Here is a 115,343-nt window from a genome sequence, read left to right as displayed (position 1 = left end):
CGGAAGTCGGGCGCGACATATCGACGTGGGTGACAAGTTAATGGCAAACCGACGGGCGGGCATTTTTTCCCGATTCTGTGCCATAAACTTCAGCGTATTTTCAATCACCCACATATCGATGCTGGATGACAAGCCAAACTCATGCGCGACCGGCAAGAAGCAATCAGGCGGGATGGTTTCACCGTCATCTCCCTCAAGGCGCAGCAGGATTTCATGATAAACGTCGCCGCGTACGCCAAAAATCGGCTGCGCCATCAGGAAAAAACGATTGTGCTCCAACGCCAGCTGTAGACGATTCATCATCGCAACCTTATCTTTCAGGTCACGTTGCAAGTGCATGACGCCTCGGCGCTGCAAGTTCTCTGGTGAATTCGTCGCCAGAGAAAGCTCGGCAATGGTGCTTAACTCTCCCAGTAACAGATAGATATGGTTAACAGGAGAACGGACATAGCAAAAACTGATCCCCACCTGCGGCTGTAATGGCATGCCATCCCAAATAAAACGGAACTGCTTGATATGCCTGTCCAGGGCTTCAATGCGCTCCTGATACGACTCAGTGTTAAAACGCAAAACTAAGTCATTACCCGATAACTGATAGACATGCTCATCCTGTGCCAACAGTGGCGTTATCCACTGTGAGAGTTTTTGCTTGTACTGGATACGCAGCATAATGCCGTAATTTTTTACCAGTAGCTCCATGCCCGGAACACGCAAAAAGCAGAGCACTGACCATGGCGTTTTTTTCAAATCCCGGTTCAATGCGCGCAAATTTGGCAGATGCACCATCGGATCAAAGAATGCCAGACGATGGTTGCGCCGGGTAACAAAGCGTTGGCGCGTTGCCAGTACGGCAATGAAGTTCACGATGAAGGAGAAAACAAGATAGCTCGATGAGGTAATGGCAAGCTGGGTATCGTAGCCAGAATACCAGGGCATATAGCGCTGGTAATAATGAATTGCGGTAATAAGTACGACAGACCATATCAGCGAAATAAATCTGTAACCGTAACGCATTGCTCCCCAGAGCATGACTGGTAGCAACAACGACAGAGTATAATTTGTGCTGAATATTGAGCTTTGTTCATTTAACGGCATACACAGCAATGCCATAAGTACAGCCAATATAATCAGCCAGACCGCAACCTCAGTTTTGGTAACTTTGGTATCAAACTGCTGCTTTAATTGAGAAAAATAGCCTCTGACATGCAAAGGGTTGCGGATCGTGCGAATAATAAAGTAGCACAAAGGAACCCCAATCAGATTCCCGACCAGCATAGCCTGATAGTTGATCAACGTGCCAGTATTAAAGGGCATAACCCCCACCATGCCGGATTTACTCTCATAAACACCCACAAACGCGGCAAACTGGAAGAGGATCAGAAACAGCGTCGCCGGGCAGAAGACCTGCCAAAACATGCGCTGAAACATCAGGTGGGAGTCACCGTGAGACACGTTGTTCCGCCGGGGTGCAAATACTTTATACCCTCCCCAACTCAGCACTATCGTTACAATAAAGTGCGAAATTATTGAGAGCGTTTCAAATAACCCAACCTGCGGATATTTGTAGCAGATAATGGAAATGATAATTCCCGGCAATGCCGCCCAGCCAAAAAATAGCATCAGGCTAATCATCAACGCCAAAGGCATGTAGAAAAGAATTACGGTCCCAGTACTAATATGGGCATAGGTATTGGCAGTGCTCAATATAGGCAACAGCAAAGATGGTATGATGAGAGGTAACGCCCACCATCTATCTCTCATACAAATATAATTTTTATTGAGTTTCATAGATGCTCAGTAGAATCCCGCACATCCTGCAGGGGGTATTCAGACAGGCATCCCACCTGACTCTAAAATGATGAAGTTAAATACATTACTATGTCTCATCAATTTTAGTTATCAGTAAAGGGTGACGTTTGATATATATCAAAAAAAAGCCCCTCATTAATCAATTATTACTATTTTCATCGTTTCTTATCGTTAATTCATTATTAATGCAAATAATAATATTAATTTTCATAACATATGAGGATAAAACAACTGAAGCAATTTTACATAACGAAAAATTGACCATTGCCTCACAGTATGCCTTAATGTGAGTATCGCCCTCAGTTGGGTACACTACAAGGAACCTTTTGTGAGCCAGGTTACCAGCCTACGCAAACGACACCGATTTAATAGTCGCATGATCCGGATCGTACTGCTTATCAGCTTTCTCTTCTTCTTCGGACGCTTCGTCTACTCCGCTATAGGTGCGTGGCACCACCACCAGAACAAAAAAGACTCTCAGCAGATCACCCAGCCGCAACAGGCATCTCCTGCTCAAACCGACGCGCGCTGATCGCTCGCACCTGTAATATCTCAGCATTAAGATTCCTTACCGGATGGCTAATCGCCTGACATTTAACCATCCGGTAAGGGATTTGAGTGATGAAACAATACGCTGCATTACCCACCACACGCACGGAGTTATCCGATAACAGACCGTGTTTTTCGCACAAATTCACAATCTTTTAATCTCACTTCACTGCACCATTCGCGCTCATTTTTACGTTCCGATTTACTGGGTATAAAAAGACACACTGTGTTCAAATAGACGCCAATTAATATCACCAGAAAATATCACAGGTGAAAGCATTAATATTATGTATGAAATTAAATGCTTATTTGAATCATTACCATTTTAAATTCTACAGGGTAATACCATGAGTGGTTTTTCATTATTTCCGAAAATAAGCAGCGGTCTTGAATGGATCGCTGGACACAGCGATGCGGTTATTCAATTCGGCTGGAATATCGTTGCCGCCGTAATTTTACTGTTTGTCGGTAAATTTGTCTCTCGCCTGATCTCCAGTGGTCTGGAAAAATTACTTTTAAAACGTAAAGTTGACCGAACCATTATCCAGTTCTTCACCGCGCTGGTACGTTACATTACCCTCGCCTTTGCCGTTGTTGCCGCATTGGGTCGCGTCGGTATCGAAACATCCTCCATTATTGCCGTCATTGGTGCCGCCGGGTTGGCCATTGGACTCGCGCTACAAGGATCGCTTTCCAACTTTGCCGCTGGCGTACTATTGGTCTCCCTGCGTCCATTCCGCGCCGGAGAAGTGGTACAAATTGGGGCAGTCACCGGAACGGTGGAAAAGGTGCATATTTTCTCCACCACCCTGCTCACCGCCGACAGCAAAGAAGTGGTCATTCCAAACGGTAAGATCATCGCTGACAATATCATTAACTATTCCCGCCACCCTTTCCGCCGTATCGATCTGGTGATTGGCGTCGGCTATCAGAGCCGGATAGCTGACGTTAAGCGCGTGATTAACCATATTATCGATCAGGATACCCGCATCGATAAGCAACGTGGGGTAACCGTTCGTCTGGGCGAACTGGGCGCTTCAGCATTGAATTTTTACGTCCGCGTATGGGTGCCCAACATCGAATACTGGAATACCTATTACGATTTGCTGGAAAACATTAAAGAAGCCCTGGACGCCAACCATATCTCCCTGCCGTATCCGCAGATGGATATTCGCGTTGAGAACGTAGCCCCCCAATCTCAACCCCAGCTACAGTTGGTTGATTAATTCACAGCGCTTCGGTATGAGCGCAATAAAAAACCCTCTATAAAAGAGGGTTCTTTTACATATTACCGGTTCAGAAACCGCTAACAGAAAGGGCTATTATTCCCACTCAATGGTAGCCGGTGGCTTACCGCTGATATCATAAACGACGCGGGAAATGCCGTTCACTTCGTTAATGATGCGGTTAGAGACGCGGCCTAAGAAATCATACGGCAGGTGCGCCCAGTGCGCGGTCATAAAGTCGATGGTTTCTACTGCACGCAGGGAAACAACCCAGTCGTACTTACGGCCATCGCCCATGACGCCAACGGAACGTACCGGCAGGAACACGGTGAACGCCTGGCTGACTTTGTTGTACAGGTCAGCTTTGTGCAGTTCTTCAATGAAGATAGCATCCGCGCGACGCAGCAGGTCGCAGTACTCTTTCTTCACTTCGCCAAGCACACGTACCCCCAGCCCCGGTCCCGGGAACGGGTGACGGTACAGCATGTCGTACGGCAGGCCCAGCTCCAGACCAATCTTACGCACTTCGTCTTTGAACAGCTCACGCAGCGGCTCAACCAGACCCATCTTCATCTCTTTCGGCAAACCGCCCACGTTGTGGTGAGATTTGATAACGTGCGCTTTACCGGTGGCAGATGCCGCGGATTCGATCACGTCCGGATAGATAGTTCCCTGTGCCAGCCACTTAACGTCTTCCAGCTTCAGCGCTTCTTCGTCGAACACTTCAACGAATACGCGGCCGATGATCTTACGTTTCGCTTCAGGATCGTTCTCGCCTTTCAGCGCGTCGAGGAAACGCTGTTCGCCTTCAACGTGAACGATGTTCAGGCCGAAATGGTCACCAAACATATCCATTACCTGCTGGGCTTCGTTCAGGCGCAGCAGACCGTTGTCGACGAACACGCAGGTCAGGTTTTTTCCGATTGCACGGTGCAGCAGCATCGCAGTCACAGAGGAGTCAACGCCACCGGACAGACCGAGGATAACTTTGTCATTGCCAACCTGCTCACGAATGCGGGCAACGGCGTCATCGATAATTTTTGCCGGCGTCCACAGCGCTTCACACTGGCAGATATCGCGCACAAAACGCTCCAGCATGCGCATGCCCTGACGGGTGTGGGTAACTTCCGGGTGGAACTGCACGCCGTAGAAGCGTTTTTCTTCGTGCGCCATGATAGCAAACGGGCAGCTGTCGGTGCTGGCAACAGTCACGAAACCTTCCGGAATGGCAGTCACTTTGTCGCCGTGGCTCATCCACACATCCAGCAACGGTTTGCCGTCTGCGGTCAGGGAGTCTTCAATACCGCGGACAAGCGCGCTGTCGGTCTGCACTTCAACCTGCGCATAGCCGAATTCACGTTCGTTAGAACCTTCAACATGACCACCGAGCTGCATTGCCATGGTCTGCATGCCGTAGCACACGCCGAACACCGGCACGCCCGCATTGAAAACGTATTCCGGCGCACGCGGGCTGTTTTCTTCGGTGGTACTTTCCGGGCCACCGGAAAGGATAATGCCGCTTGGGTTGAATTCGCGAATTTGTGCTTCCGTAACATCCCATGCCCACAGTTCACAGTAGACGCCCAGTTCACGTACGCGACGTGCAACCAACTGAGTGTACTGCGAGCCGAAATCGAGGATGAGAATGCGATGTTTATGAATATTGTCTGTCATTGACGCTAATTCCGAGGCAAGTGAAACAAATTCGCCCGGCATATAGCCGGGCGCGGAAACTTATCAGGAGCCCATGCGGTAGTTAGGGGACTCTTTGGTGATGGTCACATCGTGAACGTGACTTTCCTGAATACCCGCACCGCTGATGCGTACAAACTCTGCTTTCGTTCGCAGCGCGTCGATAGTACCACAGCCGGTCAGCCCCATACAGGAGCGCAGGCCGCCCATCTGCTGGTGAATGATCTCTTTCAGGCGGCCTTTATAGGCTACGCGGCCTTCGATACCTTCCGGGACCAGTTTGTCAGCGGCGTTATCGCTCTGGAAGTAACGGTCAGAAGACCCTTTGGACATCGCGCCCAGAGAACCCATACCGCGGTAAGATTTGTAAGAACGGCCCTGGTACAGTTCGATTTCGCCCGGGGATTCTTCAGTACCCGCCAGCATGGAACCAACCATCACTGCGGCAGCACCAGCGGCAATCGCTTTAGCGATGTCGCCGGAGAAACGAATACCGCCATCGGCGATAACTGGAATACCGGTGCCTTCCAACGCTTCAACGGCATCAGAAACGGCGGTGATCTGCGGAACACCGACGCCGGTCACGATACGGGTAGTACAGATGGAGCCAGGGCCGATACCCACTTTAACAGCGCTGCAGCCAGCTTCAGCCAACGCGCGAGCACCTGCGCCCGTAGCAACGTTACCGCCGATAATCTGCAGATCAGGATATTTAGCGCGAGTTTCACGAATACGCTGCAGTACGCCTTCAGAGTGGCCGTGAGAGGAGTCAATCAGCAGTACGTCAACGCCCGCGGCAACCAGCGCGTCAACACGCTCTTCGTTACCAGCACCTGCGCCTACAGCTGCACCAACGCGCAGACGACCATGCTCGTCTTTACAGGCGTTAGGTTTACGTTCAGCTTTCTGGAAATCTTTTACGGTGATCATACCGAGCAGATGGAAGCTGTCATCAACAACCAGCGCTTTCTCAACGCGTTTTTCGTGCATTTTGGCAAAAACGACATCGCGCGCTTCGCCTTCACGAACGGTCACCAGACGCTCTTTTGGCGTCATATATACGCTAACCGGCTGGTTCAGGTCAGTCACAAAACGCACGTCACGGCCGGTGATGATACCGACTAGTTCGTTATCTTCAGTCACCACCGGGTAGCCTGCAAAGCCGTTACGCTCGGTCAGTTCTTTCACTTCGCGCAGAGTAGTGGTTGGCAGTACGGTCTGTGGGTCAGTTACCACGCCAGATTCGTGTTTTTTCACGCGGCGAACTTCTTCAGCCTGGCGCTCGATGGACATGTTTTTGTGGATAAAACCGATGCCGCCTTCCTGGGCCAGGGCAATTGCCAGGCGCGCTTCCGTCACGGTGTCCATTGCTGCGGAGAGCATAGGAATGTTCAGGCGAATGGTTTTCGTCAACTGGGTGCTGAGGTCAGCAGTATTCGGCAGAACGGTAGAATGAGCGGGAACGAGGAGGACGTCGTCAAACGTCAGGGCTTCTTTTGCGATACGTAGCATGGGCAATATCTCACCTGGGAGGTTATTAAATATTGCCGCGGCATTATACAGAGCGTAACCGATTGCATCCACACTTTTTTGCAAAAAAACCTTGCGCTCCTCTGTGAGCATGTTACTTTCGACTGAATAACCTGCTGATTTAGAATTTGATCCCGCTCACATGTTATCCTCTCAGACCACCTCAATTTTTACCGTAAGCCGCCTGAATCAGACGGTTCGTTTGCTGCTTGAGCAGGAAATGGGGCAAGTGTGGATCAGCGGTGAAATCTCCAATTTCACTCAGCCGTCCTCGGGTCATTGGTACTTCACGCTCAAAGATGACACCGCTCAGGTTCGCTGCGCGATGTTTCGCAACAGCAACCGCCGGGTAACGTTCCGCCCGCAGCACGGGCAACAGGTGCTGGTGCGCGCCAACATTACATTGTATGAACCGCGTGGGGACTACCAGATAATTGTTGAGAGTATGCAGCCTGCGGGTGAAGGTCTGTTGCAACAGAAGTATGAGCAACTGAAGGCCAAACTGCAGGCTGAAGGGCTGTTCGATCAGCAGCACAAAAAACCGCTGCCCTCACCGGCCCACTGCGTCGGGGTGATCACCTCGAAAACCGGGGCAGCGCTACACGATATTCTCCATGTATTGAAACGCCGCGACCCTTCCCTGCCCGTTATTATCTATCCAACCGCTGTCCAGGGCGACGATGCACCGGGGCAGATCGTTCGCGCAATTGAGCTGGCAAACGCCCGTGGCGAGTGTGACGTATTAATCGTCGGGCGCGGCGGCGGCTCGCTGGAAGATTTGTGGAGCTTTAACGACGAGCGCGTAGCACGGGCGATATTTGCGAGCAGAATTCCGGTGGTGAGTGCCGTCGGCCATGAAACCGATGTGACCATTGCCGATTTTGTCGGCGACCTGCGCGCGCCAACGCCGTCGGCGGCCGCAGAAATTGTCAGCCGCAATCAGCTTGAACTGCTGCGTCAAATTCAGCATGGTCAGCAACGTCTGGAAATGGCGATGGATTACTATCTCGCCAACCGAACTCGCCGATTTACCCAGCTTAATCACCGCTTGCAACAGCAGCATCCGCAGCTGCGTCTGGCCCGCCAGCAGACCGTGCTGGAACGACTGCGTCAGAGAATGAACTTCGCACTTGAGAATAAAATTAAACAGGCCAATCAGCGTCAGCAGCGCATGCTGCAGCGGCTGAACCAGCAGAACCCACAGCCGCGCATTCATCGCGCGCAGTCACGGGTGCAGCAACTGGAATATCGACTGGCGGAAAATATCCGCGCGCGGCTAAGCGAGCAGCGCGAGCGTTTCGGCAACGCGGTCACCCATCTGGAAGCCGTCAGCCCACTGGCAACGTTAGCGCGCGGCTATAGCGTCACGACAACAAGCGATGGCACAGTGCTAAAGAAAACCAAACAGGCCAGACCCGGCGACCTGCTCACCACCCGACTGAACGACGGCTGGGTGGAAAGCGAGATAAAAACGGTAACGGCTGCCGGGAAAAAGCGCCAGCCAAAAGCTAAGTAGCCCGCTGCCGTCTGTCTATTCGTTCTATCGCGGGGGAGATAGCGTCATCATCGCAGTGGAAACGTGCGGGTTCGCCAGGCAAACCGTTCCCCTATCTGACTGCCAGGGTAGTCACTATACAGCTTTTGCAACTCACTCAATGTCGGCTGATAGTTTTCGGGGCAACCCGATTTACTCGCCAGCCCCGCACCGTCATGGTTAAACAGCGTCCAGATTTCATCACCCATAGCGATAGGACCAAAGGTGTTATCATGCGACGGCGCTTCATTCATCAACAGTGGTCGCTTAAAGACTACGCCATCGCTGCTGGTTTCGCAGACGGATTGCCGCTGCTGTCTTTCATGGTGACGGTGAGCGGGATCTCTTCGCCTTTTTTGACTTTCACCGCATCGCTTACCTATCGAGGGCAATACTGGAAGTCCGTTCAATCGTCGCAGGTACCGGTGAATGCGGGTCGACCAGGCAAACCTGCGCCCCTGTATTACTCGCAGAACTGCTTGACGATACGTTCCCCACATCCAGCCGCATAGACTGATAGTTCCCGGTATTCGCCGCGCGATCTACCGCAAACCAGAACCATTTTTCATTCACCGGCCAACCATAACGTTCAAACAACGCTCCGCTGGGATTATCTGCATACAATGTTTGCAGATCGCTTAATAAAGGCTGATACGCCTCATCACAGTCGGACTTCCCGGTCGTCAGCGTGGTAGATTGCAACCTCAACGGCCAGCGTTCATTGCTACTGGCAACGCTGGAAGTATAACCCGACGTCTCCGCAGCAAGATAAGGGCGATGGAATGTGACGCCAGCGCTGTTCGTCACCGTTTCCGGCATATGGCCCCACATGGCAGCCTTATCGCTGTCCGGGCTGGTGAGAACGGAAAAGATCACGTTTTTACTCACCGTGGATAAACTGTCTCCCTCCACCGTGGCGGTTACCGTCGTTTTCAGGCCGCTCGAATTGTCCTGCGCTAACGTCAATTGCGCTTTACCATCAGCATCCGTCATCCCATACCATTTCGACGAACCGGAATTGAAACTCGTCGCACTCCCCTCAGGCGTAACGGGCGTCAAGGTCATGTAAGCCGGGTTGTTTGTTATCACCGTACTGGCGCGCGTGGTCGATGAAGAACGCCCCACCACCACCACGGTATTAGCCTGTGGGATGCCGGCAGCATTTTTTACGCTAACCGTTAGCGGTAACGTTTCACCTTTCTTACTCATGAAGCTTGCGTACGTCTCATTCCATAGAGTGGAGGAGTCAAGCGTAATGGCATACTCACGTTTTGCCGTCAGACACAACTGCGTTACGTTGGTCGGGGACGAAGATGTCGTTGTGTTCATGACACCATTACGAAAATTAATGTATTGATATAAAGACGTTTGCCCGCTTAGCGTCTTATCACCCGCCCACCACCCATACGAGGCGATCATCGGAAGACCGTAATCAGCGGTTAATGCGCTATCCGGGTGATCGTTATACAGCGACGTTAAATCGGCCGCCGTCGGCATTTGGTTCATCGTGCAGGCCCCGCGCCCGCTATTCACATTTTTCACCGTGTACCACATTTCATTGTTTTGTATGACCGACTCCGTATCCGTGGTTGAATTCAGCTCATACCTCAGCCTTGGGCGCATAAATTCCGCGCCGTTGCTGGCGGTGAAAGTCTCCGGCATATGCCCCCACATCTGGGCTTTACTGCTGTCTGGACTGGTGAGTACGGTAAACACTGTCGACAGCGAAGAGGTTGCCGCTGGGGTTTTATACAAGCTGGCGTTCAACACCGTTTTCAACCCCGGCCCAGTATCTTCACCTACATCAAGAGACAGCGTGCCGTCCGAGCCGGTGACCCCATAATAGGTGCCGTTATAAAGCCAGGTCTGCGGCGCCTGTCCGGTCAGCACCAGCTCCATGGTTGGTATGGTCCAGGAAGTAAGCGCACTGCTGCCGCGTATCGAACCTCGGTCTCGCGTCAGGGTAAACACTGCGTTCCCTACCGGGTTACCGGCAGCATCCGTGGTGGTGATCGTTAACGGCACTCTTTCACCCGTCTTCACTTTCACCGCCTGCGCGGTTTCGTCTATTGCCACCGTCGAGGTCAGCGCGATCATCGTTGCCTGTGCTGCCCCCGTACTCGTACAAATCTGGTACTGCATGGCGCTGGTATCCGTCGCCGACACCGAATGATGGCTGCCATCATCCAGATCGACGACATAAAAATCGATGGGCGCTTCAGAAGAAAACTTACTCACATAGCTACCACTCCAATAGGAGTAGTCTATCGGCCAGCCCTGTGCCGTCTTGATGCTTCTGTCCGGGTATTGGCGATAAAGCGCGTCCAGAGCGTCGATGGCAGGGTAATACCCGGCCGCGCACATCTCCGCATTGTTTTTGCGGCCATCAGGGCCGTAAAACCGGGACCACGCCTCGTTATCTTCCGTATAACTCATCACATTGAGGGTATTACTCAGCTCCGCGTACAGCAGCGGCCGGTGGTAGCTCGTACCGTCTGCCGCCGTCAGCGTGTCCGTCATATGCCCCCACAGCGTCGCCTTGTCCGAGTCGGGGCTGGTGACCACCGTAAAGATGGTGTCGAGGCTGGCACTCACGCTGGCATTGCCGTACAGCGCCGCCGTTATCGCCACTTTAGTGCCATGCGTATCCGGGCGGGTCACATTGATGATTTTGCTGCCGTCCACGCCCGTCAGGCCGCCGATTTTCGTCGCCGTGTCGTTAACAGATTCGCCGTCAATGACCACCGGCGACACAATACCATCACCGCTGCCAGCGGCATGTTTAACATTCTGTCGGGTAAAACCATCACCACGGCTCATGACAAAAGGCGCTTGCGGCACAGGGTTTCCATTGGCGTCTTTCACCGTGACCTTCAGTTGTAGCGTCTCGCCTTTCTTCACTCTTACCGCATGTACACTATTAACGTTGTTGTCATACCACTGCGACGCATCCACCGGTTCAATGGTGATGGACGCCGCCGCCGGGTTATCGCTGGTCAGGCAACTGACGTAATCCGAAACATCGCCCCCCGCCGTCACCTCACCACCCGACAACGATATCTGTTGCCAGCTGGACTGGCTGGCGTACGTGACGGACCAGTAGTCCAGCCCCACAGGCCATCCGGCAACCGTATGTATCTCGCCGTCATTGTTGGCATTGTACAAAGTGGTAAGCTGGTCGATACGTGGCAGACGATTAAGCGCACATCCCCCGGCTGCGGTATTTCCCAGCGCATCGGCATGTGTGAGGCGAGCCCAGGTTTCATTCGCTTCATCCTGGGTTCGGGTTGCCCCTGACTCTGCCGCCAGTTTCGGGCGTTCAAACGTGAGATTATCCACGGTTATGACGTCCGCCATATGCCCCCACATATGGGCTTTTGGCGTATCCGGGCTTGTCGGAACGGTAAACTTCACGCTACGCGAGATAGGCGAGTTTAGCAGTGAATCAATCGGTACTACGCTTAGCTGTGTGATTAACCCCACGCCGCGTGGCTGCTCAAGAATAATTTGCGCGTCACCGTTCGCATCCGTCATCCCCTCATACGTCATTGAAGATGTACCCGCGCCATAGGCAACGCTGTCAAATAGCAATTCCCCCTTACTTGGGTCAGTAAAGCCGGTGGTCATCCCGCTGCGATTTTTGCCGAGCCCCATGGTGACTGAAAACTTCACATTCGCTATCGTTGCTCCGTTCAACGCATTTTGCGAATGGACGTTCATTTTGATTTGCTCGCCTGTTTTGGCGACGGGCAGGCGTAACGAAACATCGTCATTGAAATAGACACTCAGTTGAGCCACCATTTCATTGGCTGAACAGGTCAGATAGTGGGCTGAGCCACCGACCCCCTTGCTACCATCGTCCAGATTAAAGTACGCCATCTGCGTGGCATCATCGGCCATATAAGCATCAGACACCGTCGGCCAGCCGTGTTCTGTCAGGATTTTATTATCAGGATGTGCGCTGTAGAGCGTTTCAAGAGAACCCGTGTCGGGGACCTGACCTGCGCCGCACTGATTCGTGGCAGAGATCAGAGAATCGAAGGTGGCCCATTCTTCGCTATTTTCACTTTGCTGACCGGTTTTATGACTTGTTTCGAACGCCAATAGCGGACGCTTGTAGAGATTACCCTTCTCCACAATACCCCGTTGCATATGGCCATACATATTCGCCCCGTCAACGTCCGGGCTGGTTATCACCGTAAAAATCACATTAAAGGGGAACGTGATGCTTGCGCCTTCATCATCCGCCATCACAATGCGGATCGGCGTTTCTACCCCTATCCCATTGTCATGACTTAACGACAAATGTACCTGACCGTTCGCGTCCGTTACCCCGGTATAGTGTTCCGGGGACGATGCACGCATATCATCACTACGGACAACGACCCGCAGATTATCCCACTCATCTTTATGCTCCCCTTTACGGTTAGAGGCGGGGTCGACAAACAGTTCAAGATAGCGATAAGGCAACGGTTTATTGGTATTCCGGTCAACCACGCTGGCTATCACATCAATCGTCTCGCCGACTTCCGCCTTGTATGGCGCATCGGGAGAAAGCGTGATTTGTGGATACGCTAAAGGCAGCGCTTTATCCACGCAGCTCACCAGTAAAGCCGTACTGTTGCTTTCTCGTATCACCGCCCCGCTCCCCATACTGGTGGCGTAGTGGTAAATATCGAGCTGATCTTTCGTGGACGACCAGTAGGTATCAATTGGCCAACCGGGATAGGCCGTCGCGGTGCTGTGGGCGGCCCGCAGCGCCACCAGCTGTTCGGCATCCGGCAAAATGGCACAGTGGTTATCCGCGCTATCCCAGGTAAACTGCGCCCAGCTTTCATTGCTGGCAGCAAAAGTAGCACTAGTGCCACTGGTTTCCGCCGCCAGTTTTGGACGCGTGAAGGTATAGATGACGCCATCGACGTTTGCCGTAGCGCTTTCTTCCATATGCCCCCACATCGCCGCTTTGTCGCTGTCCGGGCTGGTCAGGGTGGTGAAAATGACATCGACGCTGTCTTTTAGCGCCGTATTGTTTGCCGGCATCACCGTCAGGGTAGTTTTTACGCCGGGACCGTTTGCCTGGGTGACGGTCACTGTCGCTTTGCCGTCAGCGCCCGTAACACCGTGGTATTCCGTCGCCGTGGTGGTCAGTTCCGTATCACCAACGTGTACCGGTGCATTATTGTTGACGATGTTCTGGCGGTTAAGCGCATCGCTGCGGGTAATAATAAATGCGGTATTGCCCACCACGTTACCGGCGCAATCGCGGGTGGTAACGGTCAGCGTGATACTTTCCCCTGCTTTGACCTTGGCTGCTTTTAACGTGTCGTCCATCGGCACGGCGCTGAGTGACAGTGGCTCGCCCACGGCGGTAGCTACGTCAATCGCCACTTTTTGTTCGGTTAAAGCAACCGTATTGCTGTTCGGTGTTCCCGTCGACGTAATGAGGTAAAGCGCGGGTAGCGCACTGCTATCTTCCAGTTGTGGCCAGACCACGTAATGCCCGCCGGCCATATTCTGCGCACAGAACGTTTTATTGGCGACCGGCTGCGGGTTAAGCGGTTCATCCGGTGTGGCGGCATCTGCCCAGACTAAACTGATAGCGGGCGTCTGTTCGCTTTCCCAGCGCAGCGGCGGTATGGCGAACAGATCGCCCTCGGTATCGAGCGGATTAGCCAGCTGCAGTGCGCTGGCTGAATCGTCAACGCTGAAGTCGCGGGGCATCGCGCTGAAGGCCACAGCGTGCGCTTCACCGGGAGAGAGCACAACGCTGCCCTGATAAACCGGAACGAACGCGCTGTCCGCCGTCGGCGGGGTGCCGTTTATCGCATCCGTAGCTGTGCGCAACTCCTGCCATGCCCCACTTTTTAGTGCAGAAAGTACCGGCACTGCACCCATTAACAGAGCTAACGCCAGTAAAGAGCGATAAACTTTATTCACCTGCCAGATCCCCCATCCTTGAGCAGTCACTACCCATTTATTCTGTGTTCGCGTTTCAACACACTTTGCTTAACCCCGAGCTAAACAAAGGGCGCGGAAAAACCGCTCCCTAAGGAAGCGGTCTTGCACGGTTTTATTTACGTTGGTAGTCGATAGACAAGCCATATCCCTGGACGCCATCGTTGCCGAGGGTAACGCCATCGGCATAATCGAAGGCAGCCTTCGCTTCGGCGTTGGTAAGCGGAATAACCAGATCGCTATTGTTGTAGGTAGCGTTGACAATCCCACCCACAGTGCCCAACTGCAGACTGTTACCGGTGAATTTCCAGCGGTAGTTGTAATCACTGGTAACTTCTTCACCTGCATCGTAAGAGCGACTGGCGTTTTTATCTTTCCACAGCAGCACTTTATAGGTGGTGTTGGTTTTAAGTTTGGTGCTCGTGCCCAACAGATTGGTTGTTGTACCCGCCTCGTAGATGACGACGTGGACATTTTCATCGACCACCGGACCTTCCGGAATGTCATCATCGTCAGAACCACCGCCAGCGTTGGTCGACAGATCGTTTAGCAGCAATTCTGTGGCAACATTCGGATCGCCGGTAGTTGTGGTAGGCGTAATTTTAATACCGATGTAGCGATCGGCATCCGCAGCCTGAATTTCATAGGTGTCGCTGCCTTTTGTACCTATCTCTTGTGCATCGCCGCCATTCTGATCGCTATAGCTCATCCACTGCACAGTCGCTTTGGTCGCCGTGTTATCCGCATCCAGGTCACCTTCCGTATCGCCGATAGCCCAGTTGACCTTCACTTTGTCGCCCGCGTGAAACTGCCGGTCACCTTCAGTTGCCACGGTTCGACTACCACGGTCAATCGTCACCGTGACATGTGCTTTATCCGTTTCCGCCGTTTTATCTGCAGCCCGTGTAATCCACGGGATAGTCCCTTGAATAGTACCGGTACTTTCTGTCGCGCTTTGCCACTGACCGGCTTTCAGATTCCCATTAGCCGCGACTGCAGGCACAGCACAATACCCTGCCACAGCCAACGCCAGTGCGACCTTCGTCAGCCGCCGTTTTAATACTAATTGCATCAAGACTCTCCTTTTTCTTCAACATTCAGCGACTGGCTGGTCAGCCACTACGCTGACACTATTTCTGGCTATACACCACGCGTATGCCATAGCCCTGAATACCATCCTGCTCATGAGCAGCGAATTTTTGCGCAGCCTCTCTATTTGTTGCTGGCAACACCAGATCTTCATTGCGGGTATTGGCTTGTGCTCCGGTATTTCCCGTCACGCTTTGCCCGGTAAATTCCCATTGATAGTCATAAAGCGCCATTTCATCTTCTGCCAGTTGTTCTGACATCTGGAAAACGCCGTCTTTATTGGCATCACGCCACAGTACAAATCGATAGGTATTATTAACGACAGGATGCCTATCTTGTTTGCCGCTCAAATTAACGGGAGAAGATGTTTTCATTTGATAAATGAGCGCATTCAACGCATCAAACGCATCACCGGTAAACGTCACGTCAACATAGTTACTGTCGCCGTAGGCGTCTTCCTTCGCTTTCCAGCGAAACGTACCAGGAAGCGTACTGGAGAGCGTGACGGTTCCCGCCTTTTTGTCACGGCTGGCAATGAAGACGCAGGGCAATTCGGCGGTACAAGCGGTGGAAGAAAGCGACACCTTTTTGTCATTGCTGTCATAGAGTTCAGGCGCCATAGCCTCATCCACCAGCACTTTACCGTTACGATCGGTCGTATCCCCAAATGAATCGGTCAGCACCAGGTCCATCACAACACCATCGACGCCATCCGCCAAAGCGCTGGCCTCATGGCTATGATCGGTACGATCGGCGTCGGCGACGTTATCGACAATCAATTCGATTTTACGATCCTGCTGGACGGTAATTTCCACAGCACCCGAGTTTTGCTTATTCCCCTTTTCATCTTCCAGGGTCATGCGCACTTTCCAGGTATTTAACTCTGTACGCTGTGCTTCTGTATCCGCATTAACCCACGCAGGGAGGACCAGATTCCAGCGGTTATTATTCCCTTCAGTGAGGGCATCAGCTTTTACTACTGGCATCACTAATGTGCGATTGGCATTATTTTTTGCCTGCCAGGAGGCGGAGATGATTTTGTAGTGATGAGAGACAAGCGCATTGATCGTCCACTTACATTTCTCCAGTCCCACCGCAGACTCAGGCGTGTCTTCAATTACGCATTCAGGATGGACATTGGTCGCATCGGCTTTGAGCCATAACGCAACATCAAGGGGATCTTTTTCACGGTATTCAAGAACGATAAAATTATTACGCTCGACAAAATCGGTACGACTGCCCATTAAAGATCGCTGAATTTTTACGTTTTCCGGATCAAGCTGAGCCGCCAGGGGCGTACCTAACTGATAAGTGACGGTTGCGTTGATGCTAAGGTCGGCATTATCTCCGGTACCGGCTTTGTAATCTGCACCCAACGTGACCATCGGCACAGGCATGTAATTGAGACCAACGGTTACCGCATGGGGATTTTTTTGTAAATTGTCGGTACCAAATAATGCCACTTCATCGCCATAGTACTGCTCGTAGACTAATTTCCCACCGATCTGTGGATAAAATGACAGCCAGCTTTCAGCCCGAATATCCCATCCCCGGGCAGGGCGCTCTTCATAAAACTCGAAATCCTCAGACTCTTTCCAGTCAGAAAGTGGATGGTAATAGTTGCCAGAGAGCTTCAGATAATCTGTCCATGCCTCAGTGCCCAAACCTAAGCGACGGTGCCCACGGCTAAAATCGTAGTCATAAAAAGCGTTGCCGCCGAGTAACCAATCCCCCACATTTTGACGCAAGCCAAAACCGATATTTCCAATGGTCCGGTCCTCTTTACGCTGCGCGGAGACTTGGCTAAAAATCAATGTATATTGGTTATCGTATAAGGGAACAAAATAGTCGAGAGAGCTACCATCAAGATCGCCACCTTCGCCAACAGATAAACTGGTCCGTACTTTTCCGTACGGTGACATTAACCCTTCTATATACGATTGCGTGGAGGAGGTAATTTGATTTTGCAAATAGCTTTGCGCCTGTGATTTCAACGCGTCAGGCGTCAGGTTTTCAAAGCCTTGTGTCGCAGAGTTAATAAAATAGTCGGCACCTTTCTCTTTAATGGATTGTTCTTCGTTATTATGCTGTTCTTTTAGTACCGACTCACTGCCGAGATCGGGCAACGTAGACTCACTTATGTTATTGGTTGCTGCAGGCGCAACAATATTGTCCCCGGCAATAACTGCACCAGAAACGAATAGAACAAGCAAGATAACAAAGCGCGCCCTTCGGGCCATAACATGTTCCTGTATTAACAAAGTTGCCGTACAACAGGAACATTATATTTATGATTCAACCTAATGAATGCCTTTATAACCTAAATATAATCCTAAAAAATCAGCCAGATTATCAAAGCAAGATAAAACATTTGTAATAATAATGATTAAAGCTGATTAGCATTCATAACAAATATTAATCAGCAAAAGTTATTCATAATGTAATTTATATTATGACATTATATTCCACGCGTTTCTTCGAAATAAGGCCATGGCCGTTCTGACAGAAATAATCCACCGCTCCGCAGGCTTTTAATACTTGCAGTGGCAGATGGCATTCCGGACAACGCGCTTCCAGTTGAATATCTTTGTGACAATGCTCGCAGTGCGCCACACCATTTTGCGGCTCCAGCTCAGCATGACAATCCGGGCAGGTAATCGACATATCGTGTCCTTATACAGAAAATGTATTGCTGCTTTTATTTTAACACCATGCGCTTAATGTGGCCCACGTAACTGCTGCTGCAATGTTAACAGGCACTCCACTTCTTCCAGCCTGCGCAGTGTCGTTTGGCTCACCTCCTGCGGACAACGTTCAAACAAACTTTGCGCTCCCAGAATTTGCTCAGCGAGACAATGGGCGTAAATCGTACCGGTAATGCTCCAGCGTTGTACCACCTCGCCGTCAATCACTTCCAGTACATCTTCTGTACCGCGTCGGTCATGGCTGATAATACGTCCGTCACGCAGATAAAGCCGCAGACCTTTTTGCCCACCAGCTGGCCCCGCATATTTGTTGAGCCAGATATCCAGTGGAATGCCACTAATCTGCCCCTGAAGTTGCGCCTCGCCTTCTGCCGTGGTCAGGTCACTCTGGGGGATATCACGTCCCAGACGGTCTTTAGCACTCACTAACCGCAGCACCATCTCATTATTCCCTCCCAGATACCGTACCGTTTCCCGCAGCATTGCTAACACGTGCGTACCGATATCCAGAATCACGCCATCCGGGTGGCGAAGTTCACGCGTGTCCGGTTCACCGGTGGCAAAGTTAAGCGCTATCGGCTCCCCTGCAGCGTTAAATCCACTTGGCTCCTGCAAGAAACCTTCGATTTTCACAATCTCGGCAAAAGTGCTGACCAACCCTCGTTTCACCGTTTCGATGCGCGCCATCCAGTGGTCGAGTGCCAGTACACGATCGGCAGCGCCTGGTTGAGCCAGCAGCATTTTCAGTTTTTCAATTTGGGAGAGCGTGGCGACAATAGGTTTTTCAACCACGATACGTGCGATGGGAGAGGCCAGGGCCTGTTCAAGCACCTCAAGGTGATGCAAGGATGCGGTCGTGATGAACAGGGTATCAAGAGGCTGAGTAAGCAGCTCTTCGAGCGACGTACAACACGTCACGCCTGCTGGCTGTTTTGTGGGTTGAACATCAAACCCCACACAGCGTAATGAATCACCGAAGAGGCTACGTAATGCGGGCAAGTATGCCGTTTCAACGACTGCGCCCAGCCCAACAAACCCTAACAGCATGTTCTCACCTCAAAAGTTGAATTACCGGGGCATAACGTCTGCCCCGGCATCATCGAGGTGCTATCAGGCGCTAGTTGCCGGTTTAGTCTGTGTATTCTCCAGCATGCGACGAATCGGAACAATGAGAACGATCAGTACCGCGGCGCAGATAAGCAGCGCAATCGAGCAGCGCGCGAAGAGATCTGGCAGCATATCAAGTTGGTCGGCCTTCACATGACCACCAATCAGACCCGCGGCCAGGTTACCCAGCGCACTGGCGCAGAACCACAGACCCATCATCTGTCCACGCATTCTTTCCGGTGCCAACAGCGTCATGGTCGCCAGACCAATTGGGCTCAGACACAGCTCGCCGAGCGTAAGCATCAGGATACTGCCTACCAGCCAGAATGGAGAAACACCCGCGCCGCCATTTGCCAGCACGTCTTGCGCCGCCAGCATCATCACGCCAAAGCCCGCCGCTGCGCAGAGAATGCCGATGACAAACTTGGTGATACTGCTTGGGCGAATATTCATGCTCGCCAGTTTTGGCCACGCCCAGCTGAATACCGGGGCCAGCAGAATGATGAACAAAGCGTTAATCGACTGGAACCATACTGCCGGGATTTCAAAATCGCCGATCATACGGTTAGTGTAGTCGTTGGCGAACAGGTTGAACGAGGTAGGTTTCTGCTCAAAGGCAGACCAGAAGAACGCAGCGGAAACCAGCAGGATAAAGCAAACCAGCAGCCTGGCGCGTTCTTTACGGTTCAGCCCCGCAAAGACGAACAGATAGATAAAGTAAAGCGCAACTGACGCGGCAATCACGTACACCAGCATGCTGGCAACCGCGACCGGGTTAATCACAATCACTCCCTGCGCAATCAGGGTAACAACAATTGCTACACCAACTGCCAGCGCCAGCAGCCACGCGCCCACACCATTACGTTTCACAACCGGGCTGTTCCAGGTCGAGTCCAGGCCCACTTCGCTATCGTAGCGTTTCATCGCCGGAACGGCAAAGATACGGAAGATGAGCAATGCCACCAACATTCCGATACCACCGATACCAAAACCCCAGTGCCAGCCGTGAGTTTTAATCAGCCAGCCGGAGATCAATGGCGCGATGAAGGAACCCAGGTTGATACCCATGTAGAACAGCGAGAAACCGCCGTCACGGCGCGCATCGCCTTTTTTATACAGCGTACCCACCATCACCGAGATACAGGTTTTGAACAGGCCAGAACCGAGCACAATGAACATCAGGCCAATAAAAAACAGGTTGTCACCCATGATGGCCGAGAGTGCAATCGACAGGTGACCAAGTGCTATCAGGATGGAGCCATACCACACCGCTTTTTGCTGACCAAGCCAGTTATCCGCCAGCCAGCCACCTGGCAGCGCAGCAAGATACATGGTACCGGCAAAGATACCGACAATCGCCGAGGCATTTTCACGCGCCAGTCCCATGCCACCGTCATAAACGGTAGCCGCCATAAACAGGATCAGTAACGGACGAATGCCATAAAACGAAAAACGCTCCCACATCTCAGTAAAGAACAATGAGCCGAGCGGATAAGGATGACCGAAGAAAGTTCGGCTTTCTTTTTGATTAACAGAGGATTGCATAATTCTCCCGAAAGTTATGTCGTCGTGCGTGTAAACACCGCGATGTACGCCGACCAGTTACGTAGCTGGTCGATTTTTTACATGTGGCGAAGATTTATTTAACCATTTGATAACCTGGCAGTAGTTTTGTCTAGTACCAACCGGGGGACTTTAAGATGAAAACTCGACAATTGTCTACTTTCTTAGATTTAAACTTGGTAAAAAACGAATAGTGATTGACATTGCGCGGGCTGAGGTTGACGTTGGAATAACGAAAAAAACCCGCGACAAGCGCGGGTTTTCATCTGCATCAGTAACGATTACTTGCTTTTTTTAATGTGTTTAATCAAACGCTTACGTTTACGCATCTGAGTCGGAGTCAGCGTATTGCGTTTGTTGGCAAACGGGTTTTCCCCTTCTTTGAACTGAATACGGATCGGCGTCCCCATTACGTCCAGAGATTTGCGGAAATAGTTCATCAGATAACGCTTGTAGGAATCAGGCAGGTCTTTGACCTGGTTACCGTGAATCACCACGATTGGCGGGTTATAACCGCCCGCGTGGGCGTATTTCAGCTTCACACGACGACCACGCACCAGTGGCGGCTGATGATCTTCTACTGCCATGGTCATGATGCGCGTCAGCATCGCGGTGCTCACGCGACGGGTGGAGCTGTCATACGCTTCACGGACCGATTCAAACAGATTACCCACACCGCTGCCGTGCAGCGCAGAGATAAAGTGTACGCGTGCAAAATCAATAAAGCCCAGACGGAAGTCCAGCGTCTCTTTGACCTGCTCTTTTACTTCCTGCGTCAGACCATCCCACTTGTTCACAACGATAACAAGTGAGCGCCCACTGTTGAGGATAAAGCCCAGCAGCGACAGGTCCTGATCGGAAATCCCTTCGCGCGCGTCAATCACCAGCATCACCACGTTGGCATCTTCAATCGCCTGCAGCGTTTTGATAACTGAGAATTTTTCTACCGCTTCGGTAATTTTGCCGCGCTTACGCACGCCCGCGGTATCGATAAGCACATATTCGCGCTCATCGCGCTGCATCGGAATATAAATACTGTCACGCGTGGTCCCCGGCATGTCGTAAACCACCACACGATCTTCGCCAAGAATACGGTTAGTAAGTGTGGACTTACCTACGTTCGGACGACCCACGATCGCCAGTTTGATCGGCAAATCCTGCGGATTGAAATCATCTTCAGGCTCTTCTTCGCCATTTTCTTTGGCTTCCAGCTGCGCCCAGTATTCCGCGTCTTCGTCGACTTCTTCCTGCGGAGCAACGTCATCCATCCACGGCAGCAGAACATGCTCCAGCAGGCTGAGAACGCCACGACCATGGGACGCCGCGATCGGATAAATTTCACCCAGACCCAGAGAGTAGAAATCAACAACCGCCTGGTCAGGATCGAGTCCGTCAGTTTTGTTGGCTACCAGGAATGTCGGTTTCTGGCGCGAGCGCAGATGTTTCGCAATAGCTGCATCCGCTGGCATCAGGCCAGCACGCGCGTCCACCATGAACAGCACAACGTCCGCTTCTTCGATAGCCAACAGCGACTGTTCCGCCATACGGGTTTCAACACCGTCTTCGGTGCCATCAATACCGCCGGTATCAATACAGATAAACTCGCGGCCTTCAATTTCCGCACGACCGTACTTACGGTCACGAGTCAGACCCGGGAAATCCGCAACCAGCGCATCTCGGGTGCGAGTTAGACGGTTAAATAACGTGGATTTGCCAACGTTAGGGCGCCCGACAAGCGCGACCACAGGTACCATGTTTAAAGCCTCATTTAAAAAATCATCAGACAACGGGCACATTTTTGCTCCGTTGTTAAAAACAGTAAAACGGCCCCTGCACCAGGAGCCGTTTTTCAAAGCGAGCGGCCGCGACGATTAACGCGTAATAGAGTACAGCGTACCGTCTTTCGCCTGGATCAGCAGTTTACCATCAGCAGAGACCGGCTCGGTCAGGAAACCTGAGCTGTCAACTTTCTGCTGGGCAACAAAACGGCCATCGTCAACGTTAATCCAGTGCAGGTAGCCTTCGCTATCACCGACGACCAGATTGCCGTTATACAATACCGGGGACGTCAGCAGACGGTGCAGCAGATCGCTTTGCGTCCACAGCGTCACGCCGCCATCGGTGGTCAGTGCCAGCACGCGATCGTTCTGGTCAACCAGGTAGATACGGTTACCGTCGACGATGAAATCATTCACCGAGCCCAGTTCGCGTTTCCACATGATCTGACCACTGCGCAGATCCAACGCCGTCAGGTTACCATTATAAGCCAGCGCGTAAACAACGCCATTGACGATAACCGGCGTGGTATCAACGTCGCTCAGACGATCGATTTCCGTTGGGCCTGTCGCCTGAGAGATACGCTGCTGCCAAATCATCTGGCCCTGCTGCATCAGCACGGCGCTTACGCGACCGTTATCACCGCCAACAATAGCTGCGCCAAAGGCGGTTGCCGGAGCGGATTCGCCACGCAGAGACAGAGAAGGCATGTCGAGGTTAACGGTCCATTTGATGGCGCCGTCGGCTTCGTTTAAGGCCTGCAACTGACCGTTGCTGGTGTGGATCAATACCACGCCATCGCTCACAACAGGACGAGACAGCGCTTCACCAGCGACTTTCGTCTGCCATGCGGTAGTACCGTCACTGGTGTTCAGCGCATAAACCTGTGCTTTTTCACTGCCGATATAAACATGACCGCCGGCCACGGTTACACCGCCAGAAAGCTGTGCAGATGCACGGGAGAACCAGCCATCTTTCTCACCCAGATTCACAGACCAGACTTCTTTGCCGTCGCCTGCGTTCAACGCTTTAACTACACCAGCGCGAGAGGCAGCATAGACAACGTTATCCGCCAGCGCAGGATGAAGATTGGAATAGAAATCACCAATACCGTTTCCTACAGAGGTGCTCCATTCCGTAGACGGAGTAAACTGGTTTTCAACCACCGGTAATGGGGACATCTTAACGACATCTTCTTCGCCACTAAACAGTGAACAGCCGCTCAATAGGGTAACGGAAAGCAGCCCTGGCAGAAGTAATTTACGCAATTGCATCGGGTCCCTCTCAGATGGACAAATTATTGATTTTCATCTGCATCATTTCGCTCAGAGCAGGAGAGGCATCGCTTTTCACACCCGCTTCCCATGCGCTACGCGCACCTTGTTTGTCGCCTTTACTCAACAACGCTTCACCACGCAGATCGGCAACAATGGCCGCCCACCCTTCACCTTTAATGGTTTCGAGTGTTTTCAGCGCGATATCAGCCTGTTTAAGCTGAACCTGAACACGAGCCAGACGCAGGTTTATCACTGCTTTGAGATTTTCATCGCTGGTCGCAGCCAAGCCTTGTTGCAGTTGGCTTGCGGCTTTCTCAAGTTCATTTTGGTCAACAAACTGCTGCGCCAGTTCCAGTGAAGCCAGCGCGCCATAGGTATTTTTATTCTCTGCAGCAAATTTCTCAGCGGCAGGAATGCTGTCCGGTTTACCCGCGCTAACCGCAGTTACCGTATTTTGATACGCCAGAGAAGCAGAGCGTGCGGACTCCGTCTGATGGCTGGTCCAGTAACGCCAACCAACCAGCGCGCCAACCCCTAAAATGATCCCAACAGCCAGCGCCTTGCCGTTTTCAGCAAAGAAGCGTTTTACCGCATCAACCTGGTCGTGTTCGTTCTCGTAAATTTCCACGCTGTCCTTCTCCTTAGCCCAGTAAAGTGCGCAAATGCGCGGCAACGCTATCCTGCGCTACTGCCGTTTGCTCACCAGAGCGCAAATCCTTCACTACAACAGTACCGTCAGTCACTTCGGACTCGCCCAGTACCAGTGCAACGCGGGCGCCCCACTTATCGGCACGGGCAAACTGTTTCTTAAAGTTGCCGCCACCGTGGTTTGTCATCAGTTTCACACCAGGAACTTCATCGCGCAGACGTTCTGCAAGCGTCATTGCTGCCGACTGCGTGTCCGCCCCTGAAGCGACCAGGTATATATCGACAACAGGATCTGCGTTAAATTCCGGATTAACTGCCTGAACTAACAAAACAAGTCGTTCCAGACCCATAGCAAAGCCCACGGCAGGCGTTGCACGACCGCCAAGTTGCTCTACCAGACCGTCGTAACGACCACCGGCACACACGGTACCCTGAGAGCCCAAGCTGCTGGTGACCCACTCAAATACGGTGCGGTTGTAGTAATCAAGACCACGAACCAGACGCTGATTGACGGTGTAGGCAATGCCTGCGGACTCCAGCAGTTTGCACAAGCCCGCGAAGTGCTCGCGCGAGTCGTCATCCAGATAGTCGCCCAGTGCAGGCGCGTCGTTGAGCAGCGCCTGCACTTCCGGGTTTTTGGAGTCGAGAACGCGCAGCGGGTTGGTGTACATACGGCGCTTGCAGTCTTCGTCCAGTTTCTCTTTGTGCAGTTCCAGGTAGGCAACCAGCGCATCACGGTAGTTAGCGCGGGCTTCAAGCGAACCGATCGAGTTCAGCTCCAGGCTGACATGCTGAGAAATACCCAGCGCGCGCCACCAGCGAGCGGTCAGCATAATCAGTTCTGCATCGATGTCCGGGCCTTGCAGGCCAAACACTTCGACACCCAGCTGATGGAATTGACGATAGCGTCCTTTCTGCGGACGTTCGTGGCGGAACATCGGCCCGATATACCACAGACGCTGTTCCTGATTGTACAGGAGACCATGTTCGATGCCGGCGCGTACGCAGCCCGCAGTCCCTTCAGGACGCAACGTCAGGCTGTCGCCATTACGGTCCTCAAAGGTATACATCTCTTTTTCAACCACGTCGGTGACTTCACCGATCGCGCGTTTGAATAACGGGGTCTGCTCTACAATCGGCAAGCGGATTTCACTGTAACCGTAGCTGCCGAGCACGTTTTTAAGAGTGCCTTCAATGCGCTGCCAGATGGCGGTTTCGCCAGGCAGATAATCGTTCATGCCGCGAATGGCTTGAATGTTTTTTGCCACGTTTATTCTCTTTATGAATATAAAAATGAACCCTCAGCGCTAACCCGAACAATGCGGGCGCCATGCGGGTTCAATCATACACGGGAAGCATGCCGCTTCCCATCACGTTGTTATTTTTCAAGCTGCTGCACGTCGATACGACGCGCTTCGTCCAGAATACTTGCTTTGGCACGAATGCGGGCTTCAAGCTGCGTAATCATGTCGTCGTTATCGAGTCTGTCCTTACGCACGCCGTCTTCATACAGGCCGCTTTTCTTGTTACCGCCCGTCACGCCCAGCGTAGAAACCAGCGCTTCACCAGGGCCGTTTACTACGCAGCCGATGATCGAAACGTCCATTGGCGTAATGATATCCTCCAGGCGTTGCTCCAGCGCGTTAACCGTACCAATAACGTCAAACTCCTGACGCGAACAGGTTGGGCAAGCGATGAAGTTGATCCCGCGCGCGCGAATGCGCAACGATTTCAGGATATCGAAACCAACTTTGATCTCTTCCACCGGATCGGCCGCCAGAGAAACACGCAGCGTATCGCCGATCCCTTCAGATAACAGCAGGCCAAGGCCGATCGCGGACTTCACCGAACCACTACGCAGGCCACCAGCTTCGGTGATCCCCAGATGCAACGGTTGATCGATCTGTTTCGCCAGCAGGCGATAGGATTCTACGGCGAGGAAAACGTCAGACGCTTTAACACTAACTTTGAATTGATCGAAGTTCAGACGATCGAGGTGATCCACGTGGCGCATCGCGGATTCCAGCAGCGCCTGAGGCGTCGGTTCACCGTATTTTTCCTGCAGATCTTTTTCCAGCGATCCGGCGTTGACGCCGATACGGATAGGAATATTTTTATCACGAGCGCAATCCACCACCATGCGAATACGCTCTTCACTGCCGATATTACCTGGGTTAATACGCAGGCAATCAACGCCGTATTCCGCCACCTTCAGTGCGATACGATAGTCGAAGTGTATATCGGCAACCAGCGGGACGTTAACCTGCTGTTTGATAAGCCTGAACGCTTCTGCGGCATCCATTGTCGGTACAGAGACACGAACAATGTCTGCGCCTACGCGTTCCAGCGCTTTAATCTGATTAACCGTCGCTTCCACGTCCGTGGTACGCGTATTAGTCATAGACTGTACGGCGATGGGCGCACCATCGCCGATCGGCACGTTCCCAACGTAAATGCGTGTCGATTTTCTACGTTGAATTGGAGCCTGGTTATGCATTAAAAAATCTCCCGCATTGCCGTCTGTTACTGAGCCGGTGATTGTTCGGCATTAACGGTCAGACGCGCAACCTGGTTAGTTCTGATAAAACGACTCAGATCGACAGGTTTACCCTGGAACTGAATCTGCACTGCCGCCGGAGCACCAATCTTCAGTTTGTACGGTGCCTGACCGGTCAAATTCAGATTGCCGTCTTTACGCTGCATCCCGCTGAACAGTTTTTTACCGGTCGCATCGGTGACTTCCAGCCAGCAATCGGCGGTAAAGTTCATCACCAGCGCGTTAGGATCGGCTGCAGGTGTAGTCACACCTGCCTGATCGGTCGGCAGCGGTGCCGCGGTAGCTGGCGCTGTGGTTGCAGTATCGACGTTAGCCTGAGAAGGGGCAACGACGGCGTTTTGTTGCGCATCAGCAGCCGGGGCCTGAGCCGCTGCGGTATCTTGTTGCGCTGGCGCTGAATCCGTTACCGCGCCATTTTCAGCAGCCGACGTGGTATCCTGGCTTGCTGCAGCGCTGGTATCTAACGGTACATTCTGCGCACCCTCTTTACCGGCATTCAACTCAGCGGAGGATTGATCGGCCATGGTGGTGATCTCTTCCTGCTGCGCTTTATGGTTCTGCCACCACCAGGCGCCAGTCAGTCCGACAACGACAAACAGTACCAGCCAGGTAAAGGTCATTAACCAGCCGTCGCGTTTCTTACGACGCTTACCGAGCGAGAAGCTCTGCATCGGTGCGACTTTGGCAGGACGAATCGGAGCCTGTTTTTCCAGCCCTGGCAACAGTTCTTCTTCAGGAATATGCACCAGACGCGCATAAGAACGGATATACCCGCGCAGGAATGTTGAAGCAAGATCGGCTGGCGCCTTATCTTCTTCAATATCGCGTACCGTGGAGACCTTCAGGCAAAGTCGCTCCGCGACTGCCTGCTGGCTGAATCCGAGTTGTTCACGGGCATTGCGCAGACGAATGCCGGTGGATAGTGTTTCATTTTTGTCGTGCGTGGCTTCAGTATTCATTCGCTACAGCTGCGTAATATTTGGGTTCTGATGCCGGCGAGCCACAATGCTCACCCACACCGCGAAACATCTGGTCAGTTAACCTTCGTCAGACAGTATAAAACGGTCAGACTATCAATGACAAAACGGCGTAAACCTGAGGGCTAAACACTTGTTACGCCGTTACATACTGCCTTAAAGTCGACAAAAACGCACCGTTATTATTGACCTGACGACGACAACAAAAAACCTCATATGGCTTACGTTGCACTACGGTACAAGAATTATACCGTAGTGCGCCAACATCAAACGGTCTTAATGTCGATAGCGTCGCCCTGCATACGCTTACGCAAAGTACGCTTGGTACGGTCGATAACGTCGCCCGCCAACTGACCACAGGCTGCATCGATGTCATCGCCACGTGTTTTACGTACAATGGTGGTGAAACCATAGCTCATCAACACTTTGGAGAAACGATCGATACGGCTGTTAGAACTACGACCATACGGCGCGCCCGGGAACGGGTTCCACGGGATCAGGTTGATCTTACACGGCGTATCTTTCAGCAGTTCTGCCAGCTGATGCGCGTGTTCAGTGCCATCATTGATGTGATCTAACATCACATACTCAATGGTCACACGGCCCTGGTTAGCGTTGGATTTCTCCAGATAACGACGAACCGCGCCAAGGAATGTTTCGATATTGTACTTTTTGTTGATCGGTACAATTTCGTCACGAATTTCATCGTTCGGCGCATGCAGAGAAATCGCCAGCGCGACGTCAATCATATCACCCAGCTTATCCAGCGCAGGGACAACGCCCGAGGTGGAGAGCGTGACGCGACGCTTGGACAACCCAAAACCGAAGTCATCCAGCATGATTTCCATCGCCGGCACTACGTTGGTCAGGTTGAGCAGCGGCTCACCCATCCCCATCATCACCACGTTGGTGATAGGACGCACGCCCGTTGCTTTGACCGCGCCGACGATTTTCGCCGCGCGCCAGACCTGGCCAATGATCTCCGATACCCGCAGGTTACGGTTAAAGCCCTGTTGCGCCGTAGAGCAGAATTTACACTCTAATGCGCAACCGACCTGTGAAGAAACACACAGGGTCGCACGATCGTCTTCCGGGATATACACCGTTTCAACGCGCTGATCGCCAACAGCGATAGCCCATTTGATCGTACCGTCAGAAGAACGCTGCTCTTCCACCACTTCCGGGGCGCGAATTTCAGCCACTTCTTTCAGCTTGTTACGCAGCACCTTATTGATGTCAGTCATGTCATCAAAGTTGTCGCTGCAATAGTGGTACATCCACTTCATGACCTGATCGGCACGAAACGGTTTTTCGCCCATCTCTTTGAAGAATTCGCGCATTTGCTGACGGTTCAGATCCAGCAGGTTAATTTTTCCATTTTTATTTGGAACCGCAGGAATGACGACTTCAGAGGTGTTAACTAATTCAGACATAATTTTTTCCGGCCTCGTTGTTACACGTTGTGGCCCGTGGAGGGTTAAAAAGAAACGCCCCGGCAAGCGATCTGCTCTTCCGGGGCGTTGCATTGTACAAAGTCTGGCGCAGGGATGCCACGTTTGCACGAAGCATTAGCGAAAATAATATGTAAATCGCTAATTCATCTCCAAAGGATTTCGCGTCGCAGGAAGGCGGCAAGTTCGAGCATCCCCGGGAGCATAGAAAACTATGTGACCGGGGTAAACGAACGCAGCCAACGCATCTGCGACGTGAAAGACGCGGGAGATTAGCGAGTGCGCGGGCAAACCTCACCTTCACCAAAGAAATAGGCGATTTCGCGCGCCGCTGACTCAACGGAGTCGGAACCGTGAGTACCGTTCTCGGTGAAGCTGTCAGCATAGTCTGCACGCAGAGTACCGGCCAGCGCATTCGCCGGGTTGGTTGCGCCCAGCAGATCGCGATGACGCTGTACGGCATTTTCGCTTTCCAGAACAGAAACAACGATCGGACCAGAGGTCATGAATTCAACCAGACCGTCAAAGAACGGTTTGCCATCGTGCTCAGCATAGAAACCACGCGCCTGCTCAACGGTCAGGTGCAGCATTTTAGTCCCGACGATTTTGAACCCTGCTGCTTCAAAGCGCGCAAAGATGCTCCCAATAACGTTTTTTGCCACCGCGTTTGGTTTGATGATGGAAAAAGTACGTTCAATAGCCATGATAACCTCTGTAATGTGTTCTGTTGTTGTCTATATAGATGTACGACCTGGCGCGGATTATAAAGAGCATCCCGGCAATTGACTATTGATGAAGGTAACATTTCTTTAAAATAAGATGAATTTTAGCAACAAACAGTCACTAACTGGTCTACTGCATCGAAAATCTCACCGTCGCTACCTGGCCTGCATCATCCATCACCAGCAGTTGATAATCCCCTTTAGTCGCCAGCCGTAACGTAAGACGACGTCCGCGTTCATCCAGCCTTTCACCGTTCAGAAACCACCAGCGTTCACCGCTCCCACCGCTGGTTTGCACCGGCAATGAGGCTTGAGCAGAACCGGGTAAACGCTTCACAATCGCGCCATCACGAATGCCTGTCAACTGCAACGGCTGCGAAGCGTCTTGTCCCAGCGGCGGACATGTGGCAGAAACTGGCGGTAATCTCGCCCCACGGCGTTCTGATTCCGGTAGCCATGGCTCCAGCGGCAACGGCCAAACGATTAACGTTTGCTCGTGCGCCTGCGGGCAATCCGCCGCCACACGTTTGCCTTCATCATCCAGCCAGACAGGAAAACGAATGCCATTAACCCCTTCCTGCTCGGGCAATAATAACGTTGGCGGCTGACTGCCATCCAGTAACCAGGTTGCCAGACGGCGACGGCAGTTGCTGTCACCGGGGGCAAGAGATTGCCCGCCCGGCCAGCACACCACACCACGACTCACGGATTCAGGGCGTGGATCTTCCGGCTGATTTGTCCCGCGAGAGAGCAAAAGATTGTTGACCTGATTGAACAACGGCACGGCACTGGCGAAACCAAACTGCCCCACCACTGGCGTACCATCGGGCCTGCCGGTCCAGATACCGATCACATAACGCGCATTAACGCCAATCGCCCAGGCATCGCGATAGCCATAGCTGGTACCCGTTTTCCACGCCAGAGGGACCACTCTGCTCAGCGCGTTATCCGGCAGCGGTTGCGCTTCGTCAGCCATAATGCGGCGAATAATCCACGCCGCGCCCGCCGACATCAACGGACGTTCCAGTAGTGGATCACCCGGCTGCAGACGCAGTTTTCCCGCTTTTCCCTGGCGGGCAAAGGCACTGTACGCTGCAGCCATATCTTCCAACCTTGCCCCCGCGCCACCTAAAATCAGCGACAGATTCGGCGCAGCCCCTGCGGGCAGATACAGCGGTAAGCCGACGTTACGTAACGATGCGGCAAAACGCTTCGGGCCATAGGCTTCGAGTACCTGCACGGCGGGTAAATTCAGCGAGCGCACCAGCGCTTCGCTCATGCTCACCGGGCCATGAAAACCGCTGTCAAAATTCCCCGGTCGATAGTCCCCGGTTCGCCGCGGGACATCCTGCAATAACGAAGCGGGATGAATGAGTCCGTCATCCAGCGCCAGGCCATAAACAAACGGCTTCAGCACTGAGCCAGGCGAACGGATCGCATTCACCATATCCACATGACCAAAGCGGGAGTCGTCATTCATATCTACCGACCCCACCCAGCCACGCACGCTCATATCGGTGTGATCGACCACGATCATCGCCAGCGAACTGCGCGCAGGTAAGCGCCCCTTCCAGTTTTGCGCCAGCTCTTCCAGTTGACGCTGCAATCCGGCATCAAGGGTAGTCACGATTTTATCGCTTCGGCTTTTTCCCAACATCATGCGCGAGAATAACGGTGCTAACTGCGGCATTTGCCGGGGCGCCAGCCAGACCGGTTCTTCACGCGACTCCTGCACCTGTCTGGCAGGCCAAATACCCTGGGTCGCCATACGTTCGAGCACTTTATTACGCGCCGCTTCAGCACGGTCCGGCCAGCGATCCGGACGCAGACGGCTCGGTGCCTGTGGCAAAACAGCCAGCAGCGCGGCATCGGAGTAACTCAATTGCACGGGTGATTTACCAAGATAAGCCCAGCTTGCCGCCCCCACGCCCTGCAGCGTACCGCCAAACGGCGCACGGTTAAGATACAGCGTCAGGATGTCGCGCTTGGACAGATGCCATTCCAGCTGCAAAGCGCGCCAGAGCTGGCGAAACTTACCGCCAAAGGTGCGTGGGTGGGGGTCGAGTAAACGCGCCACCTGCATGGTGAGCGTACTGCCGCCAGAAACCACACGCCCAGAGGAGAGGTCTTGCCATGCCGCGCGCAGTACTGAAAACGGATTGACACCGGGATGCTTCCAGAACCAGCGGTCTTCGTAGTTAATTAACGCCTCAAGATAGCGGGGCGACACCTCATCAATCGTTACCGGATACCGCCAGATACCATCCGCATCGGCGAAGCGCCACAGCGGCGTACCATCATGCGCCACCACGACCCGCGCCGGATCGACTTCGTGCAGCGGCAGCGGCCAGATTTTATCTGCCGCCCAAACCGCCGCCACAAACAATAGTGCAACGGCTGCCAGCCAGAGCCAGCAGCCGCGTTTACCCAACCCGCGTATCATTTACGGTCTGACAATCAAAAGTCCCTCTGTCGCACCGGTCGCGCGCCACTGCGGAATATACATTGATTCCACCTGCGGGACAGGAACCCGGTAGGTCCCCGGCGTTACCGCCCGCGCCAGATACACCAGCGTAACCGGTTGTCCTTCGTTGACGGCCACCGCGGCGACAAAGCGATCGTCACGGAACTCAACGTGCTGGATATCTGCCTGCTGCATCTGATTGAGCAGATTCGCCACTTCGCTGCCGCTATCCTGCAGGCTGGCACTGCCGTTGGCCAGATTCTGGTTTTCCAGTTCCAGCCCTGCTGGCAGTAAATCGACCACCAGCGCATCCGGCACGTTCTGGCTGGCTTTTACCTCCAGCCAGACCAGCACCAGTTCGCCGCTACGCAGCGAATCCAGCGATTTGCTATTTCCGTCAATTCCCAGGATTTGCCGCTCAATATGCAGAACGTTGCTGGCAGGCGTCGGTGCGGTTTGTGGATAACCACTCACATCCAGACGCAACCACAGCGGTAGATTACCGGTATTGGTGACGCTCAGCGTAGACAGCGCATCGGCATCCAGATTGCGGGTTAGCGATTTATCCCCTGCTAATGGTTGTTCCGAGAGTGACGTTTGCGCCTGCCACGTACCAGGCAAATCCTGTAACGTACGCGCGGCAAGGAACAACGCATTATTTTCCTGAGTCGAGAGCCAGCGCTGTCCAAAGGCCTGTTCTGACAACGTGTTCAGCAGCGTATTCTGCACGTCAGGTTTGATCTTGTTCTCTTCGAGCAAGGCCAGCATCAACGCGTTATCCCGTAACGCACTGCCGTAATCCGCCATCCACTGTTGCGTATCGCGGCGCGGTGTATTCAGGGCCAGCGTCAACGCCTGTTCACTGCGGTTGGCATCGCCCATATTTTTCAGCGCGATCCCCAGTTGTAACAGCGGTAAACCAGAAGCTGCTTGCGCACGACGCTCCCAGATCTCACGCAATGCGCCGAGCGGAGCTTTTTGCTGATGTGCCAGAACCAACGCGGCGTAGGCTTGTACGGCAAACCGGCTTGCTGAAGAGTCGTCGGTATAGCGAATCGACATCATGCCCGGATCCTGCAAATAGCGCAGTAGCCGCTCGTTGCCCCGGTTAATCACCTCTACCGGGACACTGTAGCCCTGTTCATTTGCCCGGACGAGGAAATCCATGACATACGCGGTCAGCCAGTACTCTTCCGACCCGTTTTTATCCCACAGCGCAAAACCGCCGTTATCACGCTGCATCTGCACTAAACGGGAAATCCCAATATCAACTGCCGCGCGACGTTTTTCATCGCTGTCGCCCACAATACCTAACGCCTTCAATTGCGTTGCGTTGGTGTATAAGGATGGGAACAACCCGCTCGCCGTTTGCTCCAGACAACCGTAAGGGTACGCTTTCAGTTCGCGGATATAGCGCGCCAGGTTTAGCGGCGGCTTACCGCTGAACAGCAGTTGCCCTTGCATCGTCACAGGGGAGAAATTGGTCAGTTCTTCGCCCGGAAGCTGCCAGGTCGCGCCCGGCTGAAGTGCGACACCATTATTAACGGTTTGCGCCGGGAACGCCGGACGCACGCCAATCTTCCACTGTTTATGCTGAACAGGCAGCGTTTCACCCGGTAAAGTCAGACCGCTAATTTCTGCCTGAATTTCGCCATCGCCAAACCCTTCCCGCGCGCGCACCGGAATAAACAGCGTAGTCCTTACGCCTGGCGCCAGATTTACCGGTGCGGGATCTTGCCCCATCAGCTCCAGTAAACCATTGGCCGCGAGCTTAATATTCAGCGTTTGCGGTTTGTCAGTCAGGTTAGTCACGTCCAGCGTCAGGCGCGACGTATCTCCCCCCGCCAGAAAGCGCGGCATATTCAGCTCAGCAATTACTGGTGCGGCGACAATCACTTTGCTTTCGCTGCTGCCAAAGTCATCCGTCGTCCAGGCCTGCGCCATTACCCGCAGCTCGCCGTTGAAATCACCGATAGGTAACGTCACAGTACCTTCGCCCTGATCGTTAAGCGTGACCGGCAGCGCCTGTTGCGCCACAATATTGACGTGATTAACCGGTGGCTTACCGCCGCGTTTTAATTCATCGCCATCACCACCAAAGCGCAGCGCCGCCAGGCGTCCTTGCCCTTCGATCACCTGGCCGTAAATATCATAAATATCCGCGCCATAGCGTTTTTGCCCGAAAAACGCCTGCCACGGATCCGGCGTGGCGTAATCGGTAATGTTCAGCACCCCGCTATCAACGGCAGAGACCAGCACGTTAACCTGTTTTGGTACGTCGCCATTTTTGACGCTGGCTTTAATCTTGACGGTCAACGGCTGGTTTGGACGTATTTTCGCCGGGTTTTCCAGCGCCAGCGCCAGACGACGGTTTTCGTCACCTAACGGCAAATGCAGTAAACCGACCGCCCGTTTTGGCGTTGCCGAACGGGACTTGTCGCCAGGACGAACCACCAGCGCACTAAGATACAAATCGTGGCGATTCCAGGTTTTATCGATTGGGATGGAGATATCAAGACCATCCGCCGGTACGTCTATTTCTTGCCACCACAGCGGGCCTTCGCTGGATTCCACCATCGCATAACCTTTGCCAGCAGCGGGAGCGGCAACGTGCAGATTCATGGTATCACCGGGACGATAGCTGGGTTTGTCCAGTTTCAGCGTCACGCGATCGGGACGCACAGCCCCACTGCCGTCGCTGTTATCCTGCCAGCTATAACCGGCCCAGAAGCGTACGCTGCTCACCGCATCATTCGGAGCTTTCACTTCCAGACGATAGGCGCCCCACTCAACCGGGAAGCTGACTTTACCGGTTTCATCGGCCTTAAGATCCAGAGTCTGCTCACCTTCAACCAGATCCTTTTGATCGAACTGTGATTGCCAGCCCTCGCCTTCAGACCAGTTCCAGTAATAATCTCGTCGCTCGCGGATCAAACGCACCTGCAAACCGGACGCCGCTTTTTTCTCGCCTTGCGCATCGGCATACACAATGTCGAAAGCGGCGTTGCTGTTTTCATCAACGATAGGCTGATTCACGGTAGTATCGGTGCGGTAGTCATAGACGGCTTTCGCTGCAAACTGCGGACGAATGCCCGGCAGCGTATCCGCAGGCCAGATGGCTTGCTCAACCCGACGCGTCACCGGACGGCCCCCCGACTCCAGCAGACTGGCTTGCAAAACCACCTGTAACGGGGAATGCGTCTCCTGCCACTGGCTGTTGGTGGTCACTTCGCCGCGTCCGTGGTCATCCAGCGTGAGCTGAACTTCATCGAGGCTGCGGGAAAGGTTTTCTTCGGCGATATTCCCAAACTGGAAGCCCGGCAATGCCTGAACGGCATCTCGTAATGGACGCAGATAAAGCTGCCCTTGCAGAGCATTACCGTTAGCGGGCGCGCCGTACAGGTAGTAGCCCACTACCGAAAACTTCACGTCATCAGTTGGTGCCACCGGGATCTTATTGGCGGAGAGATTGAGCGCCATCCGCTCAGGCATAAAATCTTCGACGTGGAAATCCCACATCCGCGACTGGTTATCACCGGTATTAGCCCGAATATGCCACATGCCGGTTGGCGCGTTGGTGTCCAGCGGCCAGCTAAAGCGGTACAAGCCGTTTTCCGGTTGGCTAACCACCGAGCGTAACACTTGTCCGTCGGGCTTCACGACCTCCAGCTTCACCGGTTGGTCGGGCAACGTTTTGCCATCGCTGTCACGCAGTAATCCGTTGAGGATCACCGTTTCGCCGGGACGATAGAGATCGCGTGGGCCGAACATAAAGAACTGCTTGCTGTATCCCGGCGCACCGGCAATATCAAATTCAGCCAGATCCAACGCCGGGAGCTTCAGATCCAGCAGCGTGGTTTGCCCGTCTTTGCGGGCCAGCAATAAAGCCGCGTCTTTATCAGTCTCCAGTTTGACATGACCCTGAGCGTCGCTGGTAGCCTGCGCCAACGTCTGTCCTTTTTCATTGAGTAACGTGACCTCAATCCCCTGCTGCGCGGCGCCGTTTTCCAGACTCTGCGTAAAGACATCCAGTTGATTATGGTAACGGTGTACAGACACACCAATATCGCTGAGCGTGAACAGCGTAGCGGCATTACTGTAGTTGTATTGTCCAGCCTGATTCATCACCGCGATGTAAACACCTGCTTGCTGCAACGGCTTGATATCGCTCAGCGGCAACAGCAGCTTCTCACGGGTGTTGCGCGCAGGATTGAGGTCAAAGCGTCCGGTATACACCAGTTCCGCCATTTTCAGCAGATTGTCAGATTCCCAGTTAGTCAACGAATTGCGGTATTCCCACTGGCTGACAAACGCACCGAGCGACTCAGGCTTCACGCGGAAGAAGTTCACATCTACGCTATTAACGTTAAGGGCCATCACCGGCAGCCCTTCAATCACTTTTCCCGGCAGCAGCGAGCCGCGACTGGCAAACCCTACGCTTGGCTGGACGTCGCGAGTAGTAATGTTTTTTTCATAATCAATAGCGAACGTCGCTTTATTCAGCGCCAGCAAATCACGCTCAATGGTAACGACCAGTTCCCGGTTAGGTTCCAGATGGCGTAAGCGTAGCTCTTTCAGATTTGACGCCAGCTCCCAGGCACCATCCACTTTGCCGCTTTTTTTATCAACAACGTGCACGACGCGGGAAAAATCTTGTTCCGGATCGAGGGGAATGGAGAAGGTCAACACGAGCGTTGCCGCACCGTCGAGCTGGACCTCTGAGGCATCCAGCAGCGTCAGCGACTTGCCCTGGCTTTGCTGCATCAGTTTTTGTAATTGAGCCTTATCTTTTGCTGGCGCTGTCTGTGGCGCAGGCGCATCAGGCTTCGCAGCCGTCGGTGATTTTTCGTTATTATTATCACACCCGACCAGTGCCAGCATCAGCATGCAGGCCGCTACGCGTAAATGTTTCATTTTTCATCCCTGGCCGTAGTGGCCCGTTAGCTACGTAGAACAACTATTATGCGTCAGATTTCCGGCGGTGGAAGTCAGTAACTGAACAACGTTGTCTTAATTTTAGTGATTAATGTGGATTCACCTGACAAATCAGCCTGTTTTACTTGTCGCTTGGCGGTAAACATCCGACAATTTGCCAAAACCTGGTAAAAATGGAGATGCCTATGACCACCGCCTTCTTTGTCGCTGCCGACTGGCTTGCCGAACACATTGACGACCCGGAAATACAAATTCTTGATGCCCGGATGGCACCTCCAGGACAGGAAGATCGCGATGTTGGCGAGGAGTATCGTGCGGGCCATATTCCTGGCGCAGTCTTTTTTGATATTGAAGCGCTTTCAGATCATACCTCACCGCTACCGCATATGATGCCACGCCCGGAAGCTTTTGCCGTTGCGATGCGCGAGCTGGGCGTTGATCAAGATAAGCATCTGGTTATCTACGATGACGGTAATCTGTTTTCCGCGCCACGCGCATGGTGGATGCTGCGGACATTTGGCGTCGAAAATGTCTCCATTCTGGCGGGCGGTCTGGCAGGCTGGAAGCGCGATGATCTAATGCTCAAGGAAGGCGATGAGGATTTACCTGAAGGTGAATTTAACGTGGCCTTTACGCCTGGCGCTGTTGTGCGTGTTACCGATGTACTGCTGGCCAGTCATGAAAAAACCGCACAGATTGTCGATGCGCGGCCGGCTGCGCGTTTTAACGCAGAAGTTGACGAACCTCGCCCTGGCCTGAAGCGTGGTCATGTGCCCGGTGCGCTTAATGTACCGTGGACAGAATTGGTTCGTGACGGCGAGCTGAAAACTACCGACGAACTGGATGCTATTTTCTTCAGCCACGGCGTGAGCTTTGACCGCCCGATTATCGCCAGCTGCGGCTCCGGCGTAACGGCTGCCGTGGTGGTGCTGGCACTTGCCACGCTGGGCGTTTCTAACGTCGCATTGTATGACGGCGCATGGAGCGAGTGGGGTGCTCGCAACGATTTACCGGTAGAACCGGTATTATAAAGCTGGAAATGCCGGATAGCGCTTCGCTTATCCGGCTTACAATTTAGATAATCCGATTCTGTTTAAAGTCGCGCAGGAAACCGCCCCAGCGACGTTCGTAGAACGGTGCGATATGCTCAGTGATAAAGTGGCTCACGCCATTCTCACCTTTCCTCACCTGGCAGATGTCAATCGGTTCATCACCCGGTAACGTATCCGTTGCAACACTCCCCGTGGCATGAATAATCTCTTCAATATCGCCATCGGCTTCAATGCCAATCAGCAGGTTGGGTTGGGCATCCGGACTTTCTTTGATCGAGCAGAGAAACGCGCGTTTTACCGGCTTAATGGTTTTAAACAGCGTAGTCAGCGAGTCAATCATCTGCGCCGGAGGCTCAGCGACTTCAGAGAGGATCAGCGATTCACCGCCTTCCAGTACTTCCTGGGTGCTGAGCGGATTCCCTTCTTCCCCCATCAGCAGGCTGATTTCACGCGGCATAAATTCTTTGCCGGTCGGCAGTTTCGCGTTGAGAAACAGCGTTTCGCCGAGCGTCATTTCAAACAATGTACGCACCGGCATGACGACAAATGCCTGCTCATCTTCAACCGCCTGCTGAAGAGCTTCCAGGGAGGTGAAGAACGGGATCACGGTCGTGCCGTCTTCTTTTTCCCAGTGCTGAAGATCGAGGGCGCTGTCTTCAACCACCGCCTCGCCTTCTGCGGCTGTACCCGGCACCCAGACGGTAGACTCCAGTAAAGTACGGAAAAATGCCGGACGATGCGCAGGCTCTGTCGCCGCTTGCTCCAGCAGGGTTTCTAATTCGTTTTTCGTTTCGGACATAGAGATCACAAATTATGTATATGGGTTGTAGGCCTGATAAGACGCACGGCGTCGCCATCAGGCAAAATACCGGGTGGCACTTCGCTTACCCGGCCTACAAAAACACCGTTCAGGCAATCAGCAGATTTGCAATCGTGCGCACACCCAGACCAGTTGCGCCCGCAGACCACTGCTCAACTGGCGCTTTGCGATAGGTTGCAGAGCAGTCGATGTGCAGCCAGCCTTGCTGATAGTTTTCCACGAAATGGGACAGGAAACCCGCCGCGGTGCTAGCACCCGCCGGATAGGCCGCACTACCGGTATTATTCAGCTCGGCAAAGTTAGACGGCAGTTGGCTACGGTGGAACTCTGCCAACGGCAGACGCCAGAACGGCTCGTTTTCTTGCGCCGCACTTGCCAGTAGACGGGCAGCCAGTTGATCGTCAAAGCTAAACAGCGCATGGTAATCGTTGCCCAGCGCAGTTTTCGCCGCGCCGGTTAGCGTCGCAGCATCAATGATCAATTCTGGTTTTTGCGCGCTGGCGTCAATCAGTCCATCGGCCAGTACCAGACGCCCTTCGGCATCGGTATTCATCACTTCAACTTTTTTACCGTTGCGATAGTGAATAATATCGCCGAGCTTAAAGGCGTTGCCGCTGATCAGGTTATCCGCGCAGCACAGATACAGCTTCACGCGCTTGTTCAGACCACGGGTGATGGCGAACGCCAGCGCGCCGGTCACCGTTGCCGCGCCGCCCATATCAGACTTCATCGAGTCCATAAATGCGCTTTGCTTGATGCTGTATCCGCCGGAGTCAAAGGTAATTCCCTTACCCACCAGGCAGGCATAAACCGGGGCTTCTTTATCGCCAGTTGGATTGTAATCCAGCGCCAGCAGCACCGGAGGACGTTCGGAGCCACGACCTACGGTATGCAATCCCATGTAGTTCTGCTCGCGCAGATCTTCGCCTTTAGTGATGCGGTAAGAGACGTTATCGCAGGCAACAGAGCACAGCAGGTCTACTGCGCGTTGCGCCAGCTGTTCCGGGCCCAGCTCTTCTGCCGGGGCGTTAATGGTATCGCGCACCCAGTCAATAATTTTCAGGCGGTTATCCAGCTCTTTGCACTGCGCCTCATCCAGAGCGGCCCACTCAACTTTGCGGGTGCCTTTTGGTCCTTTGTAGCCCTGCCAGAACGCCCAGCTACGTTCGGTATCCCAGCCTTCACCGTCCAGTTGGACATGTTTAATACCCAGGCCGTCAATTTTACGGGCGGCGCGCTGGATAAGGCCGAGGTCATCTTTTCCGTTCAGGTGCAGGGTAATGCCATCATTATTAATGCTGTATGTCGCCTTTTCACCCCAGCGGGCATCAGCGGGTTGCGTGGAAAGCGTAATTTTCATGGCTTCTGTCATTTTATTTATCCTTATTTTCGCGCATACAGGAAAACGGGCCACCCGTGGGCAGCCCGTTGACTTATTCGGCTTCGTCCAGCCAGACCAGCAAAATGGCCTCAAGGATTTTTTCGTTCGATGCCTGTGGATCATCATCGAACTCTTCCAGGTCACAGATCCACTGGTGCAGATCGGTGAAACGAACGGTCTTGGGGTCGAGATCGGGGAACGCGTCGTACAGCGCCTCGCCGATTTCACGGCTATCGGTCCACTTCAGTCCCATACTACCCTCTGTTAATGCTCACGTGCATGATTGATTGTGTAACGTGGGATTTCGACCACTAAATCGTCCTCGGTGACGCGTGCCTGACAGCTTAAACGGCTCTCCGGCTCCAGTCCCCAGGCTTTATCCAGCATGTCGTCTTCTTCTTCTGTGCTTTCCGGCAAAGAATCAAAACCTTCACGTACGATGCAGTGGCAGGTTGTGCAGGCACAGGATTTTTCACAGGCGTGTTCAATCTCGATACCGTTACGCAGGGCAACGTCAAGAATGGTTTCGCCGGTCTCAGCTTCCAGAACTGCGCCATCGGGACAGAGATCCTGATGAGGCAAAATAACAATCTTTGGCATATTAAACCTCGTCCACGGAATGGCCTTTCAGCGCGCTACGGACGGACTTGTCCATGCGGCGAGCAGCGAATTCCTGGGTTTGTTTGTCTACGTTTTTAATGGCTTGTTCTATCGCGTCAACATCGTCACCCTGTGCAACCTCGCTCAAATGCGCGGCGGCGGTGTCGATAGCCTGACGTTCTGCGGCGCTTAACAGCGCGGCATCAGCGTTCAACGCACCGGATAAACTTTCCAGTACGCGTGCCGCTTCGACTTTCTGTTCTGCCAGCATACGGGCTTTAACGTCCTGCTCGGCAAAACTCATCGAATCCTGAATCATGGAGGCGATTTCACTGTCGGTCAGACCGTAGGACGGTTTAACCTGAATTGAGGACTCAACGCCGGTGGATTTTTCCATAGCGGTGACGCTCAGCAGGCCATCGGCGTCCACCTGGAAGGTCACGCGGATGTGTGCGCCGCCAGCTGGCAATGCCGGGATGCCGCGCAGCGCAAAACGCGCCAGTGAACGGCAGTCCTGCACCAGCTCACGCTCGCCTTGCATTACGTGAATGGACATCGCGGTTTGGCCATCTTTAAAGGTGGTAAAGTCCTGCGCGCGCGCCACCGGAATCGTGGTGTTACGTGGGATCACTTTCTCCACCAGACCGCCCATGGTTTCCAGTCCCAGGGACAGCGGGATAACGTCCAGCAGCAGCATTTCGCTGTCCGGTTTATTTCCGACCAGAATATCTGCCTGGATTGCCGCACCAATAGCGACCACTTTGTCCGGGTCAATAGAAGTCAGCGGCGTACGGCCAAAAAATTCACCGACACGTTCACGCACCAATGGCACGCGAGTTGAACCACCGACCATCACCACTTCCAGCACATCCTGCGGCTCCACGCCCGCATCTTTCAGCGCGCGACGGCAGGCCAGCAGCGTACGCTTGACCAGTGCGGAAATGAGTTCATTAAAGGTTTCACGGGTGATTTCACCCTGCCATCCCGCCACGTTAACCGTTACAGAATCAGCGTCGCTAAGCGCGATTTTCGCTGCAATAGCGGCATCCAGCAGTTCGCGCTGTACGCGGTTATCGCTACGGTCGGCCACGCCAGCCTGCTCGCGAATATAATCGGCCAGCAGATGGTCAAAATCGTCGCCGCCGAGCGCGGAATCACCGCCGGTCGCCAGCACTTCAAACACGCCGCGGCTCAGGCGCAGAATAGAAATATCAAAAGTACCGCCGCCAAGATCGTAGACCGCAATCACGCCTTCCTGACCGGAGTCCAGACCATAGGCAATCGCTGCTGCGGTCGGTTCGTTCAACAGACGCAATACGTGCAGGCCCGCCAGACGCGCGGCATCTTTGGTCCCCTGACGCTGTGCATCGTCAAAGTAAGCCGGAACGGTGATTACTACGCCATCCAGTTCGCCGGACAGTGATTCGGTTGCCCGCGCGGCCAGCGCTTTCAGAATATCCGCGGAGACGCGCACCGGATTAAGCAATCCGGCAGCGGTTTCAATCATCGGCAAGCCGTTTTCGCTTGCCTGGAACGTATATGGCAGATGCGGGTAACGCGCCTGGATATCCGCCAGAGAGCGGCCCATCATGCGTTTTACCGAACTGACGGTGTTTGCCGTATCCAGCGCAGCATTGGCGCGGGCATCGTAACCGACAGAATAACCCTGCTGCTGATAGTGAACCACTGACGGCAACAGGTGGCGACCTTCATGGTCTGCCAACGTTTCGGCCTGGCCGCTGCGTACGGTCGCAACCAGGGAGTTGGTGGTGCCTAAATCGATACCTACCGCCAGACGACGCTGGTGCGGCGCGGCGCTCAGACCAGGCTCACTAATTTGTAATAAGGCCATTTTCGCTTCCGGAAATTAAAAATCGAGCAGTTTTTCTTCGAGTTGTTCTGCACTGCTTCGCAGTTTATCGAGAAAACGCAGCTTACGCACGGTATCTGCCGCTGCGTCCCACGTCTCGCTATCCAGCTGTTCCACCATCAGTTGATGACGAACGTTATACATTTCGCTGACGCGCTGCATAAACGCATCTAAACGTTGACTGTCTTTTGCCTGTTCAATTTCGTCCAGCTCTTCCCGCAGCTCCAGTTGTTCCATCAGGAACGCGGTATCGCGCACCGTGTGCTGCTCGCTGCGGATATCAAAGCCGTGTAAAGACAATAAGTATTCGGCGCGCATCAAAGGATGACGCAGCGTTTGCCAGGCCTGGTTGATCGTGGCGGACTGCGAAACCGCAGCAAGTTGTTCCGCCTGGGAACCGCTGGCAAATTTATCAGGATGATACTGACGTTGTAGATCCTGAAAACGTAGGCTCAGCGCCTGAGTATCGAGCTGATAACGGGCCGGCAAGCCAAAGAGGGTGAAGTAGTCCATAACATTCTCAGGGCATCGATTCTCTGTTGTTCACGGGAGCAAAACCAGAGAGTCAGGTAAAACAAACCCCACGCGCAGGCGACCACGGTGGGGTTATCGGTAAGCGCGTTACACGTGGAAGCTTTCGCCGCATCCACATTCGTCTTTCACGTTCGGGTTAGTAAACTTAAACCCTTCGTTCAGACCTTCTTTGACGAAGTCTAACTGCGTACCGTCGAGGAATTGCAGGCTCTTACCGTCGACCACAACTTTAACGCCTTTGTCTTCAAACACGGTATCTTCAGCCGCCGGCTCGTCAACAAATTCCAGTACATAGGCCATACCTGAGCAGCCGGAGGTTCTCACGCCCAGACGCAGACCAAACCCTTTACCGCGGTTTGCCAGGAAGGTATTTACACGCGCTGCTGCACTGTCGCTTAAGGTAATCGACATAATAAAACCTCAACTCTTAATTATTTTGCTTCACGTTTGCTTTTGTAATCCGCAATCGCGGCTTTAATCGCGTCTTCAGCCAGAATAGAGCAGTGAATTTTCACCGGTGGCAGTTCAAGCTCGTCGGCGATATCGGTGTTTTTAATCGCCTGTGCTTCGTCCAGAGATTTCCCTTTTACCCATTCGGTAACCAGAGAGCTGGAAGCAATAGCGGAACCGCAGCCGTAAGTCTTGAAACGCGCGTCTTCAATGATACCTTCATTGTTGACTTTAATCTGCAACTTCATCACGTCGCCACAGGCTGGTGCACCCACCATGCCGCTGCCCACGTTCTCGTCGCTGTTGTCAAAAGAACCCACGTTACGTGGATTCTCATAATGATCGATTACTTTTTCGCTGTAAGCCATGCTGAATTCTCCTTATCGGTACCGATTAGTGATGTGACCATTCAATGCTGTTCAGATCCACGCCCTGTTTGTACATTTCCCACAGCGGAGAAAGGTCACGCAGGCGGCCGATGGAGTTGCGAACCAGATTAATGGCGTAGTCAATCTCTTCTTCGGTAGTGAAACGACCTAAAGAGAAACGAATTGAGCTATGTGCCAGCTCGTCGGTCATCCCCAGCGCGCGCAGCACGTAGGATGGCTCCAGGCTTGCAGAAGTACATGCAGAACCGGAGGATACAGCCAGATCTTTCAGCGCCATAATCAGCGATTCGCCTTCAACATAGTTGAAGCTAACGTTGAGAATGTTCGGTGCGCCCTGCTCGAGATCGCCGTTAAGATACACTTCTTCCATATCTTTCACGCCGTCCCACAGACGGTTACGCAGACTGCGCAGGCGCGCCATCTCGGTTTCCATCTCTTCTTTAGCGATACGGTAAGCTTCACCCATGCCGACGATCTGGTGCACAGGCAGCGTACCGGAACGCATACCGCGCTCGTGACCGCCGCCGTGCATCTGCGCTTCAATACGAATACGCGGTTTACGACGCACGTACAGCGCACCGATACCTTTCGGACCATAGATTTTGTGGCCGGAGAAGGACATCAGATCAACTTTCAGTTGGCTCAGATCGATAGGCAGTTTGCCCACGCTCTGGGTCGCATCAACGTGATAGATGATGCCGCGCGCACGGCACATTTCGCCGATAGTCGCGATATCCTGCACCACGCCGATTTCGTTATTCACGTGCATGATGGACACGAGGATGGTGTCGTCACGCATTGCCGCTTCAAGTTCTTTCAGGTCAATAATGCCGTTACGCTGCGGGGCGAGGTAGGTGACTTCAAATCCTTCGCGCTCCAGCTGACGACAGGTGTCCAGCACGGCTTTGTGTTCGGTTTTGCTGGTGATGATGTGCTTGCCTTTTTTCTGATAAAAGTTGGCTGCACCTTTAATCGCCAGGTTATCGGATTCAGTCGCACCGGAAGTAAAGACGATTTCACGCGGGTCAGCGCCCACGAGGTCAGCAATCTGGTTACGGGCGATATCTACCACCTCTTCAGCCTGCCAGCCGAAACGGTGTGAACGAGACGCTGGGTTACCAAAGTTTCCGTCCAGGGTCAGACACTGCATCATTTTCTCGGCAACACGCGGGTCCACCGGCGTGGTTGCGGAGTAGTCGAGATAGATCGGTAATTTCATTGCTCTATAAACTCCGTACATCGCTTCAATGCAAGGAATCAGGCAACCGGCTGGATGTACGACCGAGTTAACGGGGTGTGTAACACCCCGGCCTGATTCTAAAATACTTTTATTATGCGCGTAACTTAACGTCGATCGCGTCTTGTGCACGATTAGTGCGTGGAGCGTCATGGGTGTGCTGGCGACCAGACACATCCAGGACTTCCTGATTATTCACCAGTTCGCCCAACGTAATGTTGTTGAGGAAACCGGTCAGACGATCGCTCAGATCGCGCCACAGCGCGTGGGTCAGGCATTTATCGCCGCCCTGACAACCGCCTTTGCCCTGGCAACGGGTCGCATCTACAGACTCGTCCACAGCGCTGATTACTTCACCTACTGCGATGCTGCCGGCATCTTTACCCAACAGATACCCGCCGCCTGGTCCACGTACGCTGGAAACCAGACCGTTTTTACGCAAACGGGAAAACAGCTGCTCCAGATATGACAGGGAAATTCCCTGACGTTCAGAAATATCAGCCAACGGTACCGGGCCCGTTTCGGAGTTGAGCGCAACGTCCAACATTGCGGTCACGGCATAACGCCCTTTTGATGTCAGTCTCATGTCTTACTTAGCCTCAAACTCGCCCCTGCCCGGGGTTTTTTATTGTAAAATGGGGGTATTGCATAGCAGGGGCAAGTCTGACATTCCCGACTAAATCAGTCAACTATTTACTTGACTAATTTAGTCAGGTATTTAACCTTCAGTGCCATTTTTACTTGCCGGAGGCGTTACGTTTACTTGCCTTTATTCTGTTGCTCAATTGAAGCTAAAATTCCGCGCAAAATGTTCAGCTCCTGGCTCTCAGGACGCGCACGCGTAAACAGACGGCGCAGCTTGTTCATCACCTGCCCCGGATGCCCTTCACGGATAAATCCGGTCGACAGCAGCGTTTGTTCCAGATGACCGTAAAAACGCTCTAAATCATCGACCAGCGGATACTCAGCTTCTTCGTATTCTGCGGTCTTCTCACTTTCCTGCGTTGCCAGCCAGGCCATGCGCACTTCATAAGAGATGACCTGCACCGCCATCGCCAGATTAAGCGAACTGTATTCCGGGTTCGCGGCAATAGCGACGTGGTAATGGCACTTCTGCAGTTCTTCATTCGTCAGGCCAACACGTTCACGACCAAACACCAGCGCTACGGGCGAATTCGTCGCTTCAGAGACGCTTTTTAAACCGCATTCACGCGGATCCAGCATCGGCCACGGTAGCGTACGGGAGCGCGCACTGGTGCCTACTACCAGGCTGCAACCTGCCAGCGCTTCATCGAGAGTATCGACAATCTGCGCGCTGCCAATTACATCACTGGCACCTGCCGCCAGAGCGATGGCCTGAGAGTCCGGTTTAACCAGTGGATTTACCAGCCACAGATTGGTTAAACCCATGGTTTTCATTGCGCGGGCTACAGAGCCCATGTTGCCAGTGTGAGAGGTTTCCACCAGCACGATTCGAATATTTTGCAGCATTGTATTTCTTCGGCTAAAGATTATTCGGGCATATTATCATAAAACGAAGACATATTCCGAACTCGCTGCTATACTCTGCGCCGTTTTCCCGTTCTTTAACATCCAGTGAGAGAGACCGATGCATCCGATGCTGACCATCGCCGTGCGCGCAGCGCGCAAGGCGGGTAATGTAATTGCCAAACACTACGAAACCCCAGACTCTGTAGAAACCAGCCAGAAAGGCAGCAATGATTTCGTGACTAACGTCGATAAAGCCGCCGAAGCGATTATTATCGAAACTATTCGCAAATCTTACCCACAGCACACCATCATCACCGAAGAAAGTGGTGAGCACGCAGGTGAAGATCAGGATGTTCAATGGGTTATCGATCCACTGGATGGCACTACTAACTTCGTAAAACGTCTGCCGCACTTCGCGGTATCTATCGCAGTACGCATTAAAGGCCGTACTGAAGTCGCCGTTGTTTACGATCCAATGCGTAACGAACTGTTCACCGCCACTCGCGGCCAGGGCGCACAGCTGAACGGCTATCGTCTGCGTGGCAGCACCGCCCGCGATCTGGACGGCACCATCATCGCCACCGGTTTCCCGTTCAAAGCGAAGCAGCACGCCGCTTCTTACATGAAAATTCTTGGTAAAATGTTTACCGAGTGCGCTGACTTCCGCCGCACAGGTTCTGCTGCGCTGGATCTGGCTTACGTTGCCGCTGCGCGCGTTGACGGTTACTTCGAAATCGGTCTGAAACCATGGGATTTCGCAGCAGGTGAGCTGATTGCACGTGAAGCTGGCGCACTGGTTTGCGACTTCACCGGTGGTCATAACTACCTGGCAACCGGCAACATCGTTGCAGGTAACCCGCGCGTTGTTAAAGCCATGCTGGCTAACATGCGTGACGAACTGAGCGATGCGCTGAAGCGTTAATCTGCTGTGGTGCCGGATGCGACGCTTTCGCGTCTTATCCGGCCTACAAGTCATACCATTCCGCTCACTAATCTAAAATGGTCTTATCCCTCGCCCTACCGGCACCGCGCTCATCCACATAACTACCGCAGCAACAATAAGCACCGCACCACCGGCTAACGCCAGCGTCGTCCAGCCAATCTGTCGCCACAGCACCGGCGCTTTATGCCCGCTAATTTTCACCGCCAATGAGCGAAAGCTATGTACCAGCAAAGCCAGTGACGTAATCGTCAAAGAGGTTCCTGCCGCCATCGCCAACGCCGACGCCATACCCCAGCTAAAGACGCCAACCACTTTACTGAACAGCAGCACCATAATTGCGCCAGAGCAGGGACGCATGCCCATAGAGAGAATAATCATCAACCGGGCGCGCCAGTCATCGCCGCTTTGCAGTTGTTCCTGGTTGGGCAAATGCTGATGCCCGCAGCCGCAGCCCTCGTGATGCACATGGTGCGGCGTAAAGGCGGTGAATTTCGGGCGCATCAGCAGCTGGCGCAATTTCTTCAGCGCACGGACACACAATAAAACGCCCAACATGCCAACCAGCGCATAACTTCCTTTCTCCAGCCAGAAACTGCTCATATGCAGCTGTCGGGCAGGCAGTTGCAGCACCGTGAGGACTACAACCACCAGTCCTATTGCCACCAGCCCCTGCAATAGGGAAGACGCCAGCGTCAGCCCAATGCTCGACTTGAGCTTCGACGGATGCGTCGCAAGCCAGGTCGTGATGACGATTTTGCCGTGCCCCGGCCCCAATGCGTGCAATACCCCATATATAAAGCTAAACAACAGCAGAGATCCGCCCGCACGTGTGGGGTTCGCGGCAACCGCTTTCAGCAACCCGCTCATCTGCTGGTTAACGTCGCGCTGCCAGACGACACTGTGCATCATTACCTGAGGCCAGGCTTGCCACAACCACAGCCCCCCGCCTGTCGCCAGCAACAAAAAGACCGCCAGCGGCCATAGCGTGAGCCAACGGCGTCTGGCTGCGCGTTGTTGATAAACTACTGACATTGCAGCGTCACCGTCTGTGCAAACTGTTTACCCAACTCCATATCCTCCGGCGGTGCGTCTTCTTTATCCAGCGACTGCGCAAAACTTAACATGTGTTCATTCGGCGTCGGCGTATGCATTGAAATATGGCATTGCTGGCTTATGGTCTGCGAAAGTCGGGCGTCGCTGTCTTTGTCATAGCTCATATCGACGTAGTAGGTCGGATCGAAGGTTGAAATAGTATATTTTTGACCGCTCAGTGGTTGAGCTTCGGCCAGCGGCAGAACGAACGTCAGCACCGCCTGGTGTTCTTCACGCGCCATGCCATATTCCGTCGGTCTGTTTTTAAACTTTACCTTTTTCCCATCGTGCCACACTTCGGTGAAATAGTGCTGCCCGAGAACGTTGGCCATCACTTCCGCCGCCAGTTTTTTCCAAATTTCATCACCAGGTTTAGCATTCCCCGCGTCGTAAAGCAGATCCGCCGACGTGATTTCATCCATCGTCCAGCGCATTTTTAGCGCGACGAACCGATCATTTTCGCTCACAACTTCGGTTTTCAGATGAATAAAGCTGTGGGGATGCGCACCTGCGCCAAAAGACAGGACAGCGAGAAACAACGTCATAATGATACGTTTAACGCCTTGCATGAGTTCTCCACGATAAAAATCAACACCGCCACAAATAATGATGCCGTATTTGGCGCAAGTGTGCCGAGGATATCATTGAACGAAAAAAAGTTGAGCACCCTTTTCCGGTATCGATTCAGTTCTCAATTTCGATAATTTCTTCTTCGGGAAATTCCACCCAAACACCTTTTCGGCGTCAAATCTTAAGTAAAATGATAATAAAATGTTAATTAATAGTTTCATTTTAATGTTTTATTAACACTTAATTTGAACGCTTGAATCTAAAACCATGCTAATTTAACCAATTGTTAACTATTTTGTTTCCATAAATTCACAATAGTGGGCGTATATCACATTCTCCAAACTTATGATTCATTCCCTCTTCCATTCGTTGTTAACTTCACGCCGTGACATGTCCTGCCCCCTACGAAAGGTACAACTATGAAATTCAAACTCGCATTACTCAGTGCAACCCTGGTTTCTGCATGCATGTTGTCCGGCACGTCCTTTGCGGCGGAAAAATATGAAATTGCTGTGGTTGCAAAGGTCACCGGTATTCCCTGGTTTAACCGCATGGAAACCGGCGTTAACGAAGCAGCAAAAAAACTGGATGTGAACGCTTACCAGACCGGTCCATCTACGCCGGATCCGGCACAGCAGGTCAAAGTGATTGAGGATCTGATCGCCAAAAACGTCAACGCAATCATCGTGGTACCGAACGATGCCAAGGTTCTTGAGCCAGTACTGAAAAAAGCGCGCGATAAAGGCATTGTGGTCCTGACGCACGAATCCCCGGACGAGCAAATCGGTCAGTGGGATATCGAAACCATCGATAGTGAAAAATACGCACAAGCCAACGTCGATGAGTTAGCGAAAAATATGGGCGGCAAAGGCGGGTATGCAATCTATGTTGGTTCGCTGACGGTCCCACTGCATAACGCGTGGGCGGATTATGCAATTAAGTACCAGAAAGAAAAATATCCGGAAATGTTCGAGGTCACTTCACGCCTGCCGGTCGCGGAAAGCATTGATAAATCCTACGCCACCACGCTAGATCTGATGAAAACCTATCCGCAGATGAAGGGCATTATCGGCTTCGGCTCACTGGGTCCAATTGGTGCGGGTCAGGCTGTGCAGAAAAAACGCGCCAAAGATAAAATTGCCGTTGTCGGGATCGCCATGCCAGCGCAGGCTGCGCCTTACCTGATGCGTGGAGATATCAAAAAAGCGCTGCTGTGGGATCCAAAAGATGCGGGCTATGCGCTGGTAACGGTTGCCGATCAGCTGTTGCAGGGCAAAGAAGTCAATGCAGATCTGAGTATCGATGGTTTAGGGAAAGCCGATATCGACACGGAGAAGAAAGTGATCCGCTTTAACAAGATCCTCGAAGTCACCAAAGACAACGCACAATCACTTGGTTTCTAAGGCTTTAGCCAACACCAGGGAACCTTAACGCCGACCGTCTGGTCGGCGCTATCAACCAAACTAACACTCAGCGTCCGTCAGGGCGCTCGCAGGGGTATTGTCCATGGCAGACACCACCGCATTTATCACTCTTGAGAATATCAGCAAACAATTCCCGGGCGTGCTGGCGCTGGATAACGTGAATCTGACGCTGAGAAAAGGCGAAGTTCACTGTCTGGCGGGTCAAAACGGCTGTGGTAAAAGTACCATTATTAAAGTGATCTCCGGGGTTTATCACCCGGAAAAAGGCGCGCAGATTTTACTCGACGGAAAATTGTTCCATCACCTGACGCCGCAGCTCTCTTCCCATTATGGCATTCAGGTTATTTATCAGGACCTGTCGCTGTTCCCCAACTTTAGCGTCGCAGAAAATATCGCGGTCAACCGCTATCTGCCGGGCGGTGATATCTGGGTGCGTCGTGGTGCTATGAAACAGCAGGCGCTGGCAGCCATGAAACGTATCGGGGTGAATATCGATCCCGATAAAAAAGTAGAAAAACTCTCGATTGCCGACCGACAGCTGGTCGCTATTTGCCGAGCAATTGCCGCCGATGCGCGTCTGGTGATTATGGACGAGCCCACCGCCTCGCTAACCCGCCAGGAGGTCAATGGTCTGCTGAAGGTGGTTAACGAACTGAAAGCGGCTGGCATTTGCGTGGTGTTTGTCAGCCATCGTCTGGATGAAGTAATGGAAGTGGCAGACCGTATCAGCGTCATGCGCGACGGCAAACTGGTGGGCACATATCCTGCCAGCGAACTGGACAGTCACGAGCTGGCTTTCCTGATGACCGGACAACGCTTCCACTACAGCCCGCTGCCGGAGAAATCATTCGACGATCGAGAACCCCTGCTGGAGCTGCGCAACCTCAGCCGCAGAGGCAAATACCAGAACATTAATCTGTCGCTGCATGGCGGCGAGATTGTCTCGATTGTCGGCCTGCTGGGCGCTGGGCGTACCGAACTTTGTTTGAGCCTGTTTGGCATGACACACCCGGAAAGCGGCGAGATGCGTATTAACGGTCAGCCGGTCACGCTTCGTAATAACCACGACGCCATTAAGCACGGGATCGGCTACGTCTCAGAAGATCGCCTGACGCAGGGGCTGATCATGGAGCAGTCGATTTACGACAACACCATCGTCACGGTGTTTGATCAACTGCACACCGGTAGCGGCTTGCTCGATCATAGTAAAGCGCAAAAGCTGGTCGCCGATTTAATCCGCGAACTGAATATCAAAGTGTCCGATCCGCACCTGCCGGTCAAAACCCTTTCCGGCGGCAATGCCCAGCGTATCGCCATTGCCAAATGGGTGGCGACCAATCCCCGCATTCTGATCCTCGACTCGCCTACCGTCGGCGTGGATATCGCCAACAAAGAGGGCATTTATCAGATAGCCCGCGATTTGGCGGAACAAGGTATGGCGGTGCTGATGATTTGCGATGAAATTCCGGAAGCATATTACAACAGCCACCGCGTGCTGGTGATGCGTCGCGGCAGACTGGTGGCGGAATTTAATCCTCATCACTGCCGTGAAGAGGAGATTGCTGAAGTGGTCGAGGTAATCAATGAATAAGATGCATCTGTCCCGTTTAATCGGGCAACATGAATTCTGGCTGGGCCTGCTGGTCGTAGCGCTGGCGGTTGGGCTAAGTGTCAGCACCGATGAGTTCCTCTCGCTCGGCAATCTGACAGATGTGGCCACCAGCTACGCGATTCTCGGCATTCTCGCCTGTGGGTTGTTTGTGGTGCTGATTTCCGGTGGGATCGATATCTCATTTCCGGCGATGACCGCGATTGCCCAGTATGCGATGGCCAGTTGGGTGATCGGCCACGGCGGCAACTTCGCTCTGGCGTTAACCATTGCGATTGCGGTGGGCCTGCTGCTTGGGCTGATTAATGGCTTCCTGGTCTACTGGCTGCGCGTTCCGGCAATCATCATTACCATCGCCACGCTGAACGTCTACTACGGCCTTCTGGTTTACGCCACCAAAGGCACCTGGCTGTACGGTTTCCCTGACTGGTTTATGAACGGCATTAACTGGTTCTCCTTCACCGCGGCAGATGGCTACGACTACGGCCTCACCCTGCCCCTGCTGTGCCTGGCGGCGGTGATCGTCTTTACCGCAGTGCTGATGAACTATACACGTCTTGGCCGTCAGGTTTACGCCATGGGCGGCAACCGCGACGCGGCCTCACGCCTGGGGCTGAATCTGCTGAAGCTGCATTTCTACGTCTATGGCTATATGGGCATTCTGGCAGGTGTTGCCGCCGTGGTTCAGGCGCAAATCACCCAGTCAGTTGCACCCAATTCGCTGCTCGGCTTTGAGCTGACGGTGCTGGCGGCGGTCGTACTCGGCGGAACCAGCATGAGCGGCGGGCGCGGTACGTTGACCGGAACCCTGCTCGGCGTTGTTTTGCTCGCCTTCTTACAAAATGGTCTGACGCTACTCAGCGTCTCCTCTTACTGGCACACCGTATTCAGCGGCGCCATTATCCTGGTCAGCATCAGTGCCACGGCCTGGAACGAAAAACGCAAACTGGCAAGGGAGCTTTGAGATGAAAACAATCGCCAGATTTTTACCCGGTGATGCCATCATTCGTCTGCAATGCGTCATTATTGTGGTCGTCGCCCTAGTTTTCTCAGCCCTGCTCGGCAGCCGTTTTTTTAGCGTCGCTAACTTCCAGTCGATAGGCTCACAGTTACCGATCCTCGGTATGCTGGCCCTCGGGATGGGTATGACCATGCTGACCGGCGGCATTAACCTGTCAATTATTGCCGGGGCGAACGCCTGCTCGCTGGTAATGGCAGCGATTATCGTTACCCATCCGGATAACCCGCTGTTTCTGGTGCTGGCGCTGCTGGCAGGTGCAGCCGTGGCGGTGGCTATCGGTACGCTCAACGGCGCGCTGATTGCCTGGGTCGGCGTCTCACCGATTCTCGCTACCCTCGGCACGATGACACTTATCTCCGGGCTGAATATTCTGCTCTCCAACGGGACGGTGATTTCGGGTTTCCCGACCGCCATTCAGTACCTTGGCAACGCCACGATTGCGGGTATTCCGGTGGCGCTGTTGCTCTTTTTCCTGGTGGCAATCCTGCTATGGGTACTGCTGGAGCACACCACGCTGGGGCGCAGTCTTTATCTCGTCGGCTCCAATGAACAGGCTACCCGCTACAGTGGTGTTAATACCGTACGGGTACAAATTTCCGTGTACGTGATTTCAGCCCTGCTCGGCTGGGTCGCCGCCATTCTGATGATGGCGAAATTCAACTCGGCAAAAGCCGGATACGGTGAGTCCTACCTGCTGGTCACCATCCTTGCCTCCGTACTCGGCGGCATCAATCCGGATGGCGGCTTCGGACGCATTATCGGCCTGGTACTGGCGCTGATTGTGCTGCAAATGCTGGAAAGCGGCCTTAACTTGCTGGGGGTCAGCAGCTATCTGACGATGGCGCTGTGGGGCGCGGTGCTGATCCTCTTTATCGCATTACAGAATCGTAAAGCCTGATTTCAGGAGAAAAAATTATGGCAAGTTACTTTATTGGTGTGGATGTCGGAACCGGAAGCGCCCGTGCTGGCGTGTTTGATCTCAACGGCAGAATGGTCGGCCAGGCCAGTCGGGCCATCGAGATTTACCGCCCGCAGGCCGATTTTGTTGAGCAGTCTTCCGATAACATCTGGCAGGCAGTGTGTAACGCGGTTCGCGATGCGATTAACCAGTCGGATATCAACCCTATCCAGGTGAAAGGTCTGGGCTTTGACGCGACCTGTTCACTGGTGGTGTTGGATAAAGAAGGTAAACCGCTGACCATTAGTCCGTCCGGGCGCAGCGAACAGAATATCATTGTGTGGATGGATCACCGCGCCATTACTCAGGCTGAGCGCATTAACGCCCTGCATCATCGGGTGCTGGACTACGTTGGCGGTATTATCTCCCCGGAAATGCAAACGCCCAAACTGCTGTGGTTGAAGCAACATATGCCCAACACCTGGGCCAATGCGGGATACTACTTTGACCTGCCCGATTTCCTGACCTGGCGCGCAACGGGCGATGACACGCGCTCACTGTGCTCGACGGTGTGTAAATGGACCTATATGGGCCATGAAGACAAATGGGATGACAGCTATTTCCGCCAGATTGGGCTGGAAGACTTGCTGGAACATGATGCTGCCAAAATTGGTCGCTACGTGAAAACCATGGGCGAACCGCTCGGTCATGGTCTTTCTCCGCGCGCCGCCAGCGAAATGGGGCTGATTCCGGGGACCGCTGTCAGCGTCTCGATCATCGATGCCCACGCCGGTACGCTCGGCACGCTCGGCGCGAGCGGTGTCTCTGGCGAGGTGGCGGATTTTGACCGCCGCGTCGCGCTGATTGGCGGCACCTCTACCGGACACATGGCGATTTCCAAAGAGCCGCGTTTTATCGGCGGCGTTTGGGGTCCTTACTACTCAGCAGTGCTGCCAGAATACTGGCTTAACGAAGGTGGACAGTCGGCAACCGGGGCGTTAATCGACCACGTTATTCAGTCGCATCCTTGTTACGAAACCTTGTTGACCCAGGCGAAATCTCAAGGGCAGACCATTTATGAAGTGCTGAATGCGCTGCTGCGTAAAATGGCCGGTGAGCCGGAAGATATCGCATTTTTAACCCGTGACATGCACATCCTGCCCTATTTCCACGGCAACCGTTCACCTCGCGCCAACCCAACGCTCACAGGCGCTATCACCGGACTGAAGCTGTCACGCACGCCGGAAGATATGGCGTTACAGTACCTCGCGACCATCCAGGCCATTGCGCTGGGAACCCGTCATATCATTGAAACGATGAATCAAAGCGGCTACACCATCGATACCATTATGGCCAGCGGCGGCGGGACGAAAAACCCGATCTTCGTTCAGGAGCATGCCAACGCCACCGGCTGTGCGATGCTGCTGCCTGAAGAGAGCGAAGCCATGCTGCTGGGTGGCGCCATGATGGGAACTATCGCCGCGGGCGTGTTCGATACCTTCCCGGAAGCAATGTCAGCGATGAGCCGGATTGGTAAAACGGTTACCCCGCAGACTAATCGCATTAAGCAGTACTACGATCGCAAATATCGGGTATTCCACGAGATGTATCAGGATCATATGAAATACCGCCAGTTGATGCAGGAGGACGCATGAGTAACTCCTGGTCTCAGGCCAGCGGCGTATTCCAGCTCTATAGCGATGCCCTGGCGGGTCTGGGGCAGCATCTGACTGAACCTGTCTGGCAGTCGCTGATGGCGGAGCTGCGCGGTTGTCAGGGCAAAATCGTCGTCACCGGCGTCGGCACCTCTGGCATTGCTGCGCGTAAAGTCGCGCATATGCTTGCCTGCGTGGAACGTCCAGCGATTTACCTCAACGCGACGGATGCAGCGCATGGCGATCTCGGTTTTTTACGCGCCGACGACCTGGTGATTATGCTGTCACGCGGGGGTAATTCGGACGAGCTCACCCGGCTGCTGCCCGGACTGGCTGCGAGGAATGTGCCCATCCTGAGCGTGACTGAAAACGCGGATTCGGCCATCGCGAAAGCATCGAAGCTAGTGATTTCCACTGGCGTTCAGCGAGAGGCCGACCCGCTGAACATGTTGGCTACCACCTCTATTTTACTGGTGCTGGCTATCTTTGACGCCGCCTGTGCCTGTCTGATGAGCGAGAGCGGTTACTCAAAGGAAACGCTGCTGGCGGTACATCCGGGCGGCGATGTGGGATTAACGTTGAGTCGTGAGAAGTAACGCCAGACAGCGGTTACGGAGGTAATGAATCTGTTGCCTCCGTCGTATTGCTACGTTCACTTTAGGTTTTTCACTTCTCTGCGATAGCATGTTCATACCTCCCTCCCCCAGCATTCCCCCCTCTGGCATTTTTTTATATCTCAACAAAAAGATAAAACAGTGAAAAAGCGGATTAACGCGCTGCGTTCCACTCCCGCTATCTGTTCCGCACGTTAAAAATTCTGTGACGCTCTCCAGCATTCCTGGTGGAAAGCATTCCATTCCTCAAATCTATGAGCAAACTTTAGCTATTCTTATCAAACATACTTACGGGAGACCCTACAGATGATGTCAACGCTTGCTCCGCCATCTGTACTATCCGCTCCCCAGCGCCGTTGCCAGGTTCTGCTGACGCTTTTCCTGCCAGGGCAAATCGCGACTACACAAACCTTCAGCAGCCTCAATGGTGTCGATGATGCCACGGTTCAGGAAGATATTATTGGCGCAGGGCTCGAAATCCAGCGCTATCACCGGCTCACGATAGCCACCGCGCAGAATGGTGGCTATGCGATCGAAGGAACCCCGCTAAATCAGCGTCTGTGTCTGTTGCAGTGGCTGCGTCGTGGCCTGCGGATTTGCCCTACTTTTATCGCTCAGCATTTCACGCCCACTTTAAAAATTGCTCTTAAACAACAAGGTATCGCACGTACGCTGTATGACGACACCAATCTGCATGCGCTCATCAATCTGTGCTCCCGGCGCTTACAGAAGCCGTTTGAGTGTCGTGACATCCAGTTCCTGCGCTTGTATTTACAATATTGCCTGCTGCAACATCACGCAGGGATCACCCCAGAGTTTAATCCACTCCAGCAACGGTGGGCACAATCCTGCGCGGAGTATCCGCTCGCCGAGGAAATTGGCCGCCACTGGCAGCGCCACGTCATGCAAAGTGCGCCGCTGGGCGAATCGCTGTTTATGGCGTTGTTATTCTCAATGATCCGCATCCCCGACCCGATCCGCGATAATCACCAGCAGGATCGCCGCCTGCGCCTTGCTATTGCGCGGCTGGTGCTGCGTTTTCGCGAGTATGGCAACGTGCGCTTCAGCGACGAGCAAGGGTTGAATGACCAGTTGTATATCCACCTGGCCCAGGCACTGAACCGCAGCGTGTTTGCCATCGGCATTGATAACACGCTACCGGAGGAGTTCAGCCGACTTTATCCCCGGCTGGTTCGAACTACCCGCGAGGCGATTCACGGCTTTGAAGCGGAATACGATGTCCAGTTTTCAGAAGAAGAGATCGGCCTGGTCGCCGTTATTTTCGGCGCCTGGCTGATGCAGGAGAAGGATTTGCACGAAAAGCAGATTATCCTGCTGACCGGTAGTAACGAACAACTTGAAGCGCATATAGAGCAACAGCTGCGCGAACTGACGTTGCTGCCGCTCAACGTAAAACATATGCCGATGCAGGACTTTCAAAAAGAGGGAGCGCCGCGTGGCGTAACGCTGATTATTACACCGTACACCACGCCGCTACCGCTGTTTTCTCCCCCGCTGATTCATGCGGATCTGGCGCTTACGTCTCACCAGCAGCAGCAGATCCGCAAAATCCTTGAATCATAACGTCGCAGGCTGCGCCACCACTTTCGGGCGCAGAACAATTGCCGGGAGCGCCACCAGCGCCATCACCCAGAATACGCCGCTGCCCAGGTTCTGGTACAGATAGCCGGCGAAAACGGTCATGATGGCGATACTGCCGCCCATCGCCACCGCAGAATATACCGCCTGGAGACGAATCACCTCACTGCCCTGTCGCGCAGCAATGTAACGCATCGCCGCCAGGTGGCAGACGGTAAACGTTCCACAATGCAGGATTTGCACCACAATCAGCCATGGCAGCTCTGTGCTCCAGCCCATCAGACCCCAACGCGCCACGCCGCAAACGGCGGAAAGCAGCAGAAGATCGCGAGCGCTAAAGCGGCGGAACAGCTTGTGGCTGAGCGCAAAAATAATCACTTCCGCCACCACGCCTAATGACCATAAATAGCCCACCGCCGAAGCGGAATACCCGGCAGACTGCCAGTAAATGGCGCTGAAACCGTAATAAGCTGCATGTGCGCCCTGCAGCAGACTCACGCAGGCCAGAAAACGCCAGCTTTGGGTTATTAGCGCGCGCCAGGCGGGCCATCCTGCGCTCTCCTGCTGACGGTTTTCACCCGCTGGTTGCACGCTCGGGCGAATCATCATGCCCAGCAGCATTGAGGCGGCGCCAAGCGATAACAGGACCAGGATCACCCGATAGTCGAACAGGCTCACCAGTTTGCCGGTCAACGCAGAGCCGATCACAAAGGCCACGGATCCCCACAGTCGCACCCGACCGTAATCCATGGTTATCTGTTTTTGCCAGGTGTTGGCCAGTGCGTCGGTCAGCGGCACCAGCGGCGAGAAAAACAGGTTAAAGCCGACCATCACCACCATCAGCCACGCCACGTTAGTCCCCGCCCAGAAGGCCAGCGCAAACACCAACGTCAACAAGGCCAGAATACGTAACGCTGAGATCAGCCGAGAGGGATCGCTCACACGCGGTGCAATCAGCAAGCTACCGAGAAAACGGGCAATCAGCCCCGCGCCCAGCAGTAAACCGATGGTTTCCGGCGTCAGCCCTAACCCTTCGAGCCAGACGCTCCAGAAAGGCAGAAAGATACCGTAGCTAAAGAAGTAGGTGAAATAACCGAGCGCCAGCCAGCGCGTGGAATGCAAAGCCATGAATCCCTCCCGTTTGGAGGCGATAGTCTGGCGACAAACGCAGGCTGGCGCAAGAGAGCATTAACAGGCAGATAACATGATTTTTGCCCTATTCGACGCTAATTTGCATCGCAAAATGGCAGCGTTCTCCCTGCGCTAAAACCTGCAATCCCGGCTGCCCCTGCATGTTGTGGGCATTCACCGGATGCGTTTGCGGCTCCAGGCACAGGAACTCCTCACCCGACATTCTGAACAGCATCAACCACGGAGTTTGCGCTAAAATCGTGACTTTCATCACATCTCGCTGAATAACGGCCCGCCCGCTCCAGCCAGAATATCCGACATTCAGCCAGCTATCCTCACCGTATTGCGCATGCTTAAAATCCGCCACTGCAGGGATATCGCGTTGCCAATCCAGCGGCAGATGCTGTTCCCCCTCCGGCCAGTAACCGCCGGCGGTGAACTGCGCCGTGCTGCGCTTATCAAAGGCGAAAAATGGATGGAACCCACAGCCGTAAATCATTGGCTGCTCACCGTAATGGGTGAGCGTCAACGAGGCGTGCAGGCTTGAGGTTTCCAGTTGATAACAAAGCCGCGCCGTATAGTCGTAGCCGCAGGGGTGCCAACTGCGCAACTGCAGCAAACAACCGCTTTGGGTAGCGGTAATAATCTGCCAGCGTTGCAGCCAGCCGTCACCGTGCAGGAAGAAAGTATCGTCTGCGCCATGTTGAGGTAAAACCACCTCTTCACCGCGCAGCATAAAACGATTTCCCGCCACCCGATTCGCGACCGGCAGCATCGGGAACAGGCCGCAATCACCAGGCTGCTGACCATGACCTTCGCGTAAAATGGCCTGTTGATGTTGTAACGAAACCAGGCTTAATAGAGAACCGCCCTGCGGATCGACGCACATCCGCAGATGTGCGTTTTGTAGCGTCAGCAGACCATCCATTAGCGGGCGCTTCGCGGTTGGGTTGATGCACCAACTTTTGTATGCTGCGCCGCCAGCTGTTCTTCCAGTGCTTCCAGCGTCACGCCTTTGGTTTCCGGTACATTACGCAGAACATAGATGAAGCCCATCGCGCAAATCACACCGTACAGCAGGAAGCTTCCCGACGCGCCCAGACTCGCATTGAGCAGCGGGAAGGTATAGGTCAGCAGGAAACAAGCAATCCACAGCGCCAGCGTCCCCAGCGACATTGCCAGCCCGCGCACGCGGTTGGGAAAAATTTCTGATAGCAGCACCCAGGTCACCGGCGCCAGCGTCAGAGCATAAATCGCGATTGCCGCCAGCACCAGAACCAGAACCGGCCAGCCCATAATGCCCAACCCGTACGCCCCGGCAATCAGTACGTAGATAACCGTCAATCCTGACGCGCCGAACAGCATCAGTTTACGACGGCCAATTTTGTCCACTAACGGCAGAGCGGCAAGGGTAAAGACCAGATTGATGATCCCTGTCGCCACGATCGATTTTAACGTACCGTTGATGTCGAATCCGGCAGAGGCGAAGATCTCCTGCGCATAGTTGAAAATAACGTTGATCCCACACCACTGCTGGAACACTGCCAGCACCATGCCAATAATCACGATCGGTTTGATCTGCGGTTGTAACAGCGTTGACCACGCGACCTTGTGATTATCTTTTTGCAGCGTATGTTCAATCTCTTTCAGCGTTTGCCCGGCATATTCCGCCGAACCAATGCGCTGCAGCATGGCACGCGCACGATCGGCTTTGCCCGCTTTCACCAGCCAGCGCGGCGATTCAGGTACAAAGAACATCAGCACCAGGAAAATTACCGCAGGCACTAATTCAGCACCAAACATCCAGCGCCAGCCTGTCTGACCGTTCCAGCTTTCAACAATTGCCTGCTGCGTAGCGCCTGTGGCAACAGGTTCGGCAATCATCAGGTTGATAAGCTGCGCCGCCAGCACGCCAATGACGATGGTGAGCTGGTTAACGGCAACAAAGCGACCTCGCTTTTCCGCCGGGCTGACCTCGGCGATATACAGCGGACTTAGCGCAGACGCCAGACCAATCCCCACGCCACCCACAATGCGATAGACAATAAACATATCGAAGTTACTGGCGACGGCAGTTCCCCAGGCAGAAGCGCTAAAGAGGATCGCTGAGAGAATTAGCGGCATTTTTCGGCCAAATTTATCGGCGCACCAGCCGGAAATCAGCGCGCCAAAGATACAACCAACCAGCGCGGAACTCATCGCCCAGCCGGATTGCGCCGGATCGGTAATCGAGAAATATGCTTCATAGAAGGGTTTTGCCCCGCCGATCACCACCCAGTCATAGCCAAACAGTAAACCTCCGCAGGCCGCAACCAGGCAGATAGTCCAGACGTAACCAATCTTTAAATGTGTCTGCGCGTTATTCATTATGATTCCTCTTTCAGGGAAACGCAGGGTACAGTAGGTTTCGGGTGAGGTTATCCCCCACCCGTTTCGAGTGTTACTGGAAAATCCTTACGTTAATGGCGTGACGCAGCAGTAATGCCTTGTCATGTGCCGGATTGAGTTGCAGGAGTTCATCAAGTTCACGCTGACAGGCGGCGCTATTTCCTAGCCCCAGATGCCCGAGCGCATTGATAAACAGGCAATGTTGCTGGTGTTTTGCTTCTGCTGAGGTATCCAGCACCACCAGGTCGGGTAGCGATACGGCAAAGAAATCAACATCCGGCACGTTGTCGTGATGCGACTCAACCCATTGCAGGAAGCTATTGAACAGAGCGTCCGCCTCTGAATCATCGCCAAGTTTTCTCTGCGCCATACCCTGCCAGAAGAGATAGTCCACTGGCTGGTCGTTGTAGTAACGTCCGGCATCCAGTGAGCTTCCGCCGCGCGTCGCACGGGAGAAGTAGCGCTGAGATTCTTCGAAATGGCCTTGCAGCTGCGCGCAATACCCCAGCAAATACCAGATGTCGTTATCCGTTTGCCCTGGCAAACGGCCTTCCCCGAGGTTTTGCGGATAGTGCAGCGCCTGTTGCAGTTGCGTAATAGCAGTTTGCGGGTCGCCGGACTGCACGGCAGCCAGCGCGCGATGTAATTGATTAAGCAGATATTGCCCGGTGGCTTTACCTTCACCGCCTTCCCACGGATGGAACACCCGCTCACGTAATACTGCGGCGGCATCGTCATAGCGCCCCAACCCATTCCACAAGCTGAGCAGTTCCACCGTCAGATCATCACGCTGGAAAACAATCTCTTTGCTGGCTTCCAGCCGCTGCAGACGCTGTTCAGCCGGTTGTGCCATCAGCTTGTTGAGATAGTCGAGTTCAAACAGGAAGCGGGCATTTTGCGGCTCCAGCGCCACGGCTTGCGACAGATACTGTTTCGCCTGCTGTGCATCGTGCAGTTTGTTCCAGGCGTAAATCCCCAGTAAACGATGCGCCGGAGCGAAATCCGCTTCCTGCGCAAGCGTGAACTGCCAGCAGGAAACCGCCTCGGCATAACGCCGTTTGCTGTACCAGAAACAGCCGAGTAAATAGCGGGCAAAAGCGCTTTGCTCAAGAGTTTGCAGCATCTGCACTTCATCCAGCGTATTGGGGAAACGCACGCGGTTTTGCAGACACTCACGAGCACGTTCAATGAAGGGTTGTGGATTATCGCTCAGCGAGGCGCGCCACAGCATCGGCAGCGTTTCCTGGCTGTCGAGCAGTTCCAGCACGCCACGGGCAGCATCCTTTTGCCCCAAAGAGGTCAGCCAGCCTGCCAGTTCACACGCGTTGGTCCCGCGACGCCCGGTAATCGAGATCAGCGCAAGCGCTGTCGCTTCGTCCTGGCAGATTGCCCAGCGTGCATAATGCAGGGTATAGCTCAGCGGATAATCCACCAGCTGTTGGCGAATGTAGTCCAGCGCTTGCGCATTGCGATCAAGCTTTGCCAGCGCCAGCGCTTTCAGCCCCATCGCCAGGTTATTACTACCGTTAAAGCGCAGGCTCTGCTCCACCTTTTCCAATGCGCCAGCGTAGTCCTGACGCTTCATCGCCAAACGCGCTAACGACCAGAAAGCCGCATCCCGGCAGTTGCCGCTCCAGCTGGCCTTATAATAATTATCCCACGCGCTGTCATCATCGCCTTGACGTTCCTGTGCGGCGGCCAGCAGCATACTCGCCTCGCCATCACGCGGATTTTTATTGAGCTTATGCGCCCGCTCCAGCGCCTTGCCGGCACATTGTGCCGCCAGCGCCCAGTCCGCGCGGTTTAGCGCCAGCGTCCCCAGGGCCACATTATTGCGGTAGTCCAGCGGATCAACGTCCAGCGCGCGGCGATAATAATCTTCGGCATAGCGGCTGGCATGGTTGTACTGCTCCAGATGCTGACCAATAAAATAGAGTTCATCGGTATTAGAAAGCGCTTCTGGCAGCGCTGGCGCGACGGCCGCCGATGGCAGTGGTAACTCTTGCGCGATGTGCTCTTCGTACTGCAAAAGCGTAATGCCATCGGCGCCAGTGACAGTCATCGTTACCCGCGCATGGTTATCGTCAGACACATCAGCCAGCCAGCTTTGTCCGGGCTCCAGGGTCAGCGTATGCTCATAGAACGGTTGTCCATCGGCAGAAAGCGTAATCTGCACGTCGTGCAGCGGCGCAATCGCATAAACGCCCACAGAAAGCTGGCTACGCTCACGTACCAGACGAAGCGCCAACTGCGTACTGGCATTTTGCACCATGCCCAGTTCGCTGTAGGGCAGGAAGTTTTGTACGAAGACTTTCTCTTCGTACGGCGCAAGCCAGGTGAAATCCGGCTGGTTGTCGGTAAAGACCCCAGTCATCAGTTCAATATAAGGACCGTTATCATCGGTAAGGTTACGATCCCAGGCAACGCCAAAGTCGCCATAGCCCCAGGTCCACTGTTTTTTCCCTGGCGAAACGTGGTGGTCAGCCACATGTAGCAGCCCGCCTCGCTCACCGTGATGCCATGCGCCAACAAAATCATAATCTGATTTTTCAGCCATGTAGGAGGTCGGTACCGGCACGTTTTTGTAGCGCGAGATATCCACGCCAGCCGAGTAGTCCACTTTATAGTATGTACCGGTGGCGATAGGAAACGCAGAAACATCACGCTTACCGTGGTCAAATACTGCGGTCACATCCGGCGGAAACACGCTCTGGTGATCGTCGCCGCCCTTCACCGCTGGATTCGCCCACCATAAAAAATGGCGCGGCGTAGCGTTACCGTTAAACACCTTCCCGGTTATCTCGATCAGGGCGCGATCCGGATACAGCGTAAATCCGGTCATCACCTGTAAACCGCGCATAGGTTCTACCTCACCCATCCATACGGTATATTCGCCGTGTTCACCCTGTTGCTGCGTAAAATCGACTGGCATAAAAGTGGTTGGGCGATGATGCTGCGGCCAGTTAAATTCAATGCCACCAGAGATCCACGGCCCAAGCAAACCAACCAGAGCGGGCTTCACCACTTCGTTGTAGTAGACAAAATCGCGCTGCTGAACTTTGTCATACGCTCGATGAATACGCCCGCCTAACTCCGGCAACAGCATGACGCGAATGAAGTCATTCTCCATCCACACCGCCTGATAGTCGCGCATTTCACGTTTGCCGGTCAGCGTATCAATCACGCCATACGGATACACCGCGCCAGAAGATCCCTGGTAAACCCGCTTTTCCAGAAACATTGGGTTGGCATCTTCTTCACCCGCCGTCCACGTTGGGAGGGTGATCGTTTCTTGCCAGACTTTAACTGAACCGTACATGCCGCTCTCCACTCAATAAGCAAAAGTAAAAATTCAACTTGATGCTATTCTGCGGCAGTTAAGTGGCGCTAAAATGCGCAATGCTCACGCAATATAGTTAAGGGAGTTAAGTGAATGCAGCGTTCGGGGTTCAACAACGCCAGGGTTCGTCAGGCGAATAAGCAGATCTTTTTGTCGCATCTGTGGCGGGAAAAGCAGCTCAGCAAGTCACAGCTGGCGCAGCTCACCGGCCTGTCGATCCCGGCGGTCAGCAATATCCTCGAAGAGCTGATGGATGAGGGGAGAATTAGTCATTCGCGAAAAACCTTAAGCCAGCGCGGTTTGAGCAGCGGCAGCTATCATTTGCCAGAAAAAGGCGCATGGACGCTATGTATCAACGTCACCCCTACCAGTATCACCAGCCAACTGGCGGACGCACGGCTGGTTGCCATCGGCGACTGGCGCCATGAGGTCATTAAGCCGGAAACCCCCAAAGCGCTGCTGTCAGCCCTTGCTGCACACTGGCGGGAATACCGTCGACAATTTCCCGAGGTCACGATTAATCTGGCGCTCGGCGTTCACGGCCAGGTTGATCCGATCACCGGCGCATCAAAAACCATGCCCCAGGCCCCGTGGAAAACACCGGTGGAAATAAAATATCTGCTGGAAGAGATGCTCGGCGTACAGGTCCGCCTGGACAATGACTGCGTGATGCTGGCGCTGGCCGAAAAATGGCAAAACCCAGCGGCTAACGGTGATTTTTGCGTGATTAACGTTGATTACGGTATCGGCTCATCGTTTGTGATTAACGACAATATCTGGCGCGGTAGTCTGTATGGCAGCGGCCAGATTGGACACACCATCGTTCATCCCGATGGAATTGCCTGTGACTGCGGTCGCTATGGCTGTCTGGAAACGGTGGCGTCATTGAGCGCGTTGAAAAAACAGGCCCGCGTGTGGATGAAATCGCAGCCGACGTCCCTTTACGATCCGGAAACGCTCACCACCGACCAGCTTATTACTGCCTGGCATAACGGTGATGTTCGTATTCAGGCCTGGGCCGAGCATGCCGCCAATGCCATTGGGCTTAGTTTATATAACTTTCTGAATATACTGAATATTAATCAGATATGGTTGTACGGTCGTAGCTGTGCTTTTGGCGATAGCTGGCTCAATACCTTGGTGCAGCAAACTGGGTTTAACCCGTTTGATCACGGTGATAACCCGCGCGCCAGAGCGACTCAGATAAGCTTCGGCCAGCTCAATCGTGCCCAGCAACTCATGGGAATTGGCTATCTGTATGTCGAGTCACAGCTCAGCGAGTTGTAACCATTACACCGTCAGACTCACGGCCAAACGTTCATGTACCGTGGCGATAAAATCGGTCAGTGCCGGTTTGAGAGATCCTTTTTTCCACGCCATCAGCAACGCGATGGTTGGGACATCACCAATAATTGGCCGAAAAACCACCTGCCCGGTATTAAAATTATTCATATAACCGGGTATCAAAGTCACCCCCAACCCCATGCCGACCAGGTTCATGGTCACCAGAATGTTGGTTGCCACTTGCACAATGTTAGGCTGGCTTTTTTGCTGCTGAAACCAGTTTTTGACAATCATCGCTAACGCGCCGGAATAGGCCGGATCGGTGCTGACAAAATTCACGCCGTGTAGTTGTTCTGCGGAGATTGCCTGCTCATTAGCTAACGGATGATTCACCGGTAACACAACTACCAACGGCTCATGAATCAGCTCCAGATAATCGAGATCCGGGCTGTACACCGGGTGGCGCATTAAGCCAACGTCCAGCTCTCCGCTGAGGATCTTCTCTTCCTGCTCGGTGGTGATCAGACTCACCAGTTCAATGTGCGTATCCGGTTGTTTTAAACGAAACAAAGGCAGCACCTTCGGCAACAGATTGACCTCTGCGGAAGGGACAAAGCCAATGGAGAAATGATTATCTTCCTGCACCGTTCTACGGGCACGAACTTTGGCGTTTTCCGCCTGTTCGAGGATCGCCAGCGCATCTTGTAAAAAGCACTCACCGGCCGCCGTCAGCGCAACTTTTCGTTTATCCCGCACCAGCAACGAAACGCCCACGCAGGTTTCAAGATCGCGGATCTGGCTGCTTAATGACGGCTGAGAGGTATGCAGCTTTTCTGCCGCCCGGGTGAAATTCAGCGCCTGCGCCACTGCTACGAAATAGCGTAAGTGCCTCAGTTCCATGCCCTGCTCCTTGTTATCGAAAAAATGTCTCAACTGGTAGAAATTTACTATTTCACAGATTGATAACTAACCAGCAACATCCTTAGGGTACAAAAAAAGAAGGTCAATACATCTTAGCTTTCAGGATTAAAAAATATGACCACACCCTCAAATTTAGACATCTACCAACTGATCGACACGCAAAACGGTCGCGTAATCCCACGAATTTATACCGACCCTGAAATTTACCAACTGGAGCTGGAACGCATCTTCGGACGCTGCTGGCTATTTCTCGCCCACGAAAGCCAAATCCCTAAACCCGGTGATTTTTTTAACACCTACATGGGCGAGGATGCGGTGGTGGTGGTTCGCCAGAAAGACGGCAGCATCAAAGCGTTTCTCAACCAGTGTCGCCACCGTGCGATGCGCGTCAGCTACGCCGACTGCGGCAATACCCGCGCCTTCACCTGCCCGTATCACGGCTGGTCTTACGGTATTAACGGCGAGCTGATCGACGTCCCGCTGGAGCCGCGCGCTTATCCGCAAGGTTTATGCAAATCGCACTGGGGGCTGAACGAAGTGCCTGGCGTAGAGAGCTACAAGGGACTGATTTTCGGTAACTGGGATACCTCCGCGCCTGCGCTTGGCGATTATCTCGGCGACATCGCCTGGTATCTCGACGGCGTACTCGATCGTCGTGAAGGCGGCACCGAAATCGTCGGTGGCGTCCAGAAGTGGACCATCGATTGTAACTGGAAATTCCCCGCCGAACAGTTTGCCAGCGACCAGTATCACGCGCTGTTCAGCCATGCCTCTGCGGTGCAGGTGCTGGGAGCGAAAGACGACGGTAGCGATAAGCGCCTCGGCGATGGTCAGACCGCCCGCCCGGTGTGGGAAACCGCCAAAGACGCGCTACAGTTCGGTCAGGACGGGCACGGCAGCGGATTTTTCTTTACTGAGAATCCTGATGCCAACGTCTGGGTCGATGGTGAGGTCTCCAGCTACTACCGCGACACCTACGCGGAAGCCGAACAACGCTTGGGCAAGGTTCGCGCCCTGCGTCTGGCCGGTCACAACAACATTTTCCCCACGCTTTCCTGGCTCAACGGTACCGCCACGCTGCGCGTCTGGCACCCGCGTGGGCCGGACCAGGTTGAGGTGTGGGCGTTCTGTATTGCCGATAAAGCCGCCTCTGATGAAGTGAAAGCCGCGTTTGAAAACAGCGCCACGCGGGCTTTTGGCCCCGCCGGGTTCCTGGAGCAGGACGACTCGGAAAACTGGTGTGAAATTCAAAAACTGCTGAAAGGTCATCGCGCACGCAACACGAAATTGTGTCTGGAAATGGGGCTTGGCCAGGAGAAACGCCGTGAAGACGGCATTCCGGGGATCACCAACTACATCTTTTCTGAAACCGCCGCGCGTGGCATGTACCAACGCTGGGCCGATTTGCTCAGCAGCGAAAGCTGGCAGGAAGTGCACGAGAAAACCGCCGCCTACCAGCAGGAGGTGATGAAATGAGCACTTTAGTTTCTCTCGAACTGCATCATCGCATCAGCCAGTTTCTGTATGAAGAAGCGCGTATGCTCGACGACTGGCAGTTTCGCGACTGGTTGGCGCAGCTGGATGACGACATTCGCTACACCATGCGTACCACGGTCAACGCCCAGACGCGCGACCGCCGCAAAGGCGTGCAGCCACCAACTACCTGGATTTTCAACGACAACAAAGACCAGCTCGAACGTCGTATCGCGCGGCTGGAAACCGGCATGGCCTGGGCGGAAGAGCCGCCGTCGCGTACCCGTCATCTGATTAGCAACTTACAAATCAGCGAAACCGGGGTTCCCGACGTGTTCGCCGTGCGCCTCAACTATCTGCTGTATCGCGCGCAAAAAGAGCGGGACGAGACGTTTTACGTCGGCACGCGCGTGGACAAAGTCCGTCGTTTGCCCGGCGATGAGTGGCGCTTACTGGCGCGTGAGATCGTGCTGGATCAAGCGGTGATCACCTCCCATAACCTGAGTGTACTGTTCTGATGAGCCGTGTATTTGCCTGCCCTGTAGGGGATTTGCCGGAGGGTGAAGCGCTCCGGCTTGATACCTCGCCCGTCATCGCGCTGTTCAATGTTGGCGGCGAGTTCTATGCCATTAACGATCGCTGTAGCCACGGTAACGCCTCGATGTCGGAAGGCTATCTGGAAGACGACGCTACGGTGGAATGCCCACTGCATGCCGCCAGCTTCTGCCTGAAAACCGGCAAGGCGTTGTGTTTACCCGCCACCGATCCGCTAACCACCTACGCAGTATATGTGGACAGTAGCGATGTGTTTGTTGATATTCCGGAGGACGCCAGATGAGCGATTTACGCGATAACGTGGTCTTTATCACTGGTGGCGGCTCCGGCCTTGGCCTGGCGCTGGTCGAGCGTTTCATCGAAGAAGGTGCGCGGGTCGCCACGCTGGAGCTGTCGCCAGCTAAAGTTGCCAGTCTGCGTCAGCGCTTTGGCGAACATGTGCTGGCTGTGGAAGGCAACGTCACCTGCTACGCCGACTATCAGCGCGCGGTGGATCAAATCCTGATGAATTACGGTACGTTGGACTGTTTTATCGGTAATGCGGGCATATGGGATCACAACGCCTCGCTGGTCAATACGCCTGCAGACGCACTGGAGAGCGGCTTTCATGAGCTGTTTAACGTCAACGTGCTGGGTTATCTGCTGGGGGCGAAAGCCTGCGCCCCGGCACTTATCGCCAGCGAAGGCAGCATCATCTTTACCCTGTCCAATGCGTCGTGGTATCCCGGCGGCGGCGGGCCGTTGTATACCGCCTCTAAACATGCAGCTACCGGGCTGATTCGCCAGTTGGCCTACGAGTTGGCGCCAAAGGTACGTGTTAACGGTGTCGGTCCGTGCGGTATGGCGACAGATCTACGCGGCCCGCAGGCGTTGGGACAAAACGATACATCGATTATGCAGTCGCTGACACCGGAAAAAATCGCCGCTATCTTGCCGCTACAGTTCTTCCCTGAACCTGCGGATTTTACCGGCCCGTATGTGATGCTGGCGTCAAAACGCAACAACCGCACATTAAGTGGCGTAATGATCAATGCCGACGCCGGTCTGGGTATTCGCGGTATTCGTCACGTTGCCGCCGGACTGGATCTCTGAGGAGGCGTTATGAACAAAAAAACTATCGCTATCGTCGGCGGCGGTCAGGCTGCTGCTATGGCTGCCGCCGCACTGCGCCAGCAGGGATTTGACGGCGAATTACACCTGTTTTCCGATGAGCAGCATCTGCCCTATGAACGCCCACCGCTCTCCAAAGCGATGCTGCTGGACGACAATCCGCAACTTCAGCCGATACTCCCCGCTGGCTGGTGGCGGGAACACAACGTACAGCTGCATCTGGGTGTTACTGTACAGACGCTCGGCCGCCAAACGCATCAGTTGGTGCTGGCTGATGGGCAGAGTTATCCGTGGGATCGGCTACTGATTGCGACGGGCGCTGCGGCACGCCCCCTTCCGCTGTTGGATAAGCTGGGCGATCGATGCTTTACTCTGCGTCATGCCGCTGATGCCGAGCGCCTGCGCGACACTTTGTTGCCGGGTAAGTCGATTGTCATTGTCGGTGCGGGCACTATTGGTCTGGAACTGGCGGCCAGCGCGACTCAACGAGGCTGTCAGGTGACAGTGGTGGAGCTGGCACCAACGGTCATGGGCCGTAACGCGCCTGCTCCGGTGCGCGACTACCTGCTTGCCCGCCACCAGCAGGCGGGCGTGCGGGTGTTACTCAACAGCGCCATTGAACACGCCGAAGCGGGAGAGTTTCTCTCGCTGACGCTGCAAAACGGCGAGACGCTACTGGCCGATGCAATGGTTTACGGCATCGGTATCGTGGCGAATGATGCGCTGGCCCGCGAAGCGGGGCTGGAGACGGCGAACGGCATTATCGTTGATAGCGCCTGCACCACCGCCGACCCGGACATTTTCGCCGCCGGTGACGTAGCGATAACGCGCAAGCCTGACGGTTCGTTAGTACGCATGGAAAGCTGGGAAAACGCCAATTTTCAGGCACAGATTGCCGCCGCCGCAATGCTAAATCTGCCGTTGCCGGAGAAGACACCAGACTGGTTCTGGACCGACCAATTTAATGACAACCTACAATTTGTTGGCGAAATGCAGGGAGAAAGCTGGTTCATACGCGGCAATTCAGATGCGCATAAAGCAATATGGTTTAACCTGCAGAATGGCGTGATTGTCGGCGCAGTAACGTTGAATCAGGGCCGAGAAATACGTTTATTGAGAAAATGGATTCAGGCAAAGAAAAAGCCACCAATGGCGGCTTTAGTCGATGAAACAATCTTGCTTAAGTCAATATAACTGCCGGATGGCACTTCTTTTATCCGGCCTACATGTGAGTTACCTGTAGGCCGGATAAGGTGTTTACACCGCCATCCAGCAATCAGTATGGCTTACGCGTAAACCGGGAAGCGTGCGCAGATATCCAGAACTTTACCTTTGACGCGCTCGATTACAGCTTCGTCATTGATGTTGTCCAGCACGTCACACATCCAGCCAGCCAGTTCTTTCGCTTCCGCTTCTTTGAAGCCACGGCGAGTGATTGCCGGAGAACCGATACGGATACCGGAAGTCACAAACGGGCTCTTCGGATCGTTCGGTACGCTGTTTTTGTTAACGGTGATGTTAGCGCGGCCCAGCGCGGCATCAGCTTCTTTACCGGTCAGGTTTTTATCAACCAGATCCAGCAGGAACAGGTGGTTTTCAGTACCGCCAGAAACCACTTTGTAGCCACGGTTCAGGAACACTTCCACCATCGCTTTGGCGTTTTTAGCAACCTGCTGCTGGTAAACCTTGAACTCAGGCTCCATCGCTTCTTTCAGCGCCACGGCTTTCGCTGCGATCACGTGCATCAGCGGGCCGCCCTGCGCGCTTGGGAACACAGCAGAGTTCAGTTTTTTGTACAGCTCTTCGTCACCGCCTTTCGCCAGGATCAGGCCACCGCGTGGACCCGCCAGGGTTTTGTGGGTGGTGGTGGTCACAACGTGTGCATGTGGAACCGGGTTCGGATAAACGCCTGCGGCAATCAGCCCCGCAACGTGCGCCATATCGACGAACAGGTATGCACCGATGCTGTCAGCGATTTCACGCATTTTTGCCCAGTCAACAACGCCGGAGTAAGCAGAGAAGCCACCGATGATCATCTTCGGTTTGTGCTCTTTGGCCTGCTTCGCCATGTCTTCGTAGTCAATTTTGCCGGACTCATCAATACCGTAAGGGATGATGTTGTACAGTTTGCCGGAGAAGTTAACCGGGGAGCCGTGAGTCAGGTGGCCGCCTTGTGCCAGGTTCATACCCAGAACGGTATCACCCGGTTGCAGCAGAGCGGTGTAAACAGCGAAGTTAGCCTGAGAACCAGAGTGCGGCTGTACGTTAGCGTAGTCAGCGCCAAACAGCTCTTTTGCACGATCGATAGCCAGTTGCTCAACGATATCAACGTACTCGCAACCGCCGTAGTAGCGTTTGCCCGGATAACCTTCAGCATATTTGTTGGTCAGCTGAGAACCCTGCGCCTGCATAACACGCGGGCTGGTGTAGTTTTCGGAGGCGATCAGTTCGATGTGCTCTTCCTGACGTACTTTTTCCTGCTCCATAGCCTGCCACAGTTCGGCATCATAATCGGCAATGTTCATTTCACGCTTTAACATCCGCATCTCCTGACTCAGCTAACAATAGAATTTCGGCCTAAAAAGGCAGTCCCGTTGGACGACGGCCAACAGTATAACCGAATCATTCTTCGATAACAGGTCTTGACAAAGGATTTTACGCAAACGATTACCTTCACGGCACGCAAGGCTTTGGAGAACAAAGGTCTGCTGAATTTCAACGGATTTCTTTTCAGGTTTGTGATGCAGATTTTTCACGATGTAACCTTTACAACGCAAAGTTACAAAGAACCATTTACAATGCAGGGGTATTTTTTATAAGATGCATTTGACATACATCATTAAAGTCTCAGATAAAGGAAGACCGTATGCTTGACGCACAAACCATCGCTACAGTGAAAGCCACCATTCCCCTGCTGGTTGAAACAGGTCCGAAGCTGACCGCACATTTCTATGATCGCATGTTTACGCATAACCCAGAGCTGAAAGAAATTTTCAACATGAGTAACCAGCGTAATGGCGATCAGCGCGAGGCGCTGTTTAACGCGATTGCCGCGTATGCCAGCAATATCGAAAACCTGGCGGCGCTGTTGCCAGCGGTTGAGAAAATCGCGCAAAAGCATACCAGTTTCCAGATTAAACCAGAGCAGTACAACATCGTGGGTGGTCATTTGCTGGCAACGCTGGACGAAATGTTCAGCCCAGGCCAGGAAGTTCTGGATGCGTGGGGTAAAGCGTATGGCGTACTGGCGAACGTTTTCATCAACCGTGAAGCGCAAATCTATAGCGAAAATGCCAATAAAAATGGCGGCTGGGAAGGTACCCGTCCTTTCCGCATCGTGGCAAAAACCCCACGCAGTGCACTGATCACCAGCTTTGAGTTTGAACCTGTCGATGGTGGCGCAGTAGCTGAATATCATCCGGGACAATACCTGGGCGTCTGGCTGAAGCCGGAAGGTTTCCCGCATCAGGAAATTCGTCAGTACTCACTGACCCGTAAGCCTGATGGCAAAGGCTATCGTATTGCCGTTAAGCGTGAAGACGGTGGTCAGGTTTCCACCTGGCTGCACAACCATGCGAATGTTGGCGACGTTGTTCACCTGGCCGCACCTGCGGGCGATTTCTTTATGGACGTCGCGACCGACACCCCGGTATCTCTGATCTCCGCGGGCGTGGGACAAACCCCAATGCTGGCGATGCTGGACACGTTGGCAAAAGCGAAGCATACGGCGCAGGTTAACTGGTTCCACGCGGCAGAAAATGGCGATGTACATGCCTTCGCTGATGAAGTAAATGAACTCGGCAAAACGCTGCCACGCTTTAGTGCGCACACCTGGTATCGTGAGCCAACCGAAGCCGATCGCGCGAAAGGTGCGTTTGATAGCGTAGGTCTGATGGATTTGAACAAGCTGGAAAGCGCAATCAGCGATCCGGCGATGCAGTTTTATCTGTGCGGTCCGGTTGGTTTCATGCAGTTCGCCGCGAAGCAGCTGGTCGGCCTGGGCGTGAAAAACGAGAACATTCATTACGAATGCTTCGGTCCGCATAAAGTCTTGTAATGTATTACGCGAGTAGGCCGGATAAGGCGCTTACGCCGCCATCCGGCAATCACTCGGCCTGATGCGCTACGCTTATCAGGCCGACAAATTAACGGCGCGGCTTAGATTGCCGCGTCGTCTTCTTCACCGGTACGAATACGAATAACGCGAGCCACGTCGAAGACAAAAATCTTACCGTCGCCGATCTTGCCGGTCTGGGCAGTACGGATAATGGTGTCGACGCAGGTATCGACGATGTCGTCGGTAACCACAATTTCAATTTTTACCTTCGGCAGAAAATCCACCATATATTCCGCGCCACGGTACAGCTCGGTATGGCCTTTCTGACGGCCAAAGCCTTTCACTTCCGTTACCGTCATCCCGGTGATACCGACTTCTGCCAGCGCTTCGCGGACGTCGTCCAGCTTGAAGGGTTTAATAATCGCATCAATCTTTTTCATGCTATTCCTTGAAAAGGTCGCCTGTCTTTTGATCGAATAAAGCTAACATAATCCGCAGATTTATTCTTTGAAATCGTTTGCATCCAGCTCGTGTCGAGAAAGCAACTTATAGAATTCGGTGCGGTTGCGCCCCGCCATTCTTGCCGCGTGAGTCACATTGCCCTTGGTGATTTGCAGCAGCTTACGCAGATAGTTGAGCTCAAACTGGTTACGCGCCTCAACAAATGTCGGCAGCGCGGTGTTTTCCCCTTCCAGCGCCTGCTCCACCAGCGCGTCGCTGATCACTGGCGAAGAGGTCAACGCCACGCACTGCTCAATTACGTTGACCAGTTGACGCACGTTGCCCGGCCAGCTGGCGGTCATTAACCGCTTCATGGCATCGGTTGAAAAGGCGCGTACGAACGGTTTGTGCCGTTCAGCAGACTGGCGTAGCAGATGGTTCGCCAGCAGCGGAATATCTTCCGTACGCTCGGCCAGCGCAGGGATCTTCAGGCTCACCACGTTGAGGCGATAGTACAAATCCTCGCGAAATTCGCCCCGAGCCATCGCTTTGGGTAAATCGCGGTGGGTCGCAGAAACGATCCGCACATCAATGTCGATATCGCGGTTACTGCCCAACGGTCTGACTTTTCGTTCCTGCAATACGCGCAGCAGTTTCACCTGTAACGGTGCAGGCATATCGCCAATCTCATCGAGAAAAAGCGTGCCGCCTTCCGCGGCCTGAAACAACCCTTCACGATTACTCACCGCGCCGGTAAAAGCGCCGCGCGCATGACCAAACAGTTCAGACTCCAGCAGTTGTTCCGGCAACGCGCCACAGTTAATGGCAATAAAGGGCTTGTGGCTGCGCGGGCTGGCGTTGTGAATAGCCTGGGCGAAAACTTCTTTCCCGGTTCCGCTTTGGCCGTTGATCAAGACACTAACATCCGATTGCGCCACCATTCGCGCCTGTTCCAGCAGACGTAGCATCAGCGGGCTGCGGGTGACAATGGACTCACGCCAACTGTCATCAGTAGCAGGCGCAGACTGTTCCAGCGCCCCGTCAATCGCGTGATATAACGCATCCTTGTCGACTGGCTTAGTGAGAAAACTGAACACCCCTTGCTGGGTCGCCGCAACGGCGTCCGGGATGGAGCCGTGAGCGGTCAGGATAATCACCGGCATGCCCGGCTGCACTTTCTGGATTTCAGTAAACAGCTGCATGCCGTCCATTTCATCCATGCGCAGATCGCTGATAACCAGATCCACTTTTTCACGGTTCAGTACCCGTAACCCTTCCTGCCCACTTTCCGCGGTCACAACGCTGTAGCCTTCGCTGGTCAGCCGCATTCCAAGTAATTTCAACAGGCCCGGATCGTCATCCACCAACAGCAGATGCGCGGGCTTACGGCTTATCATGGCGTAACCTCATCGGCAGACGGCGCTGCGCCTTCTTCGTTATCAGGCATAGTGAGTTTATCGTTCCCGTGCGGCGCATCAGGATTGTAGTTACCGGCGGGTTTGCGCGTTGAAAGCTGGCGCTCAATATCGGTCAGATTCTCCAGCTTGCGGGTCGTGAGATCGAGCTGGGACTGCAAATGCTGTTGCTGTTGCCGCAGCGTATCGAGATCGCTGTCTGACGACTGCTGGAGCTTACTGTAGCGCAGGCGCTCTTCGGCAAGCTGTAACTGCAACATTTGATTACGGAACCAGGCCTGATAAAGCGGTCGAACCTGACTCGGAATTTGTGGGCTTAACGCGTCGAGACGCGTAACTGCCTCTCGCCGTTCAGGCGGGGTAATGCGGGCATTATCAAGCAGGATCCCGCGTTTGAAAGCGCCCTGCCAGGTATCCGTGAGCTGAGCACTGGCTTCACTGCGCGCCTGTACCGGCATCATGCGATCGGCACAGTCCATCGCCCGCAGCCAGTACAACGGGTTGGTTTCTGTGGACTGGCCAGATAGCGACCAGATATCCGTACAGTCGGTTGCAAGGTAGTCCGCCAGTTGATTAGGCGGAATTTTCTCCTGCGAAGGATCGCCGATAATATGATTCACCGCGTTCGGGACGCAACCAACCAGTGCCAGGCACGGCAGGCTTGCGAGGATGACGCGATGAAGAAAATGTCGTTTAAGCATTCGGGCAACAACGTATGGCATACTCACCAGACTTAGGTTTATTTTAGTGATTTTTCGCAGCAGCTAGCGGCAGTTCTATGCGAAAACAAACGTTTTGCGCATGGTCATCAACCAGATACAGTTTGCCCCGCATACGGCGAATGCAATCTCTGGCAATGCTTAGCCCCAACCCGCTTCCTTTTACCGCCCCTTTTCGCTGATGGCTACCCTGGAAAAAAGGCTCGAAGATCATGGTCTGTTCTGCTTCTGGGATCGGTGTGCCGGTATTCATTACATCGATGTATACCATTGATCCATGCAAACTGCTGCGGATCCAAATGTTACCGGATTCAGCGCCGTAGTGCACCGCATTGGAATAAAGATTGTCCAGCACGCTCATCAACAGCATCGGTTCTGCCAGGCAGGCGTTCACCGCAAGCGCAACATCAGTATGTATCATTTTGGCGCGAGCGGGCAGGCTATGCGCAGAAACAACGCTTTCCACCAGCGGCGCGATTTCCACACTTTCAAGCTCAGCCTCGTCATCCGCCAGCTTGCGGTTGTAATCGAGAAGCTGCTCAATCAGTTTTTGCAAGTTGCGGCTGCTGTCATCGAGGATGTCGACCACCTCTTTTTGCTCCGGTGTTAACGGGCCCACTACCTGATCGGCCAGCAATTCGGTACCTTCACGCATACTCGCCAGCGGTGTTTTCAGCTCATGAGAAAGATGGCGTAAAAACTGATGCCGCTGCGACTCAAGCCAGGAGAGGCGTTCGCTTAACCAGATAATACGCTGCCCCACGGATCGCAGCTCACGGGGCCCAGTTAATAATACGCTATCGCCCAGCGAGCGCCCTTCTCCCAGACGATTGATCATCCGTTCAATGCCCTTCACCGGACCGATAATCATACGGGTAAACAACAGCACCATCGCCAGACTAAGGAGAAACAGCACCAGTGCCTGCCAGCCAAAAAACTGCCCGCGTTCGGCTATTTCCTGCTGTAACTGCTGGCCACGAGAAAAGACGACGGTACGCGTCGCTTGCACCATCTCGGTATTGGCATTAGCGAACGCTTCCAGCCGTGCAGCCGACACACTGTCAGGGCCGCTGTTTTTACACTGCAACTGCGCGAGATCGTTAAGATCCTGACGCAACGCCTGGTAGAGCTTGGTATCTGGCAACACCCCCGCATGCGCATCCAGCATATCACTGTAGCGTTTACGCTGACTTTGGTAGACCTTGGCCAACGTTGAGTCATCAAGCACACAGTATTGCCGATAGCTGCGCTCCATCTCCAGCGCAGCATTGGTCATCGCTTCACTGCGTCTGGCGTCAATCAGCGTGGTGCGGTTCGTCAGCGCAGCCTGCGCGCTCAGGGCATTCAGACTTTGCCATGCCTGCCAGGCCAAAACTAACAACGGCAACAGGATCAGCAAAAATGCCAACATCACCAATTGACGTAAAGATCGGGGGAAAACTGACCAGCGCTTCAAGGCGTTACTCTCAATGGACAGGAATAGGTTGATGCTAACTGAGGGGAACGCCAGATACAACAAAGCCGGGATTAACCCGGCTTTGTTGCGGAATAAGGCGGTGCCTAACTCGACGTTTCGCCCGGAGGTTGATATGAGCTTCGCTAATATCAGATGTTGGACGGCAGGCACCTTGTTGTGCGTCATTCGAAGTTTATGTAGCACGTCCCGAAGGGGCTGACATAAGAAGGTGAATGAGCCACTGGTTAATATTATGCAGCATCTGTGCCAATATTCAAAACACTTTATTAACACAATGATAAATATAGAAAATATGATTATTTATATGAGAAATGATATTGTCTATTTTTCGCCCACACTGTCGCCAATCAGCAACACCTGTAACACTTAAAAACAAATTCGTTTTAAATCAAATAATTAAATGTCTCTTTTTGGCGACAATGTAACCTTACCTATGTCGGCATTTCCCGACACTTTACTTTTAGGTGCAAGCGCTGAGTTTATTGCCGGATAGCGGCGTGAACGCCTTATCCGGCCTACAACCGCATTTCCCCGTAAGCCTGATAAGCGTAGCGTCATCAGGCGGCAGACAAAAAAAGCCCCTCACGAAGAGGGGCTTGATGATCATAGGCTAATTATCCAAGCTGTTTACGCGCGTTGCGGAAGATACGCATCCACGGGCTGTCCTCGCCCCAATTTTCCGGGTGCCAGGAGTTGCTCACGGTACGGAACACACGTTCCGGGTGCGGCATCATAATGGTGACGCGACCATTTTCAGTGGTCACAGCAGTAATACCATTCGGCGAACCGTTCGGGTTAGCCGGGTAAGCCTCGGTCACCTTACCGAAATTATCGACGTAGCGCAGTGCCACCAGACCTTTGCTCTCAAGCTGAGCCAGATGCGCACCGTCACGCACTTCCACACGACCTTCACCGTGAGAAACGGCAATCGGCATCATCGACCCCACCATATCGGCAAGCAGTAAAGACGGGCTTTGCGTCACTTCGACCAGGCTGAAGCGGGCTTCAAAGCGGTCGGAGTTGTTACGCACAAAGCGCGGCCACAGGTCGCTTCCGGGGATTAGCTCACGCAGGTTAGACATCATCTGGCAACCGTTACACACTCCGAGCGCCAGGGTTTGCGGGCGATGGAAGAAGGTTTCGAACTCATCACGCACGCGGTTGTTGAACAAAATTGACTTCGCCCAACCTTCCCCTGCGCCGAGTACATCGCCGTAAGAGAAGCCGCCGCAGGCTACCAGCGCCTGGAAGTTACCCAGGCCGATGCGTCCGCCCAGCAGATCGCTCATGTGTACATCGATGGCGTCAAAGCCCGCTCGGTGGAAAGCTGCTGCCATCTCAACGTGGGAGTTAACGCCCTGCTCGCGCAGCACGGCCACTTTCGGACGCGCACCGGTGGCGATATACGGCGCGGCAACATCGTCGTTAATATCGAACGTCAGTTTGACGTTGAGACCCGGATCGGCATCGTTGGTTTTAGCGTCGTGTTCCTGATCGGCGCATTCCGGGTTATCGCGCAGACGCTGCATCTGCCAGGTGGTTTCCGCCCACCACATACGCATCGTGGTGCGACTTTCGCTGAACACCGCATGACCATCTGCTTCGACCACGAAGCGGTCGCCCTGCACGGCTTTCCCCAGATAGTGAACGCAATCGGCCAGGCCATGTTGAGCCAGCAACGCCTCAACCGCTTCACGATCACCTGCGCGAACCTGAATCACCGCGCCCAGCTCTTCGTTAAACAGCGCCGCCAGACGATCTTCACCCAGAGAGTGGATATCAGCTTCAATACCGCAGTGACCAGTGAAGGCCATTTCCGCCAGCGTCACCAGCAAGCCACCGTCGGAGCGATCGTGGTAGGCCAGCAGCTTACGTTGTGCGACCAGCGCCTGAATGGCGTCGTAGAAGCCTTTCAGTTGCGCTACGTTACGCACATCGGCAGGCTTATCCCCCAGTTGACGGTAAACCTGCGCCAGCGCCGTCGCACCAAGCGCGTTGTGACCCAGACCAAGGTCAATCAGCAACAGGGCGTTATCTTCAGTAGAAAGCTGCGGGGTAATGGTGTGGCGCACATCTTCCACGCGGGCAAAGGCGGTGATCACCAGCGATAGCGGCGAGGTCATTTCACGCTGTTCGTTGCCTTCCTGCCAGCGGGTTTTCATCGACATAGAGTCTTTGCCCACCGGAATGGTCAGGCCAAGCGCCGGACATAATTCTTCCCCAACGGCTTTTACCGCTTCGTACAGTCCGGCGTCTTCGCCTGGGTGACCTGCAGCCGCCATCCAGTTGGCCGACAGTTTAATGCGTTTGATATCGCCAATCTGCGTTGCCGCAATGTTGGTCAGCGCCTCACCTACAGCCAGACGCGCAGAGGCTGAGAAGTCGAGCAATGCGACTGGCGCGCGCTCGCCGAGAGACATCGCTTCGCCGTAGTAGCTATCGAGGCTTGCGGTAGTGACCGCGCAGTTGGCGACCGGGATCTGCCATGGACCAACCATCTGGTCACGCGCCACCATACCGGTAACGGTACGGTCACCGATAGTCACGAGGAACGTTTTCTCCGCGACAGTCGGCAGATGCAGCACGCGGTTGACCGCATCTGCAATCGAGATTTCACTACGATCCAGTGCATCGCCTTTGGCTTTCAGCGTCTGCACATCGCGGGTCATTTTCGGTGTTTTACCCAGCAGCACATCGAGTGGCATGTCGATCGGCTGGTTGTCGAAGTGACTGTCGCTCAAGGTCAGATGCTGTTCTTCGGTAGCTTCACCGATGACCGCGTACGGCGCGCGTTCACGCTTACACAGCTCATCGAACAGCGGAAGCTGGTCAGCAGCAACCGCCAGCACGTAGCGCTCCTGTGACTCGTTACACCAGATTTCCAGCGGGCTCATACCCGGCTCATCGCTGAGGATATCGCGCAGCTGGAACTTACCGCCGCGACCGCCATCGCTTACCAGCTCCGGCATGGCGTTAGACAGGCCACCCGCGCCAACGTCATGGATAAACAGAATTGGGTTCGCATCACCCATCTGCCAGCAACGGTCGATAACTTCCTGGCAACGACGTTCCATTTCCGGGTTATCACGCTGTACAGAAGCGAAATCAAGATCGGCATCAGACTGGCCAGAAGCCATAGAGGAGGCTGCCCCGCCGCCAAGGCCAATGTTCATCGCCGGGCCGCCGAGGACGATCAGCTTGGCGCCAACGACGATCTCGCCCTTCTGCACGTGATCGGCACGGATGTTACCGATCCCGCCTGCCAGCATGATCGGTTTATGGTAACCGCGCAGCTCTTCGCCGTTATGGCTGTTGACCTTTTCTTCATAGGTACGGAAGTAGCCGGTCAGCGCCGGGCGACCAAATTCGTTGTTAAACGCCGCGCCGCCCAGCGGGCCTTCGGTCATGATGTCGAGCGCGGTGACAATACGATCCGGCTTACCAAAGTCCTCTTCCCAAGGCTGTTCAAAGCCAGGAATACGCAGGTTGGAGACGGAGAAGCCTACCAGCCCGGCTTTCGGTTTTGCACCACGACCGGTTGCACCTTCATCGCGGATTTCTCCGCCGGAGCCGGTTGCCGCACCTGGCCACGGAGAGATAGCCGTCGGGTGGTTATGAGTTTCTACCTTCATCAGGATGTGGGCTGGTTCCTGATGGAAATCGTAGCGGCCGGTTTTGTGATCGGCAAAATAGCGGCCTACTTCAGAACCTTCCATTACCGCGGCGTTGTCTTTATAGGCAGACAACACGTGGTCCGGCGTGGTTTCGAAGGTATTCTTGATCATCTTGAACAGCGACTTAGGCTGTTGTTTACCGTCGATAACCCAGTCGGCGTTAAAAATCTTGTGGCGGCAGTGCTCGGAGTTGGCCTGCGCAAACATGTACAGTTCAATGTCGTTCGGGTTGCGCCCCAGTTTGGTGAACGCATCCTGCAGATAGTCAATTTCGTCTTCCGCCAGCGCCAGACCCAGACGCAGGTTAGCGTCGATCAGCGCCTGACGCCCCTCACCCAGTAGATCAACGCTGGAGACCGGCGCCGGTTGGTGATGGACAAACAGTTTTTCGGCATCGTTCAGCGCAGAGAAAACCGTTTCCATCATGCGGTCGTGCAGTTCGTCGGCCACCATCTGCCATTGCTCAGCGGTCAGTGTAGAGGCTTCTACATACCAGGCAATGCCACGTTCCAGGCGGCTAATCTGGTGCAGACCGCAGTTGTGGGCAATATCAGTCGCTTTAGAAGACCACGGGGAGATGGTGCCAGGGCGAGGCGTAACCAGCAGCAGTTTTCCTTCCGGGGCGTGGCTTTGCAGAGCAGGACCATATTTCAGCAGGCGTGCAAGCTGCACGTGCTCATCTTCATTTAACGGTGCATTCAGATCGGCAAAATGGACGTACTCGGCGTAAATATTGTGGACCTGGAGGTTGGCAGCCTGAAAACGTGCCAGCAGTTTGTTAATACGGAATGCAGACAGTGCAGGTGAACCACGCAGAATTTCCATCATAAGTCTCTCGTCTTCTAAGCTTTCGGTGTGCCCAAGTGGGGAAACGGGCGTCATTATAAAGAATCTACCGCGCCGACGAAACCGTTTGCGTCGAAATAAAATCACGACCGTCACTTATCACCAAATGCGGTCAGATTTCTGAATAAGTTGCCAACTGACGCAAGTTTAAGCAAAATGCCGTTCATTAATGACGACTTCACTTCTTAATCAGCACCACAGCAGGCAGAGAAAACGTACGGTTCAGAGAATTAACTAATTGAAAAAATTAAAGATTAATTATCTGTTCATCGGCATATTGACGCTGTTGTTGGCAGCGGCCCTTTGGCCATCTATTCCCTGGTTCGGTAAAGCCGAAAATCGTATCGCCGCCATTCAGTCGCGGGGAGAGCTGCGCGTCAGTACCATCGACTCGCCGTTAACTTACGCGACCCTCAACGGCAAAAAATTCGGCCTGGATTATGAACTGGCCCAGGAATTTGCCGACTACTTAGGCGTGAAGTTAAAAGTTACCGTACGCCAGAACATCAGCCAGCTTTTTGACGACCTGGATAACGGCAATGCCGACCTGTTAGCCGCAGGCCTGGTCTATAACAGCGAGCGGGTGAAAAATTACCAGCCAGGCCCGACCTATTATTCGGTTTCACAACAGCTGGTGTACCGGGTTGGGCAATATCGCCCGCGCACGCTTGCCACCGTGAACGAAAGCCAACTGACTATCGCCCCGGGGCACGTGGTGGTTAACGACCTCCAGCAGCTAAAAGAGAAAAAATTTCCCGATCTGAGCTGGAAAGTTGATGACAAAAAGGGCACCACCGAATTGCTCGATGATGTAATCGCCGGAAAGCTGGATTACACCATTGCAGATTCTGTCGCCATCAGCTTATACCAACGCGTGCATCCTGAGCTGGCCGTGGCGCTGGACGTCTCTGACGAACAGCCGGTGACCTGGTTTAGTCGTCTGGACGATGACAACACGCTGTCTGCCGCCTTGTTGGATTTCTTTAACACCATGAATGAAGACGGTTCTCTGGCACGGCTGGAAGAGAAATATCTCGGGCATGGCGATGATTTTGACTATGTCGATACCCGCACCTTTTTGCGCGCCGTAGACAGCGTGTTGCCGGACCTTAAGCCGCTGTTTGAGAAGTATGCGCAGGAGATAGACTGGCGACTGCTCGCCGCAATATCCTATCAGGAGTCGCACTGGGACGCGCAGGCCACATCCCCGACCGGCGTACGCGGACTGATGATGCTGACCAAAAATACTGCTCAGAGTCTCGGGCTGACCGACCGTACCGATGCCGAACAGAGTATCAGCGGCGGCGCGCGATACTTGCAGGATATGATGAGTAAAGTACCGGATACCGTCCCCGAAGGAGAACGCATCTGGTTTGCCCTTGCAGCCTATAACATGGGTTATGCGCACATGCTTGATGCGCGGGCGCTAACGGTGAAAACCAAAGGCAATCCGAACAGTTGGTCCGACGTAAAACAGCGGCTACCGCTGCTCAGCCAAAAGCCGTATTACAACAAGCTGACCTATGGCTATGCGCGTGGCCACGAAGCTTACGCCTATGTGGAAAATATCCGTAAGTACCAGATTAGCCTGGTGGGGTATCTGCAGGAGAAAGAAAAACAGGCGCAGGAAACGCAGCAACTGGCTCAGGATTACCCGGCGGTGTCACCGGCTGAGCTGTTGGGTAAAGATAAATTTCCGCTTTCAGCCTTTCTGACTCAGACGTCGTCAAACTACCTGTCGCACTCCCCTTCCCTGCTATTTTCGGCACAGAAGAAAGAGGACCAGTAGTCTGATTGGTATTTACTGATTAGCGGATTTTTTCAGGGCCTTGATTTCCTGCCGACGCATGCGAAAGAAATCACTGAGCAACGTGGCACATTCATCCCGCAGTACCCCCTCTGTCACTTCAACCCGATGATTCATCCCAGGGTGATGCAGCACATCCATTAATGACCCGGCAGCGCCCGTTTTCGCATCGCGTGCACCAAAAACGACCCGACCGATACGGCTGTGCACCATCGCGCCTGCGCACATCACGCACGGCTCCAGAGTGACGTACAGCGTGGCATCTAACAGACGGTAGTTTTGCAGCACCAGGCCGCCCTGACGCAGCGCCATAATCTCAGCGTGGGCAGTCGGATCATGATGACCTATCGGGCGGTTCCAGCCTTCGCCAATCACTCGGTTGTTATGTACCAATACCGCACCCACCGGGACTTCACGCTCATCCCAGGCGCGCTTAGCCAGCGTTAAAGCATGACGCATCCAGTATTCGTGGCTAAATTCAACATCTGACAAAGGGGTTACTCCACCAATAAAAGCGGGCGCATTATACACAGACGCTATCGTTTACTCTATTCGAGTTGTTGCAGCTCTCCGCGCGGCGTGACGCGCCAGCGATGCTGGCAAAAAGAGAGTAACGGATTATCCTGCTTACTGTCGCTGTAGCCGCTGTAGAGAGACAACGGTGCGCCAATCTGCCGCTCCAGTTGCGTCACTTTCTCATGGCCCAGACAGCGCAGAGTCAGCACCCAGCCGCCGTATCCCCGCGCCATTTTGCTGGCGATCAGATTGACTCGCGGTAGCCACGGAGTATCAAAGTAAACCTGCTCGACCAACGACTGCGGAGAGCCGGTGATAAGCCAGATGTCAGCGTCAGAGCTTAACAGGTAGGTTGTCAGGCGCTGCTGAACGAGCGGAAACGCCGTCACGTTACTGCGAAACCAGCGCACAAAATCGGCCTGATGCGCTTTCAGACGCGCCTCGCTGCGACCAAAAGTGCATCCCCATAACAGCAGGCTCATTGGCCAGCGGGCGGCGCGCCCTTGTATCAGCAATGCCAGCGCAATCACCGGTAGCAGAGGCAGCACCAGCAACGCGTTCAGCGGCTGGCGACGCAGCAGATAACGAATAAAACTACCGAACATATCCTGCTGGTGTAACGTGCCATCCAAATCAAAAAAGACAACGCGGCGCTGGTGATTGGTCAAACCTTATTCCTCTGGATCAGTGAATCCCAATAGCCAGGTAAACAGGAACCCGGCGATAACTGCTACCAGATAGCCTAACAGATAGAACATCACTTTTCCGGCAACAATCGTCAGTGCCAGCGGTAATCCGGAGATGCCAAACGTGATGACCGTCGCCACCTTCCAGTAGCTAATAAGCGCTCCACCAACCGCGCCACCAAGACATGCACCGATAAACGGCTTACCCAACGGCAGCGTTACGCCAAAAATCAGCGGCTCGCCTATACCCAGCAGTCCGACAGGCAGTGCACCTTTGATTACTTTTTTTAACCGCGCATTTCGGGTTTTCATCAGAACCGCGATCGCAGCACCTATTTGCCCAACGCCCGCCATCGCCAGGATCGGAAAGAGCGCGTTATAACCGTGTGCCTGAACCAGCTCAACATGGATGGGCACCAATCCCTGATGAAGTCCAGTGAGCACCAACGGCAGGAAGGTTCCTGCCAGCACGGCACCGACCAGAAAACCGCCGCGATCGATAGCCCAGGATGCGCCGTGAGCAATAGACTCAGAAATCCAGCCGCCAAGCGGTTGCAGCGCCACAATCGCGATTACGCCGGTAATGATGGTAGTCAGCAGCGGATTAAGGATAAGCTCCAGTGATTCTGGCAACAGCTCGCGGAATTTGCGTTCGATCCAACACATCAACGCCACCACCAGCAGTACCGCGATCACTCCGCCGCGCCCCGGCTGCAACGCTTCGCCAAACAGCGTGATTTGTGCCAGTTGCGGGCTGGAGAGGATCCCCGCCATAACCCCGCCCATCGCCAGGGAACCACCGAAAACTTTGGCGGTATTCACCCCGACCAGAATATTCATAATGGCAAACACGGCGCTGCCAAATATGCCCATCAACCCCAGCATATTCGGATAGTGGGTCGCAAAATCCCCCACGATGTCCGGGCGCTTAAGGATGTTAATAATGCCGGTAATCAAACCGGAGGCGATAAACGCCGGAATAAGAGGGATAAAGACGTTCGCCAGCTTGCGCAGCGCATCGCTCATCGGCGCTTTGTACTTCGCTTTGGCCTCTGACTTTGTGCGCTCGATATCATTGGCACCTGCTCGCTCGCCGCCATCGGCAATCAGGGAACGCATGGCATCCACCACTTTGGCCGCTTTACCGGGGCCGACAATAATCTGGTGCTGCGCGCCCTGCTTCACGTAGCCGCTGACACCGGGCAGTTGCCTGAGACGAGGGATATCGAGCTGTCCATCATCCTGAACTTCAACCCTGACGCGGGTCATACAGTTTTCCAGGCGCAGAATATTTTTCTCTCCGCCAACGCCCAGTAGAATATCGCTGGCCAGCACCACCGTCTTATCCATATACACCTCTTAGTGTTCTAACGCCGCGCGTAAAAAACCCTGGTGAGCGGCAAGCTTTTCGCGGGCGGCAGCGGCGTCAAGGCCGGTGAGCGCCATTAAAATAGCTGGCTTAACGTCAAAATCAGTCTGCTTTAGCAGCGCTTGCGCCTGTTCACGCGCAATGCCCGTGGCTTCAACCACCATACGGCACGCCCGATCGATCAGTTTGACGTTAGTTGCCTGCATATCCACCATCAGGTTCTGGTACACCTTGCCAAATTTCACCATCGCACCGGTGGAGATCATATTGAGCACCAGCTTTTGCGCGGTGCCGGATTTCAGTCGTGTTGACCCGGTCAGCGCCTCTGGCCCCACTACCGGAGAAATGGCGATATCCGCTTCATGCGCGATAGGGGAATCCGGATTGCAAGAAATAGCCACCGTCGTACAGCCAACCGAACGCGCATATTTCAGCCCACCAATTACATACGGCGTGCGACCAGATGCTGCCAGCCCCACCACCAGATCCTGCGCGGTAAGATTGAGCGCACGTAGATCGTCTTCACCTAACTGTGGGTTATCTTCCGCACCCTCAACCGCCTTCAGCAGCGCGCCCGGTCCCCCGGCAATCAATCCAACCACCAGATCGTGTGGTACGCCGAAAGTCGGTGGGCATTCAGACGCATCCAGTACCCCGAGACGCCCGCTGGTCCCCGCTCCCATGTAAATAATGCGACCACCTGCTTTTAGCGCGTTAGCTGCCGCATCGACCGCACACGCAACTTGAGGCAGAGTTGCTTTTACTGCTTCGGCTACCAGCGTATCCTGTTGATTAAAACGATGAACCAACTCCAGCGTGGAGAGCGCATCCAGGTCCATGGTCTGGGGATTGCGGGTTTCTGAAACTAATGCACCGAGATTCATTTTTTGTTCCTTAGGAATTTTTAATTCATAATAATCTGCCATAATGGAATATTATATTCATCCAGGCGAATGAAATTTTGTTTTGTAATCGCCATCACGTTTTCGCCAGGAGACAGCATGAACTGTTTAATTCGCATTCGTCAGCGTTACCCGGACCTCGCGCAAAGCGATAAAAAATTGGCGGATTATCTCCTTTCCCAGCCGGATACTGCGCGTCATCTCAGTTCGCAACAGTTGGCCGCAGAGGCGGGCGTCAGCCAGTCCAGCGTGGTGAAGTTTGCGCAAAAGATGGGTTTTAAAGGATTTCCTGCACTCAAACTAGCGATCAGCGAAGCGCTGGCCAGCAATCCCAACCCCCATTCCATTCCGGTACATAATCAGATTCGCGGTGACGATCCTATGCGTCTGGTGGGGGAAAAGTTGATTCAGGAGAACGTGGCGGCGATGCATGCGACGCTGGACGTCAACAGCGAAGAAAAACTGATGGAGAGCGTCACAATGTTGCGCTCAGCCCGGCGCATTATCGTGACCGGGATTGGCGCATCGGGTCTGGTGGCACAGAATTTTGCCTGGAAGTTGCTGAAGATTGGTTTTAACGCGGTGGTGGAACGCGATATGCACGCCCTGCTGGCGACGGTGCAAGCGCTTTCGCCCAACGATCTGCTGCTGGCCATTTCGTATACCGGAGAGCGCCGCGAGCTCAACCTGGCTGCGGATGAAACGTTGCGTACCGGCGCGAAAATCCTCGCCATCACTGGATTTACACCCAATGCCCTGCAGCAACGGGCAAGTCATTGTCTGTACACGATTGCCGAGGAGCAGGCCACGCGCAGCGCAGCGATTTCTTCCACTCATGCGCAAATGATGCTCACTGATTTACTGTTTATGGCTCTGGTGCAGCAGGATCTGGAGCATGCTCCGGAACGTATTCGCCACAGCGAAGCTCTGGTAAAAAAACTGGTCTGAGCAAAGAATGCGCGTATAATGCCCGCCCGATTTGTGATGTTTTGAGAGTTTCCTGATGGCCCTGTTAATCACTAAAAAGTGTATCAATTGCGATATGTGCGAGCCCGAATGCCCGAATGAGGCGATTTCGATGGGTGATAGCATTTACGAGATTAACAGCGACAAGTGTACGGAATGCGTAGGCCATTACGACACGCCAACCTGCCAGAAGGTGTGCCCGATCCCCAATACTATTTTGAAAGATCCGGCACATGTCGAAACAGAAGAGCAGTTGTGGGATAAGTTTGTGCTGATGCACCACGCCGATAAACTTTAACCGCGTCGCCATCCGGCAACGTGCAGAATCTAACTCTCGATAATCACCGTGGCGCAGGCGTAGTGACGCTCATCGGCCAGCGTCACATGCATATGCGCGACGCCGAGTTTTTCCGCCAGTTTTAACGCCTCTCCCCATAATCGCAGACGCGGCTTACCGAGTTCGTCGTTAAAGACTTCAAACTGATTAAACGCCAGCCCATTGCGAATACCCGTGCCAAAGGCTTTTGCTGCCGCCTCTTTGACTGCAAAACGCTTCGCCAGAAAACGCACCGGCTGCTGATGCGTTTCCCAGATTGCCCATTCGTTGTCGCTGAGCACACGTCTTGCCAGGCGGTCGCCGGAACGGGAGATTACCGCTTCGATGCGGGCAATCTCCACGATATCCGTACCTAATCCCAAAATCGCCATTAGCCACGCGCTTCCAGCATCAGGCGCTTCATTTCGACTACGGCATCTTTCAGACCGCTCATCACCGCGCGCCCGATAATGGCATGGCCAATGTTCAACTCATGCATTTCCGGGATCCGTGCAATAGCTTTAACGTTGTGATACGTCAGGCCGTGGCCCGCATTCACCTTCAGGCCAAGGCTGGCGGCAAAAGTTGCCGCTTTGGCAATACGCGCCAGTTCGCTGGCCTGCTCTGCGTCGGTTTTCGCATCGGCGTAACAGCCGGTGTGAATTTCAATAAACGGCGCGCCAACTTCCGCAGCGGCCTTAATCTGTTCTTCGTCGGCATCGATAAACAGCGAAACCAGAATGCCTGCGTCCGCCAGGCGTTTGCAGGCATCGCGCATCTTGTCACGCTGACCGGCAACGTCCAGACCACCTTCAGTGGTAACTTCCTGACGTTTTTCCGGCACCAGGCAGCAAAAATGCGGCTTAGTCTCAACGGCAATCGCCAGCATCTCTTCTGTGACTGCCATTTCCAGATTCATGCGCGTATCCAGCGTCTGGCGCAAAATACGCACGTCACGGTCGGTGATATGGCGACGGTCTTCACGCAGGTGTACGGTAATACCGTCCGCGCCCGCCTGTTCAACGATAAACGCTGCCTGAACCGGGTCCGGATATGCGGTACCGCGTGCATTACGTAACGTGGCAATGTGGTCAATATTGACGCCTAACAGTAATTCAGCCATGACAATCCTCGTTAATCATTATTTGTTTTTACTGCGCGTTTTGGCATAAATTGCCGGAACAGTTCCCGGCTTTTTAACGGCTTACCACCAAGATACGGCTTTAACGCCATGCGGGTAAAGCGTTTCGCGGCGCGTAACGTATCGACATCAGGAAATTCACGCGACTCAAGTGCTTTGAGATGGCGTCCGGTAAAGGTATTGTTATCAATAACGACGCTGGCAATAAACCCTTTTTCTTCCCGGTAACGATAGGTCATAGTGTCGTCTACCGGCTCGCCGCTGCCCGCACAGTGGGTAAAATCGACGCCGTACCCCAGATGTCCAAGTAAGGCCAGCTCAAAGCGACGCAATGCAGGTTCTGGCGAACCCGTCGCGCCAGCCAGCGCCTGAATACAGTTCAGGTAATCGAAAAAGAGTTCAGAAAAGCGGGTTTCGTACTCGAGTACGCGCGAGACAAGCTCGTTGATATACAAGCCGCTGTACAGCGTGATACCGCTAAGAGGGAGTGCCAGAGAAACAGCTTCAGCACTACGTAGGGTTTTGACCTCTCCACGCCCACCAAAGCGAAGCAACAACGGGGTAAAAGGCTGGAGCGCGCCTTTGAGATTAGAACGTTTGGAACGTGCGCCTTTAGCCACCAGACGCACGCGACCCGACTCTTCCGTGAAGACGTCCAGCACGAGACTGGTTTCGCTCCAGGGGCGACTATGCAAGACAAAGGCTCGTTGCCATCCTTCCATATACTCGCCGTGTTTCAGAAGATGGGTTTAGACGTCGTCGCCGTAACCGAGGCTACGCAGCGCGCGTTCGTCATCGGCCCAGCCAGATTTCACTTTCACCCACAGTTCGAGGTGAACGGGCGCTTCGAACATCTCCTGCATGTCTTTACGCGCTTCGATGCCGATGGTTTTGATCTTGGCCCCTTTGTTGCCAATAACCATCTTCTTCTGCCCTTCACGTTCAACGAGGATCAGACCGTTAATATCGTAACCACCGCGCTCGTTGGAGATAAAACGCTCAATTTCCACGGTAACGGAGTACGGCAGTTCAGCACCCAGAAAACGCATCAGCTTTTCACGGATGATTTCAGAGGCCATAAAGCGCTGAGAACGGTCGGTGATGTAATCTTCCGGGAAGTGATGAATAGCTTCCGGCAAATGCTTACGCACGATGCCCGCAACGGTATCGACATTCAAGCCGGTTTCGGCAGAAATCGGCACGATATCAAGGAAGTTCATCTGGCTTGCCAGGAACTGCAGGTGCGGCAACAGATCGGCTTTTTCCTGAACGTTGTCTACTTTGTTCACGGCCAGAATAACCGGAGCTTTACCGTCGCGCAGCTTGTTGAGCACCATTTCGTCGTCCGGCGTCCAGCGGGTGCCTTCCACAACGAAAATAACCAGTTCAACATCACCGATCGAGCTGCTCGCCGCTTTGTTCATCAGGCGGTTGATCGCTCGTTTTTCTTCCATATGCAGGCCCGGGGTATCAACATAAATCGCCTGATACGCGCCTTCAGTATGGATGCCAACAATACGGTGACGTGTTGTCTGAGCCTTACGTGAGGTAATAGAAATCTTCTGCCCAAGCAGATTATTCAACAGGGTGGATTTGCCGACGTTCGGGCGACCGACGATGGCAATAAATCCGCAGTAAGTTTTCTCTTCGCTCATTCCAGCTCCAGTTTTTTTAACGCCTGTTCGGCGGCAGCCTGCTCAGCCTTACGACGGCTCGAACCTGTGCCAACCACCGGTTCACTCAGGCCGCTGACCTGGCAGTGGATAGTAAATTCTTGATCGTGTGCTTCACCACGGACCTGTACCACCAAATAAGACGGCAGAGGCAGGTGGCGACCCTGCAAATATTCCTGCAGGCGCGTTTTCGGATCTTTTTGTTTGTCGCCTGGGCTAATTTCATCCAGACGAGTTTGATACCAGTTCAGGATTAATTGCTCAACGGTTTGAATATCGCTGTCGAGGAAGACGCCGCCGATCAAGGCTTCAACGGTATCGGCCAGGATCGATTCACGACGGAAGCCGCCGCTTTTCAGCTCACCAGGCCCCAAACGTAAACATTCACCGAGGTCAAACTCACGGGCTAATTCAGCCAGCGTATTGCCGCGAACCAGCGTTGCGCGCATGCGGCTCATGTCACCTTCGTCCACTCGTGGGAAACGGTGATACAGCGCATTAGCGATAACAAAGCTCAAAATAGAGTCGCCCAGAAATTCTAAACGCTCGTTATGTTTGCTGCTGGCGCTCCGGTGAGTTAATGCCTGCTGCAACAGCTCCTGATGATTAAAAGTGTAGCCCAGCTTCCGTTGAAGCCGATTAATTACGATGGGGTTCATGCGATACCAATAAATGAATGCGTCAACAATTCAGCACACGAAACAGACCTGATATACGCACTTTGCGGAGCCATCTGGCTTCGCCTGCATGCTTTTATATACAAACCAACGCTGTTTCGTGTGCCGTGGCAACCTGTCGGTGCCAACCTAAAACTTCGGGGGAATATTCTATACACAACGACAAGGGATGTCGTTAGTCTGCGGGAATTTATCCGAGAAATAATTCACGCTGCCGCCGTAATGACGACAACGTGAACGATTATCGGTGATTAGTGAATGCCACCAATACGGCTTAAACGCACACCGGTCGGCCATTCACCTTCTTGCTTATCGAAACTCATCCAGATAGCGGTCGCTTTACCCACCAGATTCGCTTCCGGCACAAATCCCCAGTAACGGCTGTCCGCGCTGTTGTCACGGTTATCACCCATCATGAAGTAGTGCCCTGGCGGGACGATCCAGGTTGCCAGTTGCTGACCAGGCTGGCGGTAATACATTCCCACCTGATCCTGCGCGATTGGCACGGTCAGAATGCGGTGCGTAACCTCACCCAGCGTTTCTTTACGCTCAGAGAGACGAATACCGTTCTCTTTCGTTTCGTTCGGCGGAACTTCAAAGAAGCCACTGGTCGCTTCCCCACCGTTACGGCGCGCAAAGGTCTGTACGAAATCACTTGGCTGAACATCCGAATACGTTACCGGCAGCGCGTTTTCACACGCCTGACCGGAACGGCATCCTGGCTGAATAGTCACTTCTTTCGCCACTGGATCGTACGTTACTTTGTCTCCCGGTAAACCGACAGCACGTTTAATGTAGTCCAGGCGCGGATCTTCCGGGTATTTAAACACCACGATATCACCGCGTTTCGGATGACCGGTTTCGATCAGCGTTTTCTGGTAAATCGGATCTTTAATCCCGTAGGCGAATTTCTCCACCAGGATAAAGTCACCGATAAGCAGCGTCGGCATCATCGAACCTGACGGGATCTGGAACGGCTCATAAATAAATGAACGTACCACCAGCACAATCGCCAGTACCGGGAAAACGGATGCCCCGGTTTCCAGCCAGCCCGGCTTAGGGGATACTTTTTTCAGCGTTGCTTTATCCAGTGAATCACCTGCAGCAGCTTGCGCTGCTGCCTGACGCTCCCGGCGTTTTGGTGCGAAGATGAATTTATCTACGCACCATAAAATGCCCGTCACCAGTGTGGCAATCACCAGAATCAGGGCAAACATGTTCGCCATGCCAACTCCTTAAGATTATTTGCTGTCTTTACCGACATGCAGAATGGCGAGGAACGCTTCCTGCGGCAGTTCGACGTTACCGATCTGCTTCATGCGCTTTTTACCCTCTTTCTGTTTTTGCAGCAGCTTTTTCTTACGGCTGATATCACCGCCGTAGCATTTCGCCAGAACGTTTTTACGCAGCTGCTTCACGGTTGAACGCGCGATGATGTGCGTACCAATGGCCGCCTGGATCGCGATATCAAACTGCTGGCGAGGGATTAGATCTTTCATCTTCTCAACCAGTTCACGGCCACGGCTCTGGGAGTTGTCGCGGTGAGTAATCAGCGCCAGCGCATCGACACGTTCGTTGTTGATAAGGACATCAACGCGCACCATGTCAGACGCCTGGAAGCGTTTGAAGTTATAGTCCAGCGACGCATAGCCGCGAGAGGTCGACTTCAGACGGTCGAAGAAATCGAGTACTACTTCCGCCATCGGAATCTCATACGTCAGCGCCACCTGGTTACCGTGGTAAACCATGTTGGTCTGGACGCCACGCTTCTCGATACACAGGGTGATGACGTTGCCAAGGTAAGCCTGCGGCAGCAGCATGTGACACTCAGCGATCGGCTCACGCAGTTCGTAGATGTTGTTCAGCGGCGGCAGCTTGGACGGGCTATCGACGTAGATAGTCTCTTTCGCCGTGGTTTCGACTTCGTAGACTACGGTCGGCGCGGTAGTGATCAGATCCAGATCGTATTCACGCTCCAGACGTTCCTGAATGATCTCCATGTGCAGCAGACCAAGGAAGCCACAACGGAAGCCGAAGCCCAGCGCGGTAGAGCTTTCCGGTTCGTAGAACAGGGAGGCGTCGTTCAGGCTCAGCTTGCCAAGCGCGTCACGGAAGTTTTCATAGTCGTCAGAGCTGACCGGGAACAGACCGGCGTAAACCTGTGGCTTCACTTTTTTAAAGCCTGGCAGCGGTTTGTCTGCCGGGTTACGCGCCTGCGTCAGGGTATCGCCAACCGGCGCGCCGAGGATGTCTTTAATCGCACAAACCAACCAACCTACCTCGCCGCATTTCAGCTCGGTACGGTCAACCTGTTTTGGCGTGAAGATCCCCAGGCGGTCGGCGTTATAGACCTGACCGGTGCTCATTACTTTGATTTTGTCGCCTTTACGCATGGTGCCGTTTTTAATACGCACCAGCGACACCACGCCAAGGTAGTTGTCGAACCAGGAGTCGATGATCAGCGCCTGTAATGGGCCTTCCGGATCACCTTCCGGCGGCGGAATGTCGCGTACCAGACGTTCAAGAACGTCAGTGACGCCAACGCCAGTTTTCGCCGAGCAGCGAACGGCATCTGTCGCATCGATACCGACGATATCTTCGATCTCTTCCGCTACGCGTTCAGGATCGGCGGCCGGTAGGTCGATTTTGTTCAGAACCGGCACCACTTCCAGATCCATTTCCATGGCGGTATAGCAGTTAGCCAGGGTCTGCGCTTCTACGCCCTGCCCGGCATCAACCACCAGCAGTGCACCTTCACAGGCGGCAAGCGAGCGGGAAACTTCATACGAGAAGTCAACGTGGCCCGGGGTGTCGATAAAGTTAAGCTGATAGGTTTCACCATCAGATGCTTTGAAATCGAGCGTCACGCTCTGCGCTTTGATAGTAATACCGCGCTCACGCTCAAGATCCATCGAGTCGAGAACCTGCGCTTCCATTTCACGGTCAGACAGGCCACCGCAGATCTGGATAATACGGTCAGACAGCGTCGATTTACCGTGGTCGATGTGAGCTATGATTGAAAAGTTACGTATGTTCTTCATATAGTGTAATTATTGTGCCTTACGCCCGCCTGAGCAGGCTCTGAGAAGTCGCTGTTCTGAGCTTAACGTCTGTTTAAGTGAAACGCCGCATTCTACACTACAACGCTGAGGCGAGGAAATGTTCATAGAGCAAGGATAGCGGGAACTGGAAACAACTTTGCAAAGTCGATGAAACTTTTGTCGGATGGCGGCATAAACGCCTTATCCGGCCTACGCCTGCATCTGAGGACGCTGTAGGCCTGATAAGCGCAGTGCCATCAGGCAAAGATATCACTGCTGGGTTTCGACGCGAATAAGATCGGGTGGGAGAGCAACGTTCAGAATGACCGGCTGCCAGGCTTCGCGTTCAGCAAGCTTACGAGAGTATCCACGAGCAATCAGGAATCCGCCCACGCCCCCCAGCACTGCTCCGCTTAATGCCGCAAGATCGGAACCAAACAGTCCCTGGAATAGCGCCGCGAAAAGAAACAGTCCCGCCAACGGAGACATGTAGACCAGCATCGCCGAACCGAGCAGGCTACCTTCGGCAATGCCCAGTTCAACTTTTTGACCAGGGGTCAAGGGTTCGTCGCAGGGCACCACGATGGTGTGTGTGGTCTGAGGTCCCAGTTTGTTCAGCACGCGGCTCCCGCATCCGGCCCGGGAAGCACAGCTGCTACATGATGCTTTAACATCACAGCTGACCGTCGCCAGACCATTTTGCCAGGAGACGACCGTCGCCCACTCTTTAATCATTGTGCTGCCCTGAACTTAATATTGTCCGCGATACGCTTCGCCGTTTGCGGCGGAAGCTCACCGACAATAGTGATTTCGGCGTTATCTCGCACGCTGGTGCTAACCGTGCGGCGTCCAGTGCGCAGCAGTTGATCGGCGCTGTTTTGCATCGCGCGGTTTACGTTCACGGAGAAACTGAACAGACCATCGGAATAAAGCCGTGATTCGATCGGCATGTTATCCATCGTCGGCAGCGGACGTCGACTGCTGGACACCTCGCTGAAGCCTTGCGGCAACCACGACGGACTCCAGTTGAAGTTGGTTTTCTCACCCGCAGGAACTGACAACAACGGCGGCAGATTGGCTTTCGCCAGCGTCTGCATGCTGTCGCTGACACCGTTGTTAACAGTAAACGCGATGACGCGGAACTGTTCCAGCGTTTCGCCATCACGGTCAAGAAGATCAACACGCATTGGCAGCTTGGTCTCAGTGTCCATCCAAACGATATAGCTGTAACGGGTGCCGTCACGCGCCACAACGCGGATCACTTCACAGAGCCTATCGGCAATACGAGTGCGGCCTACTGAGATAAAATCATAGTAGGGAGCAAGACGTTTGAAGTCGGTGTAAATCAGGGAGGGCAGTGAGTCAACGATATAGTCGCCGTTCAGCGTGAACGGTTCGAGACCTGGCTCAAAATAACTGATTTCGTTGCCACGTTGTACCACTTCCCGGCGCGGACCATCCATTTGCAACAGTTGCGCGAGCGGACGGTTATCCAGGCGGGCATGGCGATAACGTAGGGATTCAACACCCTGCTTATTGATGCTGACAAATGACAGCTCATAGGTGAGCGACTGGCTGGCCAGATTCATCTGCTGCAACAACGCCCCGGACGCAGGATTGGCCGAGGCGTTGACAGAGAAGAACAGGCTACCAGCCACAAGTGACATGGCAAACCAAAGTTGCTTCATTACTGCGATTGCGTTCCTAAAGTTTGAATTCCTGGCACCTGCACAGCGGCTTGCTGTGTCTGGGCCTGCTCAAACTGAAGCTGTTCAGAGTGCAGTCGACGTTGCAGTTCGTAATCCTGCAACATGGCATTAATACGACGACGCTGCTCCTGTACCTGCTGTTGCTGACCGCCGCTGGCCGTCGCGTCAGAAGGTACACCCAGGCTTACCGGACTGGCTTTACCCATCATCGGTAATGTATTAAATACCGGCGTTTCGGGCTGCTGGGACGTTTCAGATTGCCCATTATAGTGCTGGACGCCAACAATAACTGCAAGTGATACACACGCGGCCACACCCATTTGAGTAAGCTGCGCGGCCCACGGACGCATTTTCTTCCAGAACGGCATTTTCTGCCACTGGTGCGGTGCTGGCTGGGCCTCAGGAATCAATGGCGCCGTCTGACGTACCGGCTCATCCTGGATGGCGGCCATTACGCGGGCGGAAATATCGAAATGGAGAACGTCGGCAGTATCACCTCGCATGGAATCGCGAATCAGGTGATAACTCTCCCAGGTTTTTTGCATTTCCGGGTCGTGAGCCAGCTCTTTGAGCAACTCAGTATCCAGCGTTTCGCCATCCATTAAAGCGGAAAGTTTTTCTTTCTGCATGCCTAATACCTTTTCCAGTATCCCGCTATCGTCAACGCCTGATAAGCGGTTGAACTTTATTATCAATAGCTTCCCTCGCTCGGAAGATACGTGAACGCACCGTACCCACCGGACAATCCATGATAGCGGCTATCTCTTCATAGCTCAGGCCATCCAGCTCCCGCAAGGTTATTGCCATGCGTAAATCTTCCGGGAGGGACTCAATAGTTCGGAAAACTATCTGTCTCAGTTCTTCTGACAACATTAAGTTCTCAGGGTTCGAAATTTCTTTCAGCGCACCGCCACTTTCGTAATTTTCTGCTTCAATCGCATCTATATCACTGGAAGGTGGACGACGCCCCTGAGCGACCAGGTAATTCTTCGCTGTATTGACCGCAATACGATACAGCCAGGTATAAAAAGCACTATCCCCCCGGAACGAGTCCAGCGCACGATAGGCTTTGATAAATGCTTCTTGTACTACATCGGGTACATCACCCGACGGTACATAGCGAGAAACCAGACTCGCCACCTTATGCTGATAGCGCACTACCAGTAGGTTAAAGGCTTTCTGATCTCCCTTCTGGACCCGTTCTACCAGGACCTGGTCCGTTAACTGCTCGCTCATCCGAGGTAAAGTCTCCCCAAACCAAATTTCCACGCGCCTTCGAAACGCCACTCCATCAGCTTCACTATGAGCAAGCAAATGCTTAGAGTGCTCAAGTTTCGTAAAGTTCCGTTACGCATTGTTTTTTGTTTGTCATGTTGTAGACAGGTCTTATCTCTCATTATAAGTCTACATAACCCGATCAACGCACTATCTGTACAGAAATGCCCATTTCACCGCTTGCAGAGTAACCCAACGGGCACTTTATTTCATCACATAATCTGATGCTAACGGCCTGCTTCACAAAATATTTTTGCCTATTTCACCCTCATCATGTTTTTCTTTCATGTTTAGTCATTGCAACACGTTTAAAAATAAAACGTGCAGTATCGCGCAATGTGGTGCTATGGTGACCAAACACTGTTTAGTAAATTAAACAAAAATCATGAATACGACTCCTGAATTATCCTGTGACGTGCTGATCATTGGCAGCGGGGCTGCCGGACTCTCACTGGCGCTGCGCCTGGCTGAAAAACATCAGGTTATTGTCCTGAGCAAAGGGCAGGTCAGCGAAGGCTCGACATTTTATGCCCAGGGCGGTATTGCCGCGGTTTTCGATGAAACCGACAGTATCGACTCCCACGTTGAAGATACGCTGATTGCCGGGGCCGGGTTGTGCGATCGCCATGCGGTTGAATTTGTCGCCAGCAATGCCCGTACCTGCGTTCAATGGCTAATCGATCAGGGCGTCTTATTCGATACGCAGGTTCAGCCTAACGGTGAAGAGAGCTATCACCTGACCCGTGAAGGCGGTCACAGCCATCGACGTATCCTGCACGCTGCGGATGCTACCGGCAAAGAAGTCGAAACCACCCTCGTCAGCCAGGCACAAAATCATCCCAACATCCGGGTTCTCGAGCGCAGTAATGCTGTCGATCTGATTGTCTCCGATAAAATCGGTCTGCCGGGAACGCGTCGGGTTGTCGGTGCCTGGATCTGGAATCGTAATAAAGAAGCCGTAGAAACCTGCCATGCGAAGTCGGTAGTGCTGGCCACTGGCGGCGCGTCAAAGGTGTATCAATACACCACCAATCCGGATATTTCCTCGGGTGACGGAATTGCAATGGCCTGGCGTGCGGGATGCCGCGTCGCCAACCTGGAGTTTAACCAGTTTCACCCAACAGCGCTGTATCATCCGCAGGCGCGCAATTTTCTGCTGACCGAAGCGCTGCGCGGCGAAGGCGCGCACCTGAAACGCCCGGACGGTTCACGCTTTATGCCCGATTTTGACGAGCGTGGCGAACTGGCTCCCCGCGATATTGTCGCCCGCGCCATTGATCATGAAATGAAGCGCCTGGGTGCAGATTGCATGTTCCTCGATATCAGTCATAAACCGGAAGAATTTGTTCGTCAGCATTTCCCGATGATTTATGAAAAGTTGCTGGGACTGGGCATTGATCTAACCAAAGAACCTGTTCCTATCGTGCCTGCCGCGCACTATACCTGCGGCGGCGTGATGGTTGATGACTTTGGCCGTACCGATGTCGATGGGCTGTATGCGATCGGCGAAGTGAGTTACACCGGCCTGCATGGCGCCAACCGGATGGCATCGAACTCATTGCTGGAGTGTCTGGTTTACGGTTGGTCCGCGGCTGAAGATATCGACAGGCGTATGCCTTATGCACGCGGCGTCAGCACGCTCCCGGGCTGGGATGAAAGCCGGGTAGAAAATCCAGATGAATTGGTTGTTATCCAGCATAACTGGCATGAGCTGCGGCTGTTCATGTGGGATTACGTCGGTATTGTGCGCACCACTAAACGTCTGGAACGCGCCCTGCGCCGTATCACCATGCTGCAACAGGAAATCGACGAGTATTACGCCCATTTCCGTGTGTCGAACAACCTACTGGAGCTGCGCAATCTGGTGCAGGTTGCCGAGCTGATTGTCCGCTGCGCGATGATGCGCAAAGAGAGTCGGGGCCTGCACTACACGCTGGATTACCCAGAACAGCTTCCAGAGGCGGGCCCGTCAATTCTCTCGCCGCTCAGTCATCACATAAACAGATAGAACGCCTGGGTCAGCGCCGTATAACCTTCAGAGTAACGTTGGTCTGGCCCACGGATCACCAGCCTGTCGCTAAAGCACTCCCCGGCCTGCGGGGAGAATGCCAGCAATACCCGATGCGGTAGACGGGCCTCGGTTTCTGCTACATCCGTGCGCAATCGCAGATGCCAGCCTATGCTAAGCGCCTGCTGAGTAAATGCGTTACCAATCTGCTCCGGTAGCACCACACAAAAAAAACCGTCTTCCGTAATGCTGTCCGCCGCCAACGTAAGCAACGCCTGGTGATCGAGCGAGGTGGTATAGCGGGCCTGCTCGCGCTGCGGTGTAGCGCATTCCACGCCCTGTTCATAATAGGGAGGATTGCTGATTATCAAATCAAAACGCACGGTCTGACGCGGTATCCACTGTTGCGCATCTTCTGTATGAACACTCACGCGATGCATCCACGGAGATTGCGCGATGTTCTCCTGCGCCTGCTGCGCGGCGTCGACATCAAGCTCCACGGCGTCAATGATGACGTTTTCATCAGTGCGCTGGGCCAGCATCAGCGCCAACAGGCCGCTCCCGGTACCAATATCCAGGATCCGCTTTACGCCCGCAACGGGGGCCCAGGCCCCCAATAAAATGCCGTCCGTTCCGACTTTCATTGCACAGCGATCGTGTGCCACAAAAAACTGCTTAAAAGTAAATCCATTACGTTTCAGTACGGATGTAGACTGGGGCATGAAGAACAACCTTCCTGGAAAAAAAACGATAACATAGGATAAAAACAATACCTGAGAAGGTATATCCATACAAACAGATGAAGATTGCAGCCGTAACGTCTATAATCAGCGCCCCACTCAGAGGTAGAACATGACTGTAACGACTTTTTCCGAACTTGAACTCGATGAAAGCCTTCTGGATGCCCTCCAGGAAAAAGGTTTCACTCGCCCGACCGCCATTCAGGCTGCCGCCATTCCGCCTGCGCTCGATGGCCGTGATGTACTCGGTTCTGCGCCGACAGGCACCGGTAAAACGGCGGCATATTTGCTGCCAGCGTTGCAGCACCTGCTCGACTTCCCACGCAAGAAATCTGGTCCGCCGCGCATTTTAATCCTGACGCCAACGCGCGAACTGGCGATGCAGGTTGCTGAACACGCCCGTGAGCTGGCGAAAAATACGCATCTGGATATCGCGACCATTACCGGCGGCGTGGCTTACATGAACCACATGGAAGTCTTTAGCGAAAACCAGGACATCGTGGTTGCCACCACGGGTCGTCTGCTGCAATACATTAAAGAAGAAAACTTCGACTGCCATGCGGTTGAGACGCTAATTCTCGATGAAGCAGATCGTATGCTGGACATGGGTTTTGCCCAGGACATCGAACATATCGCCGGTGAAACCCGCTGGCGTAAGCAAACCATGCTGTTCTCCGCCACGCTGGAAGGCGATGCGATTAAAGATTTTGCCGAGCGTCTATTGGAAGATCCGGTCGAAGTCTCAGCGGATCCGTCCACCCGCGAACGCAAGAAGATCCATCAGTTTTACTACCGTGCTGATGACATCGAGCACAAAACTGCCCTGCTGATCCATCTGTTAAAACAGCCGGAAGCGACCCGCTCGATTGTCTTCGTACGTAAACGCGAGCGTGTGCACGAGCTGGCAGGCTGGCTGCGCCAGGCGGGCATTAACAACTGCTATCTCGAAGGCGAGATGGTGCAGAACAAACGCAATGAAGCGATCAAACGCCTGACCGATGGCCGCGTGAACGTGCTGGTAGCCACCGACGTTGCCGCTCGCGGGATCGATATTCCTGATGTCAGCCATGTGTTTAACTTCGACATGCCGCGCAGTGGCGATGCCTATCTGCACCGCATTGGCCGTACCGGTCGCGCAGGTCGTAAAGGTACTGCGATCTCTTTGGTTGAAGCGCACGACCATCTGCTTCTCGGCAAAGCGAGCCGCTATATTGACGAGCCGCTGAAAGCACGCGTCATCGACGAACTGCGTCCAACCACGCGCGCGCCAAGTGAGAAATCCAACGGTAAACCATCCAAGAAAGTGCTGGCGAAGCGCGCCGAGAAAAAAGCGAAAGAGAAAGAGAAGCCGCGGGTGAAAAAACGTCACCGCGATGCAAAAAATATCGGCAAACGTCGTAAGCCGAGCGGAGCTGCTACCCAGCAGTCCGACAAAGAGTAAACCGAATGCCGGGCCGTTTAGCCCGGCATTTTTTCACGTGATGCAAAACTCTCTTCAATACACTCAAGAAACACACGCATCGCCGGACTAACGACTTTTCCGGCATGATAGCCACACAATGCCGTAATTAACTCAGGTTGTTCACTGTACGGTAATTCAATCAATTCCCCTGAACGTAGCTCCCTCTCAACGGCAAAACGCGGCAAAAAGCTGACCCCAAGATTTGCCGATACGCACTGCTTAATGCTTTCAATGCTCCATAACTCAATGGTATTTTCCAGCGTAATCTGTCGTTTACGCAGTAGCCCCTCGAAGCGCTGTCTGAAAATACATTGCGGCTCATTAATGATAAAACTGCAGGGAATGTGCTGGTTATACTGAGTAAAATCAACGTGCTGGAGCAGCGGCGAAGCAACTAATGCCAGTGACTGATCGCCAAGCGGCATCAACTCAAGGGCATCGTCATTACCCACCCGATAACCCCCCCCCCAGATCGACCTCATCACTGAGCAACGCATCGCGAATTACATAACAATTGAGTGACTGTAAAGACAACCGCACATGGGGCGCACGTTGTTTAACTCGCTGTAAAACCTGCGGCATTTTATACGCCAGCAGCGTTTCGCCCGTCATTTTCACTGGCGGTTATGGATCCTGCCATCATCCATTGGCTCAGTTGGGCTGGGGCAGCTTATATCCTGTGGCTGGCGCTGAAGATCGCCACCAGCCCGGCTACAAACGATGATTTGCGGTCAGAGCCGATTAGCTTCTGGGCGAGTTTTGGCTTGCAGTTTGTTAACGTGAAATCATTTTGTACGGCATTACCGCGTTATCCAAGTTTGTATTACCGTACACTCAGGACGCACACTGGCTGATTGGGGTGAGTATTCTGTTGGCGCTGATCGGCACCTTCACAAATGCCTGCTGGGCGCTGGCGGGCCATCTTTTTCAGCGCGTTTTTCGCCGTTACGGCCGGCAGTTGAATATCATTCTGGCGCTGCTGTTGGTGTATTGCGCGGTAAGGATCTTTTACTAACGGATGCAAAAAAGCGGAAGACACACTGGCACCTTCCGCTTTTTGATTCTTTGCTAAACGGGGCTATTCCCCGTGAGCCTTACAGGCTCTCAGTAAAGGTACGAGCGATAACGTCGCGCTGCTGTTCTGGGGTCAGAGAGTTGAAACGCACTGCATAACCAGAAACACGGATGGTCAGCTGCGGATATTTTTCCGGATGCTTAACTGCATCTTCCAGCGTTTCGCGACGCAGAACGTTCACGTTCAGGTGCTGACCACCTTCCACGCGGACTTCCGGCTGTACGTCTACCGGTACTTCACGGTATTCGATTTCGCCCAGTTTGCTGACAGCAACGACTTCATCAGCATTGAAACCTGCTTTCGCAACGATGCAGCGTGCTTCGCCTTTTTCGCTGTCCAGCAGCCAGAAAGAGTTCAGCAGGTCGTCGTTTGCAGCTTTAGTAATCTGGATACCTGTAATCATTTGATGCCTCCCCGGCAAAATTATTTGATCTCGGTTGGCCGTCATCCGGCCAATTGGTAAAACCATTGTTGCTTGAGTGTATATATACCCCTCACACACCCTTGAATCTTTGATTTAAATCAACAAAAACCACACATGAAAAGTGGTGATAGGTGGATTTTATTGTTTTACATCAACTTACGCCGTGTACACAGCTAAACTTTTTACATAAATTTTCAACTATCTTTAAGGGGTAGACCATTGAGAAACGTACAGAATTTTGCGACGTCGAAAGAAGCAGTTAAGCTAGGGGGATTGAAAATTCGCAGGAGAGCGAGATGGCCACCGAATTAACCTGGCACGATGTGCTGGCTGAAGAAAAACAGCAGCCTTATTTTGTTAACACACTGCATACTGTTGCCGGCGAGCGTCAGTCAGGAATGACAATTTATCCGCCGCAAAAAGATGTGTTTAACGCGTTTCGTTTTACCGAGCTTGGTGACGTGAAAGTTGTCATCCTGGGTCAGGATCCTTACCACGGCCCAGGCCAGGCACATGGTCTCGCGTTCTCTGTTCGTCCGGGGATTGCCACTCCGCCTTCGTTGCTGAACATGTACAAAGAGCTGGAAGCAACAATTCCCGGCTTCACCCGCCCCACACACGGATATCTGGAAAGCTGGGCACGCCAGGGGGTACTGTTACTCAACACCGTACTCACCGTTCGCGCCGGTCAGGCACATTCTCACGCCAGCCTTGGGTGGGAAACATTTACCGATAAAGTCATCAGCCTGATTAACCAACATCGGGAAGGCGTGGTTTTCCTGCTCTGGGGTTCTCACGCACAGAAGAAAGGCGCGATTATTGATGCGCAGCGTCACCATGTGTTGAAAGCGCCACACCCATCACCGCTCTCTGCGCATCGCGGTTTCTTTGGTTGCAATCACTTTGTACTGGCGAATGAATGGCTGGAACAACGAGGTGAAAAACCGATTGACTGGATGCCGGTATTACCCGCAGAAAGCGAGTAAAAAAATGCCAGCGATTCGCTGGCATTTTTATTATCAGGCTTTGTTCTGACGCCACCACTCCGCGAGCAACACGCCGGTCGCGACAGAAACATTGAGCGTTTCTACCTTGCCGGTACCGTCAATCGCCACGCACAGGTCGTCGGCTGAACATGCTGCTTCTGGCAGAGCTTCACGCTCACGCCCTAATACCAGCACCATTTTTTCCGGCAGCGTGGTAGTAAACAGCGGTTTACCTTTCACGCTTGAGGTCATCACTACCGTGTAACCCGCGTTACGGAAATCGTCCAACACATCGACAATGCTGTCACCGGTAATCGGCTGAACATGCTCTGCTCCACCTTCAGCAGTACGGATAGCCGCCCCCGATTCCAGCAGCGCCGCATCCTGAACCACCACGCCTTTCACACCGAAGTGCGCGCAGCTACGCATCATACCGCCCAGGTTATGCGGGTTAGCGATATCTTCCAGTGCCAGCACGCAATCCTGCGCCCCTGCCTGACCGACCCACTGCTTAACGGTAGTACCGTTACGTTTTTTGATCAGGAAACAGACGCCACCGTGGTGTTCAGTGCCAGAGGCTTTCGCCAGCTCGGCTTCGTCAACCACGTGATAGGCTTTGCGGTTTGCCGCCATCCAGCGTAATGCTTCTTTAAAACGCGGGGTTACGCTCTGAACAAACCAGGCGCGGACGATAGCGTCCGGACGACTCTGGAACAGAGCCTGACAGGCATTCTCACCGTAAACGCGGGTTTCTTCCGCGCGCTGACGGCGTAATACTTCAGGATCGATAAAGCTCTTACCGCTAATACCGCCGTGATCGGCTTTATCCGCTGCGTCATCATTCGGTGCGCGGGAAACGGTACGCCACGGTGAATCTTCACGTCTGCGGTCGCGTTCTACATCGCGGTCACGCCCGCGTTCACGACCACGTTCGCTGTTCGGACCCTTTCGTTCATCACGGGCAGGGCGACGACCGCCTTCGGCTCGGGAAGTACCGGGGCGACCGCCGCCTTTGCCAGTACGTGGATTTTGGGTGCGTTTATCCGAGTCATCGTCACTGCGGACGTACATCACTTTGACCTTGCCGTTTTTGTTCTTCAGTTCGTCGCTCATGTTTTTCTCCACCTGCTCTGCGCGAAGCGCGCAGATTACCCGATGTGCACGTCGTTAGCCATTATTTCATTTAAAAGCTAAGGACTATTGTACTCATTGAATAAAACGCATTGTTGTTTAGAACAGACTCTCCGATAATATGTAACATAATAGAAACATACTGGCGTTTATGCCGTGAAGTCCACTCCACTCATCCAGAGGTTAGTTATGAATACCGTTTGTACCAGCTGCCAGGCTATCAACCGCATCCCTGACGATCGTGTCCAGGAAGCGGCTAAATGCGGACGCTGTGGTCACGACCTGTTTGATGGGGAGGTGATCAATGCGACCGGTGAGACACTGGATAAACTGTTAAAAGACGATCTCCCGGTGGTCGTTGACTTTTGGGCCCCCTGGTGTGGTCCATGTCGTAACTTCGCCCCGATTTTTGAAGATGTCGCGGAAGAGCGTAGCGGCAAAGTGCGTTTTGTTAAAGTGAATACGGAAGCCGAGCGTGAACTCAGCGCCCGTTTCGGTATCCGCAGCATTCCGACCATCATGATCTTCAGAAAAGGTGAAATCGTCGACATGCTTAACGGCGCTGTACCAAAAGCCCCGTTTGATAGCTGGCTTAACGAATCATTATAATCTCTACGGGGCGCATCTTGTGCCCCGTTTTCACCTCTGCGACAATAGCGTTTTTCAACATGTTTCCCCATGACCGATAACGCTGTTCTTCAGTTACGCGCTGAGCGCCTCGCGCGCGCCACGCGTCCTTTCCTTGCCCGAGGTAATCGCGTTCGCCGCTGTCAACGCTGCCTGCTGCCGCAGAAGCTCTGCTTGTGCGCAACTCTGGCGCCCTCTGAGGCAAAAAGTCGCTTTTGTCTGGTGATGTTTGATACCGAGCCGATGAAGCCCAGCAACACGGGGCGTTTAATTGCCGATATTCTGCCCGATACCACGGCTTTTCAGTGGTCACGTACCGAGCCGCCGCAGGCGCTGCTGGAACTGGTAAAAAATCCGGATTACCAGCCGATGGTTGTATTCCCGGCCTCCTATGCGGGTGAAGAGCGTGAAGTGATTTTCACGCCACCAGCCGGTAAGCCCCCATTGTTTATCATGCTCGACGGCACCTGGCCTGAGGCGCGTAAAATGTTCCGCAAAAGCCCGTACCTCGATAACCTGCCGGTGATCTCTGTTGATTTATCACGCCTTTCTGCTTACCACCTGCGTGGCGTTCACGCCGAAGGGCAATATTGCACAGCCGAGGTGGCCATCGCCTTGTTGGATCTGGCGGGAGATACGCAAGCCGCAGAAGGGTTAAGCGATCATTTTACTCGCTTTAAAACCCGCTACCTGGCAGGAAAAACTCAACATAAGGGAAGCGTCACAGCAGATTCATCAGAAAACGTTTAAAATCATTCGGTCACTGGTGTCATTAAGGAAGCCGATATGAGTCAGCGTGGTCTGGAAGCACTATTGCGACCGAAATCCATTGCGGTGATTGGGGCGTCAATGAAGCCTAATCGCGCAGGTTACCTGATGATGCGTAACCTGCTTGCTGGCGGTTTCAATGGACCTGTTTTACCGGTGACGCCCGCATGGAAAGCGGTGTTGGGCGTACTGGCGTGGCCCAATATCAACAGCCTGCCTTTTAGCCCCGATCTCGCCGTGTTGTGCACCAATGCCAGCCGTAACCTGGCATTACTCGAAGCACTTGGCGAGAAAGGTTGTAAAACCTGCATTATTCTCTCAGCACCCTCGGCGCAGCACGCGGAGCTGCTGGCCTGCGCATCACGCTACAACATACGTCTTCTGGGTCCCAACAGCCTGGGACTTCTCGCACCCTGGCAAGGACTTAACGCCAGCTTTTCCCCCGTCCCGATTAAGCGCGGCAAGCTGGCTTTCATCTCTCAATCCGCCGCCGTGTCCAATACCATACTCGACTGGGCACAGCAGAGAGAAATGGGCTTTTCTTACTTTATCGCGCTGGGTGATAGCCTGGATATCGACGTTGATGAGCTACTGGATTACCTGGCACGCGACAGTAAAACCAGCGCGATATTGCTGTATCTCGAACATTTAAGTGATGCCCGGCGCTTTGTTTCCGCCGCCCGTAGCGCCTCGCGCAATAAACCTATTCTGGTGATTAAGAGCGGTCGCAGCCCTGCAGCGCAGCGTTTACTGCATACCAGCGCCGGGATGGACCCTGCGTGGGATGCAGCTATTCAGCGCGCCGGTTTACTGCGCGTACAAGACACTCACGAGCTGTTCTCAGCAGTCGAAACCTTGAGCCACATGCGTCCACTACGTGGCGACAGGCTGATGATCATCAGCAATGGGGCCGCGCCTGCCGCACTGGCATTAGATGAACTGTGGTCAAAAAATGGCAAGTTGGCGACGTTGAATGAAGACACCTGCCAGGAATTACGCGATGCCTTGCCTGAACATGTTGATATCGCCAACCCACTGGATCTGCGTGATGACGCCAGCAGCGAACACTACGTTAAGACGCTGGATATTTTGCTCGCCAGCCAGGATTTCGACGCGTTGATGGTGATTCATTCACCCAGCGCAGCCGCTCCCGGAACCGAAAGCGCACAGGCATTGATTGAAGCGGTAAAGCATCATCCCCGAGGAAAATTCGTCTCGTTGCTGACCAACTGGTGCGGAGAGTTTTCCTCACAGGAAGCACGCAGACTGTTTAGCGAAGCCGGATTACCAACCTACCGCACGCCTGAAGGCACTATCACTGCATTTATGCATATGGTGGAGTACCGGCGTAACCAGAAGCAACTGCGTGAAACGCCTGCGCTACCCGACAATCTGACCACCAACACCGCCGAAGCGCATAATCTGTTACAACAGGCGATTGCAGAAGGCGCAACGTCGCTGGATACTCATGAAGTTCAGCCTATTTTACAGGCCTATGGCTTACATACACTGCCGACATGGATCGCCAGCGACAGCGCAGAGGCCGTACACATCGCGGAGCAAATCGGCTACCCGGTGGCGCTCAAGCTGCGTTCTCCTGATATCCCGCATAAGTCGGAAGTTCAGGGGGTAATGCTCTACCTGCGTACAGCAACAGAAGTGCAGCAGGCTGCCAATGCAATTTTCGATCGGGTAAAAATGGCCTGGCCGCAGGCACGCATTCACGGTTTATTAGTACAAAGTATGGCGAATCGCGCTGGTGCTCAAGAACTTCGCGTCGTCGTTGAACACGACCCGGTATTTGGTCCGTTGATTATGCTGGGTGAAGGTGGTGTTGAGTGGCGACCGGAAGAGCAAGCCGTGGTGGCCTTGCCGCCATTGAACATGAATCTGGCGCGTTATCTGGTGATCCAGGGGATCAAAAATAAAAAGATCCGCGCTCGCAGCGCACTACGTCCGCTGGATATCGCCGGGTTGAGCCAACTTCTGGTGCAGGTCTCCAACTTGATCGTCGACTGCCCGGAAATTCAGCGTCTGGATATTCATCCTCTGCTGGCCTCCGCCGAAGAATTTACCGCGCTGGACGTTACGCTGGATATTGCCCCTTTCGCGGGAGATAACGAAAGCAGGCTGGCTGTACGTCCCTACCCCCATCAGCTTGAAGAGTGGGTGGAGTTGAAGAACGGCCAGCGCTGTCTGTTCCGCCCCATTTTACCGGAGGATGAACCTCATCTACAGCAGTTCATTTCTCAAGTGACAAAAGAAGATCTTTATTATCGCTATTTCAGTGAGATCAATGAATTTACCCACGAAGATTTAGCCAATATGACGCAGATCGACTACGATCGGGAAATGGCTTTTGTTGCGGTGCGTTGTAAAGATAATCGCGAAGAGATCCTCGGCGTAACGCGAGCAATCTCGGATCCTGATAACGTAGATGCTGAGTTTGCCGTACTGGTTCGTTCCGATCTCAAAGGGCTTGGACTGGGTCGCCGATTGATGGAAAAACTAATTGCATATACCCGAGATCACGGACTTATACGTTTGAATGGTATTACGATGCCAAACAATCGTGGGATGGTCGCCCTGGCCCGAAAACTCGGGTTTGTTGTTGACGTCCAGCTCGAAGAGGGAATTGTTGGGCTAACGCTTAATCTGGCCCAATGTGAGGAATCGTGAGTAAGGTACTGGAAATGTTGACCACATTAATGGGTACTGGTGGTATCATTGCCCGCTTATGTCGTCTGCATAGCACAGAGGACCCTTCAATGAACAGAGAAGAAATGCACTGTGATGTTGTCAAAATTTAAGCGTAATAAACATCAACAACACCTTGCCCAACTACCCAAGATTTCTCAGTCAGTTGATGATGTAGATTTCTTTTATGCTCCCGCTAATTTCAGGGAGACTCTGCTGGAAAAAATAGCCAGCGCGACGCGACGGATCTGCATTATTGCGCTGTACCTGGAACAGGATGACGGTGGTAAAGGCATACTTGACGCTCTCTATGCGGCAAAACGGCAGCGTCCTGAACTGGATGTCCGGGTGCTTGTCGACTGGCACAGAGCTCAGCGCGGTCGTATTGGGGCTGCGGCATCCAATACTAATGCTGACTGGTATTGCCGAATGGCGCAAGAAAACCCTGGTATCGATATTCCTGTTTATGGCGTTCCGATTAACACCCGTGAAGCGCTTGGCGTCCTGCATTTCAAAGGCTTTATTATCGATGACAGCGTCCTGTACAGCGGGGCCAGTCTGAACGATGTTTACCTGCATCAGCATGATAAATATCGCTATGACCGTTATCAGTTGATTCGCAATGCGCAAATGGCCGATATCATGTTCGATTGGGTTACGCAGAACCTGATAAAAGGTCGCGGCGTTAACCGCCTTGATGATATCAACCGACCTAAAAGCCCGGAAATTAAAAACGATATCCGCCTGTACCGCCAAGAACTGCGTGATGCGTCATTCCATTTTCAGGGTGATGCTGATAACGAACAGCTTTCGGTTACGCCTCTGGTGGGCCTTGGGAAATCCAGTCTGTTAAATAAGACCATTTTCCATCTTATGCCCTGCGCGGAGCACAAACTCACAATCTGTACCCCTTATTTCAACCTGCCCGCCATACTGGTGCGCAATATCATTCAACTGCTGCGTGAAGGGAAAAAGGTTGAAATCATTGTCGGTGATAAAACCGCCAACGACTTTTTCATTCCAGAAGATGAGCCATTCAAGATCATCGGCGCGCTGCCTTATCTGTATGAAATAAATCTGCGCCGTTTCCTGAGCAGATTGCAGTATTACGTGAATACCGACCAGCTGGTCGTACGCCTATGGAAAGATGATGACAACACCTATCATCTGAAAGGTATGTGGGTTGATGATAAATGGATGCTGCTCACCGGCAACAACCTTAACCCTCGCGCCTGGCGTCTGGATCTGGAAAACGCCATCCTTATCCACGATCCTAAGCAAGAGCTGACTCCCCAGCGCGATAAAGAGCTGGAGCTTATCCGTACGCATACTACCGTCGTTAAGCACTATCGCGACCTGCAAAGTATTGCTGACTATCCAGTCAAAGTGCGTAAGCTCATTCGTCGACTACGCCGTATTCGTATCGACAGATTAATTAGCCGTATTCTGTAATCAAGACCCCGTCCAGTGACGGGGTTTTTCATATGGAGGCAACGGTGCGCCTGTTCATTCTTACCAGCATCCTGGCCATTTCTGGCTGCAGCCACATGGCTAACGACCAGTGGAGTGGGCAAGACAAAGCTCAACACTTCATCGCCTCCGCCATGCTTGCCGCAGCCGGCAATGAATATGCCCAACATCAGGGCAACAGCCGCGATCGCAGTGCGGCTATCGGCCTGATGTTCTCAGTCAGCCTGGGCGCGTCAAAAGAACTGTGGGACAGCCGTCCCGCAGGGAGCGGCTGGAGCTGGAAGGACTTCGCCTGGGATGTTGCAGGCGCGTCTACCGGCTATGCAGTCTGGCAACTGGCACATTACTAGAGGCGCAGACCTTTCCCCTTCCCATGCAGCATCAGCGATACTAAAAACGCGACAACTGCCAGCGCGGTGACGTACCAGAAGAATGTCGTTTCCATACCGACAGACTTCAGGGATAACGCCACATATTCAGCTGAGCCACCAAACAGGGCATTAGCCACCGCATAAGATAAGCCAACTCCCAGAGCGCGCACCTGCGCCGGGAACATCTCAGCCTTCAAAATACCGCTGATTGACGTATAGAAACTCACGATTCACAGGGCACACATCACCAGAGCAAACGCCATATACGGGGATGTTACGCTTTGCAATGCTGTCAGAATGGGAACAGTGAAAATCGCGGCCAACGCGCCAAAACACAGCATTGAAGTACGCCGGCCAATCTTATCTGACAAAGCGCCGAACAGCGGTTGAACCAGCATGAACACACACAGTGCCGCCGTCATAATCCCGCTGGCTACGTTGGCATGCATACCAGCTGTATTGACCAGGTATTTCTGCATGTAGGTTGTGAACGTGTAAAAACACAACGAACCCGCGGCGGTAAAGCCAAGCACCATGACAAAGGCTTTGCGATTACGCCACAGACCTTTCAGGGAACCCGCTTCTTTCAGCGCGCGAACGTCCTGTTTCGAGGTTTCATCCAGTTGGCGACGCAGCCATAGCGCAACAATAGCCAGCACGGCGCCCAACGCAAATGGAATACGCCACCCCCACGCTCTGAGCGCAGAGTCTTCTAACGTGTGCTGTAATATGACCACAACCAACAATGCCAGTAACTGCCCGCCGATTAACGTCACGTACTGGAATGAAGCATAAAAACCTTTCTTACCTTCAACGGCAACTTCACTCATATAGGTCGCGCTGGTTCCGTATTCACCACCTACAGATAACCCCTGGAATAGTCTGGCCAGCAGTAATAACACAGGGGCCCAGGTACCGATAGTTTCATATCCCGGTAGACAAGCGATCACCAACGATCCCATACACATCATACAAACGGACAGCAACATGGACTTTTTACGCCCGTGCTTATCCGCAATACGGCCAAACAACCAGCCTCCAATTGGTCGCATCAAGAAGCCTGCGGCAAACACGCCGGCGGTTTGTAAGAGTTGTGTGGTGGTATTTCCTGATGGGAAAAAGATATGAGCAAAATAAAGAGAACAGAAAGAGTAGATATAGAAATCAAACCATTCGACCAGATTCCCTGATGATGCTCCGACAATCGCCCATATACGACGGCGGGTATCGCCGTCTGCCAGCGCCCCGTTCTCAGTTACACTACTATCAGCCATTAGAATTGTACCCCTGCCAACGATCGCATGAATTTATCAATGATGGTTGTGTGTTTTTTGGTGAATTAAATGTTATATAATTGTTATATATTATTATGCAGGAAAGATCACGATTTTAATTAGCAGAGAAAGGATTCAGATATGTTCGAGGGAGAGATCCGTGTAGTAGATCGAGACAGTGTGCTTTTGTTAGTCGATTAAGGCGGTTACGTCGAATCCAGCAATCTGCCGCCGGAATTGCGTGATGCGCTGCGCTTATCAGGCCTGCACAATACGTTCAGCCCGGCGGTTTTTACCCCGCACACACGCAAAAAAGCCCATCCGTCAGGATGGGCTTCTTCACTTTATTTGATGCCTGGCAGTTCCCTACTCTCGCATGGGGAGACCCCACACTACCATCGGCGCTACGGCGTTTCACTTCTGAGTTCGGCATGGGGTCAGGTGGGACCACCGCGCTACAGCCGCCAGGCAAATTCTGTTATTAACCCGCTTTTCGCCGGTTAATGTAATCTGTATCAAGCTGAATGTCGTCTCTTCGCCAAAACATCTTCGGCGTTGTAAGGTTAAGCCTCACGGTTCATTAGTA

93 protein-coding genes, 2 rRNA genes and 3 pseudogenes (2 of these 98 only partly in view) are annotated in these 115,343 nt (G+C 53.5%); 31 read left to right on the top strand and 67 right to left on the bottom strand.

Annotated elements, in window-relative coordinates:
- On the bottom strand, positions 1-1,788 hold the 5' portion of the coding sequence (locus OGX66_RS12910; protein ID WP_049014902.1) for a sensor domain-containing phosphodiesterase. 483 nt of this gene lie to the left of the window's left edge; the window shows 1,788 of its 2,271 coding nt (coding positions 1-1,788); its start codon is at positions 1,786-1,788; its stop codon lies off the left edge, out of view.
- A 349-nt stretch (positions 1,789-2,137) separates the two neighbouring features.
- On the opposite strand from OGX66_RS12910, the gene OGX66_RS12905 reads away from it, so the two are divergent.
- Together OGX66_RS12905 and mscS are read left to right on the top strand one after the other, a co-directional pair.
- A complete protein-coding gene (locus tag OGX66_RS12905) occupies positions 2,138-2,341 on the top strand; it encodes a YfgG family protein (protein WP_049002457.1) in 204 nt (67 codons plus the stop codon).
- Between the two features lie 364 nt (positions 2,342-2,705).
- Positions 2,706-3,584, top strand: coding sequence for a small-conductance mechanosensitive channel MscS (mscS, locus tag OGX66_RS12900; RefSeq protein ID WP_003838477.1), 879 nt, complete (start codon positions 2,706-2,708; stop codon positions 3,582-3,584).
- Positions 3,585-3,680: 96 nt separating this feature from the next.
- Here mscS and guaA read toward each other — a convergent pair whose 3' ends face one another.
- Positions 3,681-5,258: a glutamine-hydrolyzing GMP synthase gene (gene guaA, locus OGX66_RS12895; protein ID WP_003037760.1), complete on the bottom strand. Its 1,578-nt coding sequence runs from the start codon at positions 5,256-5,258 to the stop codon at positions 3,681-3,683.
- A gap of 63 nt (positions 5,259-5,321) precedes the next feature.
- On the bottom strand, positions 5,322-6,788 hold the full coding sequence (gene guaB / locus OGX66_RS12890; RefSeq protein ID WP_003037756.1) for an IMP dehydrogenase: 1,467 nt from the start codon (positions 6,786-6,788) through the stop codon (positions 5,322-5,324).
- A 160-nt stretch (positions 6,789-6,948) separates the two neighbouring features.
- Here guaB and xseA point away from each other — a divergent pair, with 160 nt between their 5' ends.
- Positions 6,949-8,322 (top strand): exodeoxyribonuclease VII large subunit, encoded by a 1,374-nt coding sequence (xseA, locus tag OGX66_RS12885; protein WP_088903186.1) that lies wholly within the window; start codon positions 6,949-6,951, stop codon positions 8,320-8,322.
- 47 nt (positions 8,323-8,369) lie between these two features.
- Here the strand turns inward: xseA and OGX66_RS12880 are convergent, their stop codons facing one another.
- The 17 genes from OGX66_RS12880 to OGX66_RS12800 form a co-directional block, all read right to left on the bottom strand.
- Positions 8,370-8,594 (bottom strand): adhesion domain-containing protein, encoded by a 225-nt coding sequence (locus OGX66_RS12880; protein ID WP_232481242.1) that lies wholly within the window; start codon positions 8,592-8,594, stop codon positions 8,370-8,372.
- Positions 8,595-8,715: 121 nt separating this feature from the next.
- A complete protein-coding gene (locus OGX66_RS12875) occupies positions 8,716-14,277 on the bottom strand; it encodes an adhesion domain-containing protein (RefSeq protein ID WP_239509511.1) in 5,562 nt (1,853 codons plus the stop codon).
- Positions 14,278-14,410: 133 nt separating this feature from the next.
- On the bottom strand, positions 14,411-15,367 hold the full coding sequence (locus OGX66_RS12870; protein WP_003838469.1) for a SinI family autotransporter-associated protein: 957 nt from the start codon (positions 15,365-15,367) through the stop codon (positions 14,411-14,413).
- 58 nt (positions 15,368-15,425) lie between these two features.
- Positions 15,426-17,624, bottom strand: coding sequence for an intimin-like inverse autotransporter SinH (gene sinH, locus OGX66_RS12865; protein ID WP_136345771.1), 2,199 nt, complete (start codon positions 17,622-17,624; stop codon positions 15,426-15,428).
- Between the two features lie 205 nt (positions 17,625-17,829).
- On the bottom strand, positions 17,830-18,048 hold the full coding sequence (locus OGX66_RS12860) for a zinc ribbon domain-containing protein (protein WP_003838464.1): 219 nt from the start codon (positions 18,046-18,048) through the stop codon (positions 17,830-17,832).
- Positions 18,049-18,101: 53 nt separating this feature from the next.
- Positions 18,102-19,136 carry a Gfo/Idh/MocA family oxidoreductase gene (locus OGX66_RS12855; RefSeq protein WP_088903184.1) on the bottom strand — a complete coding sequence of 345 codons (1,035 nt, stop codon included), beginning with the start codon at positions 19,134-19,136 and terminating at the stop codon, positions 18,102-18,104.
- A gap of 63 nt (positions 19,137-19,199) precedes the next feature.
- Positions 19,200-20,741, bottom strand: coding sequence for a peptide MFS transporter (locus tag OGX66_RS12850; protein ID WP_003037736.1), 1,542 nt, complete (start codon positions 20,739-20,741; stop codon positions 19,200-19,202).
- Between the two features lie 299 nt (positions 20,742-21,040).
- Positions 21,041-22,513, bottom strand: coding sequence for a ribosome biogenesis GTPase Der (der, locus tag OGX66_RS12845; RefSeq protein WP_003037733.1), 1,473 nt, complete (start codon positions 22,511-22,513; stop codon positions 21,041-21,043).
- Positions 22,514-22,630: 117 nt separating this feature from the next.
- Positions 22,631-23,809, bottom strand: coding sequence for an outer membrane protein assembly factor BamB (gene bamB / locus OGX66_RS12840; protein WP_003838454.1), 1,179 nt, complete (start codon positions 23,807-23,809; stop codon positions 22,631-22,633).
- A gap of 10 nt (positions 23,810-23,819) precedes the next feature.
- Positions 23,820-24,440, bottom strand: a complete 621-nt coding sequence (locus tag OGX66_RS12835) for a YfgM family protein (protein WP_003838453.1) — start codon at positions 24,438-24,440, stop codon at positions 23,820-23,822.
- 13 nt (positions 24,441-24,453) lie between these two features.
- Entirely contained in the window at positions 24,454-25,728 is a 1,275-nt protein-coding gene (hisS, locus tag OGX66_RS12830) for a histidine--tRNA ligase (RefSeq protein WP_286511619.1), read from the bottom strand.
- Between the two features lie 110 nt (positions 25,729-25,838).
- Positions 25,839-26,957, bottom strand: a complete 1,119-nt coding sequence (gene ispG / locus OGX66_RS12825; RefSeq protein WP_003838451.1) for a flavodoxin-dependent (E)-4-hydroxy-3-methylbut-2-enyl-diphosphate synthase — start codon at positions 26,955-26,957, stop codon at positions 25,839-25,841.
- 26 nt (positions 26,958-26,983) lie between these two features.
- Positions 26,984-27,976, bottom strand: a complete 993-nt coding sequence (rodZ, locus tag OGX66_RS12820) for a cytoskeleton protein RodZ (RefSeq protein WP_003838449.1) — start codon at positions 27,974-27,976, stop codon at positions 26,984-26,986.
- 284 nt (positions 27,977-28,260) lie between these two features.
- A complete protein-coding gene (gene rlmN, locus OGX66_RS12815; protein ID WP_003037713.1) occupies positions 28,261-29,427 on the bottom strand; it encodes a dual-specificity RNA methyltransferase RlmN in 1,167 nt (388 codons plus the stop codon).
- A gap of 290 nt (positions 29,428-29,717) precedes the next feature.
- Positions 29,718-30,149, bottom strand: coding sequence for a nucleoside-diphosphate kinase (ndk, locus tag OGX66_RS12810; RefSeq protein ID WP_003037710.1), 432 nt, complete (start codon positions 30,147-30,149; stop codon positions 29,718-29,720).
- Between the two features lie 148 nt (positions 30,150-30,297).
- On the bottom strand, positions 30,298-32,610 hold the full coding sequence (gene pbpC / locus OGX66_RS12805) for a peptidoglycan glycosyltransferase PbpC (protein ID WP_286511617.1): 2,313 nt from the start codon (positions 32,608-32,610) through the stop codon (positions 30,298-30,300).
- Positions 32,611-37,545 (bottom strand): alpha-2-macroglobulin family protein, encoded by a 4,935-nt coding sequence (locus tag OGX66_RS12800; protein ID WP_270934417.1) that lies wholly within the window; start codon positions 37,543-37,545, stop codon positions 32,611-32,613.
- Between the two features lie 206 nt (positions 37,546-37,751).
- On the opposite strand from OGX66_RS12800, the gene sseA reads away from it, so the two are divergent.
- Positions 37,752-38,597: a 3-mercaptopyruvate sulfurtransferase gene (gene sseA, locus OGX66_RS12795; protein WP_032937887.1), complete on the top strand. Its 846-nt coding sequence runs from the start codon at positions 37,752-37,754 to the stop codon at positions 38,595-38,597.
- A 43-nt stretch (positions 38,598-38,640) separates the two neighbouring features.
- On the opposite strand, the gene sseB is transcribed toward sseA, so the two are convergent.
- From sseB to trmJ, 11 genes are all read right to left on the bottom strand, one after another.
- Positions 38,641-39,417 carry an enhanced serine sensitivity protein SseB gene (gene sseB / locus OGX66_RS12790; protein WP_270934420.1) on the bottom strand — a complete coding sequence of 259 codons (777 nt, stop codon included), beginning with the start codon at positions 39,415-39,417 and terminating at the stop codon, positions 38,641-38,643.
- Between the two features lie 109 nt (positions 39,418-39,526).
- Entirely contained in the window at positions 39,527-40,810 is a 1,284-nt protein-coding gene (gene pepB / locus OGX66_RS12785) for an aminopeptidase PepB (protein WP_016150759.1), read from the bottom strand.
- A 61-nt stretch (positions 40,811-40,871) separates the two neighbouring features.
- Positions 40,872-41,072: a Fe-S cluster assembly protein IscX gene (gene iscX, locus OGX66_RS12780; protein ID WP_003037694.1), complete on the bottom strand. Its 201-nt coding sequence runs from the start codon at positions 41,070-41,072 to the stop codon at positions 40,872-40,874.
- 11 nt (positions 41,073-41,083) lie between these two features.
- Complete coding sequence (gene fdx / locus OGX66_RS12775; protein ID WP_003037690.1) at positions 41,084-41,419, bottom strand: ISC system 2Fe-2S type ferredoxin; 336 nt, start codon at positions 41,417-41,419, stop codon at positions 41,084-41,086.
- 1 nt (position 41,420) lies between these two features.
- Positions 41,421-43,271 (bottom strand): Fe-S protein assembly chaperone HscA, encoded by a 1,851-nt coding sequence (gene hscA, locus OGX66_RS12770; protein ID WP_003838439.1) that lies wholly within the window; start codon positions 43,269-43,271, stop codon positions 41,421-41,423.
- Between the two features lie 15 nt (positions 43,272-43,286).
- On the bottom strand, positions 43,287-43,802 hold the full coding sequence (gene hscB, locus OGX66_RS12765) for a co-chaperone HscB (RefSeq protein WP_003838436.1): 516 nt from the start codon (positions 43,800-43,802) through the stop codon (positions 43,287-43,289).
- A 108-nt stretch (positions 43,803-43,910) separates the two neighbouring features.
- Positions 43,911-44,234 (bottom strand): iron-sulfur cluster assembly protein IscA, encoded by a 324-nt coding sequence (iscA, locus tag OGX66_RS12760; protein WP_003037681.1) that lies wholly within the window; start codon positions 44,232-44,234, stop codon positions 43,911-43,913.
- Positions 44,235-44,254: 20 nt separating this feature from the next.
- A complete protein-coding gene (gene iscU / locus OGX66_RS12755; RefSeq protein WP_002913991.1) occupies positions 44,255-44,641 on the bottom strand; it encodes a Fe-S cluster assembly scaffold IscU in 387 nt (128 codons plus the stop codon).
- Between the two features lie 25 nt (positions 44,642-44,666).
- Complete coding sequence (gene iscS, locus OGX66_RS12750; protein ID WP_088903178.1) at positions 44,667-45,881, bottom strand: cysteine desulfurase; 1,215 nt, start codon at positions 45,879-45,881, stop codon at positions 44,667-44,669.
- A gap of 112 nt (positions 45,882-45,993) precedes the next feature.
- Positions 45,994-46,485 carry a Fe-S cluster assembly transcriptional regulator IscR gene (iscR, locus tag OGX66_RS12745; protein ID WP_003037674.1) on the bottom strand — a complete coding sequence of 164 codons (492 nt, stop codon included), beginning with the start codon at positions 46,483-46,485 and terminating at the stop codon, positions 45,994-45,996.
- Positions 46,486-46,658: 173 nt separating this feature from the next.
- Positions 46,659-47,390, bottom strand: coding sequence for a tRNA (cytosine(32)/uridine(32)-2'-O)-methyltransferase TrmJ (trmJ, locus tag OGX66_RS12740; protein WP_003838431.1), 732 nt, complete (start codon positions 47,388-47,390; stop codon positions 46,659-46,661).
- A 118-nt stretch (positions 47,391-47,508) separates the two neighbouring features.
- Here trmJ and suhB point away from each other — a divergent pair, with 118 nt between their 5' ends.
- Complete coding sequence (gene suhB / locus OGX66_RS12735) at positions 47,509-48,312, top strand: inositol-1-monophosphatase (protein WP_003037670.1); 804 nt, start codon at positions 47,509-47,511, stop codon at positions 48,310-48,312.
- 72 nt (positions 48,313-48,384) lie between these two features.
- Here suhB and OGX66_RS12730 read toward each other — a convergent pair whose 3' ends face one another.
- Both OGX66_RS12730 and OGX66_RS12725 read right to left on the bottom strand, forming a co-directional pair.
- A complete protein-coding gene (locus OGX66_RS12730; RefSeq protein ID WP_044714633.1) occupies positions 48,385-49,365 on the bottom strand; it encodes a nickel/cobalt transporter in 981 nt (326 codons plus the stop codon).
- Positions 49,356-49,994, bottom strand: a complete 639-nt coding sequence (locus OGX66_RS12725; protein ID WP_049002465.1) for a DUF1007 family protein — start codon at positions 49,992-49,994, stop codon at positions 49,356-49,358. Before OGX66_RS12725 ends, OGX66_RS12730 begins: the two co-directional genes overlap by 10 nt.
- Before the next feature lie 420 nt (positions 49,995-50,414).
- On the opposite strand from OGX66_RS12725, the gene OGX66_RS12720 reads away from it, so the two are divergent.
- The 7 genes from OGX66_RS12720 to csiE all read left to right on the top strand — a co-directional run bounded on the left by OGX66_RS12720 (position 50,415) and on the right by csiE (position 58,800).
- Entirely contained in the window at positions 50,415-51,398 is a 984-nt protein-coding gene (locus tag OGX66_RS12720; RefSeq protein ID WP_003037665.1) for an autoinducer 2 ABC transporter substrate-binding protein, read from the top strand.
- A 103-nt stretch (positions 51,399-51,501) separates the two neighbouring features.
- On the top strand, positions 51,502-53,010 hold the full coding sequence (locus OGX66_RS12715; protein WP_060855377.1) for a sugar ABC transporter ATP-binding protein: 1,509 nt from the start codon (positions 51,502-51,504) through the stop codon (positions 53,008-53,010).
- Positions 53,003-53,992, top strand: coding sequence for an ABC transporter permease (locus tag OGX66_RS12710; protein WP_003037661.1), 990 nt, complete (start codon positions 53,003-53,005; stop codon positions 53,990-53,992). The genes OGX66_RS12715 and OGX66_RS12710 overlap by 8 nt, the downstream gene beginning before the upstream one ends.
- A gap of 1 nt (position 53,993) precedes the next feature.
- Entirely contained in the window at positions 53,994-54,947 is a 954-nt protein-coding gene (locus OGX66_RS12705; protein WP_003037658.1) for an ABC transporter permease, read from the top strand.
- 17 nt (positions 54,948-54,964) lie between these two features.
- The gene (locus tag OGX66_RS12700; protein ID WP_046670152.1) at positions 54,965-56,602 is read left to right on the top strand and encodes an FGGY-family carbohydrate kinase; all 1,638 of its coding nucleotides are present in this window, start codon (positions 54,965-54,967) and stop codon (positions 56,600-56,602) included.
- Positions 56,599-57,198 (top strand): KpsF/GutQ family sugar-phosphate isomerase, encoded by a 600-nt coding sequence (locus OGX66_RS12695; RefSeq protein ID WP_003838425.1) that lies wholly within the window; start codon positions 56,599-56,601, stop codon positions 57,196-57,198. The genes OGX66_RS12700 and OGX66_RS12695 overlap by 4 nt, the downstream gene beginning before the upstream one ends.
- Before the next feature lie 324 nt (positions 57,199-57,522).
- Complete coding sequence (gene csiE / locus OGX66_RS12690) at positions 57,523-58,800, top strand: stationary phase inducible protein CsiE (protein WP_003037652.1); 1,278 nt, start codon at positions 57,523-57,525, stop codon at positions 58,798-58,800.
- On the opposite strand, the gene OGX66_RS12685 is transcribed toward csiE, so the two are convergent.
- The 4 genes from OGX66_RS12685 to OGX66_RS12670 form a co-directional block, all read right to left on the bottom strand.
- On the bottom strand, positions 58,795-59,943 hold the full coding sequence (locus OGX66_RS12685; protein ID WP_003037650.1) for a 3-phenylpropionate MFS transporter: 1,149 nt from the start codon (positions 59,941-59,943) through the stop codon (positions 58,795-58,797). The two genes, csiE and OGX66_RS12685, sit on opposite strands and share 6 nt — an antisense overlap.
- Positions 59,944-60,031: 88 nt before the next feature.
- Positions 60,032-60,874 carry an aldose 1-epimerase gene (locus tag OGX66_RS12680; RefSeq protein ID WP_286511612.1) on the bottom strand — a complete coding sequence of 281 codons (843 nt, stop codon included), beginning with the start codon at positions 60,872-60,874 and terminating at the stop codon, positions 60,032-60,034.
- Positions 60,874-62,313: a sugar porter family MFS transporter gene (locus OGX66_RS12675; protein WP_003838420.1), complete on the bottom strand. Its 1,440-nt coding sequence runs from the start codon at positions 62,311-62,313 to the stop codon at positions 60,874-60,876. Before OGX66_RS12675 ends, OGX66_RS12680 begins: the two co-directional genes overlap by 1 nt.
- 73 nt (positions 62,314-62,386) lie before the next feature.
- Positions 62,387-65,653 carry a DUF5107 domain-containing protein gene (locus OGX66_RS12670; protein ID WP_270934439.1) on the bottom strand — a complete coding sequence of 1,089 codons (3,267 nt, stop codon included), beginning with the start codon at positions 65,651-65,653 and terminating at the stop codon, positions 62,387-62,389.
- Positions 65,654-65,767: 114 nt separating this feature from the next.
- Between OGX66_RS12670 and OGX66_RS12665 the strand changes: the two genes are divergently transcribed.
- A complete protein-coding gene (locus OGX66_RS12665; protein ID WP_088903175.1) occupies positions 65,768-66,961 on the top strand; it encodes an ROK family transcriptional regulator in 1,194 nt (397 codons plus the stop codon).
- 3 nt (positions 66,962-66,964) lie between these two features.
- Here the strand turns inward: OGX66_RS12665 and hcaR are convergent, their stop codons facing one another.
- Complete coding sequence (hcaR, locus tag OGX66_RS12660; protein WP_048217264.1) at positions 66,965-67,858, bottom strand: DNA-binding transcriptional regulator HcaR; 894 nt, start codon at positions 67,856-67,858, stop codon at positions 66,965-66,967.
- Between the two features lie 135 nt (positions 67,859-67,993).
- Here hcaR and hcaE point away from each other — a divergent pair, with 135 nt between their 5' ends.
- The 5 genes from hcaE to hcaD are packed head-to-tail and all read left to right on the top strand — an operon-like array spanning position 67,994 to position 72,211.
- On the top strand, positions 67,994-69,355 hold the full coding sequence (hcaE, locus tag OGX66_RS12655) for a 3-phenylpropionate/cinnamic acid dioxygenase subunit alpha (RefSeq protein WP_136345766.1): 1,362 nt from the start codon (positions 67,994-67,996) through the stop codon (positions 69,353-69,355).
- On the top strand, positions 69,352-69,870 hold the full coding sequence (hcaF, locus tag OGX66_RS12650) for a 3-phenylpropionate/cinnamic acid dioxygenase subunit beta (RefSeq protein WP_088903173.1): 519 nt from the start codon (positions 69,352-69,354) through the stop codon (positions 69,868-69,870). The genes hcaE and hcaF overlap by 4 nt, the downstream gene beginning before the upstream one ends.
- Positions 69,870-70,190: a 3-phenylpropionate/cinnamic acid dioxygenase ferredoxin subunit gene (gene hcaC / locus OGX66_RS12645; protein WP_286511610.1), complete on the top strand. Its 321-nt coding sequence runs from the start codon at positions 69,870-69,872 to the stop codon at positions 70,188-70,190. Before hcaF ends, hcaC begins: the two co-directional genes overlap by 1 nt.
- Entirely contained in the window at positions 70,187-70,999 is an 813-nt protein-coding gene (hcaB, locus tag OGX66_RS12640; RefSeq protein WP_016150771.1) for a 3-phenylpropionate-dihydrodiol/cinnamic acid-dihydrodiol dehydrogenase, read from the top strand. Before hcaC ends, hcaB begins: the two co-directional genes overlap by 4 nt.
- A 9-nt stretch (positions 71,000-71,008) precedes the next feature.
- Positions 71,009-72,211 carry a phenylpropionate dioxygenase ferredoxin reductase subunit gene (hcaD, locus tag OGX66_RS12635; RefSeq protein WP_136345765.1) on the top strand — a complete coding sequence of 401 codons (1,203 nt, stop codon included), beginning with the start codon at positions 71,009-71,011 and terminating at the stop codon, positions 72,209-72,211.
- Between the two features lie 92 nt (positions 72,212-72,303).
- Here hcaD and glyA read toward each other — a convergent pair whose 3' ends face one another.
- On the bottom strand, positions 72,304-73,557 hold the full coding sequence (gene glyA / locus OGX66_RS12630; RefSeq protein WP_003037627.1) for a serine hydroxymethyltransferase: 1,254 nt from the start codon (positions 73,555-73,557) through the stop codon (positions 72,304-72,306).
- Between the two features lie 326 nt (positions 73,558-73,883).
- Here glyA and hmpA point away from each other — a divergent pair, with 326 nt between their 5' ends.
- Positions 73,884-75,074 carry an NO-inducible flavohemoprotein gene (gene hmpA, locus OGX66_RS12625; protein WP_003037624.1) on the top strand — a complete coding sequence of 397 codons (1,191 nt, stop codon included), beginning with the start codon at positions 73,884-73,886 and terminating at the stop codon, positions 75,072-75,074.
- 101 nt (positions 75,075-75,175) lie between these two features.
- Here the strand turns inward: hmpA and glnB are convergent, their stop codons facing one another.
- The 5 genes from glnB to purL all read right to left on the bottom strand — a co-directional run bounded on the left by glnB (position 75,176) and on the right by purL (position 83,628).
- Complete coding sequence (gene glnB, locus OGX66_RS12620) at positions 75,176-75,514, bottom strand: nitrogen regulatory protein P-II (protein WP_002914032.1); 339 nt, start codon at positions 75,512-75,514, stop codon at positions 75,176-75,178.
- A 60-nt stretch (positions 75,515-75,574) separates the two neighbouring features.
- Positions 75,575-76,909: a two-component system response regulator GlrR gene (gene glrR / locus OGX66_RS12615; protein ID WP_304502307.1), complete on the bottom strand. Its 1,335-nt coding sequence runs from the start codon at positions 76,907-76,909 to the stop codon at positions 75,575-75,577.
- A complete protein-coding gene (gene qseG, locus OGX66_RS12610) occupies positions 76,909-77,652 on the bottom strand; it encodes a two-component system QseEF-associated lipoprotein QseG (RefSeq protein WP_003037617.1) in 744 nt (247 codons plus the stop codon). The genes glrR and qseG overlap by 1 nt, the downstream gene beginning before the upstream one ends.
- Before the next feature lie 22 nt (positions 77,653-77,674).
- A complete protein-coding gene (gene qseE, locus OGX66_RS12605) occupies positions 77,675-79,105 on the bottom strand; it encodes a two component system sensor histidine kinase QseE/GlrK (RefSeq protein WP_136345775.1) in 1,431 nt (476 codons plus the stop codon).
- A gap of 635 nt (positions 79,106-79,740) precedes the next feature.
- A complete protein-coding gene (gene purL / locus OGX66_RS12600) occupies positions 79,741-83,628 on the bottom strand; it encodes a phosphoribosylformylglycinamidine synthase (RefSeq protein WP_088903172.1) in 3,888 nt (1,295 codons plus the stop codon).
- A 256-nt stretch (positions 83,629-83,884) separates the two neighbouring features.
- Between purL and mltF the strand changes: the two genes are divergently transcribed.
- The gene (gene mltF / locus OGX66_RS12595) at positions 83,885-85,435 is read left to right on the top strand and encodes a membrane-bound lytic murein transglycosylase MltF (RefSeq protein WP_003838390.1); all 1,551 of its coding nucleotides are present in this window, start codon (positions 83,885-83,887) and stop codon (positions 85,433-85,435) included.
- A 12-nt stretch (positions 85,436-85,447) separates the two neighbouring features.
- On the opposite strand, the gene tadA is transcribed toward mltF, so the two are convergent.
- Genes tadA through murQ form a run of 4 tightly spaced genes read right to left on the bottom strand, consistent with a single transcriptional unit; the run spans position 85,448 to position 88,908 of the window.
- Positions 85,448-85,984: a tRNA adenosine(34) deaminase TadA gene (gene tadA / locus OGX66_RS12590; protein WP_071524296.1), complete on the bottom strand. Its 537-nt coding sequence runs from the start codon at positions 85,982-85,984 to the stop codon at positions 85,448-85,450.
- A 17-nt stretch (positions 85,985-86,001) separates the two neighbouring features.
- The gene (yfhb, locus tag OGX66_RS12585) at positions 86,002-86,637 is read right to left on the bottom strand and encodes a phosphatidylglycerophosphatase C (protein WP_003037603.1); all 636 of its coding nucleotides are present in this window, start codon (positions 86,635-86,637) and stop codon (positions 86,002-86,004) included.
- 3 nt (positions 86,638-86,640) lie between these two features.
- Positions 86,641-88,005 carry a PTS transporter subunit EIIC gene (locus tag OGX66_RS12580; RefSeq protein WP_044701968.1) on the bottom strand — a complete coding sequence of 455 codons (1,365 nt, stop codon included), beginning with the start codon at positions 88,003-88,005 and terminating at the stop codon, positions 86,641-86,643.
- 9 nt (positions 88,006-88,014) lie between these two features.
- Positions 88,015-88,908, bottom strand: a complete 894-nt coding sequence (murQ, locus tag OGX66_RS12575) for an N-acetylmuramic acid 6-phosphate etherase (RefSeq protein ID WP_088903396.1) — start codon at positions 88,906-88,908, stop codon at positions 88,015-88,017.
- A 117-nt stretch (positions 88,909-89,025) separates the two neighbouring features.
- On the opposite strand from murQ, the gene OGX66_RS12570 reads away from it, so the two are divergent.
- Both OGX66_RS12570 and OGX66_RS12565 read left to right on the top strand, forming a co-directional pair.
- Positions 89,026-89,874 (top strand): MurR/RpiR family transcriptional regulator, encoded by an 849-nt coding sequence (locus tag OGX66_RS12570; RefSeq protein WP_003037593.1) that lies wholly within the window; start codon positions 89,026-89,028, stop codon positions 89,872-89,874.
- Positions 89,875-89,929: 55 nt separating this feature from the next.
- Entirely contained in the window at positions 89,930-90,190 is a 261-nt protein-coding gene (locus OGX66_RS12565; RefSeq protein WP_003037590.1) for a YfhL family 4Fe-4S dicluster ferredoxin, read from the top strand.
- Positions 90,191-90,219: 29 nt separating this feature from the next.
- On the opposite strand, the gene acpS is transcribed toward OGX66_RS12565, so the two are convergent.
- The 12 genes from acpS to rseD all read right to left on the bottom strand — a co-directional run bounded on the left by acpS (position 90,220) and on the right by rseD (position 99,804).
- A complete protein-coding gene (gene acpS, locus OGX66_RS12560; protein ID WP_003037588.1) occupies positions 90,220-90,600 on the bottom strand; it encodes a holo-ACP synthase in 381 nt (126 codons plus the stop codon).
- On the bottom strand, positions 90,600-91,331 hold the full coding sequence (gene pdxJ / locus OGX66_RS12555) for a pyridoxine 5'-phosphate synthase (RefSeq protein ID WP_003838383.1): 732 nt from the start codon (positions 91,329-91,331) through the stop codon (positions 90,600-90,602). Before pdxJ ends, acpS begins: the two co-directional genes overlap by 1 nt.
- Positions 91,332-91,342: 11 nt before the next feature.
- Positions 91,343-92,071 (bottom strand): DNA repair protein RecO, encoded by a 729-nt coding sequence (recO, locus tag OGX66_RS12550; RefSeq protein ID WP_003037583.1) that lies wholly within the window; start codon positions 92,069-92,071, stop codon positions 91,343-91,345.
- 27 nt (positions 92,072-92,098) lie between these two features.
- Positions 92,099-93,004 carry a GTPase Era gene (gene era / locus OGX66_RS12545; RefSeq protein WP_003037581.1) on the bottom strand — a complete coding sequence of 302 codons (906 nt, stop codon included), beginning with the start codon at positions 93,002-93,004 and terminating at the stop codon, positions 92,099-92,101.
- Positions 93,001-93,681, bottom strand: coding sequence for a ribonuclease III (rnc, locus tag OGX66_RS12540; RefSeq protein WP_003037579.1), 681 nt, complete (start codon positions 93,679-93,681; stop codon positions 93,001-93,003). The genes era and rnc overlap by 4 nt, the downstream gene beginning before the upstream one ends.
- A gap of 269 nt (positions 93,682-93,950) precedes the next feature.
- Positions 93,951-94,925 (bottom strand): signal peptidase I, encoded by a 975-nt coding sequence (gene lepB, locus OGX66_RS12535; protein WP_003838377.1) that lies wholly within the window; start codon positions 94,923-94,925, stop codon positions 93,951-93,953.
- 15 nt (positions 94,926-94,940) lie between these two features.
- On the bottom strand, positions 94,941-96,740 hold the full coding sequence (gene lepA, locus OGX66_RS12530) for a translation elongation factor 4 (protein ID WP_003037577.1): 1,800 nt from the start codon (positions 96,738-96,740) through the stop codon (positions 94,941-94,943).
- A gap of 270 nt (positions 96,741-97,010) precedes the next feature.
- Positions 97,011-97,475: a SoxR-reducing system protein RseC gene (gene rseC / locus OGX66_RS12525; RefSeq protein ID WP_270934459.1), complete on the bottom strand. Its 465-nt coding sequence runs from the start codon at positions 97,473-97,475 to the stop codon at positions 97,011-97,013.
- The gene (gene rseB, locus OGX66_RS12520; RefSeq protein ID WP_003847063.1) at positions 97,472-98,428 is read right to left on the bottom strand and encodes a sigma-E factor regulatory protein RseB; all 957 of its coding nucleotides are present in this window, start codon (positions 98,426-98,428) and stop codon (positions 97,472-97,474) included. The genes rseC and rseB overlap by 4 nt, the downstream gene beginning before the upstream one ends.
- The gene (rseA, locus tag OGX66_RS12515) at positions 98,428-99,078 is read right to left on the bottom strand and encodes an anti-sigma-E factor RseA (RefSeq protein ID WP_003037574.1); all 651 of its coding nucleotides are present in this window, start codon (positions 99,076-99,078) and stop codon (positions 98,428-98,430) included. The genes rseB and rseA overlap by 1 nt, the downstream gene beginning before the upstream one ends.
- Before the next feature lie 31 nt (positions 99,079-99,109).
- Complete coding sequence (rpoE, locus tag OGX66_RS12510) at positions 99,110-99,685, bottom strand: RNA polymerase sigma factor RpoE (protein ID WP_003037573.1); 576 nt, start codon at positions 99,683-99,685, stop codon at positions 99,110-99,112.
- Positions 99,682-99,804, bottom strand: coding sequence for a rpoE leader peptide RseD (gene rseD, locus OGX66_RS12505; RefSeq protein ID WP_223306697.1), 123 nt, complete (start codon positions 99,802-99,804; stop codon positions 99,682-99,684). The genes rpoE and rseD overlap by 4 nt, the downstream gene beginning before the upstream one ends.
- 305 nt (positions 99,805-100,109) lie before the next feature.
- Here rseD and nadB point away from each other — a divergent pair, with 305 nt between their 5' ends.
- Complete coding sequence (gene nadB / locus OGX66_RS12500; protein WP_270934463.1) at positions 100,110-101,732, top strand: L-aspartate oxidase; 1,623 nt, start codon at positions 100,110-100,112, stop codon at positions 101,730-101,732.
- Here the strand turns inward: nadB and trmN are convergent.
- On the bottom strand, positions 101,717-102,454 hold the full coding sequence (trmN, locus tag OGX66_RS12495; protein WP_003847060.1) for a tRNA(1)(Val) (adenine(37)-N(6))-methyltransferase TrmN: 738 nt from the start codon (positions 102,452-102,454) through the stop codon (positions 101,717-101,719). The genes nadB and trmN overlap by 16 nt on opposite strands.
- Before the next feature lie 130 nt (positions 102,455-102,584).
- Between trmN and srmB the strand changes: the two genes are divergently transcribed.
- Positions 102,585-103,913, top strand: coding sequence for an ATP-dependent RNA helicase SrmB (gene srmB, locus OGX66_RS12490; RefSeq protein WP_003037569.1), 1,329 nt, complete (start codon positions 102,585-102,587; stop codon positions 103,911-103,913).
- A gap of 17 nt (positions 103,914-103,930) precedes the next feature.
- Here srmB and OGX66_RS12485 read toward each other — a convergent pair.
- Positions 103,931-104,543: pseudogene (locus OGX66_RS12485) on the bottom strand (substrate-binding domain-containing protein); the annotation flags it as partial.
- On the opposite strand from OGX66_RS12485, the pseudogene eamB reads away from it, so the two are divergent.
- Positions 104,543-104,949: pseudogene (gene eamB, locus OGX66_RS12480) on the top strand (cysteine/O-acetylserine transporter); the annotation flags it as partial. The pseudogenes OGX66_RS12485 and eamB overlap by 1 nt on opposite strands.
- A 79-nt stretch (positions 104,950-105,028) precedes the next feature.
- Here the strand turns inward: eamB and grcA are convergent.
- Complete coding sequence (gene grcA / locus OGX66_RS12475) at positions 105,029-105,412, bottom strand: autonomous glycyl radical cofactor GrcA (RefSeq protein WP_003037563.1); 384 nt, start codon at positions 105,410-105,412, stop codon at positions 105,029-105,031.
- 317 nt (positions 105,413-105,729) lie between these two features.
- Here grcA and ung point away from each other — a divergent pair, with 317 nt between their 5' ends.
- Positions 105,730-106,419, top strand: a complete 690-nt coding sequence (gene ung, locus OGX66_RS12470) for a uracil-DNA glycosylase (RefSeq protein ID WP_003037561.1) — start codon at positions 105,730-105,732, stop codon at positions 106,417-106,419.
- Positions 106,420-106,452: 33 nt separating this feature from the next.
- On the opposite strand, the gene OGX66_RS12465 is transcribed toward ung, so the two are convergent.
- Complete coding sequence (locus tag OGX66_RS12465) at positions 106,453-107,532, bottom strand: tRNA/rRNA methyltransferase (protein WP_003037560.1); 1,080 nt, start codon at positions 107,530-107,532, stop codon at positions 106,453-106,455.
- A gap of 207 nt (positions 107,533-107,739) precedes the next feature.
- On the opposite strand from OGX66_RS12465, the gene trxC reads away from it, so the two are divergent.
- The 5 genes from trxC (at position 107,740) to OGX66_RS12435 (ending at position 113,462) form a co-directional block, all read left to right on the top strand.
- Entirely contained in the window at positions 107,740-108,159 is a 420-nt protein-coding gene (trxC, locus tag OGX66_RS12460; protein ID WP_003037559.1) for a thioredoxin TrxC, read from the top strand.
- Between the two features lie 69 nt (positions 108,160-108,228).
- On the top strand, positions 108,229-108,927 hold the full coding sequence (tapT, locus tag OGX66_RS12455) for a tRNA-uridine aminocarboxypropyltransferase (protein WP_049002278.1): 699 nt from the start codon (positions 108,229-108,231) through the stop codon (positions 108,925-108,927).
- Positions 108,928-108,963: 36 nt separating this feature from the next.
- Positions 108,964-111,624, top strand: a complete 2,661-nt coding sequence (locus OGX66_RS12450; protein ID WP_270934470.1) for a bifunctional acetate--CoA ligase family protein/GNAT family N-acetyltransferase — start codon at positions 108,964-108,966, stop codon at positions 111,622-111,624.
- 114 nt (positions 111,625-111,738) lie between these two features.
- A complete protein-coding gene (gene pssA, locus OGX66_RS12440) occupies positions 111,739-113,094 on the top strand; it encodes a CDP-diacylglycerol--serine O-phosphatidyltransferase (protein ID WP_008319601.1) in 1,356 nt (451 codons plus the stop codon).
- A 44-nt stretch (positions 113,095-113,138) separates the two neighbouring features.
- Positions 113,139-113,462, top strand: a complete 324-nt coding sequence (locus OGX66_RS12435) for a YfiM family lipoprotein (protein WP_003838356.1) — start codon at positions 113,139-113,141, stop codon at positions 113,460-113,462.
- On the opposite strand, the pseudogene OGX66_RS12430 reads toward OGX66_RS12435, so the two are convergent.
- The 3 genes and pseudogenes from OGX66_RS12430 to OGX66_RS12420 form a co-directional block, all read right to left on the bottom strand.
- Positions 113,459-114,757, bottom strand: a pseudogene (locus OGX66_RS12430) (MFS transporter). The gene OGX66_RS12435 and the pseudogene OGX66_RS12430 overlap by 4 nt on opposite strands.
- Positions 114,758-115,110: 353 nt before the next feature.
- Positions 115,111-115,226, bottom strand: a 5S ribosomal RNA gene (gene rrf / locus OGX66_RS12425).
- Positions 115,227-115,316: 90 nt separating this feature from the next.
- Positions 115,317-115,343, bottom strand: a 23S ribosomal RNA gene (locus OGX66_RS12420) (its annotated part continues 2,247 nt past the right edge of the window); the annotation flags it as partial.

Source organism: Citrobacter sp. Cf072, assembly GCF_030334485.1.
GTDB lineage: Bacteria > Pseudomonadota > Gammaproteobacteria > Enterobacterales > Enterobacteriaceae > Citrobacter > Citrobacter freundii.
Note: the sequence above shows the minus strand (reverse complement) of the source record. Positions and strands in the feature narration are given on the sequence as shown.

What these genes read in the sequence shown, in the direction of transcription:
- OGX66_RS12705 (WP_003037658.1), top strand. Translation starts at nt 53,994, where the DNA reads ATGAAAACAATCGCCAGATTTTTACCCGGTGATGCCATCATTCGTCTG.
- hcaE (WP_136345766.1), top strand. Translation starts at nt 67,994, where the DNA reads ATGACCACACCCTCAAATTTAGACATCTACCAACTGATCGACACGCAA.
- nadB (WP_270934463.1), top strand. Translation starts at nt 100,110, where the DNA reads ATGAATACGACTCCTGAATTATCCTGTGACGTGCTGATCATTGGCAGC.
- OGX66_RS12730 (WP_044714633.1), bottom strand. Translation starts at nt 49,365, where the DNA reads ATGTCAGTAGTTTATCAACAACGCGCAGCCAGACGCCGTTGGCTCACG.
- rseA (WP_003037574.1), bottom strand. Translation starts at nt 99,078, where the DNA reads ATGCAGAAAGAAAAACTTTCCGCTTTAATGGATGGCGAAACGCTGGAT.
- OGX66_RS12850 (WP_003037736.1), bottom strand. Translation starts at nt 20,741, where the DNA reads ATGCAATCCTCTGTTAATCAAAAAGAAAGCCGAACTTTCTTCGGTCAT.
- hcaC (WP_286511610.1), top strand. Translation starts at nt 69,870, where the DNA reads ATGAGCCGTGTATTTGCCTGCCCTGTAGGGGATTTGCCGGAGGGTGAA.
- OGX66_RS12685 (WP_003037650.1), bottom strand. Translation starts at nt 59,943, where the DNA reads ATGGCTTTGCATTCCACGCGCTGGCTGGCGCTCGGTTATTTCACCTAC.
- iscS (WP_088903178.1), bottom strand. Translation starts at nt 45,881, where the DNA reads ATGAAATTACCGATCTATCTCGACTACTCCGCAACCACGCCGGTGGAC.
- hcaF (WP_088903173.1), top strand. Translation starts at nt 69,352, where the DNA reads ATGAGCACTTTAGTTTCTCTCGAACTGCATCATCGCATCAGCCAGTTT.
- hcaB (WP_016150771.1), top strand. Translation starts at nt 70,187, where the DNA reads ATGAGCGATTTACGCGATAACGTGGTCTTTATCACTGGTGGCGGCTCC.
- srmB (WP_003037569.1), top strand. Translation starts at nt 102,585, where the DNA reads ATGACTGTAACGACTTTTTCCGAACTTGAACTCGATGAAAGCCTTCTG.
- suhB (WP_003037670.1), top strand. Translation starts at nt 47,509, where the DNA reads ATGCATCCGATGCTGACCATCGCCGTGCGCGCAGCGCGCAAGGCGGGT.
- rseD (WP_223306697.1), bottom strand. Translation starts at nt 99,804, where the DNA reads ATGCGTAACGGAACTTTACGAAACTTGAGCACTCTAAGCATTTGCTTG.
- rnc (WP_003037579.1), bottom strand. Translation starts at nt 93,681, where the DNA reads ATGAACCCCATCGTAATTAATCGGCTTCAACGGAAGCTGGGCTACACT.
- trmJ (WP_003838431.1), bottom strand. Translation starts at nt 47,390, where the DNA reads ATGCTGCAAAATATTCGAATCGTGCTGGTGGAAACCTCTCACACTGGC.
- acpS (WP_003037588.1), bottom strand. Translation starts at nt 90,600, where the DNA reads ATGGCGATTTTGGGATTAGGTACGGATATCGTGGAGATTGCCCGCATC.
- fdx (WP_003037690.1), bottom strand. Translation starts at nt 41,419, where the DNA reads ATGCCAAAGATTGTTATTTTGCCTCATCAGGATCTCTGTCCCGATGGC.
- guaA (WP_003037760.1), bottom strand. Translation starts at nt 5,258, where the DNA reads ATGACAGACAATATTCATAAACATCGCATTCTCATCCTCGATTTCGGC.
- OGX66_RS12450 (WP_270934470.1), top strand. Translation starts at nt 108,964, where the DNA reads ATGAGTCAGCGTGGTCTGGAAGCACTATTGCGACCGAAATCCATTGCG.
- OGX66_RS12465 (WP_003037560.1), bottom strand. Translation starts at nt 107,532, where the DNA reads ATGAGCGACGAACTGAAGAACAAAAACGGCAAGGTCAAAGTGATGTAC.
- OGX66_RS12680 (WP_286511612.1), bottom strand. Translation starts at nt 60,874, where the DNA reads ATGGATGGTCTGCTGACGCTACAAAACGCACATCTGCGGATGTGCGTC.
- lepB (WP_003838377.1), bottom strand. Translation starts at nt 94,925, where the DNA reads ATGGCGAACATGTTTGCCCTGATTCTGGTGATTGCCACACTGGTGACG.
- iscA (WP_003037681.1), bottom strand. Translation starts at nt 44,234, where the DNA reads ATGTCGATTACCTTAAGCGACAGTGCAGCAGCGCGTGTAAATACCTTC.
- hscA (WP_003838439.1), bottom strand. Translation starts at nt 43,271, where the DNA reads ATGGCCTTATTACAAATTAGTGAGCCTGGTCTGAGCGCCGCGCCGCAC.
- glnB (WP_002914032.1), bottom strand. Translation starts at nt 75,514, where the DNA reads ATGAAAAAGATTGATGCGATTATTAAACCCTTCAAGCTGGACGACGTC.
- trxC (WP_003037559.1), top strand. Translation starts at nt 107,740, where the DNA reads ATGAATACCGTTTGTACCAGCTGCCAGGCTATCAACCGCATCCCTGAC.
- OGX66_RS12880 (WP_232481242.1), bottom strand. Translation starts at nt 8,594, where the DNA reads ATGAATGAAGCGCCGTCGCATGATAACACCTTTGGTCCTATCGCTATG.
- tapT (WP_049002278.1), top strand. Translation starts at nt 108,229, where the DNA reads ATGACCGATAACGCTGTTCTTCAGTTACGCGCTGAGCGCCTCGCGCGC.
- der (WP_003037733.1), bottom strand. Translation starts at nt 22,513, where the DNA reads ATGGTACCTGTGGTCGCGCTTGTCGGGCGCCCTAACGTTGGCAAATCC.
- OGX66_RS12720 (WP_003037665.1), top strand. Translation starts at nt 50,415, where the DNA reads ATGAAATTCAAACTCGCATTACTCAGTGCAACCCTGGTTTCTGCATGC.
- sinH (WP_136345771.1), bottom strand. Translation starts at nt 17,624, where the DNA reads ATGGCCCGAAGGGCGCGCTTTGTTATCTTGCTTGTTCTATTCGTTTCT.
- hcaD (WP_136345765.1), top strand. Translation starts at nt 71,009, where the DNA reads ATGAACAAAAAAACTATCGCTATCGTCGGCGGCGGTCAGGCTGCTGCT.
- OGX66_RS12860 (WP_003838464.1), bottom strand. Translation starts at nt 18,048, where the DNA reads ATGTCGATTACCTGCCCGGATTGTCATGCTGAGCTGGAGCCGCAAAAT.
- rseC (WP_270934459.1), bottom strand. Translation starts at nt 97,475, where the DNA reads ATGATTAAAGAGTGGGCGACGGTCGTCTCCTGGCAAAATGGTCTGGCG.
- bamB (WP_003838454.1), bottom strand. Translation starts at nt 23,809, where the DNA reads ATGCAATTGCGTAAATTACTTCTGCCAGGGCTGCTTTCCGTTACCCTA.
- glyA (WP_003037627.1), bottom strand. Translation starts at nt 73,557, where the DNA reads ATGTTAAAGCGTGAAATGAACATTGCCGATTATGATGCCGAACTGTGG.
- murQ (WP_088903396.1), bottom strand. Translation starts at nt 88,908, where the DNA reads ATGAATCTCGGTGCATTAGTTTCAGAAACCCGCAATCCCCAGACCATG.
- grcA (WP_003037563.1), bottom strand. Translation starts at nt 105,412, where the DNA reads ATGATTACAGGTATCCAGATTACTAAAGCTGCAAACGACGACCTGCTG.
- xseA (WP_088903186.1), top strand. Translation starts at nt 6,949, where the DNA reads ATGTTATCCTCTCAGACCACCTCAATTTTTACCGTAAGCCGCCTGAAT.
- recO (WP_003037583.1), bottom strand. Translation starts at nt 92,071, where the DNA reads ATGGAAGGATGGCAACGAGCCTTTGTCTTGCATAGTCGCCCCTGGAGC.
- OGX66_RS12700 (WP_046670152.1), top strand. Translation starts at nt 54,965, where the DNA reads ATGGCAAGTTACTTTATTGGTGTGGATGTCGGAACCGGAAGCGCCCGT.
- hscB (WP_003838436.1), bottom strand. Translation starts at nt 43,802, where the DNA reads ATGGACTACTTCACCCTCTTTGGCTTGCCGGCCCGTTATCAGCTCGAT.
- guaB (WP_003037756.1), bottom strand. Translation starts at nt 6,788, where the DNA reads ATGCTACGTATCGCAAAAGAAGCCCTGACGTTTGACGACGTCCTCCTC.
- OGX66_RS12670 (WP_270934439.1), bottom strand. Translation starts at nt 65,653, where the DNA reads ATGTACGGTTCAGTTAAAGTCTGGCAAGAAACGATCACCCTCCCAACG.
- OGX66_RS12675 (WP_003838420.1), bottom strand. Translation starts at nt 62,313, where the DNA reads ATGAATAACGCGCAGACACATTTAAAGATTGGTTACGTCTGGACTATC.
- era (WP_003037581.1), bottom strand. Translation starts at nt 93,004, where the DNA reads ATGAGCGAAGAGAAAACTTACTGCGGATTTATTGCCATCGTCGGTCGC.
- rpoE (WP_003037573.1), bottom strand. Translation starts at nt 99,685, where the DNA reads ATGAGCGAGCAGTTAACGGACCAGGTCCTGGTAGAACGGGTCCAGAAG.
- OGX66_RS12580 (WP_044701968.1), bottom strand. Translation starts at nt 88,005, where the DNA reads ATGGATAAGACGGTGGTGCTGGCCAGCGATATTCTACTGGGCGTTGGC.
- trmN (WP_003847060.1), bottom strand. Translation starts at nt 102,454, where the DNA reads ATGCCCCAGTCTACATCCGTACTGAAACGTAATGGATTTACTTTTAAG.
- rodZ (WP_003838449.1), bottom strand. Translation starts at nt 27,976, where the DNA reads ATGAATACTGAAGCCACGCACGACAAAAATGAAACACTATCCACCGGC.
- sseA (WP_032937887.1), top strand. Translation starts at nt 37,752, where the DNA reads ATGACCACCGCCTTCTTTGTCGCTGCCGACTGGCTTGCCGAACACATT.
- iscX (WP_003037694.1), bottom strand. Translation starts at nt 41,072, where the DNA reads ATGGGACTGAAGTGGACCGATAGCCGTGAAATCGGCGAGGCGCTGTAC.
- OGX66_RS12710 (WP_003037661.1), top strand. Translation starts at nt 53,003, where the DNA reads ATGAATAAGATGCATCTGTCCCGTTTAATCGGGCAACATGAATTCTGG.
- ndk (WP_003037710.1), bottom strand. Translation starts at nt 30,149, where the DNA reads ATGGCTATTGAACGTACTTTTTCCATCATCAAACCAAACGCGGTGGCA.
- rlmN (WP_003037713.1), bottom strand. Translation starts at nt 29,427, where the DNA reads ATGTCTGAATTAGTTAACACCTCTGAAGTCGTCATTCCTGCGGTTCCA.
- hcaR (WP_048217264.1), bottom strand. Translation starts at nt 67,858, where the DNA reads ATGGAACTGAGGCACTTACGCTATTTCGTAGCAGTGGCGCAGGCGCTG.
- OGX66_RS12695 (WP_003838425.1), top strand. Translation starts at nt 56,599, where the DNA reads ATGAGTAACTCCTGGTCTCAGGCCAGCGGCGTATTCCAGCTCTATAGC.
- pssA (WP_008319601.1), top strand. Translation starts at nt 111,739, where the DNA reads ATGTTGTCAAAATTTAAGCGTAATAAACATCAACAACACCTTGCCCAA.
- mscS (WP_003838477.1), top strand. Translation starts at nt 2,706, where the DNA reads ATGAGTGGTTTTTCATTATTTCCGAAAATAAGCAGCGGTCTTGAATGG.
- OGX66_RS12800 (WP_270934417.1), bottom strand. Translation starts at nt 37,545, where the DNA reads ATGAAACATTTACGCGTAGCGGCCTGCATGCTGATGCTGGCACTGGTC.
- OGX66_RS12870 (WP_003838469.1), bottom strand. Translation starts at nt 15,367, where the DNA reads ATGCAATTAGTATTAAAACGGCGGCTGACGAAGGTCGCACTGGCGTTG.
- OGX66_RS12665 (WP_088903175.1), top strand. Translation starts at nt 65,768, where the DNA reads ATGCAGCGTTCGGGGTTCAACAACGCCAGGGTTCGTCAGGCGAATAAG.
- iscU (WP_002913991.1), bottom strand. Translation starts at nt 44,641, where the DNA reads ATGGCTTACAGCGAAAAAGTAATCGATCATTATGAGAATCCACGTAAC.
- csiE (WP_003037652.1), top strand. Translation starts at nt 57,523, where the DNA reads ATGATGTCAACGCTTGCTCCGCCATCTGTACTATCCGCTCCCCAGCGC.
- OGX66_RS12565 (WP_003037590.1), top strand. Translation starts at nt 89,930, where the DNA reads ATGGCCCTGTTAATCACTAAAAAGTGTATCAATTGCGATATGTGCGAG.
- OGX66_RS12855 (WP_088903184.1), bottom strand. Translation starts at nt 19,136, where the DNA reads ATGCTGTTAGGGTTTGTTGGGCTGGGCGCAGTCGTTGAAACGGCATAC.
- ispG (WP_003838451.1), bottom strand. Translation starts at nt 26,957, where the DNA reads ATGCATAACCAGGCTCCAATTCAACGTAGAAAATCGACACGCATTTAC.
- pepB (WP_016150759.1), bottom strand. Translation starts at nt 40,810, where the DNA reads ATGACAGAAGCCATGAAAATTACGCTTTCCACGCAACCCGCTGATGCC.
- ung (WP_003037561.1), top strand. Translation starts at nt 105,730, where the DNA reads ATGGCCACCGAATTAACCTGGCACGATGTGCTGGCTGAAGAAAAACAG.
- OGX66_RS12570 (WP_003037593.1), top strand. Translation starts at nt 89,026, where the DNA reads ATGAACTGTTTAATTCGCATTCGTCAGCGTTACCCGGACCTCGCGCAA.
- rseB (WP_003847063.1), bottom strand. Translation starts at nt 98,428, where the DNA reads ATGAAGCAACTTTGGTTTGCCATGTCACTTGTGGCTGGTAGCCTGTTC.
- sseB (WP_270934420.1), bottom strand. Translation starts at nt 39,417, where the DNA reads ATGTCCGAAACGAAAAACGAATTAGAAACCCTGCTGGAGCAAGCGGCG.
- purL (WP_088903172.1), bottom strand. Translation starts at nt 83,628, where the DNA reads ATGATGGAAATTCTGCGTGGTTCACCTGCACTGTCTGCATTCCGTATT.
- pbpC (WP_286511617.1), bottom strand. Translation starts at nt 32,610, where the DNA reads ATGATACGCGGGTTGGGTAAACGCGGCTGCTGGCTCTGGCTGGCAGCC.
- qseG (WP_003037617.1), bottom strand. Translation starts at nt 77,652, where the DNA reads ATGCCATACGTTGTTGCCCGAATGCTTAAACGACATTTTCTTCATCGC.
- lepA (WP_003037577.1), bottom strand. Translation starts at nt 96,740, where the DNA reads ATGAAGAACATACGTAACTTTTCAATCATAGCTCACATCGACCACGGT.
- hmpA (WP_003037624.1), top strand. Translation starts at nt 73,884, where the DNA reads ATGCTTGACGCACAAACCATCGCTACAGTGAAAGCCACCATTCCCCTG.
- OGX66_RS12715 (WP_060855377.1), top strand. Translation starts at nt 51,502, where the DNA reads ATGGCAGACACCACCGCATTTATCACTCTTGAGAATATCAGCAAACAA.
- OGX66_RS12725 (WP_049002465.1), bottom strand. Translation starts at nt 49,994, where the DNA reads ATGCAAGGCGTTAAACGTATCATTATGACGTTGTTTCTCGCTGTCCTG.
- iscR (WP_003037674.1), bottom strand. Translation starts at nt 46,485, where the DNA reads ATGAGACTGACATCAAAAGGGCGTTATGCCGTGACCGCAATGTTGGAC.
- pdxJ (WP_003838383.1), bottom strand. Translation starts at nt 91,331, where the DNA reads ATGGCTGAATTACTGTTAGGCGTCAATATTGACCACATTGCCACGTTA.